At 62.1% G+C, this 111637-nt stretch carries 110 protein-coding genes, 1 tRNA gene and 1 pseudogene (1 of these 112 cut by a window edge); 68 read left to right on the plus strand and 44 right to left on the minus strand.

Annotated features, from left to right (window positions below; translation table 11 throughout):
• Window positions 1–110: 110 nt before the first annotated feature.
• The 4 genes and pseudogenes from FFR93_RS41515 to FFR93_RS41935 form a co-directional block, all read right to left on the minus strand.
• Window positions 111–513 (minus strand): annotated as a pseudogene (locus tag FFR93_RS41515) (cell surface protein).
• Window positions 464–784, minus strand: coding sequence for a hypothetical protein (locus FFR93_RS18195; protein WP_064707812.1), 321 nt, complete (start codon window positions 782–784; stop codon window positions 464–466). Before FFR93_RS18195 ends, FFR93_RS41515 begins: the two are co-directional and overlap by 50 nt.
• Window positions 785–1002: 218 nt before the next feature.
• Window positions 1003–1590 carry a hypothetical protein gene (locus tag FFR93_RS18200; protein ID WP_138394251.1) on the minus strand — a complete coding sequence of 196 codons (588 nt, stop codon included), beginning with the start codon at window positions 1588–1590 and terminating at the stop codon, window positions 1003–1005.
• A complete protein-coding gene (locus FFR93_RS41935) occupies window positions 1590–1718 on the minus strand; it encodes a hypothetical protein (protein WP_281407907.1) in 129 nt (42 codons plus the stop codon). Before FFR93_RS41935 ends, FFR93_RS18200 begins: the two co-directional genes overlap by 1 nt.
• Window positions 1719–1848: 130 nt before the next feature.
• Between FFR93_RS41935 and FFR93_RS18205 the strand changes: the two genes are divergently transcribed.
• Both FFR93_RS18205 and FFR93_RS18210 read left to right on the plus strand, forming a co-directional pair.
• On the plus strand, window positions 1849–2274 hold the full coding sequence (locus FFR93_RS18205; RefSeq protein WP_138394252.1) for a hypothetical protein: 426 nt from the start codon (window positions 1849–1851) through the stop codon (window positions 2272–2274).
• Window positions 2275–2474: 200 nt separating this feature from the next.
• Window positions 2475–2720, plus strand: a complete 246-nt coding sequence (locus tag FFR93_RS18210) for a DUF982 domain-containing protein (protein ID WP_064707810.1) — start codon at window positions 2475–2477, stop codon at window positions 2718–2720.
• A 118-nt stretch (window positions 2721–2838) separates the two neighbouring features.
• On the opposite strand, the gene FFR93_RS18215 is transcribed toward FFR93_RS18210, so the two are convergent.
• The 3 genes from FFR93_RS18215 to FFR93_RS18225 all read right to left on the minus strand — a co-directional run bounded on the left by FFR93_RS18215 (window position 2839) and on the right by FFR93_RS18225 (window position 6786).
• Window positions 2839–2915: transfer RNA gene (locus FFR93_RS18215), tRNA-Arg, on the minus strand.
• Between the two features lie 121 nt (window positions 2916–3036).
• Window positions 3037–4554: a HAMP domain-containing sensor histidine kinase gene (locus tag FFR93_RS18220; protein WP_138394253.1), complete on the minus strand. Its 1518-nt coding sequence runs from the start codon at window positions 4552–4554 to the stop codon at window positions 3037–3039.
• A gap of 234 nt (window positions 4555–4788) precedes the next feature.
• Window positions 4789–6786: a methyl-accepting chemotaxis protein gene (locus tag FFR93_RS18225; protein WP_138394254.1), complete on the minus strand. Its 1998-nt coding sequence runs from the start codon at window positions 6784–6786 to the stop codon at window positions 4789–4791.
• Window positions 6787–7215: 429 nt separating this feature from the next.
• Between FFR93_RS18225 and rpmH the strand changes: the two genes are divergently transcribed.
• The 6 genes from rpmH (at window position 7216) to FFR93_RS18250 (ending at window position 11775) form a co-directional block, all read left to right on the plus strand.
• Window positions 7216–7350: a 50S ribosomal protein L34 gene (rpmH, locus tag FFR93_RS18230; protein ID WP_008524438.1), complete on the plus strand. Its 135-nt coding sequence runs from the start codon at window positions 7216–7218 to the stop codon at window positions 7348–7350.
• 21 nt (window positions 7351–7371) lie between these two features.
• On the plus strand, window positions 7372–7773 hold the full coding sequence (rnpA, locus tag FFR93_RS18235; protein ID WP_064707807.1) for a ribonuclease P protein component: 402 nt from the start codon (window positions 7372–7374) through the stop codon (window positions 7771–7773).
• The gene (yidC, locus tag FFR93_RS18240; RefSeq protein ID WP_138394255.1) at window positions 7773–9566 is read left to right on the plus strand and encodes a membrane protein insertase YidC; all 1794 of its coding nucleotides are present in this window, start codon (window positions 7773–7775) and stop codon (window positions 9564–9566) included. The genes rnpA and yidC overlap by 1 nt, the downstream gene beginning before the upstream one ends.
• Entirely contained in the window at window positions 9563–9715 is a 153-nt protein-coding gene (locus tag FFR93_RS40945) for a hypothetical protein (protein ID WP_171049212.1), read from the plus strand. The genes yidC and FFR93_RS40945 overlap by 4 nt, the downstream gene beginning before the upstream one ends.
• A 6-nt stretch (window positions 9716–9721) precedes the next feature.
• Window positions 9722–10375 (plus strand): ribosome biogenesis GTP-binding protein YihA/YsxC, encoded by a 654-nt coding sequence (gene yihA / locus FFR93_RS18245; protein ID WP_138394256.1) that lies wholly within the window; start codon window positions 9722–9724, stop codon window positions 10373–10375.
• Window positions 10376–10698: 323 nt separating this feature from the next.
• Window positions 10699–11775: a sensor histidine kinase gene (locus FFR93_RS18250; RefSeq protein WP_138394257.1), complete on the plus strand. Its 1077-nt coding sequence runs from the start codon at window positions 10699–10701 to the stop codon at window positions 11773–11775.
• Window positions 11776–11898: 123 nt separating this feature from the next.
• Here FFR93_RS18250 and FFR93_RS18255 read toward each other — a convergent pair whose 3' ends face one another.
• From FFR93_RS18255 to FFR93_RS18265, 3 genes are all read right to left on the minus strand, one after another.
• On the minus strand, window positions 11899–12456 hold the full coding sequence (locus tag FFR93_RS18255; protein WP_171049221.1) for a fasciclin domain-containing protein: 558 nt from the start codon (window positions 12454–12456) through the stop codon (window positions 11899–11901).
• A gap of 123 nt (window positions 12457–12579) precedes the next feature.
• Complete coding sequence (locus FFR93_RS18260; protein ID WP_064707802.1) at window positions 12580–13299, minus strand: anti-sigma factor; 720 nt, start codon at window positions 13297–13299, stop codon at window positions 12580–12582.
• Entirely contained in the window at window positions 13296–13835 is a 540-nt protein-coding gene (locus FFR93_RS18265) for a sigma-70 family RNA polymerase sigma factor (protein ID WP_138394258.1), read from the minus strand. Before FFR93_RS18265 ends, FFR93_RS18260 begins: the two co-directional genes overlap by 4 nt.
• A gap of 145 nt (window positions 13836–13980) precedes the next feature.
• Between FFR93_RS18265 and argB the strand changes: the two genes are divergently transcribed.
• Complete coding sequence (argB, locus tag FFR93_RS18270; RefSeq protein ID WP_064707801.1) at window positions 13981–14868, plus strand: acetylglutamate kinase; 888 nt, start codon at window positions 13981–13983, stop codon at window positions 14866–14868.
• Window positions 14869–15001: 133 nt separating this feature from the next.
• On the opposite strand, the gene FFR93_RS18275 is transcribed toward argB, so the two are convergent.
• Window positions 15002–15361: a metalloregulator ArsR/SmtB family transcription factor gene (locus FFR93_RS18275; RefSeq protein WP_138394259.1), complete on the minus strand. Its 360-nt coding sequence runs from the start codon at window positions 15359–15361 to the stop codon at window positions 15002–15004.
• 159 nt (window positions 15362–15520) lie between these two features.
• Between FFR93_RS18275 and FFR93_RS18280 the strand changes: the two genes are divergently transcribed.
• The 3 genes from FFR93_RS18280 to FFR93_RS18290 all read left to right on the plus strand — a co-directional run bounded on the left by FFR93_RS18280 (window position 15521) and on the right by FFR93_RS18290 (window position 19223).
• Window positions 15521–16459 (plus strand): acyl-CoA desaturase, encoded by a 939-nt coding sequence (locus tag FFR93_RS18280; protein WP_138394260.1) that lies wholly within the window; start codon window positions 15521–15523, stop codon window positions 16457–16459.
• A 238-nt stretch (window positions 16460–16697) separates the two neighbouring features.
• Complete coding sequence (locus tag FFR93_RS18285; protein ID WP_138394261.1) at window positions 16698–17702, plus strand: carbon-nitrogen hydrolase family protein; 1005 nt, start codon at window positions 16698–16700, stop codon at window positions 17700–17702.
• Between the two features lie 372 nt (window positions 17703–18074).
• Window positions 18075–19223 (plus strand): alpha-hydroxy acid oxidase, encoded by a 1149-nt coding sequence (locus FFR93_RS18290; RefSeq protein WP_138394262.1) that lies wholly within the window; start codon window positions 18075–18077, stop codon window positions 19221–19223.
• Window positions 19224–19285: 62 nt separating this feature from the next.
• On the opposite strand, the gene FFR93_RS18295 is transcribed toward FFR93_RS18290, so the two are convergent.
• The 3 genes from FFR93_RS18295 to bchE are packed head-to-tail and all read right to left on the minus strand — an operon-like array spanning window position 19286 to window position 22710.
• Complete coding sequence (locus FFR93_RS18295) at window positions 19286–20056, minus strand: isocitrate lyase/phosphoenolpyruvate mutase family protein (RefSeq protein ID WP_138394263.1); 771 nt, start codon at window positions 20054–20056, stop codon at window positions 19286–19288.
• Complete coding sequence (locus tag FFR93_RS18300; RefSeq protein WP_138394264.1) at window positions 20053–21126, minus strand: trifunctional transcriptional activator/DNA repair protein Ada/methylated-DNA--[protein]-cysteine S-methyltransferase; 1074 nt, start codon at window positions 21124–21126, stop codon at window positions 20053–20055. The genes FFR93_RS18295 and FFR93_RS18300 overlap by 4 nt, the downstream gene beginning before the upstream one ends.
• 54 nt (window positions 21127–21180) lie before the next feature.
• A complete protein-coding gene (gene bchE, locus FFR93_RS18305) occupies window positions 21181–22710 on the minus strand; it encodes a magnesium-protoporphyrin IX monomethyl ester anaerobic oxidative cyclase (RefSeq protein WP_138394265.1) in 1530 nt (509 codons plus the stop codon).
• Window positions 22711–22898: 188 nt separating this feature from the next.
• On the opposite strand from bchE, the gene FFR93_RS18310 reads away from it, so the two are divergent.
• Window positions 22899–23615, plus strand: coding sequence for a pyrimidine 5'-nucleotidase (locus FFR93_RS18310; RefSeq protein WP_064707887.1), 717 nt, complete (start codon window positions 22899–22901; stop codon window positions 23613–23615).
• 107 nt (window positions 23616–23722) lie between these two features.
• Complete coding sequence (locus FFR93_RS18315; RefSeq protein WP_138394266.1) at window positions 23723–24349, plus strand: EF-hand domain-containing protein; 627 nt, start codon at window positions 23723–23725, stop codon at window positions 24347–24349.
• An 80-nt stretch (window positions 24350–24429) separates the two neighbouring features.
• Here the strand turns inward: FFR93_RS18315 and FFR93_RS18320 are convergent, their stop codons facing one another.
• Window positions 24430–25296: an LOG family protein gene (locus FFR93_RS18320; RefSeq protein WP_138394267.1), complete on the minus strand. Its 867-nt coding sequence runs from the start codon at window positions 25294–25296 to the stop codon at window positions 24430–24432.
• Window positions 25297–25489: 193 nt separating this feature from the next.
• Here FFR93_RS18320 and dapD point away from each other — a divergent pair, with 193 nt between their 5' ends.
• The 3 genes from dapD to FFR93_RS18335 all read left to right on the plus strand — a co-directional run bounded on the left by dapD (window position 25490) and on the right by FFR93_RS18335 (window position 28228).
• Window positions 25490–26350 carry a 2,3,4,5-tetrahydropyridine-2,6-dicarboxylate N-succinyltransferase gene (gene dapD / locus FFR93_RS18325; protein ID WP_064711745.1) on the plus strand — a complete coding sequence of 287 codons (861 nt, stop codon included), beginning with the start codon at window positions 25490–25492 and terminating at the stop codon, window positions 26348–26350.
• 101 nt (window positions 26351–26451) lie between these two features.
• Window positions 26452–27645, plus strand: a complete 1194-nt coding sequence (gene dapE, locus FFR93_RS18330; protein WP_138394268.1) for a succinyl-diaminopimelate desuccinylase — start codon at window positions 26452–26454, stop codon at window positions 27643–27645.
• Window positions 27632–28228, plus strand: coding sequence for a hypothetical protein (locus FFR93_RS18335; protein WP_064707792.1), 597 nt, complete (start codon window positions 27632–27634; stop codon window positions 28226–28228). The genes dapE and FFR93_RS18335 overlap by 14 nt, the downstream gene beginning before the upstream one ends.
• A 31-nt stretch (window positions 28229–28259) precedes the next feature.
• Here FFR93_RS18335 and truA read toward each other — a convergent pair whose 3' ends face one another.
• From truA to FFR93_RS18365, 6 genes are all read right to left on the minus strand, one after another.
• Window positions 28260–29060 carry a tRNA pseudouridine(38-40) synthase TruA gene (gene truA / locus FFR93_RS18340; RefSeq protein ID WP_064711747.1) on the minus strand — a complete coding sequence of 267 codons (801 nt, stop codon included), beginning with the start codon at window positions 29058–29060 and terminating at the stop codon, window positions 28260–28262.
• Complete coding sequence (gene fmt, locus FFR93_RS18345; protein ID WP_138394269.1) at window positions 29060–29995, minus strand: methionyl-tRNA formyltransferase; 936 nt, start codon at window positions 29993–29995, stop codon at window positions 29060–29062. The genes truA and fmt overlap by 1 nt, the downstream gene beginning before the upstream one ends.
• Window positions 29996–30015: 20 nt before the next feature.
• On the minus strand, window positions 30016–30435 hold the full coding sequence (locus FFR93_RS18350) for a type II toxin-antitoxin system VapC family toxin (protein ID WP_138394270.1): 420 nt from the start codon (window positions 30433–30435) through the stop codon (window positions 30016–30018).
• Window positions 30432–30692 (minus strand): plasmid stabilization protein, encoded by a 261-nt coding sequence (locus FFR93_RS18355; RefSeq protein ID WP_138394271.1) that lies wholly within the window; start codon window positions 30690–30692, stop codon window positions 30432–30434. Before FFR93_RS18355 ends, FFR93_RS18350 begins: the two co-directional genes overlap by 4 nt.
• Window positions 30693–30755: 63 nt before the next feature.
• The gene (def, locus tag FFR93_RS18360) at window positions 30756–31271 is read right to left on the minus strand and encodes a peptide deformylase (RefSeq protein ID WP_138394272.1); all 516 of its coding nucleotides are present in this window, start codon (window positions 31269–31271) and stop codon (window positions 30756–30758) included.
• Window positions 31272–31368: 97 nt separating this feature from the next.
• A complete protein-coding gene (locus FFR93_RS18365; RefSeq protein WP_138394273.1) occupies window positions 31369–32862 on the minus strand; it encodes a globin-coupled sensor protein in 1494 nt (497 codons plus the stop codon).
• Between the two features lie 199 nt (window positions 32863–33061).
• Here FFR93_RS18365 and FFR93_RS18370 point away from each other — a divergent pair, with 199 nt between their 5' ends.
• The 3 genes from FFR93_RS18370 (at window position 33062) to FFR93_RS18380 (ending at window position 37869) form a co-directional block, all read left to right on the plus strand.
• Window positions 33062–34285 (plus strand): DNA recombination protein RmuC, encoded by a 1224-nt coding sequence (locus tag FFR93_RS18370; RefSeq protein WP_138394274.1) that lies wholly within the window; start codon window positions 33062–33064, stop codon window positions 34283–34285.
• Between the two features lie 84 nt (window positions 34286–34369).
• Window positions 34370–35269 (plus strand): ribokinase, encoded by a 900-nt coding sequence (locus FFR93_RS18375; RefSeq protein ID WP_138394275.1) that lies wholly within the window; start codon window positions 34370–34372, stop codon window positions 35267–35269.
• A gap of 239 nt (window positions 35270–35508) precedes the next feature.
• Entirely contained in the window at window positions 35509–37869 is a 2361-nt protein-coding gene (locus FFR93_RS18380; RefSeq protein WP_138394276.1) for a methyl-accepting chemotaxis protein, read from the plus strand.
• A 172-nt stretch (window positions 37870–38041) separates the two neighbouring features.
• On the opposite strand, the gene ptsN is transcribed toward FFR93_RS18380, so the two are convergent.
• The 7 genes from ptsN to lptC all read right to left on the minus strand — a co-directional run bounded on the left by ptsN (window position 38042) and on the right by lptC (window position 44274).
• Window positions 38042–38506 (minus strand): PTS IIA-like nitrogen regulatory protein PtsN, encoded by a 465-nt coding sequence (gene ptsN, locus FFR93_RS18385; protein WP_064707784.1) that lies wholly within the window; start codon window positions 38504–38506, stop codon window positions 38042–38044.
• 73 nt (window positions 38507–38579) lie between these two features.
• Window positions 38580–39155, minus strand: a complete 576-nt coding sequence (gene raiA, locus FFR93_RS18390; RefSeq protein WP_003570772.1) for a ribosome-associated translation inhibitor RaiA — start codon at window positions 39153–39155, stop codon at window positions 38580–38582.
• Window positions 39156–39448: 293 nt separating this feature from the next.
• Window positions 39449–40360, minus strand: a complete 912-nt coding sequence (locus FFR93_RS18395; RefSeq protein WP_246661336.1) for an EamA family transporter — start codon at window positions 40358–40360, stop codon at window positions 39449–39451.
• A gap of 82 nt (window positions 40361–40442) precedes the next feature.
• Window positions 40443–42002 carry an RNA polymerase factor sigma-54 gene (gene rpoN, locus FFR93_RS18400; protein WP_138394278.1) on the minus strand — a complete coding sequence of 520 codons (1560 nt, stop codon included), beginning with the start codon at window positions 42000–42002 and terminating at the stop codon, window positions 40443–40445.
• 144 nt (window positions 42003–42146) lie between these two features.
• Window positions 42147–42923, minus strand: coding sequence for an LPS export ABC transporter ATP-binding protein (gene lptB, locus FFR93_RS18405; RefSeq protein ID WP_064707781.1), 777 nt, complete (start codon window positions 42921–42923; stop codon window positions 42147–42149).
• A 37-nt stretch (window positions 42924–42960) separates the two neighbouring features.
• Complete coding sequence (locus FFR93_RS18410; protein ID WP_138394279.1) at window positions 42961–43593, minus strand: LptA/OstA family protein; 633 nt, start codon at window positions 43591–43593, stop codon at window positions 42961–42963.
• Between the two features lie 15 nt (window positions 43594–43608).
• A complete protein-coding gene (gene lptC, locus FFR93_RS18415) occupies window positions 43609–44274 on the minus strand; it encodes an LPS export ABC transporter periplasmic protein LptC (protein WP_064707779.1) in 666 nt (221 codons plus the stop codon).
• A 224-nt stretch (window positions 44275–44498) separates the two neighbouring features.
• Between lptC and sppA the strand changes: the two genes are divergently transcribed.
• From sppA to FFR93_RS18430, 3 genes are all read left to right on the plus strand, one after another.
• Entirely contained in the window at window positions 44499–45449 is a 951-nt protein-coding gene (gene sppA / locus FFR93_RS18420) for a signal peptide peptidase SppA (protein ID WP_064707778.1), read from the plus strand.
• 29 nt (window positions 45450–45478) lie between these two features.
• A complete protein-coding gene (locus FFR93_RS18425) occupies window positions 45479–45778 on the plus strand; it encodes an integration host factor subunit beta (RefSeq protein WP_003544934.1) in 300 nt (99 codons plus the stop codon).
• A gap of 201 nt (window positions 45779–45979) precedes the next feature.
• Entirely contained in the window at window positions 45980–46312 is a 333-nt protein-coding gene (locus tag FFR93_RS18430) for a LapA family protein (protein ID WP_064707777.1), read from the plus strand.
• Window positions 46313–46332: 20 nt separating this feature from the next.
• Here the strand turns inward: FFR93_RS18430 and FFR93_RS18435 are convergent, their stop codons facing one another.
• A complete protein-coding gene (locus FFR93_RS18435; protein WP_138394280.1) occupies window positions 46333–46767 on the minus strand; it encodes a GNAT family N-acetyltransferase in 435 nt (144 codons plus the stop codon).
• Window positions 46768–46829: 62 nt separating this feature from the next.
• Window positions 46830–47285, minus strand: coding sequence for a carbon monoxide dehydrogenase subunit G (locus FFR93_RS18440; protein WP_064711754.1), 456 nt, complete (start codon window positions 47283–47285; stop codon window positions 46830–46832).
• A 352-nt stretch (window positions 47286–47637) separates the two neighbouring features.
• Between FFR93_RS18440 and FFR93_RS18445 the strand changes: the two genes are divergently transcribed.
• From FFR93_RS18445 to FFR93_RS18465, 5 genes are all read left to right on the plus strand, one after another.
• On the plus strand, window positions 47638–48732 hold the full coding sequence (locus FFR93_RS18445; RefSeq protein ID WP_138394281.1) for a class I SAM-dependent methyltransferase: 1095 nt from the start codon (window positions 47638–47640) through the stop codon (window positions 48730–48732).
• The gene (locus FFR93_RS18450) at window positions 48729–49589 is read left to right on the plus strand and encodes an RNA methyltransferase (protein ID WP_138394282.1); all 861 of its coding nucleotides are present in this window, start codon (window positions 48729–48731) and stop codon (window positions 49587–49589) included. The genes FFR93_RS18445 and FFR93_RS18450 overlap by 4 nt, the downstream gene beginning before the upstream one ends.
• The gene (lspA, locus tag FFR93_RS18455) at window positions 49586–50089 is read left to right on the plus strand and encodes a signal peptidase II (protein WP_138394283.1); all 504 of its coding nucleotides are present in this window, start codon (window positions 49586–49588) and stop codon (window positions 50087–50089) included. Before FFR93_RS18450 ends, lspA begins: the two co-directional genes overlap by 4 nt.
• 55 nt (window positions 50090–50144) lie before the next feature.
• Complete coding sequence (locus FFR93_RS18460) at window positions 50145–52424, plus strand: ATP-binding protein (RefSeq protein WP_138394284.1); 2280 nt, start codon at window positions 50145–50147, stop codon at window positions 52422–52424.
• A gap of 108 nt (window positions 52425–52532) precedes the next feature.
• Complete coding sequence (locus tag FFR93_RS18465; protein ID WP_138394285.1) at window positions 52533–53411, plus strand: GNAT family N-acetyltransferase; 879 nt, start codon at window positions 52533–52535, stop codon at window positions 53409–53411.
• Window positions 53412–53680: 269 nt separating this feature from the next.
• On the opposite strand, the gene FFR93_RS18470 is transcribed toward FFR93_RS18465, so the two are convergent.
• The gene (locus FFR93_RS18470; protein ID WP_138394286.1) at window positions 53681–55963 is read right to left on the minus strand and encodes an NADP-dependent malic enzyme; all 2283 of its coding nucleotides are present in this window, start codon (window positions 55961–55963) and stop codon (window positions 53681–53683) included.
• A gap of 113 nt (window positions 55964–56076) precedes the next feature.
• On the opposite strand from FFR93_RS18470, the gene mutS reads away from it, so the two are divergent.
• The 4 genes from mutS (at window position 56077) to murJ (ending at window position 63710) form a co-directional block, all read left to right on the plus strand.
• Window positions 56077–58803, plus strand: coding sequence for a DNA mismatch repair protein MutS (gene mutS / locus FFR93_RS18475; RefSeq protein ID WP_138394287.1), 2727 nt, complete (start codon window positions 56077–56079; stop codon window positions 58801–58803).
• A gap of 11 nt (window positions 58804–58814) precedes the next feature.
• The gene (locus FFR93_RS18480) at window positions 58815–59090 is read left to right on the plus strand and encodes a hypothetical protein (protein WP_064707767.1); all 276 of its coding nucleotides are present in this window, start codon (window positions 58815–58817) and stop codon (window positions 59088–59090) included.
• Between the two features lie 122 nt (window positions 59091–59212).
• Entirely contained in the window at window positions 59213–62119 is a 2907-nt protein-coding gene (locus FFR93_RS18485; RefSeq protein WP_064707766.1) for a [protein-PII] uridylyltransferase, read from the plus strand.
• Window positions 62120–62129: 10 nt separating this feature from the next.
• Window positions 62130–63710 (plus strand): murein biosynthesis integral membrane protein MurJ, encoded by a 1581-nt coding sequence (gene murJ, locus FFR93_RS18490; protein ID WP_138394288.1) that lies wholly within the window; start codon window positions 62130–62132, stop codon window positions 63708–63710.
• Between the two features lie 4 nt (window positions 63711–63714).
• Here the strand turns inward: murJ and FFR93_RS18495 are convergent, their stop codons facing one another.
• Window positions 63715–64143 carry a D-Ala-D-Ala carboxypeptidase family metallohydrolase gene (locus FFR93_RS18495; protein WP_064707764.1) on the minus strand — a complete coding sequence of 143 codons (429 nt, stop codon included), beginning with the start codon at window positions 64141–64143 and terminating at the stop codon, window positions 63715–63717.
• A 191-nt stretch (window positions 64144–64334) separates the two neighbouring features.
• Here FFR93_RS18495 and FFR93_RS18500 point away from each other — a divergent pair, with 191 nt between their 5' ends.
• From FFR93_RS18500 to FFR93_RS18575, 16 genes are all read left to right on the plus strand, one after another.
• Window positions 64335–64778: a VOC family protein gene (locus FFR93_RS18500; protein WP_138394289.1), complete on the plus strand. Its 444-nt coding sequence runs from the start codon at window positions 64335–64337 to the stop codon at window positions 64776–64778.
• Window positions 64779–64828: 50 nt separating this feature from the next.
• Entirely contained in the window at window positions 64829–65893 is a 1065-nt protein-coding gene (gene trpS / locus FFR93_RS18505; RefSeq protein ID WP_138394290.1) for a tryptophan--tRNA ligase, read from the plus strand.
• 108 nt (window positions 65894–66001) lie between these two features.
• A complete protein-coding gene (locus FFR93_RS18510; protein WP_004679831.1) occupies window positions 66002–66493 on the plus strand; it encodes a universal stress protein in 492 nt (163 codons plus the stop codon).
• A 109-nt stretch (window positions 66494–66602) separates the two neighbouring features.
• Entirely contained in the window at window positions 66603–67169 is a 567-nt protein-coding gene (locus FFR93_RS18515) for a NifU family protein (RefSeq protein ID WP_064707761.1), read from the plus strand.
• An 87-nt stretch (window positions 67170–67256) separates the two neighbouring features.
• Entirely contained in the window at window positions 67257–67919 is a 663-nt protein-coding gene (gene tsaB, locus FFR93_RS18520; protein ID WP_138394291.1) for a tRNA (adenosine(37)-N6)-threonylcarbamoyltransferase complex dimerization subunit type 1 TsaB, read from the plus strand.
• A 2-nt stretch (window positions 67920–67921) separates the two neighbouring features.
• Window positions 67922–68416: an N-acetyltransferase gene (locus FFR93_RS18525; protein WP_138394292.1), complete on the plus strand. Its 495-nt coding sequence runs from the start codon at window positions 67922–67924 to the stop codon at window positions 68414–68416.
• Window positions 68417–68497: 81 nt separating this feature from the next.
• Window positions 68498–68926, plus strand: coding sequence for a Fur family transcriptional regulator (locus FFR93_RS18530; RefSeq protein ID WP_064707758.1), 429 nt, complete (start codon window positions 68498–68500; stop codon window positions 68924–68926).
• Between the two features lie 27 nt (window positions 68927–68953).
• Window positions 68954–69751, plus strand: coding sequence for a 1-acyl-sn-glycerol-3-phosphate acyltransferase (locus FFR93_RS18535; protein ID WP_064711902.1), 798 nt, complete (start codon window positions 68954–68956; stop codon window positions 69749–69751).
• Between the two features lie 48 nt (window positions 69752–69799).
• Window positions 69800–71221, plus strand: a complete 1422-nt coding sequence (gene miaB, locus FFR93_RS18540) for a tRNA (N6-isopentenyl adenosine(37)-C2)-methylthiotransferase MiaB (RefSeq protein WP_138394293.1) — start codon at window positions 69800–69802, stop codon at window positions 71219–71221.
• Window positions 71222–71239: 18 nt separating this feature from the next.
• The gene (locus FFR93_RS18545) at window positions 71240–72292 is read left to right on the plus strand and encodes a PhoH family protein (RefSeq protein ID WP_064707756.1); all 1053 of its coding nucleotides are present in this window, start codon (window positions 71240–71242) and stop codon (window positions 72290–72292) included.
• On the plus strand, window positions 72292–72807 hold the full coding sequence (gene ybeY / locus FFR93_RS18550; RefSeq protein WP_064707755.1) for an rRNA maturation RNase YbeY: 516 nt from the start codon (window positions 72292–72294) through the stop codon (window positions 72805–72807). The genes FFR93_RS18545 and ybeY overlap by 1 nt, the downstream gene beginning before the upstream one ends.
• Entirely contained in the window at window positions 72804–73949 is a 1146-nt protein-coding gene (locus FFR93_RS18555) for a hemolysin family protein (RefSeq protein ID WP_064707754.1), read from the plus strand. The genes ybeY and FFR93_RS18555 overlap by 4 nt, the downstream gene beginning before the upstream one ends.
• A gap of 111 nt (window positions 73950–74060) precedes the next feature.
• Complete coding sequence (lnt, locus tag FFR93_RS18560; RefSeq protein WP_138394294.1) at window positions 74061–75665, plus strand: apolipoprotein N-acyltransferase; 1605 nt, start codon at window positions 74061–74063, stop codon at window positions 75663–75665.
• Window positions 75666–75815: 150 nt separating this feature from the next.
• Window positions 75816–76235 (plus strand): helix-turn-helix domain-containing protein, encoded by a 420-nt coding sequence (locus tag FFR93_RS18565; RefSeq protein WP_064707753.1) that lies wholly within the window; start codon window positions 75816–75818, stop codon window positions 76233–76235.
• Window positions 76236–76413: 178 nt separating this feature from the next.
• A complete protein-coding gene (metK, locus tag FFR93_RS18570; RefSeq protein ID WP_064711766.1) occupies window positions 76414–77667 on the plus strand; it encodes a methionine adenosyltransferase in 1254 nt (417 codons plus the stop codon).
• Complete coding sequence (locus tag FFR93_RS18575) at window positions 77664–78365, plus strand: tRNA (guanosine(46)-N(7))-methyltransferase TrmB (protein WP_064711767.1); 702 nt, start codon at window positions 77664–77666, stop codon at window positions 78363–78365. The genes metK and FFR93_RS18575 overlap by 4 nt, the downstream gene beginning before the upstream one ends.
• A 207-nt stretch (window positions 78366–78572) precedes the next feature.
• Here the strand turns inward: FFR93_RS18575 and FFR93_RS18580 are convergent, their stop codons facing one another.
• Together FFR93_RS18580 and FFR93_RS18585 are read right to left on the minus strand one after the other, a co-directional pair.
• On the minus strand, window positions 78573–78830 hold the full coding sequence (locus FFR93_RS18580; RefSeq protein WP_008524631.1) for a DUF1150 family protein: 258 nt from the start codon (window positions 78828–78830) through the stop codon (window positions 78573–78575).
• Between the two features lie 47 nt (window positions 78831–78877).
• Window positions 78878–79303: an Hsp20 family protein gene (locus tag FFR93_RS18585; protein ID WP_064693551.1), complete on the minus strand. Its 426-nt coding sequence runs from the start codon at window positions 79301–79303 to the stop codon at window positions 78878–78880.
• A 281-nt stretch (window positions 79304–79584) separates the two neighbouring features.
• On the opposite strand from FFR93_RS18585, the gene FFR93_RS18590 reads away from it, so the two are divergent.
• Window positions 79585–80529, plus strand: coding sequence for a nucleoside hydrolase (locus tag FFR93_RS18590; protein WP_064707750.1), 945 nt, complete (start codon window positions 79585–79587; stop codon window positions 80527–80529).
• A 39-nt stretch (window positions 80530–80568) separates the two neighbouring features.
• Here the strand turns inward: FFR93_RS18590 and grpE are convergent, their stop codons facing one another.
• Together grpE and hrcA are read right to left on the minus strand one after the other, a co-directional pair.
• Window positions 80569–81204 (minus strand): nucleotide exchange factor GrpE, encoded by a 636-nt coding sequence (gene grpE / locus FFR93_RS18595; protein ID WP_064707749.1) that lies wholly within the window; start codon window positions 81202–81204, stop codon window positions 80569–80571.
• Between the two features lie 112 nt (window positions 81205–81316).
• The gene (gene hrcA / locus FFR93_RS18600; protein ID WP_064707748.1) at window positions 81317–82405 is read right to left on the minus strand and encodes a heat-inducible transcriptional repressor HrcA; all 1089 of its coding nucleotides are present in this window, start codon (window positions 82403–82405) and stop codon (window positions 81317–81319) included.
• Window positions 82406–82529: 124 nt separating this feature from the next.
• Here hrcA and rph point away from each other — a divergent pair, with 124 nt between their 5' ends.
• The 4 genes from rph to hemW are packed head-to-tail and all read left to right on the plus strand — an operon-like array spanning window position 82530 to window position 85526.
• Window positions 82530–83249 carry a ribonuclease PH gene (rph, locus tag FFR93_RS18605; protein ID WP_138394295.1) on the plus strand — a complete coding sequence of 240 codons (720 nt, stop codon included), beginning with the start codon at window positions 82530–82532 and terminating at the stop codon, window positions 83247–83249.
• Window positions 83246–83671, plus strand: a complete 426-nt coding sequence (locus FFR93_RS18610) for a VOC family protein (RefSeq protein WP_138394296.1) — start codon at window positions 83246–83248, stop codon at window positions 83669–83671. Before rph ends, FFR93_RS18610 begins: the two co-directional genes overlap by 4 nt.
• Window positions 83672–84316: an RdgB/HAM1 family non-canonical purine NTP pyrophosphatase gene (rdgB, locus tag FFR93_RS18615; RefSeq protein WP_064707745.1), complete on the plus strand. Its 645-nt coding sequence runs from the start codon at window positions 83672–83674 to the stop codon at window positions 84314–84316. It begins immediately after the preceding gene.
• Window positions 84317–84323: 7 nt separating this feature from the next.
• The gene (gene hemW / locus FFR93_RS18620) at window positions 84324–85526 is read left to right on the plus strand and encodes a radical SAM family heme chaperone HemW (RefSeq protein ID WP_138394297.1); all 1203 of its coding nucleotides are present in this window, start codon (window positions 84324–84326) and stop codon (window positions 85524–85526) included.
• 65 nt (window positions 85527–85591) lie between these two features.
• Here the strand turns inward: hemW and FFR93_RS18625 are convergent, their stop codons facing one another.
• The 5 genes from FFR93_RS18625 to mutM all read right to left on the minus strand — a co-directional run bounded on the left by FFR93_RS18625 (window position 85592) and on the right by mutM (window position 91395).
• Entirely contained in the window at window positions 85592–86674 is a 1083-nt protein-coding gene (locus FFR93_RS18625; protein WP_138394298.1) for a saccharopine dehydrogenase C-terminal domain-containing protein, read from the minus strand.
• A 174-nt stretch (window positions 86675–86848) separates the two neighbouring features.
• A complete protein-coding gene (gene dnaA / locus FFR93_RS18630) occupies window positions 86849–88399 on the minus strand; it encodes a chromosomal replication initiator protein DnaA (protein ID WP_138394497.1) in 1551 nt (516 codons plus the stop codon).
• An 838-nt stretch (window positions 88400–89237) separates the two neighbouring features.
• On the minus strand, window positions 89238–89516 hold the full coding sequence (gene rpsT, locus FFR93_RS18635) for a 30S ribosomal protein S20 (protein WP_064693542.1): 279 nt from the start codon (window positions 89514–89516) through the stop codon (window positions 89238–89240).
• A 191-nt stretch (window positions 89517–89707) separates the two neighbouring features.
• On the minus strand, window positions 89708–90481 hold the full coding sequence (locus FFR93_RS18640) for an enoyl-CoA hydratase (RefSeq protein ID WP_138394299.1): 774 nt from the start codon (window positions 90479–90481) through the stop codon (window positions 89708–89710).
• A gap of 23 nt (window positions 90482–90504) precedes the next feature.
• Complete coding sequence (gene mutM, locus FFR93_RS18645) at window positions 90505–91395, minus strand: bifunctional DNA-formamidopyrimidine glycosylase/DNA-(apurinic or apyrimidinic site) lyase (RefSeq protein WP_138394300.1); 891 nt, start codon at window positions 91393–91395, stop codon at window positions 90505–90507.
• Between the two features lie 148 nt (window positions 91396–91543).
• Between mutM and ubiE the strand changes: the two genes are divergently transcribed.
• From ubiE to FFR93_RS18685, 8 genes are all read left to right on the plus strand, one after another.
• Complete coding sequence (gene ubiE / locus FFR93_RS18650; RefSeq protein ID WP_064711904.1) at window positions 91544–92320, plus strand: bifunctional demethylmenaquinone methyltransferase/2-methoxy-6-polyprenyl-1,4-benzoquinol methylase UbiE; 777 nt, start codon at window positions 91544–91546, stop codon at window positions 92318–92320.
• Between the two features lie 48 nt (window positions 92321–92368).
• Window positions 92369–93943 carry a 2-polyprenylphenol 6-hydroxylase gene (gene ubiB, locus FFR93_RS18655; RefSeq protein ID WP_064707740.1) on the plus strand — a complete coding sequence of 525 codons (1575 nt, stop codon included), beginning with the start codon at window positions 92369–92371 and terminating at the stop codon, window positions 93941–93943.
• 194 nt (window positions 93944–94137) lie between these two features.
• Window positions 94138–95715, plus strand: a complete 1578-nt coding sequence (locus tag FFR93_RS18660; RefSeq protein ID WP_138394301.1) for an aromatic amino acid lyase — start codon at window positions 94138–94140, stop codon at window positions 95713–95715.
• A gap of 109 nt (window positions 95716–95824) precedes the next feature.
• The gene (locus FFR93_RS18665; protein WP_138394302.1) at window positions 95825–97204 is read left to right on the plus strand and encodes an amidohydrolase family protein; all 1380 of its coding nucleotides are present in this window, start codon (window positions 95825–95827) and stop codon (window positions 97202–97204) included.
• Window positions 97201–98481, plus strand: coding sequence for a Zn-dependent hydrolase (locus FFR93_RS18670; RefSeq protein WP_138394303.1), 1281 nt, complete (start codon window positions 97201–97203; stop codon window positions 98479–98481). The genes FFR93_RS18665 and FFR93_RS18670 overlap by 4 nt, the downstream gene beginning before the upstream one ends.
• The gene (locus FFR93_RS18675) at window positions 98462–99559 is read left to right on the plus strand and encodes a DUF917 family protein (RefSeq protein WP_138394304.1); all 1098 of its coding nucleotides are present in this window, start codon (window positions 98462–98464) and stop codon (window positions 99557–99559) included. The genes FFR93_RS18670 and FFR93_RS18675 overlap by 20 nt, the downstream gene beginning before the upstream one ends.
• 3 nt (window positions 99560–99562) lie before the next feature.
• Window positions 99563–99892: a TfoX/Sxy family protein gene (locus tag FFR93_RS18680; RefSeq protein ID WP_138394305.1), complete on the plus strand. Its 330-nt coding sequence runs from the start codon at window positions 99563–99565 to the stop codon at window positions 99890–99892.
• Window positions 99893–99957: 65 nt separating this feature from the next.
• Entirely contained in the window at window positions 99958–101619 is a 1662-nt protein-coding gene (locus FFR93_RS18685) for a urocanate hydratase (protein WP_138394306.1), read from the plus strand.
• Between the two features lie 14 nt (window positions 101620–101633).
• Here FFR93_RS18685 and FFR93_RS18690 read toward each other — a convergent pair whose 3' ends face one another.
• Window positions 101634–102020, minus strand: coding sequence for a VOC family protein (locus FFR93_RS18690; RefSeq protein ID WP_138394307.1), 387 nt, complete (start codon window positions 102018–102020; stop codon window positions 101634–101636).
• Window positions 102017–103267 (minus strand): MFS transporter, encoded by a 1251-nt coding sequence (locus FFR93_RS18695; protein WP_138394308.1) that lies wholly within the window; start codon window positions 103265–103267, stop codon window positions 102017–102019. Before FFR93_RS18695 ends, FFR93_RS18690 begins: the two co-directional genes overlap by 4 nt.
• Before the next feature lie 90 nt (window positions 103268–103357).
• On the opposite strand from FFR93_RS18695, the gene FFR93_RS18700 reads away from it, so the two are divergent.
• Entirely contained in the window at window positions 103358–104239 is an 882-nt protein-coding gene (locus FFR93_RS18700; protein WP_138394309.1) for a LysR family transcriptional regulator, read from the plus strand.
• Between the two features lie 97 nt (window positions 104240–104336).
• Complete coding sequence (coaBC, locus tag FFR93_RS18705; protein WP_138394310.1) at window positions 104337–105551, plus strand: bifunctional phosphopantothenoylcysteine decarboxylase/phosphopantothenate--cysteine ligase CoaBC; 1215 nt, start codon at window positions 104337–104339, stop codon at window positions 105549–105551.
• Here the strand turns inward: coaBC and FFR93_RS18710 are convergent.
• The gene (locus FFR93_RS18710; RefSeq protein WP_138394311.1) at window positions 105538–106350 is read right to left on the minus strand and encodes a class II glutamine amidotransferase; all 813 of its coding nucleotides are present in this window, start codon (window positions 106348–106350) and stop codon (window positions 105538–105540) included. The genes coaBC and FFR93_RS18710 overlap by 14 nt on opposite strands.
• Window positions 106351–106852: 502 nt before the next feature.
• On the opposite strand from FFR93_RS18710, the gene FFR93_RS18715 reads away from it, so the two are divergent.
• The 5 genes from FFR93_RS18715 to FFR93_RS18735 form a co-directional block, all read left to right on the plus strand.
• Window positions 106853–107530, plus strand: coding sequence for a FadR/GntR family transcriptional regulator (locus tag FFR93_RS18715; RefSeq protein ID WP_064707731.1), 678 nt, complete (start codon window positions 106853–106855; stop codon window positions 107528–107530).
• Complete coding sequence (locus FFR93_RS18720) at window positions 107527–108816, plus strand: MFS transporter (protein WP_138394312.1); 1290 nt, start codon at window positions 107527–107529, stop codon at window positions 108814–108816. Before FFR93_RS18715 ends, FFR93_RS18720 begins: the two co-directional genes overlap by 4 nt.
• A 94-nt stretch (window positions 108817–108910) precedes the next feature.
• Window positions 108911–110443, plus strand: a complete 1533-nt coding sequence (locus FFR93_RS18725) for a carboxypeptidase (RefSeq protein ID WP_138394313.1) — start codon at window positions 108911–108913, stop codon at window positions 110441–110443.
• Window positions 110444–110453: 10 nt separating this feature from the next.
• On the plus strand, window positions 110454–110882 hold the full coding sequence (locus FFR93_RS18730; RefSeq protein WP_138394314.1) for a GFA family protein: 429 nt from the start codon (window positions 110454–110456) through the stop codon (window positions 110880–110882).
• Between the two features lie 592 nt (window positions 110883–111474).
• Window positions 111475–111637, plus strand: partial view of a DUF5801 repeats-in-toxin domain-containing protein gene (locus tag FFR93_RS18735; RefSeq protein ID WP_138394315.1) — the 5' portion only. It continues 3389 nt past the right edge of the window; only the first 163 of its 3552 coding nucleotides appear in the window; its start codon is at window positions 111475–111477; its stop codon lies beyond the right edge, outside the window.

A 111637-nucleotide genomic window follows, 5' to 3' on the forward strand; every position in this document is an offset into this window, starting at 1 on the left:
CAACACGACCGGCAAAGAATCCAATCGCCAAAAAAGCAAAACCCGCCGAAAAAATCGACGGGTTTGTCAGCAGTCTGAAGGCGGCATGCGCCGCCTTTTAATTTGCCGGCTCAATAGCCATGATCGCAGGGCATGCTGCCGTGACCGATTGATGCCGAAAACTTAAGGTTGCACATTCTCGGAGCCGCCGGATGTTCATCGGCTGGCGGACAGTGGAGCCGGCGGTGCCGCCTTCGACCCCTGAAGCGGCAAGCGGATACCAGTAGCGATCGGAATGACGGCGGGTGCCGGGATGCTCCCTTCGGAAGTCTCGATAGCCATGCCAGAGACCCCGATGTGCCTCATATTGCGCGATTTTGCTTCGGAAATTTCGGGCGGATGAAGCATTTGAACGGGAACTGCCTCGGCTTGACCGATCTGCGCGAGGGCGAGGGTGCTGGCTAAGAATGCGAATTCTCTATTCTCAATTCGCGTATAATGCCCTGTAACCCTGGGCGGAGAGGCAGGCGACATATTGGCGATGCGCGGCGGCACGCGCCGTTGTTTCCGCTTCCAGCGCATCAGCCTCGGCATAGCCGGTCAGCTGCGCACGCAGATGATACTGCTTCTTCGCCTCGTCATACATGGCATTGCCGTCGGTTACGCAGATGCCTTGGGCGACGACAGGCGGGTTGACCGGCACGCCGATGGGCAAAAGCACGGGCGCGTTCGCATGGTCGACACAGCCGGCAAGAGCCGCCATCATCGCCGCCGCTCCCAAAGCGCGAAAAATTCCCATCACCATGCATTCCCCCGGCTGAAGCGCGTCAACATCGTCAAGCCCGCGGATACACGAGCAAGGTTGCGCGAAACTAGGCATGCCGGCAGAGGCACCGCGCCGCTAGCTCCTGGTTTGAACTTGCGGACTCATGAGGTACTCCCCACCAAAATCTATATAGCACTGCGGAATCCCGAAATTGGTTGAGGCATTGAAATCATTGGCTGTTCCCACGCCCCGACTTCTCACGAGGCGCGCCGAATTTCGGGATCCCGAAGCGGGGGAATTTCGGAATCCCGAAGTGGCGTTTTCTTCTTCCTGCCGACCCGCCCACGTTTGTCAGCGGCAAGCTTGCGGTCTATCTCCGACCACTTCCGGCACCTCTCCGGCGTGCATCGCCGCCAATCATCCGTAGGCGGCGCGCCTTCATGGTTACCGACAAAAGTCAGCGTGAAGAGGTTCGGGTGCGCAACACCGCTGCCCGCCCGGCCGCGGCGAACCTTGATGAGGCCCTTATATTCCAACTCGTCGAGGGCATCGGCCACATATTCGCCGGTGACGCCGTAGGAGACGAACTGCGCGTGAGTCACGAGAAGCCTGCCATTTTCCAGGGCGGCGTGCGAGGTATGCTCGATGATGATGCGGAAAAAGGCTCGGCTGGCATTCGCGCTCAGTGAGGTGAATGCGGGGGACTCCAGCAGCTGGATCGTCAACCATTGCCAGCGAAGGCTGCCGTCATCGCTCCCGCGTGGCGGCGCTGTATATTTGCGCACCAGCGATAGGGTCTTGCCGGCACTGGTGCGGCTCTTATCACGAGAGTTGAATTCCGCCATCAGCCCCTCACCCCGGTTGTCGGCAAGTCCTTCCTGGCAACGTCGGAGGACCTCATTTTATCGCGGGTGTAGCCGGCTGAGCCCGGTCCAGGCGTCACGTCGACGATCGTCACACTGTTATACGACATTCAACATTCCATGGTTGCAATACCATGCAATCTAGCGTAAGAACGTTTCGTGAACTAGGAAAATAATCTTAGTCGTTTCGGATTTCACTAATCCGGAGAGATGGTCACGGTAACTTGCGCGGAGGCAAGGATGAGGAAAGTCGGCATGAGGAAGAAGGGCGCGATGGTCTATGGCCAGCGGTTGCTGGCATTGCTTTCGATCTCCCTGGGGAGCGCAGTCCAGGCTCTTGCCTGCGATCAGCCGGTCGTGATTTCCAATTGGTCGTTCTGTGCGACCGGCAATGTGAGCGCTGAAGGCGGCAACGCTGATTGGAAAATCGTTCCTGCGTGGACTCGCCAGGACGGCATCAGGGCTTATTTCGGAAACGATCCGCGGCTCTTGGCAAATCACGGGCTTTGCAACGCCAAATTCCGTCGCGTCGTCCTCTGCCAGCCGGGATGGCAAACTGGCAACCCGGATCAGTGCTCGTATCTGGTCTACAGCGGCTTTTACTCGGCCCTGTTCGGGGAGAAAGAACGGCAAGAGTATCTGAGAGACTATCCGAACGCTCAATAGCTTATGCTTTGCTGTTTCGGGGCCGAGACGGCAGCGGCCGATGAGAAGCGGCCGGAAACGAGCGATCGAAATATGCTCGCGTTTCACCAAGCAGTTCACTGCGCCAGGAGACATCTCGTTCAGACGGCATCTCGACACGCCGGATCAATTGCCTTAGGCGAGCAGACGGCGGAGAATACGGGAGTGGAGATCCTGCAATCATGCAAACGCTATGGAAAAAGCCGGTGACGCTTGCCCTTGAAGGGCCGGATCAATGGGTCGTCATCCAGACGACCCAAGCTGCAACATGGGCGCTGATTGAAGACTGGCCGACCGAAGAGGGCCCGGCGCTCGACAGAGCGTGTGCGGTTTGCGCCGATGTCATATCGGGGAAACGAAGCCGGGAAGAAGCGCGGCAGGCGTTCATCGAAGCGGCAATCGAAGCCGGAATCCCCATCAAGGAATGAGGCGACTGCCCCGGTTTTTTGTTCATGCCTCCAGGAGGCAAGCCGAAGAGCGAAGCGCTGATCAGAGCGTCCGCGAAAGGTCTGGCGCCTATAACTTTGCTGAGGTATTTGGGAAGAATGGCGCACCCGAAGAGATTCGAACTCCTGACCCCCAGATTCGTAGTCTGGTGCTCTATCCAGCTGAGCTACGGGTGCGTGCAAATTGCGGCGGTGCCGCTTGCGTGGGCGATCCTCTAAAGGGTCCTTTCGGACATTGCAAGAGCATTTCTGAAAAAATCACGCGTTTGCCCGTAAGGAGCCGAGCCGGCCGACCTTGTCACTTCTCACCCTGTGTCCGGTTACGGTAATCGTCCAGCGAAACGGGGCGATCGGGGATCTCGATGCGGAACTGGGTGCCGACAGTCGGCTTTTCCACGAGCGCAATCGTGCCGCCATGGGCGAGCACAAGCTCGCGGGCGATGGTGAGGCCGAGGCCGGTGCCGCCGGAACGTGCCGAGCCGCGGAAGGCGGCAAAGAGGTTCTGGCGCGCCTTCAGCGGCATGCCGGGGCCGGTATCGTCCACCGTAATGCTGACGACGCTGCCGACACGCTGGGCGGAAACGGTGATGCGCCTGACGACGCCGGGGCCGCCCTCGCCCGGTGACGTCAGCGCCTGCAGGGCGTTACGGCAGAGATTGTGAATGACCCGGAAAAGCTGCTCGCTGTCGGCATCGACCTCGAGATCGCTAGCGAACTGCTCGACAAACTCGATTCCGCTTTGCGGATCGATCGCCAGCATGTCCTTGACGTCGTGCGTCAGCTCCAGCAGCCGGACATGGCGGCGGCGCGGCGCCGATTCGCTCGCCTTGCCGTAGGACAGCACCTCCGTTGTGTAACCGACGGCGCGGTCGATGGTGCGCAGCAGCTTCGGCGCGAAGCTCTTGACCATCGGATCGTCGACATAGACGAGCCGGTCCGACATCAGCTGCGCGGACGCCAGGATATTGCGCATATCGTGGTTGATCTTGGAAACGGCCAGCCCGAGAGCGGCAAGATTCTTCTGCTGCTTCAGCGTCTTCTGCAGCTCCATCTGCATCGAGGTCAGGTTCCGGCCGGCCACCGCCAGCTCGTCACGGCCGCCGTCACCAATGTAGATATGGGCCGGATTCTCGGGGTCGGAGGAGAATTGCTGCATGCTGCCGGTCAGCCGGCGAATCGGGCCGATGAGAATGCGGTTGATTGCAAAGAAGATCAGCGTCGCCGTGAACAGTGAGATCAGCACCGAAAGCAGCAGGACGTTGCGGGAATAAGCGAACATCGCCGTGCGCAGCGGCCGGTCCTTCATCACCACCTCGACGCCGACGTTGTTTTCGCCGACCGGGCCGTAGACGCGGATGATCCGGCTGCCGCCGAAGATCAAGGTGTCGAGCGCATCGCGTATCGCCGTCAGCGGCGGCACGTCCGTCAGGTCGTATGATTCGTCGACGGAAGCCGGCATGCTGGTCGTTGCCAGCAGTCGCGAAGTGCCTTCCTTGCGCAGCACGATCGCCTTGGTCCCGGTCGCCTCCAGCGTTTCCTTCTGCAGGGCGCGCGGCAGCTCGATCGGCTGCAGCCCGTCAATGACGATGGCGGCGGCGGCGGCCGTGTTCAGCCTGTCCTGCAGCCAGCGCATCCGCATGCTGGCGACCGAGGGAAAGAAAATAAGGATCTCGGCGAGCATGATGAAGACGACAGTGAGCCAGAGCAGCTTGCCCGAAAGCCCGCCGAACAAGCCGGACGGGCACCGCCCCCTGGCAGCCTCGGCGGCCGCGGGGATATCAGCCGAAGGATCTTTACCCTGATCTAGAACCGGCATTCTCGTCTCGCCCGATCGGCAGCGTCTCGGGCCGCCCTCACAGTTGGGTTTTTATATTAGACCAAGATGCTCCGCTTTCAAATCTTTGCGAGCAGCGTCACCTGGTCACAACAAAACGCCGCCCGGAGGCGGCGTTTCAAGGTGTTGATCAGCAAGAAAAGCGCGTCACCCTCTTGCATTTATTTGATGCAAGTCGTGATCCCGGAACCGCGGCCCAGTTCCGGGCGACAGAGATCAGAACTCTTCCCAGCTCTGTTCGGCGGGGGCGGCACTGCCGCCGAAGGCGCGGGCGACCTTCGCAATCGCCCGGCGGGCGGGCGAAGCGACCGGCTGCCTGTGCGGCTCGCTGCGCACAAGCGCAACGGGTGCCACCGCATCCGAAAGCTTAAAGCGGGCAATGAGGTGCACCAGCCCGTTAGCTTCGGCCGAAAGCCTGTGGGTGGCGGCGGAGGTTTCCTCCACCATTGCCGCATTCTGCTGGGTCACCTGGTCCATCTGATTGACGGCGGTATTGACCTCCTTGAGACCGGTCGACTGCTCGCGCGCGGCTGTCGCGATCGAATGGATATGGTCGTTAATGGCGATGACGCGGGTGCCGATTTCGGAGAGCGCCTCACCGGTTGCCTGAACCAGCTTGACGCCAACCTGGACTTCGTCACCCGATTTGGTGATCAGCGCCTTGATATCCTTGGCGGCCGTCGCCGAACGCTGGGCAAGTTCACGCACCTCCTGCGCGACCACAGCGAAGCCTTTGCCGGCCTCGCCGGCGCGCGCCGCCTCGACACCGGCATTCAGCGCCAGAAGATTGGTCTGGAAGGCGATCTCGTCGATAACATTGATGATCTGACTGATTTCGCGCGACGCCTGCTCGATACGGCCCATGGCCTCGACGGCGTTGCGGACGACGACGCCGGAGCGTCCGGCATTTTCCTTGGCTTCGGACACCATAATCGTTGCTTCATGTGCCCGCTCGGTAGAATTTTGCACAACAGCGGTGATTTCATCGAGCGCCGCCGAGGTCTGCTCGAGGGCAGCCGCCTGCTGTTCGGTACGCTTCGACAGATCGTCACTGGCATTGCGCAGCTCGGCGGTGTTGCCGTTCATCGCTTCGGTCGTTTCGCGCACTTCGCGCATGGTCGACTGCAGCGTTACGAAGCTGTTGTTGACATTCTGCTGCAGCTCGGCGAAGGCGCCCTGGAAATTGCCGTTCATCGTCTGGGTCAGGTCACCTTCGGCAAGGCTGGCGATGACGCGGCGCGTCTCCCCAATGCCGGCATCGACGCTCGATAGCAGCGTGTTGATATTGCTGGCGAACTGGTTCAGGTTCTCGTCCTGATAGTCCTTGTCGATGCGATGGCTGAAATCGCCGGCCGCAGCCGCGGCCACGACGACGGACATGCTCGACTGCAGATCGTCGCTCTTGGCGCGCATCGCCGCTTCCTGAGCGTTCAGGCGCTTGACGGCGAGGCCGTTCTCCTTGAAGACAGCGACCGCTGCGGCCATCTCGCCAATTTCGTCCTTGCGGCCAGCAAAGGGAACCTCTGCATCAAAATTGCCGTTTGCGACCTCCTTGATCGCGTGGGTGACACGCTTGATCGGGCGGCTCAGATGGCTGGTGCCGATATAGAAGCCCATGCCGATGCCGACCGCGATACCAATGCCGGTAATGCTGAGGACCAGCATCAGGACCCAGGAACGAAAACTTTCGATTTCGGCGACGACGGCCTCGAGCGCTGCCTTGTCGGTGGCGACGACCGCGTCGATTTCCGCCTGAAAAGCCTTGCGGTTGGCACGATTTGCCTCGTTGTTGCCCTGCTGGCTGGCGGCCTCCGGCCCGACCTCCGTGCCGAGGCGCGCCGTCTCGGTGCGGAAGGTGCGGAATTCGGCAGCGCGGGCGACGAGTTTGGCGAAATCGGCCTTCTGGCTTTCGGGAACGAGTGGCGCCCAGCCGGCGATCACCTTGTCGATCTCATCCAGGGCTGCCGTCAGGCCTTTGGCGAAATTCGGCGTATCCTTGATCGTCTTGGCCGCATATATGCCGCGCGACTCCATGACGACGGCGGTGACGAAACGGTTGAGGCGTTCGCCGGCATAGGCGCGGGCCGCGGCGTGCTCGTAGGCCGTGAGGTTACGGCCGTATTCACGCATGGCGGACAAGGCCGTTGCGCCAATCAGAAGCGCCACCGCGCCCATTACGCAAACCAGCAGATTAATTTTCCCGCGGATCTTCAATGCTATGCCCCCTAGCTGCACCCTGCCTGGAAAGCAAATTTCCCAGCTGACCGTCAGACTATTGCCCAACTTCCTTAAAGTTAGATTTCCAATATTTACGATTATGAATATGCGGGATTAGCCATTGCCAGCTGATCACGTCCCACAAGTCATTGAAAATTCGAATAATTCGGCTGCACGCAGGCTCGGCGCAACCCTGCGGAGTAAATATAATTCCTTAACACCATAATGCGAAACCTGCAGTCGGCTCAGCAACGCAATTGAGATGATCGGTATAGATGATGGGTATAATTGACTTTGCGAGGCTTCGTCCGTATAAGCCGCCGCACGTCCGGTCGTTCAAAGCCTAATGGCTCGCCCGTTCGAAAAAACAACGCTCCTTGCATCATGCAAATTCAAGAAGGGCCGCACTCCGCGGTGTTTAAATAAATGAAGCGTACCTACCAACCATCCAAGCTTGTTCGCAAGCGTCGCCACGGCTTCCGTGCGCGCATGTCCACGAAGGGTGGCCGCAAGGTCATCGCTGCCCGCCGCGCGCAGGGCCGCAAGCGTCTTTCGGCCTAAGGCCGGGTTGCCCGAGAAGAGATGGCGGGCGAATTGACGACCAGTGAGAAAAAACACACTGTCGGGCGGCTGAAGAGCCGCCCGCAGTTTCTTGCCGCGCGCGAGGGCGAGAAACGCCGGGGAGGCCTCTTCCTTCTCGAAATCCTCGACCGGAAGGAGCCCGACAGCCAGGCCCGCGTCGGTTTTACAGTCACCAAAAAACATGGCAACGCGGTCGAACGGAACCGCATGCGCCGCCGCCTGAAAGAGGCGGTGCGGCTTCATGCAGGGTTTGCAATGCAGGCCGGACACGACTATGTGGTTGTCGCGCGAAGGGACGTGCTTAAGGCGTCCTTCAAAGAATTGGCTGCGGAATTGAAATCCCGCGTGGAAACCAGGCCGAAACACCGGCGCTCCGGAGACGGGCGCCCCAGGAACGTATGATGGAAAACAACCGCAATTACTTCATTGCGATCGCTCTCTCGGTGCTGATCGTCCTCGGCTGGCAGTTTCTCTATATGAATCCGCGCATCGAGGCACAGCGGAAGGCACAGGAAGCCCAAAAGGCACAGCAGCAGACCGAGCAGGTGCAGCAGCCCGCGTCAGGCGGCCAGGCGCCTGCCCAGACGAGCGGTGCGGCGCCTTCCGGCCAAGCGGCCGCAACGGCGACGCTCGAGCAGGCGCTCGCAAAAACGCCGCGCGTTGCCATCGACACTCCCGCGCTTTCCGGCTCGATCAACCTTGCCGGCGCCCGGCTCGACGACCTGAAGCTCAAGGGCTATCACGAGACGGTCGACGACTCGAGCCCGATCATCACCCTGTTCAGCCCGGCGGAAACCAAGGATGGCTACTTCACCGAGCTCGGCTATATCGGCAGCGACGCCACCGGCGCCGTCCCCGGTCCCGGGACGCTCTGGACGGCACCGGAGGGGGCCAAGCTCACCGAAAAAACGCCGGTGACGCTCTCCTACACCAATGACAAGGGGCTGACCTTCACGCGCACGATTTCCGTCGACGACCGCTACATGTTTACCGTCGCCGACAAGATCGAGAACACCGGCCAAGCGGCCGCCTCGCTCTCCTCCTACGGCCGCGTGACGCGCTACAACAAGCCGACGACGCCTTCGATCTACGTTCTGCATGAAGGCTTCATCGGCGTTATCGGCGACGACGGCCTCATTGAAACCAAATATAGCGCCGTCGAGGAAGAAGCCGTGCAGCCGGCGAAGTCTACCGGCGGCTGGCTCGGCATTACCGACAAGTACTGGGCAGCGACAATCATTCCACCGCAGACTTCGGCCTATGAAGCGCGCTTCTCGCATTTTGCCGACGGCCAGCCTCGCTATCAGGCCGACTACAAGGACGACGCCTTCAGCGTTGCGCCGGGTCAATCGATCGAACTCAAGAACTTGGTCTTCGCCGGCGCCAAGGAAGTGCCCGTCATCGATGGCTACGAAGCCAGCTATTCGATTCCGAAGTTCGACCGGCTGATCGACTGGGGCTGGTTCTACTTCATCACAAAGCCGATGTTCAAGTTGATGGACTTCTTCTATCGCTTCTTCGGCAATTTCGGCGTGGCGATCCTGTGCACGACCATCGTCGTCAAGCTGTTGTTCTTCCCGCTCGCCAGCAAGCAATATGCCTCGATGGCGAACATGAAGCGCGTGCAGCCGAAGATGGAGGAGCTGAAGACGAAATTCGGCGACGACCGCATGGGGCTGCAGCAGGCGATGATGCAGCTCTATAAGGAAGAGAAGATCAACCCGATCGCCGGCTGCTGGCCGGTAGCGCTGCAGATCCCAATCTTCTTCTCGCTCTACAAGGTGATCTACATCACCATCGAGATGCGGCATGCGCCGTTCTTCGGCTGGATCCAGGACCTTTCGGCGCCCGATCCAACGACGATCGTCAACCTGTTCGGTCTGTTGCCCTTCGAAGCGCCGGCCATCTTGCATCTTGGCGTCTGGCCGCTGATCATGGGCATCACCATGTTCGTGCAAATGCGCATGAATCCGACACCGCCCGATCCGACGCAGGCGATGATCTTCAACTGGATGCCGCTGGTGTTCACCTTCATGCTGGCAAGCTTCCCGGCCGGCCTCGTCATCTACTGGGCCTGGAACAACACGCTCTCGGTGCTGCAGCAGTCGCTGATCATGAAGCGTCACGGCGTCAAGATCGAGCTCTTCGACAATATGAAGGGTCTCTTCCGACGAAAAGCGGCGCCCTCGAAATGACGTTCGTCAAGCCCCGCTCCGGCGGGGCTTTTCGTTTCCAGCCGGCGCGTGAAGAAGCGGAGCGTGCCGGCAAACTGGCCCTGACGCTTGACATCTGCCTGCAAAACCACGAAGCCCGACAGAAGACCCCAACCTCGGAGGTTGCTTAGGCCCGCATGCCCGAAACCGAAAAGCCCCTCTTCGGCCACCCATGGATTTTCATCCGCGGCGTCCCTTCCCTTAATTTCCTGCCGCCGGAAGGGCCGTCTGAAGTGGCCTTTGCCGGACGCTCGAATGTCGGCAAATCGTCGCTGATCAATGCGCTGGTCGGACAGAAGGGCCTGGCGCGCACGTCGAATACGCCGGGACGCACTCAGGAGCTCAACTATTTCGTGCCGGACGGTTATTCCGGCGAAGGCAGCGATCTGCCGCCGATGGCGATCGTCGACATGCCGGGCTATGGCTATGCGCAGGCTCCGAAGGAGCAGGTCGACAAATGGACGAAGCTCGTCTTTGACTACCTGCGCGGTCGTGCGACGCTGAAGCGCGTTTACGTGCTGATCGACAGCCGCCACGGCATTAAGAAGAACGACGAGGAGGTGCTAACCCTGCTCGACAAGGCGGCTGTCTCCTACCAGCTGGTGCTGACCAAAACCGACAAGATCAAGGCGCCCGCCGTGCCGAAGCTCTTGGCCGACACGGCGGACAAAATCCGAAAACGGCCGGCCGCCTACCCCGTCGTGCTGTCCACTTCGTCCGAAAAGGGCGACGGGCTGGACGACCTGCGCAAGGCGATCGCCGAAACCATTGGTATTGCGCACTGGCAATAAGAGAGGCCGGCTGGAGAATTTGCGCCTGGGCCCGAAGCCAGACGTCTTCTGGCGGAAATCGCCTTCGGCAACGTCCAGTCGCAGTTCTTCGCCAAGAGCAAAGCAGCCGAAGAGCTCGAATCTCACGCTCGTTCCCAGCGGGCAAAGGCGTTGCGGCTTCGGGAAGCGCGGCCTGCCAAGGAAAGCAGCGATCGAGCGTCGGCAACGTCTGCTCTGCTTGAGACAGCAGGTGCGACAACGATTGAGCTTGCTTCCCCGCAGTTTTCAAGCAACGCTGCATTCTCATGCCGTAAAAGAACAGCGGCGTCCGCGAGTAACAGTTCATGACCGATACCAACGACGATGCCCTTTCGCCGGAAGGCGTTGGCAACCTGCCTCATCTTGCCGAAGCCCTCGACGACGACAGGTTTCGACACTTTCTCGATCATGTCCCCTTTGCCGTGGCTGTCTCCGAACTCGGCAGCTGCGAGAAGCTGGTTTACGTCAACCTGGAATTCGAACGGCTGACAGCGCTCGCGGCGACGCAAGTCGAAGGAAAGCGCTGGTCGGATATCGAGTTGAATTGTACCGAAGTCTCTGGGGAGGCAACGCTCACAGCCGCTGTGACGACGGCAGAGGAATATATTGGCGCCTTCGCGCTTGTGGCGGAACCCGAAAACAATTTCATTGTTGACGTGTGGTCAAACACGATCGTCAATGATGATGACATTCCGCTTTTCCGTCTGGTGGCCTTTGCCGCTCGCAATGAGGTGACAATTGGCCAGAGCTTCAGCCAACTGCTGGCCGAGAAAGACGTCCTTCTGCGAGAACTTCAGCATCGCGTGAAAAACAATCTGCAGATGATAACGGCGCTCATCCGCATGGAAGCGCGCAATGCCCAAAAGAACGAAGAAAGCGAGAGATTCGCACGCCTTGCGGGGCGGATCGAAGCATTGGCCCTCCTCTATCGTTCATTGTCGGAAGAAGAAAAGGGCGCCACCATCGATCTCGGCAGCTATGTGAGCCAGATTGCGGCCTCGGTGATGGCGGCTCACGCCGTGGAAGGCATCCGACTCGACATGAAAGTCGATACCTGGCCGGTTTCCATCAACGTAGCCATGCCCGCCGGGCTCGTCATCAACGAGCTCCTGACGAATACGCTCAAGCATGCCTTCGTAGGGCGTGATAGCGGTGAGATCACGCTGCGCTGTGTCGTCAGCGACAGCGGCTGCAGGATCACCGTTGCCGACAACGGGGTCGGCCTTCCTCAGGATGTGCAGTGGCCGAACCCCGGAAAACTGAGCGCGATGATCATACAGTCGCTGAAGCAGAACGCCCGCGCCGAGATCGAAGTAACCTCGTCCCCGGGCACTGGCATGAGTGTCTCCCTCGTCTTCCCGACGGCGGCAGCCACACAATAGGGCTGTTCCAAATGATTGACGGCCCCGACCATGCGCAAAGGCAACCCGAAGCCGTCGGCAGTGGCTCATTGGATAGCTGGAGCGCCCAAACGAGCGCCCCATGCCGCGGCCGATGCGTTAATTTCACATTCTCGGCAGCAGCACTTTATCGACGACATGAATGACGCCGTTCGACTGTTTGACGTCGGCGATCGTTACATGCGCGACATCGCCGTTTTCATCAGTCAGGGTGATCTTGCCCATATTTTCCCGGGCTTTGATCACGCAGCCGCCGACGGTCTTGATATCATGCTCGCCGCCATCATCTCTTATCATCTTGGCAACGGTCTTCGCCATCGCGTCCGCCGCCACGACATGGCAGGTCAGAACCTTGGTGAGCGTCGCCTTGTTTTCCGGCTTCAGCAATGTCTCGACGGTGCCTTTCGGCAGGGCGGAGAAAGCTTTGTTGGTCGGGGCGAACACTGTAAAGGGGCCTTCGCCCTCGAGCGTACCGACGAGGCCGGCCGCCTTGACGGCGGCGACCAGCGTCGTGTGATCCTTGGAGTTTACGGCATTTTCGACGATGTTCTTGGTTTCGAACATCGCAGCGCCGCCGACTTTTGGGTTCTTCCCATAAGCGGCGAAGGCAATGGCTGACATGGCGGCCGTGAGCGTAAGGCCGCGCAACAGATAGGTCATGATTTTCTCCTCTGACCGGTCACCGTCCGCCGGCATCATGCCTGAGCGTCGTCCGGACGTTTCGAACTACGGAAGGCCGCGTCGAAGAGTTTCAGACAGGAGAAATTGATTTACGTCGGCACTGCGTTACGGCCGGCGCACCGTGCCGCTGGCGATGACTGGGCCTGTCGCCTGCCCGGTCGGCGAACCGCCGAAGGGTTCGAGGCTGACGGCAAGGGTTGCGCCGTCCGTGATATTGCTGCGCATTTCGGCGGGAATGACGAGCTCGCCGCTTTCGCCCGGCTGGAAGACACCTAGGGATTTCGGCGTGCCGCCGCCCTGCACCAGCCAGAGTTCGAGCGACTTCTCCTCGGGCTTGCCGGCGGCGACCGGGACGATCTTCAGCCGGCCGCTCTGGATTTCGTAGGAGGCCCGGAGATCGATCGCGTTGTTCTGCCCCGAAAGATCAGCCACCAGCGGTGTCGGCCCCTGCGGCTGCGGCACAACACCGGAGGCGAAGATGACGGCGCTGACGGCGACGACGATGCAGGCGAATGCCAGTGAGCGCCAGAAAACCGCAGAATTCCAAAGCCCCTGTGAGAAGGACGCAGGCTTTCCGGCATCGCCGAACAGTCGAGACTCGATCTGCTTGAAGGTTTCCCGGCTCGGCGCGACGCCGTCATATTCATCGTTGAACGCGGAGAGGTTGGTTTCCCACCGGCTGACGATCGCCGCAAACGTCCGATCGTGGCGCATGCGCTCTTCCACCACCCGGCGGTCCTGCAGCGACAGGACGCCCAACACATATTCACCGGCGAGGACCTCGTCGCGGGAGCGGTTTCCCTTGCTTTTGTCGGGCGATGTCATCGTTCCATGCACTCTCTCAGTTTCAAGAGGCTGCGCCTGAGCCAGGTCCGCATCGTGTTCAGCGGAACGCCGAACTGATCCGCCAGTTCCTGATAGCTCAGCCCTTCGACATAAGCCCGTTTCACGGCGACCGCACGATCAGCTTCCAACTCTTCCATGCAGGTGTCAATCCGCCTTCCTTCATCCTTCGTCGCCGCCTTGCTTTCCGGGTCGGATTCGGAATCGGCGAGATCGTAAGCACTGTCGAGTTCGTCGGCGACGGGCTTGCGCGCACGCAGCAGATCGATCGACCGGTTGCGTGCAATTGCGGCCAGCCATGCCGAGGACGATCCCGAGGTTGCCTGGAAGCTGCGAGCGCGCTGCCAGATGCTGATATAGACTTCCTGCAGGGCCTCCTCGGCCTCCGCGCGGTCCCTCAGGATACGCAGGCAGATCGCGAAAAGTTTCGGTGCGGTCTGGTTGTAGAGGGCAGCGAAGGCCAGGCGATCGCCGAGCGCGATGCGGCCGATCAGGTCCTTGGTCTCATCGCCTTGCATGCCGTTCCTCATTTCGTGCCTGCTCAACCGGCGGGTCCAACTCCTCCGCCTCCGTGCCACATACGCAAAACTATTGCGGCCTGGATTATTCCCTCGGTCAGAAACTTGCGATAAAAGGCCCGCGATCAACTCCTGCGGGGTCCCCATGAACGAGTCCGAAAGCGAAATCCAAGCACGTCTTCTCGCCCAGGCGCTGCCTTTCATGCAGCGCTACGAGAACAAGACGATCGTGGTGAAATATGGCGGCCACGCCATGGGCAATCCCGAGCTCGGCAAGGCCTTTGCCAGCGACATCGCGCTTTTGAAGCAATCGGGCGTCAACCCGATCGTGGTTCACGGCGGCGGCCCTCAGATCGGCGCCATGCTGAACAAGATGGGCATCGAATCGAAATTCGAAGGCGGGCTTCGCGTCACCGACCAGAAGACGGTCGAGATCGTCGAGATGGTGCTCGCCGGCTCGATCAACAAAGAGATCGTCGCGCTGATCAACCAGACGGGCGAATGGGCAATCGGCCTTTGCGGAAAGGACGGCAACATGGTCTTCGCCGAAAAGGCGCGCAAGACCATCAAAGATCCGGATTCGAACATTGAGCGGGTGCTTGATCTTGGCTTTGTCGGTGAAGTGGTCGAGGTCGACCGCACGCTGCTCGATCTGCTCGCCCGCTCCGAGATGATCCCGGTCATCGCGCCCGTCGCCCCGGGCCGCGACGGCGCCACCTACAATATCAACGCCGACACTTTTGCCGGCGCCATCGCCGGCGCGCTGAACGCCACCCGTCTTCTGTTCCTGACCGACGTGCCTGGCGTGCTCGACAAGAAGGGTCAGCTGATCAAGGAGCTTTCCGTCGCCGAAGCGCATGCGCTGATCGCCGACGGCACGATCTCAGGCGGCATGATCCCAAAGGTCGAGACCTGCATCGATGCGATCAAGGCGGGCGTACAGGGCGTCGTCATCCTGAACGGCAAGACCGCCCATTCCGTCCTGCTCGAAATCTTCACCGAGCACGGCATCGGAACGTTGATCGTTCCCTGATCAAGGCTGCGCCCATTCACTCCAGGAGGGGCGCATCTCCTCACGCTGGCGCAGGCCGGTCCGCACTCATCCCTCTTCTCGCCATCCGTCATCCGGCGATCACACCGGCATCGCATTCGCCCGCCGTTCAAGGCTATTCCTTCGCGCGAGCGCGCGCCTGACTTTCCTTCTTGATCGGCCGGCCGATCGGGCAGACTTCCTGCACGAAACCGTTGAGCGTATTGACGAGATTGTTCTCGATCAGAGAATAGTGAACGAACTGGCCCTGTTTCTCCCGTCGGATCAGCCCCGCTGTTTCAAGAACGGAAAGATGCTGCGAAACGGCTGGCTTGGACATGCTGAAGCGGTCGGCGATCTCTCCAGCGGTCAGACCCGAGGCCGAGAGATAGGCAAGAATCTTTCGCCGTGGAGCGCTGGAAAGCGCGTGGAATACCCGTTGCGCGGCGCCGACAGAGCTGCCTTCTGTAGTGTCGTCGAAAGTCTCGTTTTCCAAATCCGGGCTCCGGCATCATTGCACCGATCCGTCGAAAATTAAGCAATTAGTGTATTGCTTAATTAACGGTCTTGACGCAAGATAATTAGGTAATTGCTTAATTAATGAATAAACTGGCGGCGTTCAAGTGGAGAATGCGCCCGATTGGAAGGAGTTGCCATGAGCAGTATTTCCACCGGACGCATGATCGACGACAGCAGCGATCCGGTGAAGGGCAGAGTGGTCTGGATGCCAGCAAAGTCGATCTGGATCACCGCCATGAGCCTGATTGCCATCATTGGTGGGCCGGCGACCTTCACCTGGAGCGCCTTTGCCGTCTTTACCCTCTCGACAGCCATCACGATCTGCCTCGGCCATTCAGTCGGCATGCACCGGCTGCTGATCCACCGCTCCTTCCGCACCCCTCTCTGGATCGAGCATTTTCTCGTCTATCTCGGTACGCTGGTCGGCATGGCCGGCCCTTTCGGCATGATTTACGCGCATGATATTCGCGACTGGGCGCAGCGGCAGCGAAACTGCCATGACCTTTATGCCCACCGACAGTCTTTCCTGGTCGACGCGTTCTGGCAGATGCATTGCGCCGTGACGCTGGCTCATCCGCCGCGTTTCGAGATCGAAGAGCGGGTGCGGCACGACCGCTTCTATCGCCTCCTGGAGGCGACATGGATGGCGCAGCAACTTCCCCCGGCGCTCGCGCTCTTCGCGTTCGGCGGGCTGTCGTGGCTGGTCTGGGGGAGTGCGGTGCGAATATCGGTATCGCTGATCGGACACTGGCTGGTCGGCCATTTCGCCCATCGCGGCGGCCATCAGGGCTGGAGCGTCGATCATGTCGCAGTGCAGGGCTATAATTTGCCGCGTTTCGGGCTCATTACCTTCGGCGAAAGCTTCCACGGCAATCACCACGCCTTTCCGGAATCGGCCAGGCTCGGCATCGAGCAGGGTCAGCTAGACCTCGGTTGGCATTTCATCCGCCTGCTGGAAAGGCTCGGCCTGGCATCGGCAATCAAGCTCCCGCACATGATCATGCCGCGGAAAGGGCTGCGGCGTGTCGGCCTCCCCCGCGATGTTGGCAACCGCCGCCCTGTGGGACAGCGCTGAACATGGCATCAGGGGACCGGAGACAGTCAGGTCGACCCTCTAACGGAATTGACGAATCGCGGCCGGGGCGGCATGTTTTTGCTTGGCGTGACCTTCCGCCGAACCTCCTTCGATCCTCCCCGGCAGGGTCTTTCTTCAGGAGGCAAAGGGACTTTCCGTCTCGGGTCGTCAAACCTCAGCCCTGATGTTTCGGGTGCGCTTGCCGGGGAATGCCGTCCGAGACTGGAAAGGCCGAGATATGACCGAAAACGGAAACCTCAAACGCCGCGTGCGCGCACGCGCCGCCAAGACGGGTGAATCCTACACGACCGCTCTCATGCATATCCGCCGCGCGCCGACGCAGGAACGAAAGCCTGATGTCAGGCGGCTGCGCATGGCGGTAGCGCAGACCATCTACATGGACGATCCACGCGATATCGACAGGCTTCGCCAAGGCGGGCAGGAGATACGGAGGCAGATGCGCCAGGCGCGGGAGTCGGGTGCGCGGCTCGTGCACTTCCCAGAAGGCACCATCTGCGCGCCGAACAAACGCATCATGTCGGAGGTCGGGCCGAGGGAAATCGGCGCTTCCGATTGGCGGCGGTTCGAATGGGGCGTGCTGCGCGAGGAGCTGGATGCGACGCGCAGCCTCGCTCGCGAACTCGGGTTATGGGCGGTGATCGGCTCGGCGCATCAGCTGACGGCGCCGCACCGGCCGCATAGCAGCCTCTATGTCGTCTCCGACCGCGGCGAACTGGTGACGCGCTATGATGAGCGCCTGCTCTCCAACACCAAGATCTCCTTCATGTACACGCCGGGCTCGATCCCCGTCACCTTCGAGGTGGACGGCATCCGCTTCGGTTGCTCGCTGGGAATGGAGTGCCACTTTCCTGAGATTTTTAGCGAGTATGAGCGGCTCGATGCGCATTGCGTGCTGTTTTCGACCACCGGCGGGGTGCCCGCCAACGATGCGGCCTTCGCCGCCGAGGCGCAGGGGCATGCATCGACCAACAGATACTGGGTGAGTTTTTCTCTCTCAACACATCCGGGACTGGCTGATCCGGCCGTATCAGGGATCGTCGCCCCCGGCGGCCGGTGGGCGGCGCAATGCCAGGCTGATGGAATGCCCGCAATCGCCCTTGCCGACATCGACGACAATCCCGGCGATCTTTCTCGACCGTGGCGCCGCAAGGCTCGATCAGGGCTCTATGAGCCGCACCGGGTGGAGGGCGACCCGCGTAGCGACGCCCGGGATATGTTTTAGGTGTGCAATGCCGCCAGCGGCTGGTGATGCCAGGAGTAGCACTGCGGCGTGTCCTTTCGAGGATTCGCCTGCGGGGTGAGGCTCTCTCGAGTGCGAGATACTTCGTACTTTTTTACGGGCGTGCCGCAGGGGTACTCCTTCAAACTTATCCTGAAACGCGTGTCCCCGCCGCACAACCGCATTGTACGGAAACGGTAACGTACAAGGATGAGGCGTCTCGGCGGATGCCGCGGCTGACAATCATCGCGACCTGCACCCATGCAAGCAGTAATATCCCGTTCGAGAGGTCGCAAATCGTACAATGAAGCCTTGGCAAGATTTCGAATCGTGCATTAGGTTGCGGCCCGAACACGAAACGGGTCGAGCACAGAGATGCGCCTTACAGACTGCTATAATTTCCACGATTTCCGGCGCATGGCCAAGCAGCGTCTGCCCGGGCCGATTTTCGACTATATCGATGGTGCTGCCGATGATGAGGTGACCTATCGGCGCAATACGGCGGCCTTCGAAAATTGTGATCTCGTGCCCGATGTACTCAGGGGCGTGGCCGATGTCGATATGTCCGTGACGGTCATGGGGCAGAAGCTTGCCATGCCGGTCTATTGCTCGCCGACGGCGTTGCAGCGGCTCTTTCACCATCAGGGAGAGCGGGCAGTGGCGGCGGCGGCCGCAAAATACGGCACGATGTTCGGCGTCTCCTCGCTCGGCACGATCAGCCTGGAGGAGGCGCGGCAGATCAGCGACGGGCCCCAGGTCTATCAGTTCTATTTCCACAAGGACCGCGGGCTGAACCGCGAGATGATGGTGCGGGCGAAGACGGCCGGCGTGCAGGCGATGATGCTGACGGTCGACAGCATCACCGGCGGCAACCGCGAGCGCGACAAGCGCACCGGCTTCGCCATTCCCTTCAAGCTCAATCTCACCGGCATGATGCAGTTTGCGATCAAGCCCTCCTGGGCGATCGACTGGATGACGCATGAGGCTTTCCGGCTGCCGCAGCTCGAAAACCACGTCAAGATGGACGGCGGCGCATTGTCGATCAGCCGCTACTTCACCGAAATGCTCGACCCCTCCATGTCGTGGAACGACGTGGCGGAGATGGTGCAGGCCTGGGGCGGGCAATTCTGCCTGAAAGGCATCATGTCGGTCGAGGACGCCAAGCGGGCGGTCGAGATCGGCTGCACCGGCATCGTGCTTTCCAATCACGGCGGGCGTCAGCTCGACGGCTCGCGCAGCGCTTTCGACCAGCTGGCTGAGATCGTCGATGCGGTCGGCGACCGGATCGACGTGATGATGGATGGCGGCGTGCAGCGGGGCACCCATGTACTGAAGGCCCTGTCGCTGGGAGCGAAGGCCGTGGGTCTCGGGCGCTACTATCTCTTTCCGCTTGCCGCCGCCGGGCAGCCCGGCGTCGAACGGGCGCTGGAGACAATGCGCACCGAGATCGAGCGCGACATGAAGCTGATGGGGTGCACCTCGGTCGACCAGCTGACGCGGCGCAATCTGCGCTTCCGTTCCTGAGCGGGGCGGGATGTCATTGCGGCCGCATCTTTTGCGGGGATGCGGCCCTCGTACCTATCGGCTCAGAGCGGTCTATAGATCGCCGCGGCCTCCTGCCTCAGCCTTTCGATCATCAACCGGTAAGGCCCCGGGCCATAGCTGATGCGGCGGACCCCGAGCTCTGCCAAAGTTTTCACGTCAGGCGCGCCTGCCCGCATCATGACATTGACCGGCAGCGACGAGGCCGCGCAGATTTTTTCGATCAAGCCGGGATCGATCAGGCCGGGAACGAAGAAGCCGCTGCCGCCGGCCGCGGCATAGGCCCTGCCCCGCTCGATCGCCTCGTCCACCAGACCGGCATGTTTTGAAAGGTCGCTCTCGGCCAGGAAGAGGTCGGTGCGGGCGTTGATGAAGAAGGGCATGCCTTTGCGGTCGGCCATCGCGCGAATGGCACGGATGCGGGCCGCCTGGCTATCGATGGGATAAAGCCCCTCGCCGCTGACCACCCGATCCTCGAAATTGATGCCGATGGCGCCAACCTCCATCAGCTTGGCGACATTGGCGGCCGCCCCCTGAGGATCGGCCGAATAAGCGCCTTCGAAATCGACCGAGAGCGGCAGATCGACGGCATCGGTGATGGATTTCGCCGTCTCCACAAGCACCGACATCGGCAATTTTTCGCCGTCGGCAAAGCCGTGAGCTGCGGCGACAGACCAGCTTCCGGTGGCAAGCGCCTTGGCGCCGGCATCGGCAACGGCCTTCGCCGTACCCGCATCCCAGATATTGTAGAGCACGATCGGATCGCCCTTGCGGTGAAGTGCGGCGAATGCCTTGGCCTTTTCAGTCTGGTTCATGATGTCTCCTCCACTATTGCCTGGGTACTGATTTTCTCTTCATGGCGCAGCAGCCATTGCTTGCGCCAGAGCCCGCCGCCGTACCCGGTCAAAGAACCATCGGCGCCGAGGATACGGTGGCAGGGCACGATGATCGCAAGCTGGTTGGCGCCATTGGCGCGGCCGACGGCACGCACCACTTCCGGCCTTTCCATCTCCCTGGCGAGAGCGCCATAGGCGCGCGTCTGACCGACCGGGATCTCCATCAGCTTTGCCCAGACATGTTTTTCGAAGGGTGTGCCGCCCAGCGCCACCGGCGTACGGAAGACGGTGAGCCGGCCGTCGAAATAATCGCGCATCTCCGTCTCGATCCGATCGATCGCCGGGGTGCGGCCGATCGCGACGGAGGAGCGGACGCGCTTCTGCAGCGCTTCGAGCTCGGTCGGCAGCGCCTTGCGATCATGAAATTCGAGAAGATGCAGATGCGTCTTGTCGGCGACCGCGATCATCGGTCCGAGCGGCGTATCGAACCAGTCGGCAAAGAGCAGTTCGCGGTTCTGCGAGAGCGCCGGCGCCTTGCCGACAAGCCGCTGGAAGGCTGTCCGGAAGCCGCTCGGAGAGTCGTATCCGGCGTCGACCTGGGCGTCGATGACGCGCGCCCCACCCGCCAGCTGCCGGGCCGCTTCGCCGAGCCGTCGGTAGCGGACGATGTCATGGAAGGTCATGCCGAGCGCTCGCTTGAAGGCGCGCCGCACGGTCGAGGGATGATGGCCACGCCGCACGAGCTCATCCTCGGTCCAGCGAACCTCCGGCTCGCCGTCGAGCGCGGCAAGCAGTGCGTCGACGACAGGCTCCCGGCCAGGCTGCTCCAGCGGTCTGCAGCGCTGGCACGGGCGAAAACCTGAATGCATGCAGGCGGCGATTGTCTCGAAGAACAGCGTATTTTCCCGCTTCGGCTTACGCGCCGGGCAAGTCAGACGGCAGAAGATGCCTGTCGTTTTCACGCAGACATAGGCCTGGCCCTCATAATCGGCGCTGCGCGCGATCAGGGCATCATAGAGCGTATCATCGTCGGGGCGTTCGAAAAGCATGTGCGCTTTCTAACATCCAACGCCGGCCGCGTCCGCCGAAAATCGGGCGTCTATTTATTCCGCTGCATCAAAGCTTTTTAAGTGCCGCCGCGGACGCAGCATCGATTCCTCCTCGGCGTCCTGCGGCGCGCCCCAGAAATCCTCGAGCGTCGGACCATTCTTGAGATGTCGGCGGCGGAACAGAAATTCGAGGATTTCATGAAACCAGACGCGGCGGCCCATTTGCGTGTACCAGCGCATGGAGTGGCGCTGTTCGCGGTCGCGATGGAAGAGGATGCGCATCAGCGCCTTCGGCCGCGCCTGGACAGCAACTTCGATGAGCTTGACGCAAGCGACCAGCACGAAGGAGTTCAGGTAGCGCATCTTCAAGACCTGGTGCTTGTAATCCCATTTGCGAATATTGGTCTCGATCACCTGCCGGTCGCGGGCGATACGGAAGAAAGGCGTCCAGCGATGTGGGGTGACATAAAGTGCCTGTATCTGGTCGGGATCGTAGGAGAGCAATTGCCGGAAGCCGCGCCAGAGATCACTCAATTTTTCCTCTTCGAAACCAACGACCCAGGTCGCCATGGAGAGGATATCGTGCTGGCGCAAAAGGCGGATCGCTTCGCGGTCGGTTGCTCTGGCTCCGCCCTTCTTGATCAGCGTCAAGGTTGCCTCGTCGGTGTTTTCCATACCGAGGAGCCAGCGCACGACACCGGCCTTGCGGTAAAGATGCAGGATGTCGGCATCGCGGACAATATCGTCCGCCCGCGTCGAGCCGACGATCTGGACCGGCACATTCTCGGCGATCATCGCTTCGAGAAACGCCAGCCAGGCCTTTCTTGAGGAGGTCGGATTCTCGTCGGCAAGATTGACGAGTTCGACACCCTCTTCGCGGTAAAGCCTGGCGATCTCGCGGGCGAACAGTTCCGGCGAGCGATGACGCCAGCGGGTCCAGAAACCTCGCTGGCCACAATAATTGCAAAGATGCGGACAGCCTCGGGAGAACTGCATGACGACGGCGCGCTTGCCGCCCCAATAGCTGTAGTTGTCATGGTCGATCAATTCCCAGCCGACGCGATAGGCATCGAGATCGTCGATTGCTTGTGCCGGCGGCGTAGCCAGAACTTCACCGCTGGCGCTCCGAAAGGCAATGCCGGAAACAGTCGCTAGCGGACGGCTGGTTGCAAAAGCTTCGGCAAGGCGACGCATCGTCTCCTCGCCTTCGCCACGCACCAGGATATCGAATGCCGTTGTCTCGGCCAGGACCTCCCGCCAGTGATAGGTCGGGAATACGCCGCCGTAGATGATCGAGATTTTCGCGTGGCCGCGCTTGATTGCTTCCGCGATCGCGCGGGCAGTGGGATGAGCCGAAGTCGAGCCGGAATGGCCGATCAGCACCAGATCCGGACTTTGGGCCGTGACCCGGCCGACGATTTCCGCAATCGTCATTGGCCCGAACTCGGCATCGATAAGCTCGACATGATGACCGTCGTCGATCAGCGGACCGCCGACGGAAAGAAGGCCAAGCGGTGGGAGGTGATCATCGGGAATACGGCTGCCGATCGCCGTATGCGGCGGATTTATCAGAACGATCTTCATGCGACTTTACCCTGCCGGGTCCCCCTGTCTGACGCAGGCAAAGGTCACCAGCGGTCAATGGCGATATTCAGCCGGAATCTCCTTCAAGTTGTGAAAACCTGGCGGCATTTTTGAGGAAGGCCGAGCCAAACGGTATGGCCAAGCAAAAGCCTTTGGTTTCACACGGCCGCCGTGCCATAAGGGCGGCCATGACCAAGATCGACCGCACGCCTGAAAAAGCCGATTTCGAACACGTGACAGACTGGGTGTTCGATCTCGACAACACGCTCTATCCCCATCACGTCAATCTCTTCGCGCAGATCGACAAGAACATGACTGCCTATGTCGCAGCGCTGTTACAGATGGAGCGGGAAGAAGCACGCAAACTGCAGAAGCAGTATTATCTCGACCACGGCACGACGCTGCAGGGCCTGATGATCCATCACGGCATCGATCCGAACGACTTCCTCGAAAAGGCGCATGCGATCGACTATTCGGCACTGACGCCGCAGCCGGAACTCGGCGAAGCGATCAAGGCGCTGCCGGGGCGCAAGTTCATCTTCACCAACGGCAGCGTCAAACATGCCGAAATGACCGCCGGCGCGCTCGGCATTCTTGAGCATTTCGACGATATCTTCGACATCGTCGCCGCCGATTACGTGCCCAAGCCGGCGCAGGCGACCTATGACAAGTTCGCGGCGCTGAAGCGCGTCGACACCGGCAAGGCGGCGATGTTTGAGGATCTGCCGCGCAATCTGACGGTGCCGAAGGCTCTCGGCATGCAGACCGTGCTGCTGGTGCCGCGCAACCTCGAAGAGACCGTCGTCGAATGGTGGGAAAAGACCAGCGGCGACGAGGATCACATCGATTTCGTCACCGACGACCTCGCCGCCTTTCTCGGCAAAGTGACCAGATCGGGCGGCTGACGGCCACGTTACGAAAGTTTCACCCGGCTTACCGATGTTTAACTGGGTCTTGCAGCCCGGTTGCCATAGCTTCTTACGCGAGGGGACACCTCACGAAAGGAGTTACGATGTACTGCAACAAGCTGATACTGGCGGCGCTTTCCTCCGCCCTGATCTTCGGCGCAGCCGCCGGAGCAAGCTTTGCCGCGCCCGGCGACGGTCCGCGCCCGCATGCAGGCATGGGCCGTGCGGGTCCGGCTGCCTTCCGCGAAGTCACCTATGTCAGAATGCTCAAGCAGTTCGACACCAACAGGGACGGCCAGATCTCCAAGGAAGAGGCGACCGCCGGCCTCGACAAGACCTTCGCTGCGATCGACACCAATAAGGACGGCTCGCTGACGCCGGGCGAAATCCGCCAGTACCGGCAGACGCGGTTGCAGGCGATGCGAGATCAGCACAAGCAGGATGCCGGCGACCAAGAGGACGCCAACGCCGCAGCCGACATGTTGGACACTAACGACCAGGGACGGCCGCCGCGCGAGGGGCATGAAGGTCGCGACGGAAATCGCTGGATGCGCCATGGCGGCAACTTCATGCGCGCCTCGATGATGATGCGCCGGGTCGATACCGACGAGAACGGCCAGATCTCCAAACAGGAAGCCGCTGCCGCCTTCGACAAGCTGTTTGCTCGGATGGACCGAAGCAAGGACGGCGTCATCTCGATCGACGACATGCCGGACCGGCCGCTGCTGTAAGGCCGGACGAACCATCGCCCATTGCCCCCTGCTCTTTCCCCCGCTCCACGGGGAAAGAGACCTGCCTCACGATCGAAACGCTATTCGCGGTGTTCGTAGAAATCCTGGACGATCTTCCACGCGGCGTCGGCCGTGTCGACGAAGCTGATCAGCTTGACATCGTCGGGCGCGATCGTGCCGAATTCGGCCAGGGCCTCGAAATTGATGATGCTTCGCCAGAAGGCTTCGCCGAAAAGGATCAGCGGCAGACGCTCCATGCGGCCGGTCTGGATCAATGTCAGGCATTCGAAGAATTCGTCGAGCGTTCCAAAGCCGCCGGGAAACACCGCGATCGCCTTGGCGCGCACCATGAAATGCATCTTGCGAATGGCGAAATAGTGAAAGTTGAAGCTGAGTTCCGGTGTCACATAAACGTTCGGGGCCTGTTCGTGCGGCAGCACGATGTTGAGGCCGATTGACGGAGCGCCCTCGTCGGCGGCGCCGCGATTGCCCGCCTCCATGACGCCCGGGCCGCCACCGGTGACGATGACATATTCCTGGAAGTCGAAGCTCGCCGAATATTTCGAGCAGAGACGGGCAAATTTGCGCGCCTCGTCATAATAGACGGATGCCGCCTCCAGATTGGCGCGCTGGATCTCGTTGCGCGCCGCCCAGGCACTCTGGCCGGGGGCTGGAATACGGGCGCCGCCGAACATGACGACGGTCGAGCGGATACCGCGCTCGGTCAGCATCATCTCAGTCTTCAGCAGTTCCAATTGCAGCCGGATGGGCCGCAGTTCTTCACGGCAGAGGAAATCCTCGTCGACATAGGCGAGACGATAGGCCGGCGACAGCGTCTGCGGCGTCTTCGGCACAGCCTCGGCGCGCTGCCTGTCAGTCGAGCTGCTCTTTAGTGGGTCCCATACACCATCCTTGCGCCGCGAACCGCCGTTTCGTCCCTTCGCCATATCGAAATGCCTTTCAGTATTGCCAGCATCAACTGCCGGATATGTCGCTACAACGCCTTGAATCCAGATATGATCTTGTCGGAAAAATCATTCCGTTCTACGGCTTCATGCTATAGAGCAGGATACAGCAAGCCGCCGCAATTCCGGAGACTGCGCCGTCTCCACGATAAAGATCGAAGTTTAAGGAATTCTCATGAGCGCCACCGACCTCGCCTCCCTGGAAAAGACCATCGAAGCCGCCTTCGACAATCGCGATAATGTGAACACGTCGACGAAGGGCGAGGTTCGAGATGCGGTCGAAGCGGCGCTCGATCTGCTAGACGCAGGCAAGGCTCGCGTCGCCGAGCGAGGCGCCGACGGCACCTGGAAGGTCAATCAGTGGCTGAAGAAGGCTGTGCTGCTGTCCTTCCGCCTCAACGACATGGAAGTGGTCAAAGGCGGCTCGGGCAACTCCACCTGGTGGGACAAGGTCCCCTCCAAGTTTGAGAACTGGGGCGAAAGCCAGTTCCGCGCCGCAGGCTTCCGCGCCGTTCCGAACTGCGTCGTGCGCCGCTCGGCCTATATCGCCCCGAATGCAATCCTGATGCCCTCCTTCGTCAATCTCGGCGCCTATGTCGGCGAAGGCACGATGGTCGACACCTGGGCGACCGTCGGCTCCTGCGCGCAGATCGGCAAACACGTCCACCTGTCCGGCGGCGTCGGCATCGGCGGCGTGCTCGAACCGATGCAGGCCGGCCCGACGATCATCGAGGACAATTGCTTCATCGGCGCCCGGTCCGAGGTAGTCGAAGGCTGTATCATCCGCGAAGGCTCCGTGCTCGGCATGGGCGTCTATATCGGCAAGTCGACCAAGATCGTCGACCGCGCCACCGGCGAGGTCATGTACGGCGAAGTGCCGCCATATTCCGTCGTCGTCGCGGGCTCGATGGCCTCGTCCAATGCGACGATGACAAACGGCCAGCCGGCGCCGCATCTCTACTGCGCCGTAATCGTCAAGCGCGTCGACGAACAGACCCGCTCCAAAACCGGCATCAACGAGTTGCTCAGAGATTGATGACACCGGGGCATTGATCCGGTAAACAGACGGCGTCTTTTTACGCGAGGCGGCCCCGTCTTGCCATGTCTTTGCCATTCCCGCCGGATAGTTCGACCGCCATGACCGCTACCGATCCCGTCGCCAATCTGCAGACGCTGATTCGCTGCCCGTCCGTCACACCCGCCGAAGGCGGTGCGCTCACGGCGCTGGAGGCAATGCTTGCGCCGCTCGGCTTCACGGTCGACAAGGTGACGGCACGCGAAGAGGGAACGGCCGACATCGAAAACCTCTATGCCCGTCTCGGCAAGGATGGCCCGCATCTGATGTTTGCCGGCCATACCGATGTCGTTCCGGTCGGCGACGAAGCCGCCTGGACGCATCCGCCTTTTGCCGCAGAGATATCAAAGGGCGAACTCTTCGGCCGCGGCGCCGTCGACATGAAGGGCGGCATTGCCTGCTTCGTCGCCGCCGTCGCCCGCCATATCGAAAAGAACGGGCCGCCTGCCGGCTCGATTTCCTTCCTGATTACGGGCGACGAAGAAGGCCCGGCAATCAACGGTACGGTCAAACTCCTGCAATGGGCGACCGAACGCGGCGAGCGCTGGGACGCCTGCCTCGTGGGAGAACCGACCAATCCGGACAGCCTCGGCGACATGATCAAGATCGGCCGGCGCGGCTCGCTGTCGGGCAGGATCACCGTGCATGGCGTTCAGGGCCATGCCGCCTATCCGCACCTTGCCGACAATCCGGTGCGCGGCATGCTGCAACTGACGCAGGCGCTGATGGATCCACCCTTCGACGGCGGCACAGACGATTTCCAGCCGTCGAACCTCGAGGTGACGACGGTCGATGTCGGCAATCCCGCCACCAACGTCATTCCGGCGAAGGCATCGGCAAGCTTCAACATCCGCTTCAACGACAGCTGGAGCGTCGAAACGCTACGCGCCGAAATCCTGCGACGGCTCGAAGCCGCCGCCGGCAATGGCCAGCTGCGTCCGGGCAGGAAGCCGGTGAAATACGATATCGTCTGGGCCGACCGGCCGAGCCACGTCTTCCTGACGCGCAACAACGCCTTGATCGCCTCACTGTCATCAGCCATCGAAAATGTGGCCGGCCGGTCGCCGGCGCTTTCGACCACCGGCGGCACGTCGGATGCGCGGTTCATCAAGGACTATTGCCCAGTCGTCGAATTCGGCCTGGTCGGTCAGACGATGCACATGGTCAACGAGCGAGTCGCCGTATCCGATCTGGAGACGCTGACGGCGATCTACGAGACTTTCATCGACCGCTGGTTCGCCCATGCCGGGTCTTAAGGAAGTCCAGTATTATCTGGCCGGCCTCTGGCTGCTGATCCGGATGGATCCGCGCGGCTTCCGCTTCCTCGATCTGTCGGAGCGCGGCGTCAACCGCTCGTTCTGGGCGATCGCCTGGTGCTTGCCGCCGATGGGCATTTCCTGGCTCTGGTGGCGGCAGGCCTTCCTGCGGTCGATGCCGCCCCATGCCGATGTCAACCTTGTCTTTTATATCAGGCTCGGCCTTGTCGAAGTCGCCAACTGGTTCGTGCCGCTGGTCTTTGCCGGGCTGCTGCTGCTCGCCTTCCGCATGGGCGAGCGCTTCGCACCCGTGGTCGTCAGCGTCAACTGGCTCGGCGTGCCGCTCTCCTATATCAACGGTCTGCTGCTGGCGCTGGTGTTCTTCCTGCCCGGCTCAATCGGCCTCGTCTCGCTGCTGCTGCTTGCCTTCATGCTGGCGCAGGTCTTCGCTTTGGCGCGCATTCTCAGGATGATCTGCCACGATCACGCGCTGATGGTGGGGGCGCTGACGCTGGTGCTGCTGGTGCCGTCGATGATCCTTTCGGAATATCTGCAGCACTTCCTCGGCATCTATCCCGCCTGAACTGCGCTATCGCATGAATCCAGCGAGACAATCATGAGAGATCGTCGTCGTTTTCGTCAGCCGGCCTGCGGCGGTCGGTGATGACATCGGGATAATCCACCTGCATGAAGTAGAGCCCTTCGGGCGGTGCCACCGGGCCGCAGGCCTTGCGGTCCTGCGCCTCGAGCGCTGCCTGCACATCTTCGGGCGTCCACTTGCCTTCGCCGGCGAGCTTCAGCGTGCCGGCGAAGGAGCGGATCTGATTGTGCAGGAAGCTCTGCGCCGTGGCGCGGATTTCGATCAGCTCGCCGTTGCGTGTCACGTCAAGTCGGTCGAGCGTGCGCACTGGGCTGTTCGCCTGACAATGGGCGGAGCGGAAGGTGGAGAAATCGTGCCGGCCGACCAGCCTTTGGGCGGCGGCGTGCATCACCTCATGATCGAGCGTCTTGGGCACCCACCAGGCCTTGCCGGCTTCGAGCGCCAGTGGCGCTCGGCGGCTGACGATGCGATAGAGATAGTGGCGCCGCAGTGCCGAAAAGCGGGCATCGAAGAAGTCGGGGACCGCCTCGACGTCGAGAATGGCGACACGCTCGCCGGCAAGTCTCAGATGGGCATTCAAGGCGTTCTGCAGCTTGTAGGGCGACCACGGCTTGGAAAGATCGGCGTGGATCACCTGTCCCATGGCGTGGACGCCGGAATCGGTGCGGCCGGCGCCGCGGATCGACACGGTCTCGCCGGTCAGCGACAGCACCGCGGCCTCGATCGCGCCCTGCACCGATGGGCCGTTCTCCTGCCGCTGCCACCCAACGTAGGGTCCGCCGTCATATTCGACGGTCATACGGAAACGCGGCATCAGGAAAGCCTCGTGCCTGCAGCGAGAGGCGTGCCTCGGAGGAAATCGGCCACGGCCAGCGGCTTGCCGCCGGCCTTCTGCAGCCGCGTCAGCCGCACGGCGCCGGAAGCGCAGGCGACGACGAGATCGTCGGTCAGCAATTGCCCGGGAGCGCCCTCCCCTTCAGCCAGCTCGGACGCCAGCACCTTCACACGCTCCGGCCTGCCGCCGATCTCGAGCTCGAACCAGGCGCCAGGAAACGGCGCCAGGCCGCGGATATGGTTGTGCACATCATGCGCTTGCCCGGCGAAATCGATGCGCGTCTCGGCCTTGTCGATCTTGGCGGCGTACAGAACGCCCTCCTCCGGCTGCGGCGTCAACGGCAGGTCGTTCATCTCCAGCTTCACCATGGCTTCCGCCATCGCCTTGGCGCCGACCTGCATCAGGCGGTCGTGCAATTCGCCCGCCGTCATGTTCGGACCGATCTCGACTTCACGGGTGAGCGCGACGGCGCCGGTATCGAGGCCCTTGTCCATCTTCATCACCATCATGCCGGTCTTTGCGTCGCCCGCCATGATCGCCCGCTGGATGGGCGCGGCACCCCGCCAGCGCGGCAGCAGCGAGGCATGGCCGTTATAGCAGCCCTCGCGGGTGCCGTTCAAAATCGCCTCCGGCAGCAACAGCCCATAGGCAACGACGACGCCAACATCGGCATTAAAGGCGGCAAACCGCTCACGCTCGGCCGGGTCCTTGAAATTGACCGGCGTGAAGACCGGCAGACCAAGCAATTCGGCCGCCTGGTGAACAGGCGACTTCTGCAGATCGAGCCCGCGCCGTCCACCCGGGCGCGGCGGTTGCGTATAGACGGCGACGATGTTATGCCCCGCCTCGACGAGCAGGCGCAGGGTCGGAACCGAGAACTCCGGCGTTCCCATGAAGATGATGCGAAGAGACATTCTATCTCGCCAGTTGAGGATCAGCCGTCTTCAAACGGGTTTACGAGCTTGAGATCAAGCCCTTCGAAATCTCTGGTGTTGCGGGTGGCGAGCGTTGCGCCGTTCGCAAGGCAGATGGCGGCGATCATCGCATCCTTCGTTTCCACCGGCCGTCCCGCCTTTCTGCGCGCCGCAGCGAGCAGGCCGTAACGATTCGCCGCACTAAGCGAAAAACCGAGTATGCGACCGGAAAATTCGGATTCGATCCGGTTGAAGTCGGAAATCAATGCCGTCTTTCGCCTGCCGTCATCAAGGAGTTCAAGCCCATAGCGCATTTCCCCGACGGAGATCGTTGTCAGAAAAAGCGTCTCGACCTCGTAAGCGTCTAGCCAGTTCAATACCCGCTCGCTATGGGTTCTTCCCTGCAATTCGGAAATTACGTTCGTATCAAGGACGATCATTTGTCGAAACTTGGCGGTTCCCGATCACGTTCGTGGCGAGACGCGGCGATAGCCTCTACTTCGTCATGGCTCAATCTTTCCTCTCCCATCAGCGATCTCAAGCGCCGCCCCGCGGGTGCTCCCGAGCGTTCCGCCGCGATCTGACGGCGGATGATTTCGATCGCCTCTTCTGAAAGGCTGCGGCCATTGCGCTGGGCACTTTCCTGAAGCTGCCGCTTCATCGCTTCCGGAACATCTCGAATAAGCAGGTCGCCCATCCGCACCTCCACTATGATATCAGTGATATCATAGTGCTTCACTGGCGCGTATTCAAGGCTTCCTCAGAGCGCCTTCGCCTTCGCCGCCTTGGTGAACCTCTTGATCACCATCTCCCGCTTCAGCCGCGAAATATGGTCGATGAAGAGCACACCATTCAGATGGTCGATCTCGTGCTGCAGGCAGGTGGCGAGCAGGCCGTCGGCTTCCACCATCTGTTCCTTGCCCTCGCGATCGAGATATTTGACCGAGACGACAGCCGGGCGCTCGACCTCCGCATAATAGTCCGGAATGGACAAGCAGCCTTCCTCATAGACCGAGCGCTCGTCGGACGATTTGACGATCTCCGGATTGATGAAGACTTGCGGCTGCTTCTCCTCGCCCTCACGAGAGACGTCGATGACCAGCATGCGGCGCGGCACGCCGATCTGGATTGCGGCAAGGCCGATGCCTGGTGCATCGTACATGGTTTCCAGCATGTCGTCGGCAAGGCGCTGCAGATCGGCATCCACGCGTTCGATCGGCTTGGAGAGCTGACGGAGAAGGGGATCGGGAAGAATGATGAGTGGCTTGATGGTCATGGGCGTTCCCATAACCCATCTTTTCCCGCTATGGAATTATCCGGTGGGCGGGGAAGACGCTTTTTTGTCTCCCCGCCCCGAATTTCGCCATAAAGTCTCAGGCCGCCTGGCGGGCAGCGGTGACGGCATGGCCTTCCGGCCGGGCGCGGAAGCGGCGCAGCAGCTCGATCAGCTTATCCACCTCATCCTTGAGGCGGCGGGTTTCCGCCGAAGTGCGCTCGACCATGCCGGAATTCTGCTGGGTGATTTCGCCCATGCTGCGGATCGCCACGCTGACCTCGTTGACGCCGGTCGCCTGATCGCGGGCGGCGGCGGCGATATCGGCGACGAAGCGGTTGATGATGTCGATGCGGCTGATCATATCGTTCAGCGCTTCGCCGGTGCTGGAGACGATGCCCACGCCCTCATTGACCTGGCTCGAGCTTTGCGAGATCAGATTCTTGATCTCCTTGGCAGCTTCGGCCGTGCGCTGCGCGAGCTGGCGGACTTCCTGGGCAACGACGGCAAAACCCTTGCCCGCATCGCCGGCGCGCGCCGCCTCGACGCCGGCGTTCAGCGCCAGAAGATTGGTCTGGAAGGCGATTTCGTCGATGACGCCAATAATTTTGGATATTTCGGTGGAAGACTTCTCGATGCCGGCCATTGCCGAGACGGCGCTGGTGACGAGCTCACCTGAATTCTTCGCCTTCTGCTGCGTTTCGCGAACGGCGTCCGAAGCCTTCTCGGCATTGGCGGCGGTCTGGCCGACGCTGACAGAAAGCTGCTGCAGGGCGGCTGAGCTCTCCTCGACGCCCGCTGCCTGCTGGGCGGTGCGCAGCGCCAGATCGTTGGTCGCATTGGCGATGACGTCAGCGCCGCTCATGATATGGCCGGACGTATCGCGCACGGATGCGAAGGACTGGCGAAGGGCGCTGACGGCGCGGTTGTAATCCTCGGCCATCTGCCGGAAATTGCCCGGCAGGTCGGACGGCAGGGTGGCTTCGAGGTCGCCGTTCGACAGCGCTTCGAGACCGCGACGCAGCTGCTCCAGCGCCATTGCCTGATCGGACTCGGCTTTCGCCCGCTGCTCTTCCAGGGCCTGACGTTTGGCCTCAAGCGTCTCGAGGTAGACCGAGATGGAATAATCCATGTCCAGCATGCCGGCCTTGATGACTGCCGACAGCTTCTCGGCGAGCAGCTTGCCCTGCTGGCGTGCGAAGACCGACGGCCACTGCTTCTCCATGATGCCCTTGACGAGTTCGGACATGACAAGGGCATAGCCACCGACGTACCAGCGCGGCTCCAGCCCGATGCGGGCATGGGTGCGGCCGACCGCCGTCACGCCGTTAACATAGGTCTCGTCGAAAGCGCCGCTGGCAAGATTGGCCCAATGATCCTGCTGGCGCTTCTTGGCATGGCCGACATGGTTCTTGTCGGCGAAAAAGCTGGAGACGGCGGGGGTCCTGGCGACCTTGGCGTAAAACTTATCGAGAGCGCCGCCGATGAGCTCGGTGATGACAGGCCTGAGATCTCGTATCGACTTTCGCGAGGCGTCGTCGAGTTCGATGAAATCCAGGCGCTGCCTGAGGCTGTCGTTCTGTCGGGATGGCATTGGAATCTCTGTATTTGTCGCAAAGGCGCGGGAGGGAGTTTCTGTGCCGCAGGTTTGGCGAATATGGTTGAACAATCGTTAAAGCTGGCCGGATTTCTTCTGCCGAGACCGAAGCGCGACATGTTCAAGATGTTGGGGACCAGCGATTTCGTTCACGTTTTGATCTTCATCGCGTCGTTTCTTCTGTTATGGTTGCGGCATGACCGTCAATTCCGATTCGCTCGCCTTTTCCGTCGCCTCGATCAGTCCGGCCATGCTGGCGCTTGCCGGCGGCGTTCTCGTCGCCCTCGTGCTTCTGGTGATAATCCTTCTCTTGCGCGGCGCCAGCCTTCGCCGCGAGCAGGCGGAGGAGGCGAGCCTGCGGGCTGGCGAAAGCGAGGCACGCATGGCCGAGCTTTTGAAGATCCAGGCGGAGATGCAGGGCCGCATCACGGCCATGGCCGAGGTTTTCGGCGCGCGGCAGAGCGAGCTCAACCAGGCAATCAGCCAACGCCTCGACGGCATGTCACAACGCGTCAGCTCGACGATCACAGAGCAGACGAAGTCTACGCACGAGAACCTGCAGCGACTGCAGGAGCGGCTGGCGGTCATCGATGCGGCGCAGAACAATATCCAGACGCTCGCCAAGGACGTTGTCGGACTGCAGGCCATTCTCTCGAACAAGCAGACGCGCGGCGCCTTCGGCCAGTCACGAATGGAGACGATCGTCGCCGACGGCCTGCCGATGGGTGCCTACGCCTTCCAGCAGACGCTCTCGAATGGCTCGCGGCCGGACTGTACGATCCGCATGCCGAACGGCGCGCCGCCGCTTGTCATCGACGCGAAATTCCCGCTCGAAGCCTGGAACGCGATCCGCGACGCCGGCAGCCCAGAGGCCACCAAGATCGCCAGCCAGCAGTTCCGGCGCGACATGGAGATCCATATCCGGGATATTTCCGAGAAATATCTGATTCAGGGAGAAACCCAGGATACCGCCTTTCTCTTCGTGCCGTCGGAATCGATCTTCGCGGAGATCCACGAGAACTTCGAAGCCCTCGTGCAGAAGGCGCACCGGGCGCGCATCGTCATCGTCTCGCCATCGCTGCTGATGCTTTCGATCCAGGTCATCCAGGCGGTGCTGAAAGACCAGCGCATGCGGGCGCAGGCGCATCTGATCCAAGGCGAGGTGGCGCTACTGATGGACGATCTCGGCCGCCTCGACGAGCGGGTGCGCAAGCTGCAGGGCCATTTCGCCATGGCGCAGAAGGATATCGACATGGTGGTCACGTCGGCCGACAAGCTCACCAAGCGCGGCGCCAAGATCGAGGCGCTGGAATTCGAGGCGGGCGGCGACGCCAAGCCTGCCCGCGAGGGCGAGGCGCCGGCCAAATCCATGGAAAGCCGCACCGGCCTTCTCAAGCTTCGGGTGGTTGACGAGGAGTGACCGCTTCGGGCAGTGTCTGCCCGCATTCTATCAAAGAATTGGAGCATGATGTCGCCCGCATGCTCCAAAGGACGGGACATCCTCATGATTACAGTTTTCGGGTCCATCAACATGGACCTCATCGCCACGACGGAGCACCTGCCGAAGCCCGGTGAGACGGTCGCCGGCAACGGTTTTGCAACGGCTGCCGGCGGCAAGGGCGCCAACCAGGCGCTGGCAGCGCGCCGCGCCGGCCGCTATGTGCATATGGCCGGCGCCGTCGGTAAGGATGCTTTTTCCGCCGATGCGCTCGCCCTGCTCGACGAGGCGGGAACCGACCTCTCTCTCGTCAAGCATGTCGACGGTCCCACAGGCACGGCGCTGATCCTCGTCGGCGGCGACGGCGAGAACATGATCGCCGTGGTTCCGGGCGCCAACGGCGTGGTCACGCCCGGGGATGCGGAAATCGCGATCGGCCGCATGAACGAAGGCGACATACTGATGCTGCAGCTCGAGGTGCCCGTCGCCGCCGCCGAGCGCGCGCTCTCGGCTGCGCGCGCCAAGGGCATCACCAGCATCCTCAACCTCGCTCCCCTGATCCCCGATGCACCGCGTCTCGGTCGCCTGGCCGATATCGTCATTGCCAACGAGACCGAGTTCGAGCGGCTTGCCGGACAGAGCGACATGGGCGCAGAGGCGCGTGAGGCAGCACTTGTCCGCCTACACCGGGAAACGGGCCAGACGCTGATCGTGACGCTCGGCGGCGACGGGGTCATCGCCATCCGCGAGGGGGCAATATCACGGGCGCACGGGCTGGCGATCGATCCTGTCGATACGGTCGGGGCGGGAGATACCTTCTGCGGCTATTTCGCCGCCAGCCTCGACGAAGGACTCGACTTTCCCACGTCGCTGCGCCGCGCGGCGGTCGCCGGTTCACTCGCATGCCTCAAACCAGGCGCGCAACCGTCGATTCCCTTGAGTGAGGAAGTCGCAGACAGGATATAGCCTGGCCTCCTTGCGAAAAGCTGCCGGATCTCCTGCAATTTCAAGGGGATTTTTGCGGCTTTCCTCACATATACCATTAAAGTTTCACTCAAATTTAAGAGGTCTCCGGCGATCTTCCCGGTGATCGCCGGATCTTCGCACTTGCGGATCGCGGCTCATGCGGCTGCTCCATGACGGAGCGATGCCTTCGCTCCTGTGCCGAAGAATGCCCGTTCGGCGCATCCTTGCCCGAGGAACCCATGTTCATTTTTCGCATGAAATCGCTTGCGGCGAAACTTATCGTCATCACCGGCATCGCCATCGCGCTTGTTCTCATCGTTTCGAACTTTTTCCTCATCGGCCAGACCCGGGATCGCGTCCAGACGCTGACGATGGATCAGGCCAATCTCGAGGCAAAGTCGATCGCCAATGAAATCGCCGCCAATGTCGGCGAACTCGCCAGCGCCGCGCGCAGCATGTCGGGCGTCATCGGCCGCGCCCATGAAGGCAAGTCGCTCGATCGCAAGGGCATGATCAACGTGCTGAAAGCCAATCTGGAACAGAATGCCTTCGCCTTCGGCAGCTGGTTCTGTGAGCAGCTCGGTGCGCTCGACGGCAAGACCACGGAGATCGCCAATAATAACGATGAAGGCACCAACAAGAACGGCGCCTTCACGCCCTACTGGTCGAAGACCAGGGATGGCGGGATCCAGTATTCGACGTTTGACAATGATTATGCTGCCGAATGGTGGAAGCTGGCTGCGGACAGCGGCAAGGGCGCGATCACGACGCCCTACCTCGCCGAAGGAACTGAAGTACCGACGCTGCTGACTTCCATTGCCTATCCCGTCATGTCGGGCGGCAAGATGATCGGTGTCGGCGGCGTCGACATCTCGCTGAAGTCGCTGACCGACAAGCTGCAGGCGCTGCACCCCTTCGGCTCCGGCCGCGTGACGCTGCTGTCGCAGGCCGGCAACTGGATCGTTGCGCCGATCCCCGACCTGATGACGAAACAATACGACGGCGAGGGCGCTGACGTCGTTAAGTCAGCCCTGTCGAATAAGCAACCCGGTCTTGTCAGGAACCTCACCTATGACGGCCTCGACCCCTTCGACCGCGTCGTCTATCCGTTCGAGGTCCCCGGCGTCAACGCCACCTGGGTCGTGCTCGTCGACGTCCCGCATGCGGTGATCAACGCGCCGGTTGAAGACCAGACCTACATGATGATCGCCACCGGCCTGATCGTGCTCGGTGCGGTGATGCTCGCACTCTATTTTGCCGTCCGCTCGCTCGTGCAGCGCCCCCTCGGCAGCCTTGTCGCCAGTGTCAAGTCGCTCAGCGATGGCGAATATGCCGAACCCGTCGCTGCCCAAGACCGTACCGACGAGATCGGCTCGGTTGCAAAGGCGCTCGAGGGATTCCGCTTCAAGCTCGCAGACTCCAAGCGCCTCGAAGAAGAGGCCACCCACCAGCGGCAGGCTGCCGAGACCGAGCGCAGCCGCTCGGAATCGGAACGGCAGCAATCGGTGTCGCTGCAGCGTCATATCGTTGCGACCGTTGGCGCCGGCCTTTCCGAGTTGTCTCAGGGTAATCTGGGTTACCGCATCACCGAAGAGTTTCCGGGTGAATACGGCAAGCTGAAGCAGGACTTCAACGCAGCGCTTGCGAGCCTTGAAGAGACCATCAACACGATGAATCTCAGCGTCATCAACATTGGTGCCGGCACCGGCGAGATTAGCAACAGCGCTTCCGACCTCGCCAAGCGCACCGAGCAGCAGGCGGCAAGCCTGGAAGAGACCGCCGCGGCGCTCAATGAGCTTACCGCGCAGGTCGATTCCAGCGCCGAGAACGCGCGTACGGCAGCCGACAACGTCAGTCTCGCCTGCCAAGATGCTGAGAGATCGGGCGAAGTGGTGCAAAAGGCAATCGCCTCAATGCAGGGGATCGAGCAGTCTTCGACTGAGGTTTCGCGGATCATCGGCGTCATTGACGAAATCGCCTTCCAGACGAACCTCCTGGCGCTGAACGCCGGCGTAGAGGCGGCACGCGCCGGCGAAGCCGGCAAGGGTTTTGCCGTCGTCGCTCAGGAAGTTCGGGAGCTCGCACAGCGTTCGGCCAATGCGGCCAAGGAGATCAAGACGCTGATCAACACTTCGGCCGTCCAGGTCAAGGAAGGCGTCGATCTCGTCGGGCGCGCCGGCGGCACTTTGCACAAGATCGCCGAACAGGTGATGGGCATCAACAGCCTCATCCGGCAGATTTCGGCCTCGGCCAGCGAACAGGCCGTCGGGCTGAAGGAAATCAATCAGGCCATGAACCAGATGGACCAGGTGACGCAGCAGAACGCGGCGATGGTGGAAGAAGCGACCGCCGCCAGCGTGGCGCTCAACGACGAGGCGCAGACGCTGAAGGCGCTCGCCACTCGCTTCAGGGTCTCGGGCTCGGCCAACGCGGCTGCGCTCGCCTCCATGGCGAGGCAGATGCGCGCGCCGGCTGCGGCCACCTCGCATTTCGCGGCAGCTCCTGCGGTCCGCCATGCGGCCGCCCCGGCGACCCGCCGAACCACACCTCAATCGCATGCCTCGGCTGCCGTGGCCCAGGACAACTGGGAAGAGTTCTGACCGTTCAGCCCTGCATAATAAAAAGGCGCCTGCGAAATCAGGCGCCTTTTTTCCTTCACGGATCGATGCGGTTAGAGCGGTTCAGCTTTTCACGGAAGCGCAGAACCGCTCTAACCTTTTGGATTACGCAATTCCGGACGGAAAACCGCTTCACACTTTTCCTGGAATTGCTCTAGGCGGCGTTCGACGTCTGCTCCTCGTTGAGGAAGGCATAGATCGCCGAGGCGGAATCGGTGGCCCGCAGCTTTGCAACAAGGTCCTGATCGCGCAGGACGCGGGCGATGCGCGACAAGGCTTTGAGATGATCGGCGCCGGCGCCCTCCGGCGCAAGCAGCAGGAAGACCAGGTCGACGGGCTGATCGTCCAGCGCTTCGAAATCGACCGGCTGCTCCAGCCGGGCGAAGATGCCGACGATTGAATGAATGTTCACCAGCTTGCCGTGGGGAATGGCGATACCGTTGCCGACACCGGTCGAACCCAGGCGTTCGCGCTGCAGAATGACGTCGAAGATCTCCCGTTCGGAGAGCCCGGTGATCCTCCCGGCTCTTGCCGCCAATTCCTGAAGCAACTGTTTCTTGGAATTTACTCTGAGGGCGGGAATGATCGCATCCTGATGGAGCAAATCTGCCAATGCCATTTCTTTTTCCTTCTGTCGCCGGGATCAGTCGATGCGAGGAGCGGCGGCGATACCGCCGCTCACCACCCTGATCTCAGCCTTTGATATTGGCCGAATCGATCCAGCCAATATTTCCGTCATGCCGACGGTAAACGATATTCAAATGTTCCTTGCCGGGGCTGCGGAACAGGAGAAGCGGCTCGTCGGTCATATCAAGCGCCATCACGGCGGTGGCGACGGACATGGTCTTCAGCTGCTTCGTGCTTTCAGCGACGATTGCCGGGGCGAAATCGTCAGGAATTTCATCCTCGTGATCAGGAACGGAGTCCATGACCGTGTAGGAGACTTCTGCAAAACCATTCAGGTGGTTTCCGGCATGATGGTCCTTCAGCTTGCGCTTGTAGCGGCGCAGGCGCTTCTCGATGCGCTCGGAAGCGGCGTCAAAAGCAAGCTGCGGATCCGTCGCTTCGCCGGCGGCATGAAGCACCACCCCGCTGTCGAGATGAAGCTTGCAGTCTGCCGAGAAACGAGAACTCGCCTTTTCGACGGTGACCTGGCCGGAATACCCCCCATCGAAGTATTTCGTGATGGCCATACCAATTTGGTCCTCGATCTTTTGACGGAAGGATTCACCAATTTCCATATGTTTCCCGGATACACGCACACTCATGGAGTTTCCCTTCTTATGGTCGTTTGCGGGTATCAGTTTACGCCAAGCCTCGGGTTCATCCAAGCACTTCGCGCAATCTCAAGCAAGATCGGCGTAGGCCTACGGGTCCTCGGTGCCCTTGGGATGATGGGGATAACTTCAAAACGCCGTTCACGGCGCCGATTGCGGCGGGCTTCTAGCCAGAGGTTACCAAAAAGTCAATAGGGCGTCGATTCGGCATCGGGCGCGCTCGCAGAAAGTGCAGCAAACCCCTTATGAAAAGGGCATTTCAGCGAATATGGTTCCGCATGCCCTCACGCGCTTCGCGTCTGCGTTGTGCGCGATACTGTCATGGCGATGACACCGAGAATAACGCAGATCAGTCCGATCCAGGCCGTCGGGCTCAGCCTTTCGCCGAGAAAGGCGATACCGATCGCAACGCCGATCGGCACCCGGAGATAGGCTTGCGATGTGGTCCCGACCGAACCCAGCGTCTGAACGAGGCGGAAATAGATCGTAAAGGCAAGCGCCGTCGAAAAGGCGGACAGGGCAAGCAGCGCCAGCACCGATGCGGTCGAGGGATCGAGCGCCCAGGGCCGGTCGACGACGAGGCTGATGGGCATTAGAATGACCGCGCCCGAGATCAACGACCCGGCCGCCGGCACGCCAGGATCGAGGCCTCTGAAGTTCTTGCTGAAAATCGCGGCACCTGCATAACAGATGGTCGCCAGGATGATGGCAAGCTGCGCCATAAGGCTTTCGCCAAGACCGCCGAGCGCTTCGACGCCGACGACGAGGCAGATGCCGGCAATCCCGGCCACGACGCCGAAGAGCTTTCGTACCGCCACCTGCTCATGGCGGGTCATCGATACTGTCAGCAGGAAGGTGAAGATCGGCGTCGCCGAATTCAGGATCACAGCCAGTCCGGCATCGACGGACTGCTCCGCCCAGGCGATCAGCGTAAAAGGAATGACGCTGTTCAAGCAGGCCTGAACGACAAACAGGCGCCATGTCGCGCGATCGCTCGGGAGGCGGACATGCCGATGGCGAAGCATGGCGAGCAGAATCGCGCCGGCGATCAATGTGCGCACCGCAATCAACGTCACCGGCGGGATCGTTTCGACCCCGATCTTGATAAAGGTGTAGGAAGAACCCCAGAGGGTCGCCAGCACCAGAAGCAGGACAAGTTCTCTGGCAAGGTTCGGATTTTCAGGCGTCATGGGCACATCGATATTCGTTCAAGACACCCGAGAAATAGCCGAATTTGCCGAGCGGATGCTTCGATCAGGGTCGAAGCATCCTGCCGCGTCAGAAGCCTGCGACCTTGGCGAGCGCCCGCTTCTCACGGCGGCGCTGGACCGAGGAAGCGATGTTCATCGCCTCCCGGTATTTGGCCACCGTGCGGCGGGCGAGATCGATGCCGCCCTTCTTCAGCATGTCGACGATATCGTCATCGGAGAGCACAGCGTCCGGGCTCTCCTGCATGATCAGCGTGCGGATCTTGTGACGCACGGCCTCGGCGGAATGGCTGTCGCCGCCCTCGACTGAGCCGATCGATACGGTGAAAAAATATTTGAGCTCGAAGAGGCCGCGCGGCGTCAGCATATATTTGTTCGAGGTGACGCGGCTGACGGTGGATTCATGCATCTTGATCGCCTCGGCCACTGTCTTCAAGTTCAGAGGCCGCAGATGGTCGACGCCGTGCAGCAGGAAGGCGTCCTGCTGGCGGACGATTTCGCTTGCCACCTTCATGATGGTCTTTGCCCGCTGATCGAGGCTGCGGGTGAGCCAGTTGGCGCTCTGCAGGCATTCGGAAAGGAAGGCATGATCCTCGCCGTTCCTGGTCACCCGGGAAAAATAGGACTGGTTGACCAGCACCCGCGGCAACGTATCGGGATTGAGCTCGACCAGCCAGCCACCGTCCGAGGAGGGCCTGACGACGACATCGGGCATGATCGCTTCGGAAACACCCGTCTCGAAACCGCTGCCGGGCTTCGGGTTGAGCTGGCGGATCTCGCCGAGCATGTCGAGAAGATCTTCCTCATCAACGCCGCAGAGGCGCTTCAGCGTGGCGAAGTCACGCCGCGCCAGCAGTTCGAGATTTTCGACCAGCGCCTGCATGGCAGGGTCGTAGCGGTCCTTCTGCCTGAGCTGGATCGCCAGGCATTCGGCGAGGCTGCGCGCGAAAACGCCTGGCGGATCGAGCGTCTGGAGGGCGGCAAGCACGTGTTCGACCTGGGTGAGGCTTGTGCCGAGCCGCTCGCCGGTCTCGCCAAGATCGACCTGGATGTAACCGGCATCATCGAGCTGATCGACAAAATTCTGGGCGACCAGCCGGTCGCTCATATCGGGCAGGACGAAGGGGATCTGCTGAGCGAGATGATCGCGCAGCGACACCTGGCCGGCGACAAAATCGTCGAGGTCGTAATCGACGCCGTCGGCGCTGCCCGGCATCGACTTCCACTGACCGACGAGTTCCGGTGCGTCGAGGCGCTGCGGGCCACCGTCATCGGGAAAGACATTGGTGTAATTGGCATCGAGCTCGTCGTTCAGCCTGCTGGTGCTTTCGCTGCCGCCGGTGTCGTACCAGTCGCTCGACAGCGCCTCGGCGCGATTTTCGGCGCCGTCGTCCGAGCCCGCGTCCTCCGGCGAATGACCGAACTGCTCGTCCTCGATAGCCGCCCGTTCGTCGCTCGCCTCTCCGTCATTCGACGGAAATTCGAGCAGCGGGTTCTTCTCCACTTCCTGCGCGATGAACTGGGTGAGCTCGAAATGCGTCATCTGCAGCAACTGGATGGACTGCATCAGTTGCGGTGTCATGACCAGGGACTGGCTCTGGCGCAGGAATAGATTGGCGGACAGTGCCATGACGGACGCGAAACTCCCCTCGATTCCTCCGGGAAACCGCGTCCGATAAACGCTTCAGGCCACGGAAATCCAGTTGGCCCAAAAATTGCTTTTTTATCTCATTTGGTCAAGCGGAACTACGCGGCAAGGTGAATATGCGAGGGATCAGAGGCTGAAATTGTCGCCGAGATAGAGCCGGCGCACTTCCGGATTGTTGACGATATCGTTCGCTCGGCCGTGGGTGAGCACCTCACCGGCATGGATGATATAGGCGCGGTCGATGAGACCGAGCGTCTCACGCACATTGTGGTCGGTTATGAGAACACCGATGCCGCGCGCCGTCAGATGGTGGACGAGGTTCTGGATATCGGCGACCGAAATCGGGTCGACACCGGCGAAGGGCTCGTCGAGCAGCATGAAGGTCGGGTCGGTTGCAAGCGCTCGCGCAATTTCGAGGCGGCGGCGTTCGCCGCCGGAAAGGGCGACGGCCGCGCTCTTGCGCAGCTTCTGGATATGAAACTCTTCCAGCAGCTCGTTCAGCTTCTGCTCGCGCTCGGCCTTGTCCTTGACATGCACCTCGAGGACGGCGCGGATATTTTCTTCCACCGTCAGCCCGCGAAAGATCGAGGCCTCCTGCGGCAGATAACCGACGCCGAGGCGCGAGCGGCGGTACATCGGCATGGTCGTGACATCGTTTCCATCGATCTCGATCGTGCCTTCATCCACCGGCACCAGACCGGTGATCATGTAGAAGCAGGTCGTCTTGCCGGCACCGTTCGGGCCGAGCAGGCCGACGGCTTCGCCGCGACGCACCACCAGGGAGACGCCGTTGACGACGCGGCGCGTCGCATAGGTCTTCGTCAGACCACGGGCGATCAACGTTCCCTGATAGCGGCTCTTGTCGGCGGCACCCATAGCTTGTGGCTCAGGCCTGCCGAACATGGTTGATAGCGATGATAATTTCACGTGGGAGGCCGGTTCAGTTCTGCTTCTGCGCGTTCGGCTGCGATTTCGGATCGAGCTGAATCTGGACACGCCCGCCGCAGCTTTCAAGCTGCGCCCGCCCGGTTTGCATATGAACGGTCAGCTTGCAGCCAGTGAAGACATTCGGCCCGTCCGACAGAATCACCTTGTTTCCCTGATCGGCTGTGAGGACGAATGTCTGCGAGGCCATGTCGAAACTGCCGTCGTCGGCAGTCGCCGTCTGCGTGCCCGAGACCAGATAGACCTTGTCGGTCACCAGGATCCTGTCGATATCGGCGCTTCCCGATGCCAGCGAGGCCGACTGCTCCGGCTTTGCTTCGGGTTGCGCCGCCGCGCCGGCGCCGGGCTTTGCCGCCTTGTCCTTGTAGTAGACCGTCATCTTGCCGGACTGCAGCGTGGTCGTGCCCTGGACGACCTTAACATTGCCGGTGAAAAGAGCCGTGTGCTCCTGGTCGTGGATCTCCAGCTTGTCGCTTTCGATCTGGATCGGCTGGTCGTTGGAAAGCTTCATTCCCGACATGGTCGTCGACTGCGCGCCCGCGCCCGAGGCAGTCAGAAAAAGGGCAAATGCGCCGGCAACGAATGCTATGCCAGTCTTGCAAGCTGAAATGCGACAATCTTTTGTCATGGGTGACCCGGCTGGTTAAGTGCCCTGTTTATGGATGGTGGATGGATCGACATTCATGCGAACATTCCCCTCGAATGTGATCACCCGCCCCTTATCGGTTATCTCCAGCCTCTTCGCAACAATGGAAGCATTGTCCTTTGTGATGGTCACGGGGTCGTCGCTGCGCATGTTGCCGCCCTTGATGTCGAGCCGGGCGGACTGGAACTGCGCGTTCAGGCCGCTGCTCAGCACCAAGGTGAAGGGAGCCGTCATATGCAGATTGTCGGTGGCGCGATTGTAATCGGCGGTCGAAGCGACGACGCGGGCAATCAGCCCGTCATTCATCGGCACGGCGGCCTTGATGGTCTCGAGGGTAATGAGATCGGGATTGCGGATGTCTTGCAGCGCCCTTTCGGCAAGCATGGAATAATTGACGCCGTCGGAGTTGCGACCGGCAATTGCCGGCTTTTCCATCACGACCTTACCGTTCTCGATCTTGGCGCCTTCGAACTTGACGTTTTCGGGCAGGTACAGGCTCACCAAAGCCACCGTCGCGAGGGCGCCGGCGACGATGAGGGCGGCCAATGGCAGCAAAATCTTCAGTCTCCGCACGCGGGCGGAATGGAACAACGCGTCGCCATAGGGGCTCCTGCCGGAGCCCGCATAAGCGGCATGTCCGTTGTTCTTCAGGGTATCGAGCATAGGTCTCGTTCCATGTACGGTGATTTGCCTCGGCTACGTAACAAAGCGGCCAGCAATCACAGTTCGTTTCGCATTATTACATTGGCTTGCCAATATGGAATTTTTTCTGCAACAAGCAACAAAACGGAAAAACATCAAAAAGTGGCTTTCGTACGCGCCGCTGCCATCAATTTTACCGGATCCATCGGCGTCACGCCGACGCCGGGCCAGCGCTGGAGGTTTCTATGGACAGTTCGATCATCGCGGATCGCCGGCGGCTGCGCCGCAAGCTCGGCTTCTGGCGCATCGTCGCGGCCGCCCTCATCGTGGCGCTCGGTGTTGCCTTTTACCGCTTCGCCCTCGGGGAAGCCGGCACGGCAAGCCCGCATATCGCCCATGTGACGATATCGGGGCTGATCGTCGATGACGACGAGCTTCTGGAGCGGCTGAAGAAGGTCGAGACCAGCGATCACGTGAAGGCTGCGGTGATTTCGATCTCCTCGCCCGGCGGCACGACCTATGGCGGCGAAAAAGTCTTCAAGGCGATCCGTGCGATATCAGCCAAGAAGCCCGTCGTCTCCGACGTGCGCACGCTGGCCGCCTCCGCCGGCTACATGGTCGCCACCGCCGGCGATACCATAATTGCCGGTGACAGCTCGATCACCGGCTCGATCGGCGTCATCTTCCAGTATCCGCAGATCCAGCCGCTGCTCGACAAGATCGGCGTATCTCTGCAGGAGATCAAATCCTCGCCGCTCAAGGCCGAGCCCTCGCCCTTCCACGAGGCAAGCGAGGAAGCCAAGGCAATGATCCGCAACATGGTGATCGACAGCTATAACTGGTTCGTCGACCTCGTCGCTGACCGGCGCAAGCTGCCCCGCGAGGAGGTGCTGAAGCTCGCCGACGGCACGATCTATACCGGCCGGCAGGCGCTCACGGCAAAGCTCGTCGATACGATCGGCGGCGAGGCAGAAATCCGCTCCTATCTCAAATCGCGCGGCGTCGACGCCGATCTGCCGATGGTGGATTGGGACAAGAAGGACAATACGCCCTTTCTGCTCGCCGGGGCTGTTTCGCGGTTGATTACGATCCTCGGTTATGACGATCTCGTCAAAGGCCAGGATATCAATGGAATCCTGCCCCCAAAGTTGCTTCTTGACGGGCTGCTTTCAGTTTGGCAGGTTGGCCGCGATTGATAAGAAATCAATAATTTAAGGGGGCGACTGTGATCAAGTCCGAATTGGTGCAGATTGTTGCGGCACGCAACCCGCATCTCTATCATCGCGACGTCGAAAATATCGTCAACGCGGTTCTCGACGAGATCACCGATGCACTGGCTGCGGGCAACCGCGTCGAATTACGCGGCTTCGGCGCGTTTTCGGTCAAGAACCGACCTTCCCGCTCCGGCCGCAACCCGCGTACCGGCGATACCGTCTTCGTCGAGGAGAAATGGGTGCCCTTTTTCAAAACCGGCAAGGAACTGCGCGAGCGGCTCAATCCCGGCCAAGCCGACGAAGAGGATTGAGCGGCGCAAGCTGCCTGCGGCGAAACCGCACTTGAACTTAAGGGCTGTTTTTCTATTCTGCTGGCGTGTCGAGCCGAGATGATCATCCATTTTGTCTCGATGCCTGGATTCAACTGCTACAGCGTCCTTTGCGCATGTTGCATGCGTGGCGCTGGCGCAGGAACGCGCCCGGTATAACAGGCGCAAGCGTGGAGACCTGAAATGGCCAAGAAGATCGTCAACCTTTTGATTCTGCTGCCGCTCGGCGTCATCCTCATCGTCTTCTGCGTCGCCAACCGACAGAGCGTCACGCTCGCCTTCAATCCGTTCCGGCCAGACGACCCGGTGCTCGCGGTCTCCGCGCCCTTCTTCGTCTTCCTGTTCATCGCGCTGATATCGGGCATGCTGATCGGCTCGGCCGCCACCTGGTTCAGCCAGGGAAAACACCGCAAGCGCGCCCGTACCGAGGCCAAGGAAGCCATTCGCTGGCAGGGCGAGGCCGACCGCCACAGGACCCGTGCAGAAGACATCGCCAGCCAGTTGCCGTCGCGGTAAGATTGCCTTTCACAGGCGCGTCAAACCGGGTGGAAGCTCAGCTCCTCATAATCACCTTCCGGCGAGGCGCCGTTGCCGGTCACCGCAAAACCGCGGGAAAGGTAGAAGGCCTTCGCGCGCCGGTTCTTCACCAGGCATTTCAGCCGGTACTTATGTTGCGGCCATTCCGGCAGCGCCTGCAGCAGGGCCGTGCCGGCGCCGAGACCCTGGAATTCCGGCCTTATATAGAGCATGTGGATGAAATCGTCCTCCGGCCAGAGTGACAGGAAGCCGGCAAGGCCGCCATCGGCATGGTCGCAGACGAAGATCGTCTCACCATTGGTATGAGCGGAAAAATCCTCGCGGTGGAATTTGCCGGGATCGACCCAGACGAATGTCTGGCGCCGCACGGAAAGATAGATATCCGCGAGCATTACCTGGTCTTCCGCCCGCGGCGGCCTGATGGTCCATGTCATGATGCCGGAATAACAAAGGTTCCTGCCCGCGCCAAGCCTAAAGCCGAAGCGCTCGGCGGCATTCAGCCGGTCGCAGCCTTCGCGACGACGGCGGCGTTGAAATCCGAAAAGAACCCCACGGCGAGCTTCTGCGAAGTCGAATCGAGCAGACGCGCGCCGAGCTGTGCGAGCTTGCCGCCCAGCTCGGCCCTGGCGCGGTAATGCAGGATGGTCTCGTCGCCCCTCTCCTCGAGCACGATATCGGCGCTGCCCCTGGCGAAGCCGGCAATGCCGCCCTTGCCCTCCGCCGACAGCGTATAGCTCTTCGGCGCATCGACATTGGACAGCGTCAGCAGCCCATGGAAAGTGGCGGACAGCAGACTGAACTTCACTTTGATCGTCGCCTCGAAAGCGTCTGGCGACAGCCGCTCGATGCGCTGGCAGCCCGGGATGCAGCCGCGCATGATTTCGGGATCGTTGAGCGCTGCCCAGACGAGGTCCCGCGGCGCGGCGATCAGTTCTTCGCCGGTGAAATCCATTCGATGGTCCTATCTCGATTCGGTCGATTTATCCCAAGGTGAAAGCCTTTTGCCAAGGCGTGAGAAAATGATATCCGGCCGGCTTGCGATCCGGTGCGTGGAATTGGAGGGTGCTACAAGTCCAACGTCCTCATCCTGGGCCGCGGTTCGCATCCGCCGCGCTTCCGTACCTTCGCCGCCGGCCACAGTTATGTAGTGACAATCGGTTGCGCGCGCAGGCCTCCGGAGTTTGAAATAAAGCCCGCGCCCTGCGCAGTTGATCCGGTACGGTTTTCTGGGCTACTGCATAATTCCAGGTCCTGCCGAGGACGCAGGCCTATCACGCCACCCCGAAAAGACGCGGAAGAGCACGTTGAAACAGAGAGAGAGCCGGCCGGGCCAGAAGAAGACATCAGGCCCCGCCGGTGAGGGCCGGAGGGACGCTCGGGCCGGCCGGCCGCCGAAGCCGGTCGCGCCTGCCGCTGCTCGCGGGTCGGCGCGCGAGGCTTTAGCCCCTGTCGCAGCCGGGCGTTTGTTGATGACCCGCACCGGCGAGCGGCCGGTGGAACGCGTGCCTGTCATTCTCGAATCACTCGGCGCCGGCGATTTCCACCTGATCGACAGCGGCGACGGCCAAAAGCTGGAGCAATACGGCCCCTATCGCATCATTCGCCCGGAAGCGCAGGCGCTGTGGCGGCCTTCGCTGGCGCCCCAAATCTGGGAGAAGGTCGATGCCGTCTTCACCGGCGATCCCGATGAGGAAGGCACCGGCCGCTGGCGCTTCCCGAAGGCCGCACTCGGGGAGACCTGGCCGCTCAATCTGCTCGGCGTCGATTTCCTCGGCCGCTTCACCTCGTTCCGACATGTCGGCGTCTTCCCCGAGCAGATCGTCCACTGGAGCTGGATGAAAGAGGCGGTCGAAAAGGCGGGCAGGCCGCTGAAGGTACTCAATCTCTTCGGTTATACCGGCGTCGCTTCGCTGGTCGCCGCCGCAGCCGGCGCCGAGGTCACCCATGTCGACGCGTCGAAGAAGGCGATCGGATGGGCGCGTGAGAACCAGGCGCTCGGGCACATGGAGAAGCTGCCGATCCGCTGGATCTGCGAGGATGCGATGAAATTCATCCTGCGCGAGGAGCGCCGCCGCAGCCATTACGACATCATCCTCACCGATCCGCCGAAATTCGGCCGCGGCCCGAATGGCGAAGTATGGCATCTGTTCGAGCATCTGCCGCTGATGCTCGATGTCTGCCGCGAAATTCTCTCCCCGAAGGCGGCCGGCCTGGTGCTCACGGCCTATTCGATCCGCGCCAGCTTCTATTCTATCCACGAGCTGATGCGCGAAACGATGCGCGGCGCCGGCGGCGCGGTCGAATCCGGCGAGCTGGTCATTCGCGAGGCAGGCCTCGACGGCAAGACGCCGGGCCGCGCGCTTTCCACCTCCCTCTTTTCCCGCTGGGTGCCGAAATGACCAAGGATTTCCACGATCAGGGACCGCGCAGGGTCGGCCAGGTGAAGGAAGTCACCTCGCTCGCCAATCCGATCATCAAGGATATCAAGGCGCTGACGAACAAGAAGTCGCGGGAGGAAAGCGGAACTTTCCTCGCCGAAGGGCTGAAGCTTGTCATCGATGCGATCGAGCTCGGCTGGACGATCCGAACGCTGGTCTATGCCAAGGCCGCCAAGGGCAAGCCGCTGGTCGAGCAGATGGCGGCCAAGACCGTCGCATCGGGCGGTCTGGTGCTCGAAGTCAGCGAAAAAGTGATCGCTTCGATCACCCGGCGCGACAACCCGCAAATGGTCATCGGCATCTTCGAGCAACGCTGGACGCCGCTTAGGGGCGTCCGGCCGCAGGAGGGCGAGACGTGGGTGGCGCTCGACCGGGTGCGCGACCCTGGCAATCTCGGCACCATCATCCGCACGGCCGATGCCGCCGGCGCGTCCGGCATCATTCTGATCGGCGAGACGACCGATCCCTTCTCGCTTGAAACCGTGCGGGCGACCATGGGCTCGGTGTTCGCCGTTCCCGTGGCGCGGGCGACGCCGGAGGAATTCCTGGCCTGGCGGAAGTCGGCCGGCGTTTCCGTCGTCGCCACCCATCTGGCCGGCGCGGTCGACTACCGTACGATCGACTATCGGAGGAAGCCCACAGTGCTCCTGATGGGCAACGAACAATCCGGGCTGCCGGACCAGCTCGCCGGAGACGCCGATGCGCTTGCCCGCATTCCGCAGCAGGGCCGCGCCGATTCGCTGAACCTCGCCGTCGCCACCGCTGTCATGCTTTTCGAGGCGCGCCGCCATCTCCTCTCACTTACCGAGGGCAAATGACCGAACCGACGCATGCACGCCCCGCGCTGTTTTCTCGCCCGGCGCCGATCCTCTTCTTCATCTTCTTCGCCGTTCTCATCGACCAGGCCGTCAAGATCGCGGTCGACCACTATCTGCCGCTGCAGGAAGCCGTTCCCGTCGTTCCGATGCTGGCGCTCTACCGTACCTATAATCTCGGCGTCGCCTTTTCGATGCTATCTGGCATGGACGGCTGGTTCATCGTCGGGATGCGGCTCGTCATCGTCGCCTTCGTCATCTGGCTGTGGTACCGCACGGCAAAAGACCGCTGGCTCGCCCATCTCGGCTATGCGCTGATCATTGCCGGCGCGATCGGCAATCTTGTCGACCGCTTCGCCTACGGGCATGTGATCGACTACATCCTGTTCTACACCGAAAACTGGTCCTTCGCGGTGTTCAATCTCGCCGACAGTTTCATTACCATTGGCGCCGGCTGCGTCATTCTCGAGGAGCTGCTGCTGCCGAAAAAGGCCGGCCGCTAAAATCTTATCGAATTCCTGAAGGCATTCGGAACGGGCCTCATGTTAGGCAGACAGCATGCAGAGCCTGGGACAGTTGCAGGAAAGATTGTCCGCCGCCTTCGGCGGACCCGTCGCCAAGCCGCTTGAGGAGCGGATGGGGCAGCCCTCCCCGCGACCGCGTACAGCGGCACCTGTGGAAACCGATGAGCGTCAAGGAGCGGCCCCGACACGGCGCCTCCTGTTCTACTGGCTGGGCGGCGCCGGCCTCCTTGCCGCGACGATCCTCATGCTGCTTGCTCATGCCGGCGACCCGCTGCTGCTCTCAGGCGGCCTTGTCGTTCTCGGCCTCGCGGTCATCGCCAGCTACGCCGTCCTGATGGTTCGCCGGCGGAGATCAAACAGGTCCGGCCGCCAGACCCGGCCGGAGTGGAACGACGGCGCAAAGCTGTTTGCCGACGTGCACGACGTGCTCGGCGACATCACCGTCAGCCGCAGCATGGACCGGCGCATCATCTCCGCCAATGACACGTTTCGCCGCCTGACCGGACGGCTGCGTCCGGAAGGACGCACCTGCGAGGAGATCGGCCTCGCCTTCCGGCCCGGCCCCGTCCCGCATTGTTACGATGTCGAGATTTCGACACCGGAAGGTCAGCGCATCTTCCTCTGGCGTGACGTCGTGACCCGCGATCCCGCCAATGGCCGCCTGCTGCTGCAGAGCGTTGCCCGCGACGTCACCGAAGAGCGGCTGATCGCGCAGAGCCGCGAGGAGGCTCGCCAGAAGGCCGAATATAACAGCGCCGCCAAATCCAGGCTGCTAGCCACCGTCAGCCACGAAGTGCGCACGCCGCTATCGGGCATCCTCGGCATGACGCACCTGATTGCCGAGACGCGGCTGACGCAGGAGCAGCAGAATTATCTCGCGAGCATCCGCCAATCCGGCCACGCGCTGACGCAGCTCGTCGAGGACCTGCTCGATTTTTCCACCATCGAAGTCGGACGCTTCGAGCTGCATCCGCGCTCGGAATCGCTGCGGAAGCTCCTGGAAAGTGTCGTCGAAATGCTCGCCCACCGGGCGCATGAAAAGGGTATCGAGATCGGCGCCACGGTGTCGTCCGACGTGCCGGAGAATATGAGCTTCGATGCGGCGCGGCTGCGCCAGGTTCTGTTCAACGTCATCGGCAATGCAGTGAAGTTCACCCAGGCCGGCGGCGTCTTCATCCGCGTCCTGCTCGACGCAGGCGACCTTTTGATCACCGTGGCCGATAGCGGTCCCGGCATGACGGCGGAGGAGCAGGCGCGCGTTTTCGGCGAGTTCGAGCAGGGCGGCACCATTGCCGACAAGAGCAGCGGCACCGGGCTCGGCCTTGCCATCTCCGCCCGCATCATGCGCGAATTCGGCGGCGCATTGACGGTTGCCAGCGAAAAGGGACTGGGCAGCACATTTTCGATCCGCTTCCCCGTCGACATCGGCAGCGAGCGGCCCGACCGGCGAAACACGCTGCTTGCCGGCAACAGCGTCGTGCTCTTGGCGCCGGCAGGTGCGGCGCGCACCGCCATCGCCGAGACGATCACCGCGCTCGGCGGCATCTGCCAGCTCGTTGCGGACGGCGAGACGGCACGAGCAAGGCTGCTCGGCATGGCGACCGGCGGCCGGCGGCCGACCGATATCATCGTCGACCATCGCATGTCGGCGGAGTTTTCGGCTCATCTCGCCGACCGCGCCGAAATCGCCGCCCTCGGGCTGCGCAAGGTTCTGCTCGTCAATCCGGAAGAGCGCAGCGCCCACCCGCTCGACCTGTTCGATGCCTGGCTCATCCGGCCTCTACGGGAACAGTCGTTGATCGATGTGCTGCGCGGGCGCATGCGCGGCATGGAGAAGCGCGACGCGTTGAACGACAATCAGCCGGGCTTGGGCCCGCCCATGGCCGAGACGCTGGTTGCTGCACACGGCCTGCGCATTCTGCTCGGAGAGGACGATCCGATCAATGCGATGCTGGTGCGCGTCATGCTCGAAAAGGGCGGACACAAGGTGCATCACGTCGAAGATTTCGAGACGCTGCTCGATTGCGCCCTCGGCGAGGTAAATGAGCGGCCTGACATCATCATCAGCGATCTGTCGATGCCCGGCGGCAACGGCATCGACATGCTGGGGCGGCTGCGCGGCCACGAAAGGCGTCTTGATCTTGACCCGGTGCCGGTGATCGTACTCACCGCCGACAAGAGCGACGAATCGCGCCGCCAGGTCTTGCTCAACGGCGCCAACCGCGTCATGGTGAAACCGGTGGACCCGGTGCGGCTGCTGACGGAAGTTCAGGCGGTCGCAGCGCTTTCCGCCCGCCGGGCAGAGGCGCGGTAAGGCGCCGCCGAACCGACAGGCTTGTTGCGCCGGCAAATGCAATATGTCACTTTCCTGTCGTACAGAAGTGTTTTATGGCGTCGATAAGCCGGCAACGGGAGAATCGCCATGTCCTCCATTGACATTCTGAATCGTGACGTCACCGCAGAGACTGCACGGCCGTCGACGGCTGCCGGGCAGAAGGACGGCGACATCCTCGGCCGGATCGGCAATCTGGAAACCCGCCTTGCCCGCACGACACGCGAGATCGATGCGGCGCAGGCCGTGCGCTACCGCGTCTTCGTCGAAGAAATGAAGGCGCAACTGCCGCCGGAGGCCATGCGCCGCGAACGCGATTTCGATGCCTATGATGCGTTCTGCGACCATCTTCTCGTTCTCGACCGCTCGCTCGAGGGCGATCCGGAAGACCAGATCGTCGGCACCTATCGACTGCTGCGCCAGGATGTGGCCACCGCCAATGGGGGTTTTTACTCGGCTTCCGAATTCGAGATCGAAAGCCTGCTCGCCAGGCATCCCGACAAGCGTTTCATGGAGCTCGGACGTTCCTGCGTGCTGCCGGAATACCGCACCAAACGCACCGTCGAGCTTCTGTGGCAGGGCAACTGGGCTTATGCGCTGAAGCACGGCATGAGCGCGATGTTCGGCTGCGCCTCGTTCCCCGGCGTCTATCTCGAAAGCCACGCGCTGGCGCTGTCCTTCCTCTACCACAATGTGCTGGCGAAGGACGAATGGGCGGTCGGCGCGCTGCCGCATCTCGCCCGCAACATGGATCTGATGCCGGCCGAGGCCGTCAACCCGAAGCGGGCGCTGATGGCCCTGCCTCCGCTGATCAAGGGCTATCTTCGACTTGGTGCGATGGTCGGCTCCAGCGCGGTCATCGACCATGCCTTTAACACGACCGATGTGCTGATCGTGCTGCCGATTTCCAGCATTTCCGACCGCTACCTGAACTACTACGGCGCCGACGCCGGCCGCTTTGCAAGCTGATCGCTTCGTCGCACTACCGTCTGGTAAAGGGCAACGGCTACCCCTCACCCTAACACTTGCCCGGGTAGAGCCACGGGTCTCGTACTGTCCTTCGGCCCCCCCAAACAGGACGAGGGGACCGCCACACCAGACATGGATGGGGACGGAAAGGCCGCGGCATATCACCTCGCCCCGTTCGCCGTGAGAAGGTGGCGGCAGCCGGATCAGGGGCTGACCTCGCCGATCTGCCGGGCACAGAACACTGTCCCCTATGCGGGCGTGATAGCCCTCTACGAACCGCCATAGGCGGCGATCGCCGCCATGTTGACGATGTCGGAATCCTTGGCGCCCATCGAGGTGATCTGCACCGGCTTGTCCAAGCCGACGAGGATCGGGCCGATCACGGTGGAGCCGCCGAGTTCCTGCAGCATCTTGGTCGAGATCGATGCCGAGTGGAAGGCCGGCATGACGAGCACGTTGGCGGGGCCGGAGAGCCGGCAGAAGGGATATTGCTCCATTACCTTGCGGTTCAGGGCGACGTCGGCGGCCATCTCGCCGTCATATTCAAAATCGACGCGCCGCCGATCGAGGATCTTGACCGCTTCGCGCACCCGCTCGGAGCGTTCGCCCGAGGGATGGCCGAAGGTGGAATAGGCAAGCATGGCGACGCGCGGCTGATATCCCATGCGCCGCGCGAGGCCCGCGGCCTCTTCGGCGATATCGGCAAGCTCTTCGGCGGTCGGCATGTCGTGCACAGCCGTATCGGCGACGAAAACCGTGCGGCCGCGGCAGAGCGCCAGCGACACACCGATGACGCGATGGCCGGGCTTCGCGTCGATGCAGCGGCGCACATCCTCGAGCGCCGTCGAATAGTTGCGGGTGATCCCCGTCACCATGCCGTCGGCGTCCCCGAGCGCCACCATCGTCGCGGCGAAGTGGTTGCGATCGTTGTGGATCAGCCGCTGGGCGTCGCGGTGGAGGTAACCGTGACGCTGCAGCCTGGCATAGAGATAGTCGATATAAGCCTCGACGCGGGTCGAGATGCGGGCATTGACGATCTCGAATCCGGGCCGGTTGAGATCGATCCCGGCGCGCTCCGCCGTCGCCTGGATCAGATCCTCGCGGCCGAGCAGGATGGCGGTGCCGAGCTGCTGGTTGGCATAGGACATGGCAGCGCGCAGCACCTGTTCCTCCTCCGCCTCGGCAAAGACGATCCGCTTCGGGCGGCGACGGACACGCTCGTAGAGGCTGGCAAGCGTCGAGGCGATCGGATCGCGGCGCGCCGAAAGCTCGCGGGCATAACCGGCCATGTCGGTGATGACCTTGCGGGCGACGCCGCTTTCGATCGCAGCTTGCGCGACGGCGACCGGAATTGCCGAGATCAGACGCGGATCGAAGGGAACAGGGATGATATATTGCGGCCCGAAACGCGGCCGGTTGCCCTGATAGGCGGCGACCACGTCATCCGGCACGTCCTCACGGGCAAGGTTTGCCAGCGCCTTGACGGCGGCGATCTTCATTGCGTCGTTGATGGTGGAGGCGCGCACATCGAGGGCGCCGCGGAAGATATAGGGAAAGCCGAGGACGTTGTTGACCTGGTTGGGGTAGTCCGAGCGGCCCGTCGCCATGATGGCGTCGTCCCGGATGCGGGCGACCTCCTCCGGCGTGATCTCGGGATCGGGATTGGCCATGGCGAAGATGATCGGCCGGTCGGCCATCGAGCGGATCATCTTGGCTGAGAGGGCGCCTTTCTGCGACAGGCCGAAGATGACATCGGCACCGTTCATCGCCTCCTCCAGCGTGCGCGCATCGGTCTTTGCCGCGTGCGCCGATTTCCACTGGTTCATGCCCTCGGTGCGGCCTTGGTAGATGACGCCCTTTGTGTCGCAGAGGATGATATTTTCGGGCGCAAAGCCCATCGCCTTGATCAATTCGACGCAGGCGATCGCCGCGGCGCCCGCGCCGTTGCAGACGAGCTTCGTCGTCTTAAGGTCACGGCCGGTCAGTTCCAGCGCATTGATCAGGCCGGCGGCGGCGATGATCGCCGTGCCATGCTGGTCGTCATGAAAAACGGGAATGTCCATCAGCTCGCGCAGCCGGCTTTCGATGACGAAACAATCCGGCGCCTTGATATCCTCGAGATTGATGCCGCCGAAGGAGGGGCCGAGGAAGCGCACGCAGTTGATGAATTCGTCGACATTTTCCGTCTCGATCTCGAGGTCGATGGAATCGACGTCGGCGAAGCGCTTGAAGAGCACCGATTTGCCCTCCATGACGGGCTTGGAGGCGAGTGCGCCAAGATTGCCGAGGCCAAGGATCGCCGTGCCGTTTGATATGACGGCGACCATATTGCCGCGCGCCGTATAGTCATAGGCGGTCTGCGGATCGGCGGCGATCGCCTTGACCGGGACGGCGACGCCAGGGGAATAGGCGAGCGAGAGGTCGCGCTGCGTCGCCATCGGCTTCGTCGGATTGATCTCCAGCTTGCCGGGGCGGCCCATGGCGTGAAAGTCGAGCGCCTCCTGATCGGTCACCGAGGTCACCGGCCGGTCCTTCTTGTTGATATCGGGCATAAATCCTCCAACGTCCTGTGGGCGACGCTTCGCTCTTCCTCAAATGCAGTTGTCATCTATAGCGGCGCACGGATAGGGTTGGCACCTGTTTTTTTGGGAAAAACTGCACCTCCGTGAACGCACGAATAGACACCGGGAATGAAGCCTTTTCGGCTGCCGAGCTCGCCACGGCGGAAAGCCGCGCCTCGGCGACGCCGATGATGGAGCAATATATCGAGATCAAGGCGAACAATCCGGATTCGCTGCTCTTCTATCGCATGGGCGACTTCTACGAGCTGTTCTTCGAGGATGCGCTGGAAGCCGCACGCGCGCTCGGCATCACGCTGACGAAGCGCGGCCAGCACATGGGCCAGGATATCCCGATGTGCGGCGTGCCCGTGCATGCGGCCGACGACTATCTGCAGAAGCTGATCGCGCTCGGCTTCCGCGTGGCCGTCTGCGAACAGATCGAGGATCCGGCCGAGGCCAAGAAACGCGGCGCCAAATCCGTGGTCAAGCGTGACGTCATCCGCCTCGTCACGCCAGGCACCATCACCGAGGAAAAGCTGCTCTCGCCTTCGGAATCGAACTATCTGATGGCGCTTGCCCGCATCCGCGGCGGAGCCGAACCGGCGCTCGCGCTTGCCTGGATCGATATTTCCACCGGCGTTTTCCGGCTTGCCGAAACGGAAAGCTCGCGGCTGCTTGCCGACATCCTGCGCATCGATCCGCGCGAGCTCATCCTGCCCGACACGATCTTCCACGATGCCGAGCTCAAACCCGTCTTCGATGTGCTTGGCCGCACCGCCGTGCCACAGCCGGCGGTTCTCTTCGACAGCGCCAGCGCCGAAGGCCGGATCGCCCGTTATTTCGGCGTCTCGACCCTCGACGGCTTCGGCAGCTTCTCGCGCGCCGAACTCGCGGCGGCCGCAGCCGCCGTCGCCTATGTCGAGAAGACACAGATCGCCGAGCGGCCGCCGCTTGGAAAGCCGGAGCGGGAAAGCGCGGCTTCAACGCTCTTCATCGACCCGGCCACCCGCGCCAATCTGGAGCTTGCTCGCACGCTGTCGGGCGATCGCAACGGATCGCTCCTGAAGGCGATCGACCGCACCGTCACCGGCGGCGGGGCGCGGCTTCTCGCCGAGCGGCTGATGTCGCCGCTGACCGAACCCGGCCGCATCAATGCGCGGCTCGATTCGATCGGCTTTCTGATCGAAGAGCCCTCGCTCTGCGGCAAGCTGCGCGACACGCTGAAACATGTGCCCGACATGCCGCGCGCGCTGTCCCGCCTGGCGCTCGATCGCGGCGGACCGCGCGATCTTGCTGCCATCCGCCAGGGCCTCCAAGCCGCGGCAGGCCTTGCGCAGCTGCTCGATAGCGCGCTGCTGCCTGAAGAGCTCGGCGAGGCGCTGTCTGGTCTGAAAGCGCTTCCCGCGCCGCTGGAAGAACTGCTTGCCGAGACGCTCGCCGATGAATTGCCGCTGCTGAAACGGGATGGCGGCTTCCTGCGCGACGGCGCGAGCGCCGAACTCGACGAAGTCCGGGCGCTGCGAGACCAGTCGCGCCGCGTCATCGCCGGACTGCAATTGCAATATGCCGAGGAAACCGGCATCCGATCGCTGAAGATCAAGCACAACAATATCCTCGGCTATTTCATCGAGGTGACCGCCGGCAATGCCGGGCCGATGACGGAGACGGCGGAGGCGAAGGCCCGCTTCATCCATCGCCAGACCATGGCGAGCGCCATGCGCTTCACCACGACCGAACTTGCCGATCTCGAAAGCCGCATCGCCAATGCCGCCGATCGGGCGCTTACGATCGAACTCGAGGCCTTCAACAGGATGACGGCGGCAGTCGTGGCGGAAGCCGAGGCGATCAAGGCCGGCGCCAGGGCGCTCGCGGTGATCGACGTCGCCGCAGGCCTGGCGCTGCTCGCCGAAGAGCAGGCCTATTGCCGACCGCAGGTCGACGGCTCGAAGATGTTTGCGATCGAAGGCGGGCGCCACCCGGTCGTCGAACAGGCGCTGCGCCGCCAGGCTGGCGGCCCCTTCGTCGCCAACAATTGCGATCTCTCGCCTAAAACCGGCGATCGCGATGGGGCGATCTGGCTGCTGACCGGTCCGAACATGGGCGGTAAATCGACTTTCCTGCGTCAGAACGCACTGATAGCGATCCTGGCGCAGATGGGTTCCTTCGTGCCGGCAACAACGGCCCATATCGGCATTGTCGACCGGCTTTTCTCCCGCGTCGGCGCCTCCGACGATCTGGCGCGCGGACGCTCGACCTTCATGGTCGAGATGGTGGAAACGGCGGCGATCCTCAATCAAGCGAGCGACCGTTCCCTCGTTATCCTCGACGAGATCGGCCGCGGCACCGCGACCTTCGACGGCCTTTCGATCGCCTGGGCCGCCGTCGAGCACCTGCACGAGGCCAATCGCTGCCGCGGCCTCTTCGCTACACATTTCCACGAGCTGACCGTGCTGTCGGAAAAGCTTGGCCGGCTATCGAACGCCACGATGCGGGTCAAGGAATGGGACGGCGACGTCATCTTCCTGCATGAGGTCGGGCCGGGCGCCGCCGACCGCTCATACGGCATCCAGGTCGCACGTCTTGCGGGGCTTCCAGCGTCGGTCGTGTCGCGGGCCCGCGACGTGCTCACCCGCCTCGAAGATGCCGACCGCAAGAACCCGGCGAGCCAGCTGATCGACGATCTGCCGCTCTTCCAGGTGGCGGTGCGCCGCGAGGACACGGCCCGCAGCCCATCGAAGGTCGAGGAGGCGCTGAAGGCGATGAGCCTCGACGACATGACGCCGCGCGAGGCGCTCGATGCGCTTTACGATCTCAAGAAAAAGCTGAAATAGGAGCGCAGCCGATGTTCATGGAGAAGCTGGTTCGCGAAACCGAGCGCCTGTCGCTCATCTGCTCCATGCTCGAAACGATGCGGCGCGCCGATGGAGACCGCAACGCGCGCGGCTGGACATCGCCAATCGGCCTGCTGAAAATCACTCACTCCTGCGCTATGATCGCTGAACTCGGAACGTCGATCGCCAAGGCGGGCTACCGCGAATGCGACAGGGCGACGCTCGAGGAGATCCAGCGCGAGACCCGGCAGGTGCTGTATTCGCTGCGTGCGCAGGTCGCAGTGTGAGGCTTTTCGGAAACGCCGCAGCTTGTGGCAAAGCTTCAGCATGACAACACCATTTCGCCAAATTTAAAGGTTCTTGCAGTATGAAGGCCCGTGTCAGTCGCCGGGCAAAGAGGTTATAGCGCATGCAGACGAAACGTGAGGCGAGCCCCAATCAGGCAGCCCGGCATGAACAGGAAACCACCCCTGTGAGCGCGACGCGCGACCTCGATTTCTCGGAGATCCTCGACGCCGAGCTGCTGCAGAAGCAGTGCGACGCCGTTGCCGAGGCAAATCGAAACCGGCCCGACATCATGCGCGCCGATCTTCTTGCCGCCCTGAAAAAGGCGAGCACGGAAGGACGGCAGAAGGCGCGCGCGGCTCTTGCAGCCGACGGAAGCGGTCTCAATTGCGCTTACCGGATTTCCTGGCTGCAGGACCAGATCATCACCGTCCTCTATAATTTCGCCACCACCCATATCTTTCCGCTACAGAAGGACAAGTTCGCGGTGACCGCCGTCGGCGGCTACGGCCGCGACACGCTGGCGCCGGGCTCCGATATCGACCTGCTCTTCCTCTTCCTGCCGAGGCCGGCGGAGGAGACGCACAAGGCGGTCGAATTCATGCTCTACGTGCTCTGGGACATGGGCTTCAAGGTCGGCCATGCCACCCGCACGGTGGAGGAATGCATCGCGCTCGCCAAGTCCGACATGACGATCCGCACCGCCATTCTTGAGATGCGCTATATCTGCGGCCTGCAGCGGCTGGAAACCGAGCTCGAGGCCCGTTTCGACAAGGAAATCGTCACCGGCACCGGCCCCGAATTCATCGCCGCCAAGCTTGCCGAGCGCGACGAGCGCCACCGCAAGGCGGGCGACACACGTTACCTCGTCGAGCCCAACGTCAAGGAAGGCAAGGGCGGGCTTCGCGACCTGCACACGCTGTTCTGGATCTCGAAATATTACTACCACGTGCGCGACCAGGCGGAGCTGGTCAAGCTCGGCGTCTTGTCGAAGCACGAATATCGCCTGCTGCAGAAAGCCGACGATTTTCTCTGGGCGGTGCGCTGCCATATGCACTTCCTGACAGGCAAGGCTGAGGAGCGTCTATCCTTCGACATCCAGCGCGAGATCGCCGAGGCCTTCGGCTATCATACCCGCCCTGGCCTTTCGGCGGTCGAGCGTTTCATGAAGCACTATTTCCTCGTGGCCAAGGATGTCGGCGATCTCACGCGCATCCTGTGCGCCGCGCTCGAAGACCAGCAGGCGAAGTCGATCCCGGGCCTCACCGGCGTCATCAGCCGCTTTACCCATCGCACCCGCAAAATCGCCGGCAGCGTCGAATTCGTCGAAGACCGCGGCCGCATCGCGCTCGCCGACGCCGATGTCTTCAAGCGCGATCCGGTCAGCATCCTCAGGCTCTTTCACGTCGCCGACATCAACGGGCTGGAATTCCATCCGGATGCGCTGAAACGCGTCACACGTTCACTCGCGCTAATCGACAACAGCCTACGGGAAAACGACGAGGCGAACCGCCTCTTCATGTCGATCCTGACGTCGAAGCGCGACCCGGCGCTAATTCTGCGCCGGATGAACGAGGCCGGTGTGCTCGGCCGCTTCATTCCTGATTTCGGCAAGATCGTCGCGATGATGCAGTTCAACATGTATCACCACTATACGGTCGACGAGCATCTGATCCGCACCGTCGAGGTTCTCTCGGAGATCGACAAGTCGCGGTCGGAGGATCTGCATCCGCTCGCCAATAAGCTGATCTCGGGAATCGAGGACCGCGAGGCGCTCTATCTCGCGGTTCTCCTCCATGACATCGCAAAGGGTCGCCAGGAGGATCATTCGATTGCCGGCGCCCGCGTCGCCCGCAAGCTCTGCGCCCGCTTCGGCCTGTCGCAGAAGCAGACGGAACTCGTCGTCTGGCTGATCGAGGAACATCTGACCATGTCGATGGTGGCGCAGACCCGCGACCTCACCGATCGCAAGACGATCATCGACTTTGCCGACCGCGTGCAGTCGCTCGACCGGCTTAAAATGCTTCTGATCCTGACGATCTGCGATATTCGGGCAGTCGGCCCCGGCGTCTGGAACGGCTGGAAAGGCCAGCTTCTGCGCACGCTCTACTACGAAACCGAGCTGCTGCTGGCCGGCGGCTTTTCGGAGGTCTCCCGCAAGGAGCGGGCCAATGCCGCCGCCGAGGCGCTGCGCGGCGCCCTCGCCGACTGGAGCCAGAAGGATCGCAACACCTATACCAAGCTGCATTACCAGCCCTATCTGCTCTCCGTACCGTTGGAAGACCAGCTCCGCCACGCCCAGTTCATCCGGCAGGCCGACAAGGCGGGCCAGGCGCTCGCCACCATGGTGCGCACCGACAGTTTCCACGCCATCACTGAAATCACCGTGCTGTCGCCCGACCACCCGCGCCTGCTCGCCGTCATAGCCGGCGCCTGTGCTGCGGCCGGCGCCAACATCGTCGACGCCCAGATCTTCACGACCTCGGACGGACGGGCGCTCGATACGATCCATGTCAGCCGCGAATTTGCCGATGATGCCGACGAGCTGCGCCGCGCCGGCACGATCGGACGAATGATCGAGGATGTTCTGTCCGGCCGCAAGCGGCTGCCCGAGGTCATTGCCACGCGCACGCGCAATCGCAAGAAAAGCAAAGCCTTCGACATTCCGCCCTCGGTCAACATCACCAACAGCCTGTCGAACAAGTTTACGGTCATCGAGGTCGAATGCCTCGACCGGCCGGGCCTCCTGTCGGAGATCACCGCCGTGCTCTCCGATCTGTCGCTCGACATCCAGTCGGCCCGCATCACCACCTTCGGCGAGAAGGTGATCGACACCTTCTACGTCACCGATCTCGTGGGCCAGAAGATATCGGGCGACAGCAAGCGTGCCAATATCACCGCTCGCATGAAGGCCGTGATGGCGGAGGAGCAGGACGAGCTGCGCGAGCGCATGCCCTCCGGCATCATCGCGCCCGCCGCCACCGCCCGGACATCGCCGGCAGCCGAAAAGAAAGCCGATTCCCCCGCATGAGCCAGCAAGCATGAGCCTCGTTAAAAAATTCGCGACCGTCGGCGGCGCCACGCTCGGCAGCCGCATCTTCGGTTTTGCCCGTGAAACGCTGATGGCGGCTGCCCTCGGCACCGGGCCGATGGCCGACGTCTTCTACGCCGCCTTCCGCTTTCCGAACCTCTTCCGTCGGCTATTTGCCGAAGGGGCCTTCAACGCCGCCTTCGTGCCGCTCTTCGCCAAGGAGATCGAGGCGAACGGCACGGACGGAGCCAAGCGCTTTTCGGAAGAGGTTTTCGGCGTGCTGTTTTCGGTGCTGCTCCTCATCACCATCGTGATGGAGCTCTCCATGCCGCTGTTGGTGCGCTTCATCATCGCACCGGGATTCGCCGACGATCCCGAGAAATTCTCGATCACGATCCGCATGGCGGCCGTGATGTTCCCCTATCTGATGTGCATGTCGCTGACGGCGATGATGAGCGGCATGCTGAATTCGCTGCATCATTTCTTCGCCGCCGCCATCGCGCCCGTCTTCCTCAACGTGGTGATGATCGGGGCGTTGTTTTATTCGCTCTACACCGGCGCCGATCCGCTGGCTACGGCCTGGTATCTCTCCTGGGGCGTTCTTGCCGCCGGGTTCCTGCAGCTCGCCGTCGTCTATGTTGGCGTGCTGGCAGCCGGCATGAGCATAGGCTTCCGCTTCCCGAAAATGACTGCGAATGTCAAGCGGCTGCTGATCCTGGCCGTGCCCGCCGCCGTGACGGGCGGCATCACACAGATCAATCAGCTGATCGGCCAGGCGATCGCCTCCTCCCGCGACGGCGCGATCGCAGCCCTGCAATATGCCGACCGCATCTATCAGCTGCCGCTCGGCGTCGTCGGCGTCGCCGTCGGGGTGGTGCTTCTGCCGGAGCTTGCCCGGTCGCTGAAGGGCGGGGCGCTGCGCGAGGCCGCCAATCTGCAGAACCGCTCGATCGAATTCGTGCTGTTCCTGACCATCCCCGCCGCCTTCGCGCTCTGGATCCTCTCCGACGAGATCATCCGCGTGCTCTACGAGCGCGGCGCCTTCCATCAGGAAAACACCGCCGTCGTCGGCTCGATCCTGGCGATCTACGGCATCGGTCTGCCGGCCTTCGTGCTGATCAAGGCGCTGCAGCCGGGCTTTTATGCTCGCGAGGATACCAAGACACCGATGCGCTTCTCGGCGATCGCGGTCGCCACCAACTGCGCCACGGCGCTCACCCTCTTTCCCTATATGGGCGCGCCCGGCATCGCCGTTGCCGAAGCCACAGCCGGCTGGATCAGCACTCTGCTGTTATTCACCACGCTGTTGCGCCGCGGCCATCTCACATGGGAATGGACGCTGGCAAAACGCGCCGCGCTGCTGATCGTCGCTTCGGCCGTCATGGGCGCGGCGATCATCTTCCTCAAGCAATATTGGGCGCCCTGGCTCGCTTCTGACGCCTCGCTTCTGACCAAGATCGGTACGCTCGGCCTGCTGATAACAATCGCCATGCTCATCTATTTCGCCGCCGCCTTCCTGATCGGCGGAGCGGATCTGGGCATGATCCGGCGCAATCTCAACCGCAAGCCGACGCCGGCAAAGGATGCGTGAGCCCTTAACAATGGATCCATCGCCTTTGCGGCCCGATGTCGACATGGATGATGCCATTGCAATAGCTGCCGATGCCGCCAATGCCTGGCGCGCTTCTTGCCGCTGCAATGATGGTGCGTTCAGGAAGGCCCGGCACCCTGATATCGGCCGCCAGGCATTTTCCATGCAGGGAGCCGTGACGGCGAGGATGCGGCCTGTGACCGGACGTTACGATCGGTCGGCGGCCGGTCTTTACGGCGATATGCGACAGGATCGCTCGCAAGCGTATGGGAAAACAGCTGGCGCGAACGCTGACGGTCTGCACCGCGTAGGAGAGACGCGCCTCGTGGCGGGGAAGATGGGCGGCGTGCCTTTTGTCGTCTTGACTGAGGGCAGCCGTTGCTGATTGTAGGGCGAAAAGGCCTGCCATGGCGAGCAAACTGGGGTTCTGCATGGGTCCCTCCGATGGGCTGCTGCAGCGACCCCCATCGGACCGCCGGCGCCCGGCGGAGGATTTTCAGTTCAATAAAAGCTTTTCTGTGAAATTTTATACTCAATTTGGACTAAGTTAGCTGATCAATTCGGCTTAAAGATGAGCAATCCTCGCGTTCAAGGTGGAAAAAACATCCAAGTACAGGAGATCGCATGACGATCCAGTCTCTTTTCCTCGTCACCCTCGTCGTCGACGATTATGACCGTGCCAAGACCTTCTATTGCGACGGCCTCGGTTTCGATTGCCTGCAGGACGAGCCGCAACCGGAGGGAAAGCGCTGGGTGGTGGTGAAGCCCAAGGGCGGGGATGGCGCGGCTTTTCTGCTGGCGCAGGCGGCAACCGAGGCGCAGCGCGCCGCGATCGGCAACCAGACGGGCGGCCGTGTCGGCTTCTTCCTGAAGACTGACGATTTCGCCCGCGATCATGCCGCAATGCTTGCCGCCGGCGTGCGCTTTCTGGAGCAGCCCAGGCATGAGGTCTACGGCACGGTCGCCGTCTTTGCGGATCCTTACGGCAACACCTTCGACCTGATCCAGCACACCGCGCCTGAACCTCTTGATTGCGACCGGTCGCCCGTGCATAAGCCGCGGCGTTAGCAACATAGGCGACAAGCCTTGGGGCCCTCCACCAGCCTATTGAGGACGACATGAGCGAATTCAAGAAACTCGTATTCTCCGGCGTGCAGCCGACCGGCAATCTGCATCTCGGCAATTATCTCGGGGCGATCCGCCGCTTCGTGGCGCTGCAGGAAGGCAATGACTGCATCTACTGCGTCGTCGACATGCATGCGCTCACCGCCCAGCTGGTGCACGAGGACATGCCGAGCCAGACGCGCTCGATCGCCGCAGCCTTCATCGCCGCAGGCATCGATCCCGAAAAACATATCGTCTTCAATCAGTCGGCCGTGCCGCAACATGCGGAACTTGCCTGGATCTTCAACTGCGTCGCCCGCATCGGCTGGATGAACCGCATGACGCAGTTCAAGGACAAGGCCGGCAAGGACCGCGAGCAGGCTTCGCTCGGTCTCTATGCCTATCCGAGCCTGATGGCCGCCGACATTCTCGTTTACCGCGCCACCCATGTGCCGGTGGGCGAGGACCAGAAGCAGCATCTGGAGCTTGCCCGTGATATCGCGATGAAGTTCAACCTCGATTATGCCGAGCATATTCGCAAAAGCGGCTACGGCGTCGACATCACCGTCGGTGAAGAGCCGGTGCATGCTTATTTCCCGATGGTCGAACCGCTGATCGGCGGACCGGCGCCCCGCGTCATGTCGCTGCGCGACGGCACCAAGAAAATGTCGAAATCCGATCCCTCGGATCTTTCGCGCATCAACCTGATGGACGACGAGGAGGCGATCTCGAAGAAGATCCGCAAGGCCAAGACCGATCCGGACGGCTTGCCGAGCGACGTCGACGGGTTGCATGGCCGGCCGGAAGCCGACAATCTGGTGGCGATCTATGCCGCGCTCGCCGACAAATCGAAGGCCGCGGTGCTGGCCGAATTCGGCGGCCAACAGTTTTCCGTCTTCAAGCCGGCGCTGGTCGATCTGGCTATTCATGTGCTGGCGCCGATCACCGGCGAGATGCGCCGGCTGATGGACGATACCAGCCATATCGACGCGATTCTGCGCAAGGGCGGCGAACGAGCCAGGGAGCGCGCCGAGGTGACGATGAAGCAGGTGCGCGACGTCATCGGCTTCCTCTACTGAAGCACATCTCCTCTTCTGCCCTGCGCCGAAGAAGAGGATCGCCCACAGGCAGTGGCGCACAAAAACTGCGCTTGCAATTTTTCCGCTTCGGGTGTCAGAGTCCGCGCCATGGTATCGAAGCGACTCTCACGGCTCGAAGGTCACCGGCGCAAATTCATGGCGGTGATCGACGGGACACCCGAATGCCAGCGCGCCGTTCATTATGCCGGCCGGCGCGCGAAGAATTCCAATGGCGGTCTGGTGCTGCTCTATGTGATCCCGAACGGCGACTTCCAGCAATGGCTCGGCGTCGAGGAGATAATGCGGGCCGAGGCGCGCGAGGAAGCCGAGGCAACCGTCGCAAAGATCGCCCAAATCGTGCGGGAGACGATCGGCATCGAACCTGAGATCGTCATCCGTGAAGGCAGCGCAGCCGAGCAGATCAACGCCGTGATCGAGGAAGACCGAGATGTCGCGATCCTCGTTCTTGCCGCCGGGTCGGCGAAGGAAGGTCCCGGACCGCTGGTTTCGTCGGTCGCCGGACGCGCGGCGGCGTTTCCAATTCCCGTGACCGTGCTGCCGGATACGCTGACCAACGAGGAAATCGACGCCCTCTGCTGAGCCTATTTCTTGAGTGCAAGTCTCTTGATTAGATCCGGCAATGGGCTTATCTTCTTTTGAAGAATTCTAAAGACGGCCGAGGTCTCGAGCCTGCCGCATGGAGAGCCAGATGTTCATTCAGACCGAAGCCACGCCCAACCCCGCCACACAAAAATTCCTGCCGGGCAAGGTCGTCATGGAAAACGGCACCGCCGAGTTCCGCAGCGCCGAAGAGGCTGAAGCCTCGCCGCTCGCCGCCCGCCTGTTCGAAATTCCCGGCGTCACCGGCGTCTATTTCGGCTATGATTTCATTTCCGTCTCCAAGGACGACGCGGAATGGCAGCATCTTAAGCCGGCTATCCTTGGCTCGATCATGGAGCATTTCATGTCCGGCAAGCCGGTGATGGGGGATGCTTCCATCCTTTCCGAGGACGCCGATGCCGGCGACGAGTTCTTCGATGAGAGCGATGAATCGATCGTGCTGACCATCAAGGAGCTTCTGGAGACCCGCGTGCGACCGGCCGTCGCCCAGGATGGCGGCGACATCACTTTCCGCGGCTTCAAGGACGGAAAGGTTTATCTGAACATGAAAGGCTCCTGCTCCGGCTGCCCGTCTTCGACGGCCACGCTGAAGCACGGCGTCCAGAACCTGCTGCGCCATTTCGTTCCCGAAGTGCAGGAAGTGATTGCCGCTTGAAAAGCACGAATTCGTCCGGCCGTCCATCCCAGGTTCGGCCGGACAGTTTATGATTAGGCGACAGTAGTTTTTTCGGAAATTGATGGCATGATCGTTCTGGCGCTCGACACCGCAGGTGTGGATTGCGCTGCCGCCGTTTACGACAGCGGCAGGAATACGGTGCTGGGGGAGGCATCGGACATGATCGGCAAGGGGCATGCTGAACATTTGATCGGGATCGTCGATCGCGCGCTGGATCAGGCGGGTATGACACTTTCTCAGATCGACCGCCTTGCCGTCACCATCGGCCCCGGCTCGTTCACCGGTATCCGCGTCGGCGTTGCCGCAGCCCGCGGTTTTGCGCTTTCGCTCAATGTGCCCGTCGTCGGCGTCACCACGCTCGAAGTCATGGCCGCCGCCGCGCGTGAGAAGACGCCCGGCCGCGCCGTGCTGGCGGCGATGGACGCCAAACGGGACGAAATCTATCTCCAGTCCTTCGCAGGCGATGGTTCCCCGCTTGATGCGCCGCGAGCGACAAGCGTCGCCGAGGCCCAGGCTTTCGCCGCCGGCTTCGACGGCGAGATCACCGGTTCGGCAACGCCGCTCCTGAAGGCCGGCGCCGGCGGCGATCACGCCAATGTCTTTCCGATTTCGATTGTCGCGCGTCTGGGTGCTGCCGCCCCTGCCGATGCGGGAAAGCCCAAGCCCCTTTATCTGCGCGGACCGGATGCCAAGCCGCAGGCCGGATATGCGATTGCGCGACGAGTGTGACCATGCTGGAAGCCTATCTGACGCTGAAGCCGGAATTCGAGATTATCGCCATGGAGCGCGAGGATTGCCGCGACGTCGCCCTCCTGCATGGTGAGCGTTTCGCCCGGCCCTGGGGCGACGGCGAATTCCACAGCCTGCTGTCGCAGGAGACCGTGTTCGGCTTCGTCGCGCGCCAGACCAATGCCATCCTGAAAAAGCCGCTTCCCGGCTTTATCCTTGCACGCCAAGTCGCCGGAGAGGCCGAGATCCTGACGATTGCCGTGCAGGCGAAGGTCGCCCGTGCCGGAATCGGCTGGCGCCTGATGCAGGCGGCAATGCGCGAGGCGCGGGCGCGTGGCGGCGAGAGTATGTTTCTCGAGGTCGACAGCGGCAATACCGCGGCGCTCGGCCTCTACCGCAAGCTCGGCTTTGAAAAGGTCGGCGAGCGCCAGGGCTACTACAGGCAGGAAAACGGCGCCCTTTCCACGGCGCTTGTCATGAAGCGCGTTCTTCGATAGTTCCCTGGCAGAGCATGACGTGCGGACCGGCGCAAACGCCGTACCGGCATTGTCGAAACGCGTTTATTTTGAAGGCAGGCAATGACCGACGTAGCCAAGACCCTCGAGGAGCTTTGCGCCGAACGCGGCATGCGCATGACCGAGCAGCGCCGCGTGATCGCGCGCATCCTCGAAGACTCGCAGGACCATCCCGACGTAGAAGAACTCTACCGCCGTTCGGTGAAGGTGGATGCGAAGATCTCGATCTCGACCGTCTATCGCACCGTCAAATTGTTCGAGGATGCCGGCATCATAGCCCGCCACGACTTCCGCGACGGGCGCTCGCGCTACGAAACGGTACCGGAAGAGCATCACGACCATCTTATCGACCTGAAGACCGGCGCGGTCATCGAATTCCGCTCGCCGGAGATCGAGGCACTGCAGGAGCGCATCGCCCGCGAGCACGGCTTCCGGCTGGTCGACCATCGCCTCGAGCTCTACGGCATTCCGTTGAAGAAGGAAGATCTCTGAAGCGATGGCAGCCCGGGAGTGCCGCATTTGATCGCCTGGCTGCGTATCGCCTTTGCTGCGGTCGTCATCCTTGCCGTCAGCATCGTGCTCATGCCGCTGCAGGTGCTGGCGCTGCGATTCGACTGGCGGCTGCGCCGGAGACTTCCGCGCCTCTGGCATCGCATCGTCTGCTATTGCCTCGGCATCCGCGTCCGCGTGAAGGGCAGGCTGGAAGGCCGCCGGCCTCTGATGCTTTGCTCCAACCATTCGTCCTGGCTTGACATCATGGTGATGTCTTCGGTGGCCGACGTCGCCTTCATCGCCAAGATCGAGGTGCGCGACTGGCCGATCTTCGGCACCCTCGCCAAGCTGCAGAAAAGCGTCTTCGTCGTGCGCGAGGAGAAGCGCAAGACCGGCCATCAGGCAAATGAGATCGCCGGGCGCATGGCCGACGGAGAAATCGTCGTGCTCTTTCCGGAGGGCACGACGTCGGACGGCAACCGGCTGCTCGAGGTCAAATCCTCGCTGTTCGGCGCCGCTGCGATGGCCGTGCCATATTCGCCGACCGGCACGGTCGTGGTGCAGCCGGTGGCGGTCGTCTACACAAGGGTGCACGGCATTCCCATGGGGCGCTATCACCGCCGGCTCGCCGCCTGGCCGGGCGATCTCGAGCTCCTGCCGCATCTCATCGATATCCTCAGATGTGGCGCGATCGACGCGGAAGTTTCCTACGGCGAAGCGGTGGAATATCGCGCCGACACCAATCGCAAGGAGGTGAGCGCGACGATCGCCTCGCGCATCCGCAACCTGCTGAACATAAGCCTGCGCGGTCGCGATGTGGGCTGAGCCGAGAATCCCTTTTCTCTTGCGGCAAAAACCACTAAATAGCGCGTCATGACACAGGACAGCGCCCTACTCCAGGCCCCGGAAGCAACGCCCAGCGAGGGCTTCCGCGATGGCTCCAACAGCCGCAAGGTCTTCATCAAGACCTATGGCTGCCAGATGAACGTCTATGATTCCACGCGCATGAGCGATGCGCTCGCCCGCGACGGCTACGAGCCGACGGAAGACATGGAAGAGGCCGATCTCGTCCTGCTCAACACCTGCCATATAAGAGAGAAGGCGGCCGAGAAGGTCTATTCGGCGCTCGGGCGGCTGCGCGAGATGAAAAAGAAGAAGGCAGCCGATGGCCGGGAGATGATGATCGGCGTGACCGGCTGCGTCGCCCAGGCCGAAGGCGAGGAGATCTTGCGCCGAGCGCCGGCCGTCGACGTCGTCATCGGCCCGCAGACCTATCACCGGCTGCCGGAAGCGCTGCGCCAGGCCAAGCAGGGTCGCCGCGTCGTCGATACGGAATATGCGATCGAGGACAAGTTCGAGCATCTGCCGATCGCCGAGAGCCGGAAGATCCGAGCCCGCGGCGTCACCGCCTTCCTGACGGTGCAGGAGGGCTGCGACAAGTTCTGCACCTTCTGCGTGGTGCCCTATACGCGCGGCTCGGAAGTGTCGCGGCCGGTCTCGCAGATCGTCGAGGAGGCCGAAAAGCTCGTCGAAGCCGGGGTGCGTGAAATCACCCTGCTTGGTCAGAACGTCAATGCCTGGCATGGCGCTGGGCCGCGAGGCGAGGCGTGGAGCCTCGGCGACCTGCTCTACCGCCTCGCCGAAATCCCCGGCCTTGCGCGGCTGCGGTATACCACAAGCCATCCACGCGACATGGACGACCGGCTGATCGCGGCCCATCGCGACCTCAGGGCGCTGATGCCCTATCTGCACCTGCCGGTGCAATCGGGCTCCGACCGGATCCTGAAGGCGATGAACCGGCGCCACACGGCTGCCGAATATCTCACGCTGATCGAGCGCATCCGGGCGGTGCGGCCCGACATCGCGCTGTCCGGCGATTTCATAACCGGCTTTCCGGGGGAGACAGACGCGGATTTTGAGGATACACTGAGACTTGTGGAGGAGGTGCGCTACGCGCAGGCCTTCTCGTTCAAATACTCGACACGGTCGGGCACGCCCGGCGCGGAACTGAAGGACCAGGTGCCGGAAGAGATCAAGGCAGAACGGCTGGAACGCCTGCAAGCGCTTCTTTTGAAGCAGCAGCAGGAGTTCGCCGAATCCTGCATCGGCAAGGAGATCAATCTGCTGCTCGAAAAGCCCGGCCGCATGCCCGGCCAGCTGATCGGACGTTCTCCCTGGCTTCAATCCGTGAATGTTGATGCAAAAGCATCGCAAATCGGTGACATTATTGAAGTGCGAATCACCGGAACCGGAACGAACAGCCTGTTTGCCGAACGCGCAGAGGCTGCGGTCTAACCCAAGGAGCCCGACCGCTTGAACGGACAAGAATTGGTTTCTTCTTCACCGCGCCACCCCCGCACGCCGAGCGACACCAATCACTTCGTCCTGACGTTCGAGAACAATCGGTTCGCCAGCGAACTCTTCGGCCAGTTCGACCAGAACCTCAAGCTGCTCGAGGAGCGGCTGAACATCGATGCGCGGGCGCGCGGCAATTCAGTCGTCATTTCGGGCGATGTCGTAACCACCAATCAGGCGCGGCGCACGCTCGATTATCTCTATGAAAAGCTTCAGAAAGGCGGCAGCGTGGAACGATCCGACGTCGAGGGGGCGATCCGCATGGCAGTGGCCGCCGACGACCAGCTCAGCCTTCCCACCATGGAGCGCAAGGCCAAGCTGACGATGGCGCAGATTTCGACCCGCAAGAAGACGATCATCGCCCGCACGCCGACGCAGGACGCCTATATCAGGGCCCTGGAGCGCGCCGAGCTCGTCTTCGGCGTCGGCCCGGCCGGCACGGGCAAGACCTATCTCGCCGTCGCCCATGCTGCCCAGATGCTGGAGCGTGGCGCGGTCGAAAAGATCATCCTGTCGCGCCCGGCCGTTGAGGCCGGTGAGCGCCTGGGCTTCCTGCCCGGCGACATGAAAGAAAAGGTCGACCCCTATCTTCGCCCGCTCTATGACGCGCTCTACGACATGATCCCGGCCGACAAGGTCGATCGGGCGATCACCGCCGGCGTCATCGAAATCGCCCCGCTCGCCTTCATGCGCGGCCGCACGCTCGCCAACGCCGCCATCATCCTCGACGAAGCGCAGAATACGACGTCGATGCAGATGAAGATGTTCCTGACGCGTCTCGGCGAAAATGCCCGCATGATCGTCACCGGCGACCCGAGCCAGATCGACCTGCCGCGCGGCGTCAAATCCGGCCTCGTCGAGGCCCTGGAGCTGCTGAACGGCGTCGAGGGCATCTCCATCGTGCGCTTTAAGGACACCGACGTCGTGCGCCACCCGCTGGTCGGCCGCATTGTCAGAGCCTATGACGCCACCTATCTTGTCGAAGCCGAAGACGTCGGCCGGCAGGACTGATGGCCGAACTCGACATACAGATCAGCATCGAGAACATCGGCTGGCCCGGCGAGGAAACGCTGCTGGTTTTTTGCGAGCGCGTACTCGGCGCGGCGGTGGTCTATCTCCGCGACAGTGAGAAGCAGCCCTTTCCCAAGATGCCGCCCGAGGTCTCGCTCGTTTTTACCGACGATGCCTCGATCCAGGACATCAACGCCGAATGGCGCGGCAAGGACAAGGCGACCAACGTGCTCTCCTTTCCCGCCTTTCCGGTTCAGCCCGGCAAGATGCCGGGTCCGATGCTCGGCGACATCATCATCGCCCGGGAGACGGTGGAGCGGGAAGCCCAGGAGCTCGAAAAGAGTTTCGACGACCACCTGACCCACCTTCTGGTGCACGGTTTCTTGCATCTTCTCGGCTACGACCATATGAATAATGCTGAAGCCGAAATTATGGAGGGGCTGGAGACTCGCATTTTGGCGCAGCTCGGCCTATCTGATCCCTACGAGGGTCAAGACCTTAAAATGGAACCATGAGCGACTTTACGACGAAGCCGGCGGCAGACGCCAAGGACTCCGAGCCATCCTCTTCCTCTGACGAGGCGGGCAGTAGTAGTCGGCCATCCGGCCGATCCCAATCCTTCTGGTCGCGCGCCGCCCGCATTCTCCGCCCGCAGCAAGGCTCGCGGCTGCGCGAGGATCTTGCCGACGCGCTGATGACCGATGCGGCCGGCGACGACGCCTTCTCCCCCGACGAACGGGCAATGCTGCACAATATCCTGCGCTTTCGTGAAGTGCGCGTCGCTGACGTGATGGTGCCGCGCGCCGATATCGAGGCGGTGGACCAGAACATCACCATCGGCGAGCTGATGATCCTTTTCGAGGAATCCGGCCGCTCCCGCATGCCCGTCTATGCCGATACGCTCGACGATCCGCGCGGCATGGTGCATATCCGCGACCTGCTCTCCTATGTCGCCAAGCAGGCGCGCAACAAGCGACGCGGCCCGGCAAAGCCGGCCGTTGCCGGGCCGGCGATCGAAGTCGCGCCCGAGAACATCCAGAAGCCCTCGCGCTCGGCCAAACCGAATTTCGATCTTGCCCGGGTCGACCTGCAGAAGACGCTGGCCGAGGCCGGCATCATCCGCAAGATCCTGTTCGTGCCGCCGTCGATGCTGGCCTCCGACCTCCTGCGCCGCATGCAGGTAAACCGTACGCAGATGGCCCTTGTCATCGACGAATATGGCGGCACCGACGGTCTCGCCTCGCATGAGGACATCGTCGAAATGGTGGTCGGCGACATCGACGACGAGCATGACGACGAAGAGGTGATGTTCAAGCGCGTGGCAGAAGACGTCTTCGTTGCCGACGCCCGTGTCGAGCTGGAAGAGATCGCCGAAGCAATCGGACCGGATTTCGACATTAGCGAACAGGTCGATGAGGTCGATACACTGGGCGGGCTGATCTTCTCCGCGCTCGGCCGCATCCCCGTCCGCGGCGAAGTCGTCCAGGCCCTGCCGAATTTCGAGTTCCACATCCTCGATGCCGATCCGCGCCGCATCAAACGGCTGCGGATCACCCGCAAGCGCCATGCGATCCGCCGCCGCGCCAAGGAGGCTGGCGACATCACTCCGGGATCCGAGGCCGGCGACGACCGGCCGTCCGGATCGACCGCGAACTAGCGCATCAGCCAAAAAATGGGAATCGATTTACAGGCCGACGCGTAACAGGACAAAGAGCCGCTTTTTTGAAAGACTGCGAATGGGGTTGATTCGCAGTTGATGGGAGTGCGCATGGAGCGGCTTGCGGACAAGGTTATCCTCGTCTGGGGGTTCAAACGGCCGTTGCTAGCCGTCGCCGCCGGGGCTTTCGCCGTGCTGGCGCTGCCGCCTTTCGGCTTCTTCGCGGCGATGTTCGTATCTTTCACGCTGCTCGTCTGGCTGGTCGACGGGGCAGCCGCTTCCCCTGAAAGCGGCCTGATCGGCAGGCTATGGCCGGCTTTTACCGTCGGCTGGCTGTTCGGCTTCGGCTATTTCGTCGCCGGCCTCTGGTGGCTCGGCCATGCGTTGCTGGTCGATTCGGAGGAATTCGCCTGGGCACTGCCCTTGGCAATCCTCGGACTGCCGGCCTGCCTTGCAATCTTCTATGGATTGGCGGTCGCCCTTGCCCGGATCGTCTGGTCTGACGGCATGGGACGGATCGCCGCACTTGCGGCTGGCTTCGGCCTGATGGAATGGCTTCGGAGCGTGATCCTCACCGGTTTTCCCTGGAATGCCATCGGCTATGGCATAATGCCCGTTCCGCTGATGATGCAGTCGGCGCATGTGATCGGGGCAATGGGGGTGACGACACTTGCTGTCTTCGTCTTTTCCGCGCCCGCCCTTGCCGGAACGCGGCAGGGCGCGAAGCCAGGGATCGCGCTCGCCGCCGTGCTGTTTGCCGCCCATATCGGCTACGGTGCCTATGCGCTTTACCTTGCGCCGCGGCCAGACCCATTGCCAGAAGACAAGCGGCCGGTGGTGCGGCTGGTGCAGCCGGCCATCGACCAGTCGGCCAAGATGGACAATGACGCCGACCGCAACGCGATCTTCGAGACCCATCTGAAGCTTTCGGCGGAAGCGCCAAGAAATGGCGGACGCAGGCCCGACATCATCGTCTGGCCGGAAACCTCGATTCCCTTCATCCTCACCGACAACCAGGATGCGCTGACGCGGATCGCCGATACGCTCGATGACAACCAGATCCTGATCGCCGGCGCCGTGCGCGCCGAGGAGATGGGACCGGGCACGCCGGTGCGCTATTACAATTCGATTTACGTGATCGACGGCCGCGGCCAGATCATCGCCGCCTCCGACAAGATGCATCTCGTGCCTTTCGGCGAATATCTGCCCTTCGAGGATATGTTCACCGCACTCGGCGTCCAGAATGTCGTCGAGATTCCGGGCGGGTTTTCGGCCGCCGCGAGCCGGCACCTGCTGGCGCTACCCGGCGGCCTCAATCTATACCCGCTGATCTGCTACGAGATCATCTTTCCGGGCGAAATGACCGGCGACATAAAAGACGCCAACGCGCTCCTTAACCTCACCAACGATGCCTGGTTCGGCATCACGCCCGGACCCTACCAGCATTTTCAACAGGCCCGCGTTCGAGCAATCGAGACAGGCCTGCCGCTGATTCGCGATGCCAACAACGGTATTTCGGCGCTGGTGAATGCGCATGGGGAAATTGTTGCAGGCCTCGATCTTGGTGAGACCGGCTTTATTGATGCAACTGTTGATGGGCTCGGCAACAGGTTCGGCACCACATACCCCCACCAGACATACTTCTGGTTGACCGAAGCACTGCTGATGTTGATTGCGCTAATTTCTCGCGGAGGTTTTATTTTAGGGTTGAATTGACCAAAAACCCCTAAAATTGCATAGTGGTGTCAATCGGCGTTCTTAACGTATGTTTATCGGCGGGTTCCCGCTGCTTACAACGTGGCGTTTTGGGATGGATCAGGGGCATGCCGGTTAGAAACAGTTGAAATTCGTAGCTAGGGCACGACCATGATTGAAAACAAGAAGAAGCCGAATCCGATCGATATCCATGTTGGCAGCCGCATTCGCCTTCGCCGAACGATGTTGGGCATGAGCCAGGAAAAGCTTGGCGAGAGCCTCGGCATCACCTTCCAGCAGATCCAGAAATATGAGAAGGGTACCAACCGCGTCGGCGCAAGCCGTCTGCAGAACATCTCGAGCATTCTCAACGTTCCGGTCTCCTTCTTCTTCGAGGATGCGCCCGGCGAACATGCGGGCGCCGTCGGCGGCATGGCCGAAGCGTCCAGCTCGAATTACGTCGTAGACTTCCTCTCCTCTTCTGAGGGCCTGCAGCTCAACCGCGCCTTCGTCAAGATTTCCGATCCGAAGGTTCGCCGCAAGGTCGTGGAACTGGTCAAGGCGCTCGCTGCCGAAGCCGACGCAGACTGATCCGACGCTCGTTACAAAATGGAAAGGCGGTCGAAAGGCCGCCTTTTTTGCCTTTTTTGGGCAAAATTTGTCACTTCGCCGCAGATATAAAGATATATTTATGTCCTTGTGCGCTTGTCATCGGCGCTCGAACTGAGTACCTACTAGCTGGCTTTTATTCTTTGAGGGGAATCCCGGAATGCGCGCGAATTATCTCTTTACCAGCGAATCTGTTGCCGAAGGTCATCCGGACAAAGTGTGTGACCGCATCTCCGACGAGATCGTCGACCTGGTCTACCGCGAAGCGGCCAAGACCGGCGTCAATCCGTGGGGCGTGCGCATTGCCTGCGAAACGCTGGCGACGACGAACCGCGTGGTCATCGCCGGCGAGGTCCGCCTGCCGCCGAGCCTTATGAAGAAGGACAAGGACGGCAAGGACGTCATCAATCCCTCGAAGTTCAAGGCCGCAGCCCGCCGCGCCATCAAGGACATCGGCTACGAGCAGGACGGCTTCCACTGGAAGAAGGCAAAGATCGACGTGCTCCTGCACTCGCAGTCGGCTGACATCGCCCAGGGCGTCGACAGCGCCGCCGATCAGCAGGGCGACGAGGGCGCCGGCGATCAGGGCATCATGTTCGGTTACGCCTGCAAGGAAACCCCGGACCTCATGCCGGCTCCGATCTATTATTCACACAAGATCCTGCAGCTGCTCGCTGTCGCTCGCAAGAAGGGCGACGGTGAAGTCGCCAAGCTCGGCCCCGACGCCAAGAGCCAGGTGACCGTGCGCTACGTCGACGGCAAGCCGTCGGAAGTGACGTCGATCGTGCTTTCGACCCAGCACCTCGATGACAGCTGGGATTCCAAGAAGGTCCGCGCGGTCGTCGAACCATATATCCGCGAAGCGCTCGGCGAATTGAAGATTGCCGATGATTGCAAGTGGTACATCAATCCGACCGGCAAGTTCGTCATCGGCGGACCGGACGGCGACGCGGGCCTCACCGGCCGCAAGATCATCGTCGACACCTACGGCGGTGCCGCTCCGCATGGCGGCGGTGCATTCTCCGGCAAGGACACGACGAAGGTCGACCGTTCGGCCGCCTATGCCGCCCGCTACCTCGCCAAGAACGTCGTCGCCGCCGGCCTTGCCGACCGTTGCACGATCCAGCTCTCCTACGCCATCGGCGTCGCTCAGCCGCTGTCGATCTATGTCGACCTGCATGGCACCGGCAAGGGTGTTTCGGAAGACCAGGTCGAAGCTGCGATCCGCCAGAATATGGACCTGTCGCCGTCGGGCATTCGCCGCCACCTCGACCTCAACAAGCCGATCTACGCCAAGACTTCGGCCTATGGTCATTTCGGCCGCAAGGCCGGCCGTGACGGCTCGTTCTCCTGGGAGCGCACCGACCTTGTCAAGGCACTCAAGGAAGCCGTCAAGACCAAGGCTGCTGCATGACGGATATGGAACGCCGGGGCCGGGCGACCGAAGCCTTTTTCGGTCGCCGCAAGGGAAAGGCCCTGCGCGAGCAGCAGGCCGAAACGCTGAGCAGCCTGCTCCCGGTATTCCTCGTCGATCTCTCGGCGGCTCCCCCGGAGCCGCTGACTTCGCTTTTCCCGGTTCCGGTCACCACATTGCGGCTGGAAATTGGTTTCGGCGGCGGCGAACACCTGATCCATCGGGCGCTGGAGAGGGCTTCGACCGGTTTCATCGGCGTCGAGCCCTTCGTCAACTCGATGCAGAAGCTTCTGTCACGTATCGGAGAGACGGGTGCCTCCAATATCCGGGTCTATAATGACGATGCGACGCAGTTGCTCGACTGGCTGCCGGACGGCGCGCTCGACCAGATCGATCTGCTCTACCCTGATCCATGGCCGAAACGGAAGCATTGGAAACGCCGCTTCGTCTCGAAGACCAATCTCGACCGCTTTCATCGCGTGCTGAAGCCCGGCGGGCTTTTCTGTTTCGCCTCCGACATCGACACCTATGTGAATTGGACGCTGATCAAATGCCGCGACCATGGCGGCTTCGACTGGGTGGCCGAAAACGCGGCAGATTGGCTGACGCCCTATGAGGGCTGGCCGAGCACGCGCTACGAGGCAAAGGCGCGCCGCGAGGGCCGCTCCTCGGCCTATCTGACCTTCAGGAAGATCTGAGCCCGCAACACTCAGTGCGGGTGTTGAAGCAATGAGTGTCGGCCCGAGAAGACCGCGCGGGACAAATCCGCCGCTCCCTTCAAAGATCAGCTATGGAAACCTTGAATCAAGGTGGTGCGCAGATGTCATGGCAGGACTCTCGACCGCGGCAAATCGAATGATGCAGCGTGTCGGGCGGCGAAAAAACGCAACCGACGTAATTGACGGTCAGTGCAGACTGACCGTCTTCAATTCGTCTTCGGCAGCCTTGAAGAAGGTGCTGGAGCGGTTGTCTGTCAAAAGGATCGGCGTGCCGTCGGCGCCGAAAAGTGCCCACAGATCGACGTTCGGATCGATATCCGGCGCCTCGGGGAAGCACTTGGCGACCTCTTCGGTGCGCATCTTTCTGATGTAGGCGACCTCGCCGTTGCCGATGTGGGCAAGCTCGGATTTGGTCAAGTGAGACGTGGCTTCTTTCATCAACATTCCTGTTCCTCCGGGAGAAGGGACCAACGGTTCGACAAACCGTTGTGCTACTGTGAGACCGAAATGTTAATTTTCTTGACCATGCGGGCGGGTTCCGGACGAATTAGATCGACGGAGAGCAGACCGTTCTTGAGGCCGGCGCCAAGCACCTGCATGCCGTCGGCAAGAACGAACGTTCGCTGGAACTGGCGGGAGGCGATGCCGCGATAAAGATAGTCCCGCTCGCCCTGATCCAGCTGGCGGCCGCGGATCACAAGCTGATTCTCCTCGGTGGAGATATCAAGTTCCTCCTCGCTGAAGCCGGCGACTGCAAGGGTGATGCGCAGACGTTCCGGCGCGCCGCTATCGGCGGCGATGCGTTCGATGTTGTAGGGCGGGTATCCGTCGCTCGCCTTGGAAATGCGCTCCAGCGTCTTTTCCATGGCGTCGAAGCCCAGAAGCAACGGGCTGGCGAAAGGGGTAATACGGCTCATCTCTTTTCAAGTCCTTGATGCAAGCGACCATCCCGGACCTCAAGCGCAGCATCCGGATGCCGCTAATATGGGGACATCATCCCGGCGCTGCAAGGCGGACGCCGCCCTCCCGATTTAAACTTCTCTCACTTCTAAAAATGGCGGCGCCCGCCTCCTTGCTTGACAAAGGGCTTGCTGGCTCGCATCAAAAACATGCCCGCGCGGAATGTGTCGATTTGTGACGGAAATGAAGAGATGGTGTCCGCGGGGACAACCGGCATGGCGACGATAGGACAGTAGGAATGGCAAGCGTGAGAAAGATCATCATCGACACCGATCCCGGCCAGGACGACGCGGCTGCCATCATGCTTGCCTTCGGCAGCCCGGATGAGCTTGATGTGCTGGGAATTACGACGGTCGCAGGCAACGTGCCCCTCTCTCTCACCAGCCGAAATGCGCGCATCGTCTGCGAGCTCTGCGGCCGGCCGGAAACGAAGGTTTTCGCCGGCGCCGACAGACCGATCGCCCGCAAACTAGTGACAGCAGAACATGTACACGGCAAGACCGGCCTCGACGGCCCCATTCTCGACGAGCCGACATTGCCGCTGCAGCCCGTCCATTCCGTCGACTTCATCATCGAGACGCTGCGCCGCGAGCCGGAGGGTACAGTGACACTCTGTACGCTCGGGCCGCTCACCAATATCGGCATGGCCTTCCAGAAGGCGCCGGACATCGTCGCCCGCATCCGGGAGCTGGTCATGATGGGCGGCGGCTTTTTCGAGGGCGGCAACATCACGCCAGCCGCCGAATTCAACATCTATGTCGATCCCGAAGCCGCCGATATCGTTTTCCGCTCGGGCGTGCCGATCGTGATGATGCCGCTTGACGTGACGCACCAGCTGCTGACCCGCAAGGACAGGGTAAAGCGCATCGCCGAGATCGGCACGGCGCCGGCAAAGGCCATGGTCGAAATGCTGGAGTTCTTCGAACGCTTCGACATCGAGAAATACGGCTCCGACGGTGGGCCGCTGCACGACCCCACGGTCATCGCCTATCTGTTGAAGCCGGAACTTTTCCAGGGCAGGGACTGCAATGTCGAGATCGAGGTCCGGTCCGAACTCACCGTCGGGATGACCGTCGTCGACTGGTGGCACGTGACCGAGCGCAAGCGCAATGCCAAGGTGATGCGCCATGTCGATGCGGACGGTTTCTTCGATCTGCTGATCGAACGCTTCGCCCGCATCTGATTTTGTTTTCCTTCTCCAAGATGGAGAGGGAAAAGGACCTCAGGCGTCCTTCTCGTCGAAGACGGAATTGGTTTCGGCCTCGACCGGCTTCGGGCCGCCCTTGGCGACGCCAACCATGGCCGGGCGCAGTACGCGCTCGCCGATGGTGAAGCCGGCCTGTACGACCTGGACGACGGTATTGTTCGGTACTTCGGGGTTCGGCACCTCGAACATGGCTTGATGAAAATTCGGATCGAATTTCTGACCGACCGGCTCCAGCTTGCGAACGCCGTGGCGCTCCAGCGCAGAGAGCATTGAGCGCTCGGTCATCTCCACACCTTCGATGAGCGTGGTGAGGCCGGCATCGGCCGCGGCCTTAGCCTCCGGAGAGATAGCGTCCAGCGCCCGGCGCAAATTGTCCGAGACGGCGAGCATGTCACGGGCAAAACTGGCGACGGAATAGGATTTTGCGTCCTTCACCTCGCGCTCGGTGCGACGGCGCAGATTATCCATCTCGGCGGCAAGGCGGAGATAGCGGTCACGCAGCTCGGCGTTTTCGGCTTTCAGGAGCTCGAGCGGATCCGGCTGGCTTGCCTCCTCCTGCTCGACAGTAGCAGTCTCGACGTTGACGGCAGTGTCGGCTGCGGCATCGGCCGCAGTTGCGTCAGGTCCGTTTTTCGTCGTTTCATCGGTCATGACGGTCTCCGGTTGGTGTCTTCAGATGCGCCCGATATCGAGGTTTGGCCGGAAAAAATCAAGTCTGCGTGACGAAGAAGCGAAAAATCCGCAGCCTTCGTCAGCGATGGCGTCAAAGCGGATTGCGCGACAGGCGTGAGACGAGCTGGGCGGTGTAGTCCACCATCGGCACGATGCGGGAATAATTGAGCCGCGTCGGGCCGATGACGCCGACGGCGCCGACAATCCGGTCGTCATCGTCGCGATAGGGCGCAACGATGAGCGACGAGCCGGACAACGAGAAGAGCTTGTTTTCCGAGCCGATGAAGATGCGCACGCCCGAACCACTTTCGGCGAGACTGAGTAGCTCGATGAGGCTGTCCTTCTTTTCGAGGTCGTCGAACAGCATGCGCAGCCTGTCGAGATCCTCTGCGCCGGCGAGGCCTTCGAGCAGATTGGCGCGGCCGCGGATGATCAGCTGGGCCGGCTTTCCTTCGTCGGGGCTGCCGGCCCAGACGGCGATGCCGCGCTCGACAAGATCGCGAGAGAGCGCATCGAGCTCGTTACGGACGTCATCCTTCAGTCGGCTTAGTTGCTTCCTAAGCTCCGGCAGCGTCTGGCCGGACATATGCGCATTGAGGAAATTCGCCGCCTCCGTCAGCTGCGAGGTGGTGATGCCTGCAGGCAGTTCGATGATGCGGTTTTCCACCTGGTCGTGATCACCGACGAGCACGGCGAGCGCCTTTGTCGGTTCGAGCCGGATGAACTCGACATGCTTGAGCACCGGATCGCTTTTCGAGGTGATGACGAGGCCGGCCCCGCGCGAAATGCCGGAGAGCATGCGGCTTGCCTCATTCATCATGGATTCCACCGGATTGCCGCTACTCTCGGCCCGCACCTGGCGGTCGATATTGGCGCGGTCCTCGGCAGAGAGATCGCCGACCTGCATGAAGGCATCGACGAAAAAACGCAGGCCAACCTGTGTCGGAAGCCGGCCGGCGCTGACGTGCGGGGAATAGATGAGGCCGAGCTCTTCGAGATCGCTCATGACGTTGCGAACCGAGGCCGGCGAGAGCGACATCGGCAGGAGGCGCGACAGATTGCGCGAGCCGAGCGGCTCGCCGCTTTCGAGATAACCTTCGACGATGCGGCGAAAAATTTCTCTGGAACGCTCGTCCAGCGCAGCGACGGCATCCGAAACCGACGTCGACCTGATGCCCATGAACCTCTCGATCCTGCTGATGATGTTTCCCGAAAATATAGTCAAACACGCCCTCGTGGCAAAAGGGAATTTGCAAATAGGCGCCGCCAATCGTAGAAGCGGTCAGCAACTCCAGGAGATAAGAATGCGGCCTTCAGGCAGAAAAACCGACCAGATGCGCAAGGTCTCGTTCGAGCGCAATTTTTCCAAGCATGCGGAAGGCTCCTGCCTGGTGAAATTCGGCGATACGCATGTGCTCTGCACGGCTAGCCTCGAGGACAAGACGCCGCTATGGCTGCGCAACACCGGCAAAGGCTGGGTCACGGCGGAATACGGCATGCTGCCGCGGGCGACCGGCGAGCGCATGAAGCGAGAGGCCGCCGCCGGCAAGCAGGGCGGCCGCACGCAGGAAATCCAGCGGCTCATCGGCCGCTCTCTGCGCGCCGTCATTGATCTGCAGGCGCTCGGCGAGCGGCAGATCACGCTCGATTGCGACGTCATCCAGGCCGATGGCGGCACGCGGACGGCGTCGATCACTGGTGGCTGGATCGCGCTTTACGACTGCCTGAAATGGATGGAAAGCCGCAACATGATCAAGGTCGACCGGGTCCTGAAGGATCATGTCGCCGCCATCTCCTGCGGCGTTTTCGCCAGTCAGCCGGTCATCGACCTCGACTATCTCGAAGATTCGTCGGCCGAGACCGACGCGAATTTCGTCATGACCGGCGCCGGCGGCATCGTCGAAATCCAGGGAACGGCCGAAGGCGCGCCGTTCAGCGAAGAGGAATTCACCTCGCTGATGCGGCTTGCCAAGAACGGCATCGGCGAACTGGTGGCGCTGCAGAAACAGGCGATTGCGGGATGAACCCCATGCTGGAAGGCATGTTGGAAACGGCGCTCTACGCGCGGGACCTCGACCGGGTCGAGGCGTTCTACGAGAACGTCCTCGGACTTGAAAAGATCACCCGCGCCGGCAACCGTCATGTGTTCTTCCGCTGCGGCCCCGGCGTTCTCTTGATCTTCAATCCGGAGGAAACGGTAAAGCCTCCGGCGCCGGAAGCGCTGCAGGTGCCGCCGCACGGCACGACCGGCCAGGGCCATGCCTGCTTTCGGGTGTCCGGTCGCAACATAGATGCGATGGCCGAACGGCTGAAGGCGGCTGATGTCGCGATCGAATCCGAGGTGCACTGGCCGAATGGCGGCCGCTCGATCTATTTCCGCGACCCTGCCGGCAACAGCCTGGAATGCGCGGAGGCAAAAATCTGGGGCATCGAACAGGATAGCTGAATGCGCAAGCTCGAAACCAAAACCATCGTCGTCGCCAGCCACAATGCTGGCAAGATCCGCGAGATCCAGGAACTGATCGGACCGCTCGGCTTCACCGCCAAATCCGCCGCCGAATTGAATTTCGTCGAACCTGACGAGACCGGTACGAGCTTCGAGGAGAATGCGACGATCAAGGCGGTCGCCTCTGCCAAAGCCGCCGGAATGCCGGCGCTTTCGGATGATTCCGGCCTGGTCGTCGACGCGCTCGGCGGCGATCCCGGCGTCTACACCGCCAACTGGGCGGAGAAGGCGGACGGCACGCGCGACTTCGACATGGCGATGGCCAAGGTGGAAAAGGCGCTGCAGGATGCCGGCGCCACGACGCCTGAACAGCGCAGGGCGCGTTTCGTCAGCGTGCTCTGCCTTGCCTGGCCGGACGGGCATACCGAGCTTTTCCGCGGCGAGGTCGAAGGCAATGTCGTTTGGCCGCCGCGCGGCACGCAGGGCTTCGGCTACGACCCGGTCTTCCAGCCCGAGGGTTACGACGTCACCTTCGGCGAAATGAGTGGCGAGGAGAAACACGGTTGGAACGTCGGCAAGCCGCAGGCGCTGTCGCACCGGGCACGCGCCTTCAAACTTTTTGTCGAAACCTGCCTGGAGGCATAAGTCGGACGTGGGCAATTTCGACACGCCAAGCCTTTCGCGCAATGCCGCGCTCCTGCCCGATACCGGCGAGCCCGGCTTCGGCGTCTATGTGCATTGGCCCTTCTGCGCGGCTAAGTGTCCCTATTGCGACTTCAACAGCCATGTACGCCATCAGCCGGTGGACCAGGAGCGCTTTGCGGCCGCCTTTCTGAAGGAGATGGCCGCGGTCCGGGCGATGAGCGGTCCGAAGACGGTGACGAGCATCTTCCTCGGCGGCGGCACGCCGTCGTTGATGAAGCCGGAGACGGTGTCCGCCATTCTCGACGGCATCGCGCGGCACTGGCATGTTCCCGCCGGCATCGAGATCACCATGGAGGCCAACCCGTCGAGCGTCGAGGCCGAACGGTTTCGCGGCTATCGGACGGCCGGGGTCAACCGTGTCTCGCTCGGTGTACAAGCTCTGAACGACCGGGATCTGAAATTCCTCGGGCGGCTGCATGACGTGGCCGACGCGCTGAAGGCGATCCGCCTGGCCCGCGACATCTTCCCGCGTATGTCCTTCGACCTCATCTATGCCCGGCCGGACCAGACGGTCGAAGAATGGGAAAGGGAGCTGAGGGAGGCGATCTCCTATGCCGTCGACCACCTCTCGCTGTATCAACTCACCATCGAGGAAGGCACGCCCTTCTACGGTCTGCACAAATCAGGCAAGCTGATCGTGCCGGATGGTGAGCAATCTGCCCTGCTCTACGAGGCGACGCAGGAGATTACGGCGTGCGAGGGCATGCCCGCCTACGAGGTTTCCAACCATGCGCGGCCGGGTGCCGAAAGCCGCCATAACCTCACCTACTGGCGTTACGGCGATTATGCCGGCATCGGCCCGGGCGCGCACGGCCGGCTGACGCGCGGGCATGAGAAGATCGCGACGGCGACCGAGCGCAAGCCGGAAGCCTGGCTTGAGATGGTAGAGCGCGATGGCCACGGCATTCTCGACCAGGAGCGGCTCGGTTTCGAGGAACAGTCCGACGAGCTGCTGCTGATGGGACTGCGCCTGCGGGAAGGCGTCGATCTCGCCCGCTGGCAGCAGCTTTCGGGCCGTGAGCTCGACCCGAAACGCGAGGAATTCCTGCTCGAACATAAATTTGTGGAGCGGATCGGCAATTCGCGCCTGCGCTGCACGCCATCGGGCATGCTGATCCTCGATTCCGTCGTGGCCGATCTCGCCTGCTGACTGAAAGAACCACTGTGCTCGCGGCGCGGCGGTTCGACATCTGCCGCCGCGCCTGACGGCGTTCCTCAGCGGTGGCTGGTCGCGCCCGACTTGAAAAGGCTGCCGGTCGGCGTCTTCAGGAACATATCCAGCGGTATATGCTCCTGGTGCAGGAAGCCGGTCGCCGGCAACAGGCCGTCGCGGACCATTTCAATGACGGCGACGACGGAGGCCGACGTCGTCCAGGCGATCGCCGTGCGGCGGGCGCCGGCGATCTCGATCGGGTAGTAGGCGCGCACGAACTCCTTGCGGCGCAGGCTGCCGTTCTCCGTGCCCTCGGCCGCGACATGGACGTAAACGACGTCGTCTTCGACTGGCGGCTTGGCATTGGTGAGGATCTCGCCAGCGAGCTTGCGCTTGTCACGCATCAGCAGCTCATGGAAGAAAAAGTTCATCAGCTCCATATGGCCGGGATACCGCATGGTCTTGTAATCGAGATTGTCGATCTTGCCGAGCATAGTGTCGCACATAGTGCCGAGACCGCCCGAGGTGGTGAAGGCTTCGAGCTTGACGCCGCCGACATAGATCGTCTCGTGCCACTCCATCGGTGAGACGAGCTTGCGCACGCCGCCCTCTATCACCTCGCAGTCATTCAGATATTCGTTGACGACGCCTTCCGGCGACCAGTTGAAGGCATAGCCGAGAAGACCGGTAGGATGCTGCGGCAGGGCGCCGACGCGCATGCGGATCGACCGGCAACGATCGAAGCCGTCGGCGAGGCTTGCGCCAACGATACCAACGAAACCGGGTGCGAGGCCGCATTGCGGCGCCATCAGGCCGCGGGCTGTCTTCGAGAGTTCGATGATGAAATTGGTCGTCGGGACGTCTTCGGTCAGATCGAAATAATGGATGCCGGCAAGATGGGCGGCGCGGGCCAATTCGATATTCAGGTGATAAGGGAGGCAGGACAGCACCGCCTCAACAGTTGCGAGCAATTCGCCGATCACTTGAGGGTCGGAAATATCGCCGGTGCGGCACGTGAAGGGAACATCGCTGAGCGGCAGTTGCGCATCGACGCCGATCACCTCGAAACCGCCTTCATGCAAAAGTGTCGCCGCCAGTCGTCCAACCTTGCCGAGGCCGAGGACGGCGATCTTTCTAAAACTCATTCAATCCTCCCGCGCGCCCTTTTCGGCGCTTCTTTCGTCTTATGTCTTCGTCATCCCAAAGCCGCCGCGCCTTCGGCCGGCGTCGTTGGGTGGCTGGAGGTATAGAATAAAGGCTGGTCAAGGAAAACGGCCGGAATCGCTCCCGGCCGTCGAATCCATTGGAAAATCCGTCGACTATTCGTTGATCAGCCGCTTCAAAAGCTCGATTTCGTGCGAAAGCTTGGTATCGCCGGAAATCAGCTCCTCGATCTTACGCACTGCATGCAAAACCGTCGTGTGATCGCGCCCGCCGAAGCGGCGGCCGATCTCCGGGAAGGAGCGCGGCGTCAGCGTCTTCGACAGATACATGGCAATCTGGCGCGGCTTGACGATGACACGGGTGCGGCGATTGGAGACCAGCTCCTGGCGCGAGACGTTGTAGTGCCTGGCAACGATGCGCTGAATATCCTCGATGCGCACGCGGCGCGGCTCACCGGAGCCGACGAGATGAGCGAGCAATTCGTCGACGCGCTCGATCGACAGGTTCGGCTCGAAGGAGCGGCGGAAGATCAGCTGATTGAAGGCGCCTTCAAGTTCGCGGCCGCTGGCAGTGATGTTGCGGGCGACGTGCTGGAGCAGTTCAGCGGGAATTTCGAGCGACGGATCTTCGAGCCGGGCCGCAGCGAGACGACGCTTGAGGATCTCGAGACGCATTTCATAATCCGGCGCGTCGAGTTCGATCGCAACGCCGCCCTGCAGGCGCGAGCGAACGCGCGGGTCGAGCGACTCCAGCTCCCATGGCGCGCGGTCGGCGGCGACGACGACCTGCTTGGCGCTGTCGAGCAGCATATTCAGCAAATGGCAGAATTCATGCTGGATCATCTTGCCTTGCAGGAACTGCATGTCGTCAATGATCAGGAGATCGATATTGCGCAAGGAATCCTTCAGCGTCAGCGCGTCGTTGTCGCGGATCGCCGTGGCGAAGCGCCACATGAAATATTCGGCCGTCAGATAGACGACGCGCAGTGCCCGCGGGTTCTGCACCGCCGCGTTGGCGATCGCCTGCAGGAGATGGGTCTTTCCGAGCCCGACCGTCGAATGGACGAAGAGCGGATTGAAACGTACTGCGCCGGAGCCGGCTTCCGCGATCGTCTTGGCAGCCGCAAGCGCGACGCGGTTCGAGCTGCCTTCCACGAAGGTATCGAAGGTGAAGCGGCTATCGAGCGGCGAGCCGAAGAGCGGCGTGCCAAGGCTTGCGGGCCTTGCGGCCGCAACGGCCGAAACTGCCTGCTGGACGGCATGACCGGCCGGTTGGGCGCTTGGCGGCCGGCGCGTCTGGGCGGGAGCAGCCGGCTCGGGCTGGACCACCTCGTCGACGGTCTTCATGCCGCTGCGCGTTGCCGTGCGCACCAGGATTTCGATCTTCAGGATTTCCGGATCTTCGGCCTGGAACAGACCGGTGATGAGATCGAGATAACGATTATTGATCCACGACTTCAGGAAGGTCGTGGGAACCGAAAGGCGAACAACGCTCTTCGATACCGAATGCAGTTTCAGCCTTGCAAACCAGCTGGCATAGACGTCAGGACCGACCTGCGCCTTCAAGCGCGCGCTGACGCGCTCAAACAAAATGCTCTGCTTCATTTCCGCCTTTGCTTCTCCCACCTCAAGGCGAATGGAGCCGAACGTCTGCGGTGCCGCATCCCCATTGTCGAGCCCGCCCGCCGTCATCGTATTCATCTGCATAATGCCGCCTTTCAATTCCATCGGCCGGCCTCCGCTAAAACAGCCGCCCGATCATTCCCCGCTTTGACGGGCTGGCGGCATCCTCATGAAGCCACTCGCCTGCCGGTTCACTCAAACACGGCACAGAAGCCCGTTGCAGGTACCGCGTTCATGCGGCGCCTTCATCGGCTTTCCGTGCCAGGCTGTCGGTCAATCCTCGTTTTCGGCCGACCAGCCCGAACGCAATATTACTATCCCCTATCCGGCGGCCGCACGTTAAACGTGTGGTTGCCGCAGGCACAAAACATCCCTGCCCGTAACAGCCACGTTACGGCCCAAATCGGTCAAGTGCTTGAAAAAACGGAAGCGCAGGGCTCCGTAACAGATGGCACAAACTTATCGCCCTGCCGACGTGGCAGTTAAGACCGAGCTCTGCAGGTGATGTCCGCGCCCTCTGTTGGACGCCATTTAGGCAGGATCAAATGGCAAGATCAACGATGAATTTTACGCAAAATTAAGAAGCGGCCATTGACTCAGCCCGCCCTTTTCGGGCGTCACACCAGCGTCAAAAAAGAATCGCTTTTGAATCAAGGAGATTCCCCTTTCGGGCTATTTTGACACGCAAAGAAAGAAAAAAAATAAAAATCTTCTTGACTCGCCCATGCCCCCGCGAGCGTGGGGCAGAGTCGCGCAGTGCGGAAGCATCCTTGCGCAAGATATTGTTTTTGCAGGATTTTTCCTGTCATGGCGTTGACACGAAACAGTCGTGCAATTAACCACGAAGAGGCCATTCAGCGGAATCGAAAAAGCCCGGCAAAATTACCGGGCTAATCATAACGAGGAGGTCGTAAATGAAAGATTACGCGGTCGCGGTGACCGAAAGAGCCTTCACACGAGCGGCCAGGCGAGAGACCTTGCGCGATGCCGTGTTGGAGTGGAGCACGCCCTTGCTGGCGGCGCGGGCAAGCTCCGGCTGGGCGGCCAGGAAAGCCGCCTTCGCCTTGTCGGCGTCACCGGATGCGATTGCCTCTTCGACCTGGCGAACGAAAGTGCGAACGCGCGAGCGACGAGCCTTATTGACGTCGGTACGGCGGGCGATCTTGCGGGTCGCTTTTTTCGCCGAAGTTGTATTGGCCATGGATGCCTCTCTCAAGAATTCGAACAAACTCCGCCATTACCGCGGGCCCTGCGGCCACCAAATCCAGCAATGCGGGAGCAATCGCGGAAAACCAGAGCGGCTTTCCGAACCGTGGGCGGGCATATAACCCTAAAGCCGGCCCACGTCAACGCGGATTTTCAAGCTTTCCAGCCGGAAGCGCCGAAAAGCATTCAACGGTGCTTGAAGGCAGGTTTACGCTTCTCAATGAAGGCGGTCATGCCTTCCTTCTGATCATCCGTGGCAAAGAGGCTGTGAAACAGGCGGCGCTCGAACCGCAGACCTTCCTCCAGCGTCGTCTCGAACGCGCGGTTGACCGCCTCCTTGGCCATCATAACCGAAGGCTGCGAAAGCGATGCGATCCTTTCCGCCGCGGCAAGAGCCTCCTCGATGAGACGCTCGGGCGCCACCACACGCGAAACGAGTCCCGATCGTTCCGCCTCGGCCGCGTCCATCATGCGGCCGGTCAGGATCAGATCCATAGCCTTCGCCTTGCCGACGGCGCGCGTCAGCCGCTGCGAGCCGCCCATGCCGGGAATGACGCCAAGGGTGATCTCGGGCTGGCCGAACTTCGCGGTCTCCGAGGCAATGATGAAGTCGCACATCATGGCGAGTTCGCAGCCACCGCCGAGGGCAAAACCGCTGACGGCGGCGATCACCGGCTTGCGCGCCTTGGCGACGTCATCCCAGCCGCTGATGAAATCACTCTTATAGATATCGGCGAACTGAAGCGACTGCATCTCCTTGATATCGGCGCCGGCGGCAAAGGCGCGCTCGGAACCGGTGAGCACGATCGCGCCGATGGATTCGTCCTCATGGAAGGCGGCATAGGCCTGCTTCAGCTCCCTCAGCACGGTAGAGTTCAGCGCGTTCAGCGCCTGCGGGCGGTTCAGCGTGACGAGGCCGACATTGCCTCGTGTTTCGACGATCAAGGTCTCGTAAGCCATGCTGTTCTCCCGGTTTCTCACTGTTACTTCTGACAGGCGGCGCAATGGAAGGTGGAGCGACCCGCCTGCACGATACGGGCGACCGTACCGCCGCAGCCGGGCGTGCCGCAAGCCTCACCTTCGCGATCATAGACGGAGAAGGAATGCTGGAAATAGCCGAGCGATCCGTCGGCCTGGATATGGTCTCGCAGCGACGATCCTCCGGCGGCGATCGCATCGGCGATGACGTCGCGGATCGAGACGACCAGCAGGTCGAGCTGCTGTTTCGGCCGCCCGCCCCGCGTCACCAGCGTGCCGGCAGCACGCAGCGGCGACAAATGCGCGCGCCACAGCGCCTCGCATACATATATATTGCCGAGACCGGCAATATTCTTCTGGTCAAGCAGCGCGCTCTTCAGCGGCTGCGCCTTATCCCGGAAGCGTTCGGCCAGATAAGCTGCGCCGAGTTCGTTTCCCGTCGGCTCCGGACCGAGATCGCGGAAGAATGGATGGGCGGCGAGATCGGCGCGTCCGACCATATCCATGAAGCCGAAGCGACGCGGGTCGTTGTAGATGACGCGGCGCGCGCCGTTCGGCCCCTGCAGATGAAAGACGACGTGATCGTGTTTCTCGTCCTTCGAGCGGGCGTGGTGGAATTCGCCCGGCATTGCGGAGGCGGCGCCCTCCTCGATGCGAAAGGAACCGGACATGCCGAGATGAGAAATCAGCGTGTTGCCGTCGTCGAGATCGACCAGCAGATATTTGGCGCGGCGGCCAAGGCCGACGATGGTGCGGCCGGAAACCCTGTCCGCCAGAGCATTGGGAAAGGGGAAGCGCAAATCCCTCCGCCGCAGTTCCAGCTCGGCGATGAAAGCCCCCTCCATCGCCGGCGCCAGGCCGCGTCTGACCGTTTCGACTTCTGGCAATTCCGGCATCTTAACCCATCTATATCGAACGTGTTTCAACCGAGGACGATGTGCGCTATAGCGCCAGTGTGCCGCGGAGAGCGCGGTCCAGTGATAACGTCGCGCGTGGCCTTTCGCTATGGTCGCCGCGCCGATCTTCAAGGAATGGAGCAGCCTGATGTCAGAAAGCCGCACTTCCGCCGATGGCGGCATGGAGACCTCCTACGGCTTCCGCGAGGTGGCTGACGGCGAAAAGCAGGGTCTGGTCAACCAGGTGTTCCACAAGGTCGCCAAGCGCTACGACATCATGAACGACGTGATGTCGGCGGGCATGCACCGGGTCTGGAAAGATGCGATGATCTCGGCGCTCAACCCGCGCAAGGAGCCGGGCTACAAGGTGCTCGACGTTGCCGGCGGCACCGGCGACATTGCCTTCCGCATCGTCGAGGCCTCGGGCAGGCAGGCACATGCGACCGTACTCGACATCAATGGCTCGATGCTCGGCGTCGGCGCCGAACGGGCGGAAAAGAGGAAGCTTTCCGGCAATCTCACCTTCATCGAGGCGAATGCCGAGGAGCTGCCTTTCGAGGCCGCCAGCTTCGACGCCTATACGATCGCCTTCGGCATCCGCAACGTGCCGAGGATCGACAAGGCGCTGTCCGAAGCCTATCGCGTGCTGAAACGAGGCGGGCGGCTGCTGGTCCTGGAGTTTTCGGAAGTCGATATGCCGCTTCTCGACAAGGTCTATGATGCCTGGTCATTCAACGCCATTCCCCAATTCGGCAAGGCGATCACCGGCGATGCCGAGCCCTACCAATACCTGGTGGAATCGATCCGCAAGTTCCCGAACCAGGAGAATTTCGCGGCGATGATCCGCCAAGCCGGGTTTTCCCGCGTCACCTACACCAATTATACCGGCGGCATCGCTGCACTCCATTCCGGCTGGAAGCTCTGAGGGAATGAAGGAAAAAAAGACGAACCTCCCTCGGCGGGGCACTTCAGCATGAGCACTTTCGGAGCCTATTTCCGCCTTTGGCGCGTCGGCTGGGTGCTCGTGCGCGAGGGCGTCGTGTCGGCTCTGCCGTCCGAAGGCCTGCCGCCTTCGGTCGCGCTTGCCAAATCCTTCGTCACGATTTTCGAGCGCAGCAGGGCGCGGCATCAGAAGCGCAGCGACCGTCTGGCGCAGGCCGTCGAGCGGCTCGGCCCTTCCTATGTCAAGATCGGGCAATTCCTGGCGACGCGGCCTGACGTCGTCGGCGTCGAATTCGCCAACGACCTGTCCCAGTTGCAGGACCGGATGGCCTTCTTTTCCTCTGCCGCCGCAAAGGCGAACATCGAGGGATCGCTCGGCCGGCCGATCGGCGAACTCTATGCCAGCTTCGGCGAGCCGATCGCCGCCGCCTCGATCGCGCAGGTGCATCCGGCCGAAGTCGAAACACCCGAAGGCCGAAAGAAGGTCGCCGTCAAGATCGTCCGGCCCGGCGTTCGCCAGCGTTTTGCCCATGACATCGAGGCAATGTACCTCGTCGCCCATATGCAGGAGCGTTTCATGCCGTCCAGCCGGCGGCTGAGGCCGGTCGAGGTGACGAAAACGCTGGAACAGACGACGAAGGTGGAGATGGATCTTCGCCTGGAGGCGGCAGCGCTTTCCGAGATCGCTGAAAACACCGACAGCGATCCCGGCTTTCGCGTGCCGAAGGTCGACTGGGAGCGCACAGGCCGCGACGTCATCACCATGGAATGGATCGACGGCACGAGAATGTCCGATGTCGAGGGGTTGCGCGCGGCCGGCCACGATCTCAACCTTCTCGCCGATACGCTGATCCAGTCCTTCCTGCGCCACACGCTGCGCGATGGCTTTTTCCATGCCGACATGCATCCAGGCAATCTCTTCGTCGATGCCGGCGGCATGATCGTCGCCGTCGACATGGGCATTGTCGGGCGGCTCGGCAAGAAGGAGCGACGGTTCCTCGCCGAGATCCTTTATGGCTTCATCACCCGCGATTACGTCCGTGTCGCAGAGGTGCATTTCGAGGCCGGCTACGTGCCAGGCCACCACAATGTCGAAAGCTTCGCCCAGGCGATCCGGGCGATCGGCGAGCCGATCCATGGGCAGCCGGCCGAAACGATCTCGATGGGCAAGCTCCTGACACTGCTTTTCGAAGTGACCGAACTTTTCGACATGGCGACACGGCCGGAGCTGGTGATGCTGCAGAAGACCATGGTCGTGGTCGAAGGCGTGTCACGCATGCTCAACCCGCGTTTCAATATGTGGAGGGCGTCCGAGCCTGTCGTCGGCGACTGGATCCGCACCAATCTCGGACCGAAGAGGATTGTCACCGACATCAAGGACGGGCTGAAGGCGGCGGTCAAACTCGCCGAGGCCGCACCTGAAATCGCAGCGAAAACCGAGAAATTCCACCACGAGCTGCTGCATATGAGCGAATACGGCCTTCGTTTCGACGATCAGACGGCCGAGGCGATCGGCAAGGCTGAGGCGCGGCACAACCGCTCGGGCAGGATCGCGCTCTGGGTGATCGCATTGACGCTTCTCTATATTGCCTGGATGCTGAGCTGACGCTTGTCAAAAACATGCGGTGTTCGACATTTGAGATATCCCATGTCAGGGAAGGCTCGCCTAGTTTCGTAATCAGAGCAGATGACGAGGGTGTGAAGGATTCCAGGCGACGTCGTGCTCTGACTCTTTCGGTGGAACAGATCCGGATCTGAGGCGACCCGTCCCAGATCACTCCGTTCTAGGAGATACGGCACATGAAGCACGAACGCCTCGGCATCGAACTTTCCGGACGGCCGCTCGGTTTTGCCGAGATGGTTGCGATCGGAGCCGGCAAGGCGACGGTTTCGGCTTCGCCGACCGGCATGGCCCGCATTGCGATTGCCCGCGAGATCGTCGAGGACGCGATTGCCGCCGGCACGCCGGTCTACGGATCTACGACAGGCGTCGGCGCCATGAAGGATGTGGAGTGGTCGGGGGATGAACTCGATACTTTCAACCTCGGTCTGGTGCGCGCCCATCACTTCGGCACCGGCACGCCGTTTTCCTGCAATGTCGTGCGCAATGCCATGGCGATCCGCGTCAACACCGCGCTGACTGGCCAGGTCGGCTGCACGCCGGAGCTGATCCATGCCTATATCAGGATGCTCGAGGCCGATCTCATCCCGGTCGTGCGCCGCACCGGCTCCATCGGCTGCGCCGATATCGGCCTGATGGGGCAGATCGGCGCGGTGCTGACCGGCGTCGGCGAGGCGGTCTACCGCGGCAGCCGGATGCAGGCGGCCGAGGCTTTCCGGGCAGCAGGGCTGGAACCGGTGCGGATGGCGCCGCGCGACAGCCTGGCTTCGCTCAGCGTCAATGCGGTGAGCTTTGCGGCGGCGGCGGAAACGACGCGCAATGCGGCGGCCTCGATCCGTATCCTGCTCGCGACGGCAATGATGGCCGCCGGCGCGCTCGGCGCCTCCCGCGATCCCTGGAAGGCGGTCCGCCACGTCGGCACGGCGCGCGAGGCGCTGATCGGCGCCTGGCTCTGCAACGCGTCGGACGAATGGGACTGGCCCGTTGCAACGCATGTGCAGGATCCGCTCAGCCTGCGTATGATCGCCCAGGTGTTCGGGGCCGTCATTGAAAATCTGCTTTCGACCGGCCACAAGATCCTCGCCGCCACCGGACGCTCGGACGACAATCCGGTCGTCGTCGAGGGGCGGGTGATGACGTCTGGCGGTTCGCTTCCGCTCGATGTGACGATCCTGCTCGAATCGGCCGCGCTCTGCATGGCGCATGCGGCCCGCAACGCCTTCAACCGCTGCGTCATCCTCGGCAACGGCCAGCGACGCGATCTGCCGGTCAACCTCGTACCGCCGGGACGGATCGCCACCGGCTTCGGGCCAATCATCAAGCTTGCCGGCGAGATCTTCTCGCGTGTCTTGTCGATGTCCAGCCCCGTTTCGGCGCAGTCGCTGGTCGTCGCGGCCGGCCTGGAGGACGAGGCCGCCTTCCTGCCGCTGGTCATCGAACGCTTCGAGCGGCAGATGCAGGCGCTGAAGCGCCTCGCGGCACTCGAGGCGCTGTTGTCTGCCCAGGCGATCGACATCCTCGGCGATGAACCGAAGGGGGTGGCCGGCATGCTCTATGAGGTCGTGCGCAAACATGCGGCCTTTTATACAGTCGACCGGCCGCTTTCCGCTGAAGTGGAGGCGATCGAGGAAGAGCTTGGATCGGATGACTTTCTCGCCAAACTGACCGAGCAGGTTCCGATCGCCTCCTTCGACGATTTCTTTGCACTCGGCTCGCCAGAGCCCGTCGAAGAACGGCTGACCAGCCGGGCAGGATGATCGCGGGCAAGGCCCAAAATCCGGATCCTGCCCTACATTAATTCGGTCGGGGACATGATGCTGTCCGAGAGCCGGCAACGGCCTGACTTCAGTCTAGGGAGCAAGCGGCATGGACTTTGATCTCGTTCTGCAGGGCACGGTGGTGATGCCGGACCGCATTCTCGAAAAAGGCTATGTCGCCGTCAACGCCGGCAGGATCGCCGAAGTCGGCCTTGGCGTCCCGCCGGCGGCGCGCGAACGGCATCTGCTCGGCAAAGCGCTGATCCTTCCCGGCGCCATCGACGCGCAGGTGCATTCGCTCTCTCAGAAGGATCAGGAGGATTTTATCTGGTCGACGCGCTCGGCGGCGGCCGGCGGCGTGACCACGATTGTCGACATGCCCTACGACGAGGGCAATCTCGTCTGTTCGGCGGCGGCGGTGAAGCGGAAGATCGAACATGCGAGCCCACAGGCGCGCGTCGACTTCGCGCTTTACGGCACCGTCGATCCGCAGGAAGGTCCGGCGCGGATTCCCGAAATGGTCGAGTCCGGCGTCGCCGCCTTCAAGTTTTCGACCTTCGGCACCGATCCCAAACGATTTCCGCGCATTCCGCCTGCCCTGCTCGACGCCTGTTTTGCGGCAATCGCGCCGACCGGTCTGACGGCAGGCGTGCACAATGAAGACGACGAGGCGGTGCGCAGCTACATGGAGCAGGTCAAGGCAAGCGGCATCACCGACTGGCGGGCGCATGGCCTGTCGCGGCCTGCGATTACCGAGCTTCTGGCGATGCATACGATCTTCGAGACCGGGGCCAATACCGGCTGCCCCTCGCATGTGGTGCACTGCTCACTCGGGCGCGGCTATGACATCGCCCGCGCCTATCGCCGCGACGGTTTTGCCGCGACCGTCGAATGCTGCATCCATTACCTGACGCTGGACGAGGAAAACGACGTGAGGCGTCTCGGCGGCAAGGCGAAGATCAATCCGCCGCTGCGGCCGCGCGCCGAGGTGGAGAGGCTCTGGCGGAAGGTCGCCGAGGGCGATGTCTGGCTGGTCTCGACCGATCACGTCAGCTGGTCGGAAAACCGCAAGACCAATCCCGACATGCTCGCCAATGCATCCGGTGTTCCCGGTCTCGAGGTGATGGTGCCGCTTTTCGTCAAGGGCGCTCTCGAACGCGGCATTCCCCTGACGTGGGCCGCGCGGCTGATGGCCGAGAATCCGGCCAAGCATTTCCGGCTCGACCACATCAAAGGGGCGCTGACATCAGGCAAGGACGCCGATATTACGGTGCTGGAGCCGCGGGAAAGCATCTACGATGCGTCTGCGAGCGGCAATAATGTCGTCGGCTGGAGCCCCTATAAGGGCATTCGCCTGCCCTGGACCGTCTCCGCCACCTATCTGCGCGGCGAAAAGATCGCCGAGGGCGGGAAGGTGCTGGCAGAGCCCGGCACTGGCCGGTTCGTCCGGCCGCCGCCGCGCCAGGTCATTTCGGGAGCAACCGCATGAACCGTAATCTTCCGGTTAATGCCGGCCGGATCGCTGAAGATATCGAGGCGCTTGCCCACATCACCGAGCCGGGGCACCCCTGGACGCGGCGGGCCTTCACGCCGCTCTTTCTGGAAGGCCGGGCCTATATCGAGGCGCGGATGAAGGCGGCGGGGCTGGAAACGCGGATCGACGCCGCCGGCAATCTGATCGGCCGGCGCACCGGCAGGCAACCCTGGCTCGGCACGATCATGGTCGGCTCGCATTCCGACACAGTGCCGGACGGCGGCCGCTTCGACGGCATTGCCGGCGTGATCTCGGCGCTTGAGGTGGCACGGGCGCTCCATGACCACGGCATGGAACTGGACCATGATCTGGAGATTGTCGATTTCCTTGCCGAAGAGGTCAGCATCTTCGGCGTCTCCTGCATCGGCAGCCGCGGCATGACCGGACAGTTGCCCGAAGCCTGGCTGTCGCGGGCGAGCGGCGGTCTCGACCTTGCCGGCGGTATCGCCCAAGTGGGAGGGGAGCCTGGCGTGCTGGGACAGCAGAAGCGGCCCGATCTGGCAGGCTTTCTGGAGCTCCATATCGAGCAGGGGCCGGTGCTCGAAGCTGAAAGGGAGGATATCGGCATCGTCACGGCGATATCGGGCATCACCCGCATCGAGATCACCATCGAGGGACGGGCCGACCATGCCGGCACGACGCCGATGGACAGGCGGGCCGATGCGCTGGTGGCCGCCTCGCAGCTGGTGCTCGACATCCGCAATGCTGCTGCCGAGCTTGCCAGGACGCCGGGGCATTTCGCCGCGACGGTCGGCGAGTTCAGGATCGAGCCGAATGCGGCCAATGTCGTACCGTCGAAGGTCGTGCTGCTGATCGACGGGCGCGCTGAAATCCGCGCCGATATGGACGCCTTCAGTCGCTGGCTCGCGGGCCACGTCGAAAAGCTGGCGCCCGCTTACGGCGTGACGATCGAGGCGCCGAACCAGGTTTCCGACAATCTGCCGACGCCCGCCGATGCCGCGCTGCTTTCGACGCTTGAAGCTGCCTGCGAACGCGTCGGCGCGAAATATCGGCGCATGGCCTCCGGCGCCGGACACGACACGGCCTGGATTGCCAAGGTGGCGCCGGCGGCAATGATCTTCGTGCCCTGCCGGGAAGGTCGCAGCCATTGCCCTGACGAATGGGCCGACAACGACGATATCGCGCTCGGCGCAGCCGTGCTTTTCGAGGCGGTGCGCGAGATGGACAAGGATTCGAAGCGGGAGAAGGCCAATGGGACGCATATTGGTTGAGAAAGACGTCGAGGCGGCCGTCAAAGGCGGCTCCGTCTATGCCGCCGGCGGCGGCGGCTGGGCCGATCATGGGCGGATGCTCGGGCTTGCGGCCGTCACCATCGGCAAACCGGAACTGGTCTCGATCGACGAGTTGAAGGATGACGACTGGATCGCCACGGCGGCCGCGATCGGCGCGCCGGCCTCCACCACGCCCTGGGAAATGCAGGGCGTCGATTATGTGAAGGCGGTGCAATTGCTGCAGGAGGCGCTGGGCGAGAAACTTTCCGGGCTGATCATCGGCCAGAACGGCAAATCCTCGACGCTGAACGGCTGGTTGCCGTCGGCGATCCTCGGCACCAAGGTGGTCGATGCCGTCGGCGATATCCGCGCCCATCCGACGGGCGACATGGGCTCGATCGGCATGGCCGCTTCGCCCGAACCGATGATCCAGACCGCAGTCGGCGGCAACAGGGCCGAGAACCGTTATATCGAACTCGTGGTGAAGGGGGCGACGGCGAAGATCTCGCCGGTGCTGCGCGCCGCCGCCGATCAATCGGGCGGTTTCATCGCCAGCTGCCGCAATCCGCTCAGGGCTTCCTATGTCCGCGGCCATGCGGCGCTCGGCGGCATCTCGATGGCACTGGCGCTCGGGGAAGCCATCATCGCGGCGGAAAAGCGCGGCGGATCAGCCGTCATCGACGCGATTTCCAAGACGACGGGCGGACAAATCCTCACCGAAGGCGTCATCGCCCGCAAGGACGTCGTCTACACCAAGGAGGCCTTCGACATAGGCACGATCACCGTCGGCTCGGGCGAAAAAGCCGTGACGCTGCATGTGATGAACGAATATATGGCGGTCGACGACGCGGGTGGCGGGCGGCTTGCGACCTTCCCCGCCGTGATCACCACGCTGTCGCCTGAGGGCGAGCCGCTGAGCGTCGGCCAGCTCAGGGAAGGCATGCACGTCTTCATCCTGCATGTACCGATGGACATCATTCCGCTCTCGGCGAGCGTGCTCGATCCGACAGTATATCCCGTCGTCGAGAAGGCGATGGGGATCGAGATCGCGCGTTATGCGATGGCGGCGAGGGCCTGAGCCATGGCGCGCGATGCAGGCCTTGAAGAACTGCTGCGCGAGGAACTCGGTGACCGGCCGGGCCTTGCCGAAAAATCCATGTTCGGTGGCCGGGCCTTCATGCTGAACGGCAATCTTCTCTGCGGCGCGCGCAGCGACGGCATGCTGATCCGGCTCGGCAAGGGCAATGACGACTGGGCGCTGGCGCTGCCGGGCGTGATCCAGATGCTGATGGGCGAGCGGGTGATGCATGGCTGGGTGCGGGCCAGCGCCGAGGTTTACGGCGACGATGCGCTGAGACGGCGTTTGCTCAATGCTGCGCTCACCTATGTGGAATCGCTGCCGGGCAAGTGACCAACTAGTTACCCCTTCTCCCAACGGGAGAAGGGAAAGTAGAAAACAAAAGTGAGGAAACCACGATGCCGAAGGCCAATCCACGCCATCCGAAATTTCCAATTCCCGGCGGGCCGGACTTGCGCGCCAAGGGCTGGCGGCAGGAGGCGCTGCTGCGGCTCCTGGAAAACGTGCTCGCCGTCGGCGAGGATCCCGACAATCTCGTCGTCTATGCCGCGCTCGGCAAGGCCGCTCGCAACTGGTCGGCGCATAAGGGCATCGTCAAGGCACTGACCGAAATGGACGAGGATCAGACGTTGCTCATCCAGTCCGGCAAGCCGATCGGGCTGGTGCACACCCATGCCAAGGCGCCGCTCGTCATCATGGCGAACTGCAACATCGTCGGCCAATGGGCAAAGGCCGAAGTGTTCTACGAGCTGCAGCGCAAGGGGCTCATCTGCTGGGGCGGGCTGACGGCCGGCGCCTGGCAATATATCGGCAGCCAGGGCGTCATCCAGGGCACTTACGAGATTTTCATGCGCATCGCCGAACGGCGCTTCGGCGGCGATCTCCATGGCCGGTTCGTGCTGACCGCCGGTCTCGGCGGCATGGGAGGGGCGCAGCCTCTCGCCGGCCGCATGGCGGGTGCTGCGATCCTCTGCGTCGACATCGATCCCGAGCGGGCGCGCAAACGCCAGCAGATCGGCTATCTCCAGGAGATCGCCCCCGACCTCGATACTGCCCTTGAAATGATCGATGCGGCGGTGAAGGACAAACAGGCGCTGTCCGTCGGGCTCGTCGGCAATGCGGCGGAGGTCTATCCGGAGATCGCGCGCCGCGGCATTGTGCCCGACATCGTCACCGATCAGACCTCGGCGCATGATCTTGTCTATGGCTATGTGCCGAAGGGTATGAGCCTCGACCAGGTCAAGGGTTTGCGTGATGACGGCCAAGGGCAATTGATGGCGGCAAGCCGCGCGTCGATCGTCGAGCATGTGAGCGCGATGCTGGAATTCCAGAAAAAGGGTTCCGAAGTCTTCGACAACGGCAACCTGATCCGCACGCAGGCCCGCGAGGGCGGCGTCGCCAACGCCTTCGATATTCCGATCTTCACCGAAGCCTATCTGCGGCCGCTGTTTGCCCGGGCAATCGGGCCGTTTCGCTGGATGGCGCTCTCGGGCGAAGAGAGCGATATCGCCCGCATCGATGATCTGCTGCTCGAGATGTTTCCCGACAACAAGATCATCACCAACTGGATCCGGCTGGCACGCGAGCACGTGCCCTTCGAGGGGCTTCCGGCGCGCATCGCCTGGCTCGGCCACGGCGAACGCACCGCACTTGCCCTCCGCGTCAATGCGCTGGTGGCGAGCGGCGAGCTGAAAGGCCCCGTCGCCTTCTCCCGCGACCATCTCGATGCCGGCGCCATGGCGCATCCCAATATCATGACCGAGCGGATGAAGGACGGCTCCGACGCGATCGCCGACTGGCCGCTGATCGATGCGATGATGCTCTGCTCGTCGATGGCCGATCTCGTCGTCGTCCATTCCGGCGGCGGCGGATATGCCGGCTATATGACGAGTTGCGGCGTCACCGTCGTCGCCGACGGCACCGAAGCCGCCGATGAACGACTCGACCATGCGCTGACCAACGACACAGCCCTCGGCGTCATGCGTTATGCCGATGCCGGGTACGAGGAGGCGCTGGACGAAGTGGCGAAGAAGGACGTTCCGTATATCCGCCTTGGTTGATGTGAGGCGTTACGTCAGACAATCGAGTGAGAGACCTCGATAAGATTGCCGTCGGGGTCCCTGAAATAGACCGAGCGCAAGCGTCCTGTCGCGCCGGTGCGCTCGACCGGACCTTCTTCAACCGCAACGCCTGAGGCCTGCAGGTGGGAGATGACATCGGCAAGCGGCGTTTCGGTGATGAAGCAGAGATCGCCGGAGCCAGGGACGGGATGTTTCGCCTTGGGTTCGAACTCATGGCCGGCCTGATGCAGGTTGATCTTCTGGCGGCCGAATTTCAGCGCCTTGCGGCCTTCCGCGAAGGTTTCGACCGACATGCCGAGGATACGGGCATAAAAATCGCAGGTGGCAGCAATATCGGCGACGGTCAGCACGAGGTGGTCGAGATGGTCGATGCGGATCATGCTTTTCTCCTCGCAAAGTGCTGGGCGACACAAGCTGACATAAAGGCCAGCGCCAGCATGGCAAGCGTGAAGAAGACAACGGCGGTCCAGCCCTCCACTGCGAAGAACCAGCCGCCGGCCGAACCGATGAGGCTGGAGCCGACGTAATAGGCCAGCATGTAGATGGATGAGGCATGTCCCTTATTGCCAAGGGCAAGCTTGCCGACGAGGCCGCTCGCGATGGAATGGCTCATGAAGAAGCCTGTGGTCAGCACGGTGATACCCAGGATGATCGATGGCAGCGAGGCAAAGAGCGTCACTGCGCTGCCGGCAGCCGTCAGTGCGAGGCCAAAGAGCAGCACTGGAAAGTGTCCAATCCGGTCGCCCAGCAAGCCGCCGATCGAGGCGGCGCCGATACCGAAGAGATAGACGGTGAAGATCAGGCCGAGTTCCGTCTGGTTCAGGCCGTAGGGAGGAGCCACGAGGCGGAAACCGGCATAATTGTAGATCGTCACGAAGGAGCCCATCGCAAGGAAGGCGATGGCGAAAATGAAGGGCAGCGCCGGATTTCGAAGATGGCCGAGCCAGGCCCTCGCGTGAAAACGCGGGTCGAGGCCGGGCCGGCGGAGGAAATTCCTTGACGGCGGCAGCAGGCCGATGAAGCCGATGGCGGCCGCAAGGCCGATGGCGCCGATGAGGAAGAGCGCCGGCCGCCAGCTGAAATATTCGGCGAAGATGCCGGTGAGCACGCGTCCGGACATGCCGCCGAAGGCCGTGCCACCGACATAGAGGCCCATGGTGGCGCCGAGGCCGCGCGGATCGACCTCCTCGGCAAGATAGGCCATGGCGACAGCAGGCACGCCGCCGAGAACGAGGCCCTGCAGGGCGCGGATCACGAGCAGCAGGTGCCAGTTCGGAGCAAAAGCCGTGGCGATTGTCAGTACAGCCGCACCGACCAGCGATATCGACATCAGGGTGCGGCGGCCAAGGCCTTCCGAGACGGCGGCGGCGCAGACGATGGCAACCGCCAGGAAACCCGTGGAGAGCGACAGAGACAGCGAGCTTTCGGCTGGACTGACGGAAAACTCCCGCGAGAAGACCGGCAGCAGCGGCTGGACGCAATAGAGCAGCGAGAAGGTGGAAAAGCCGGAGAGGAAAAGCGCAAGGCTGGCGCGGCGATAGGCGCCGGTGCCGCGCGTGAGGTAGAGCTTTTGCCTTGGGACTGCGGCCGTCTCGGAGGTCTTCACTGCATGCGCTGACATCGGCATATCGTCATCCTTCCGCATCCGATCTAGTCAACCCTCCTGCATTTGTCCAATATATGGAAGTGGCGATTTCGATAGGTTTTGGAGATGGTGATGGAGTTGCGGCACCTTAGATATTTCCTGGCGGTGGCGGAGGAAGGCAATTTCACCCGCGCCGCCGGCAAGCTCGGCATCGGGCAGCCGCCGCTCAGCCAGCAGATCCGTGACCTCGAGACGGAAGTAGGTGCTGCGCTGTTTCACCGTGTGCCGCACGGCGCCGAGTTGACGGCGGCAGGTACGGCATTCCTCGGCGAGGCGAAGGCCGCCGTGGCGGCAGCGGAGAAGGCGAAGCTTGCCGCCCAAAGGGCCAATCGCGGCGAGACCGGGCGCCTGTCGCTCGGCTTCACCGCCTCCTCGGCCTTCAATCCCATCGTCAGCACGACGATCCGCAGCTTCCGGGCGCGCTGGCCGGAGGTGCGGCTGGCGCTGACCGAGATGAATACGCTGGCGCTGATGCAAAAGCTGGAACGCGGCGAGTTGGACGCCACCTTCATGCGCCCCGGCCTCGACGATCCCGCCGGCATCAGGCTGCGGCGGCTGGCTGATGAGCCGATGGTGATCGCCCTGCCCGCCAGCCACCCGCTGGCCCGGCATTCGAGCCTGCCGCTTGCCGCGCTGGCGAACGAACCCTTCATCCTCTTTCCCCGCCTCGTTGGCTTGAGCCTTTACGACGACGTGGTGCTTGCCTGCCGCAAAGCGGGTTTCGAGCTGACCGTGGCGCAGGAGGCGCCGCAGATTTCATCCGTGGTCAATCTGGTGGCGGCCGATCTCGGCGTGTCGATCGTGCCGGCCTCCATTTCCCAGATCAGGCTCGAAGGAGTTGTTTATACCCCGATCGACGGACCGCCGGCCGTCGCGCGCCTGGCGCTGGCAATGCTGAAGACGCATCGCTCGCCGGTCACCGAGAACCTGATGAGCCTGCTCTTTCATGAATGACTTCGCAGGTCCGAACAGGAACGTCCGTACTCGATTGCATGTTTTCTGCCAAAGGCTTAGGGTCGAGAACGATCAGAAAAGCGACGGGTAGAAAGCCATGGCTCTCAGCGGCAAACGCATCCTCCTCATCATCTCGGGCGGCATCGCTGCCTATAAGAGCCTGGATCTGATCCGCCGGCTGCGGGAGCGCGGGGCGAGCGTGCGCCCGGTCATGACGAAGGGTGCGCAGGAATTCGTGACGCCACTTGCGGTCGGCGCGCTGGCAGCGGACCATGTCTTTGTCGATCTTTTTTCGCGGCAGGACGAACAGGATGTCGGCCATATCAGGCTGGCGCGCGACTGCGATCTCGTGCTGATTGCCCCAGCCAGCGCCGACCTGATGGCGAAGATGGCTAACGGGTTTGCCGACGATCTCGCCTCGACGGTGCTGCTGGCGACGGACAAGCCGGTGCTGGCCGCCCCGGCGATGAACCCCAGGATGTGGGCGCATCCGGCGACACGACGCAACGCGGCGACGCTCAGGGCGGACGGCGTCCATTTCATCGGGCCGACGGCAGGTGAAATGGCCGAAGGCGGGGAAGCCGGGCTCGGCCGGATGGCGGAACCGCTGGAGATCGTGGCTGCTGCGGAAGCTGTGTTCGAGGGCGGCCGGCGCAAGCCGCTTGCCGGGCGAAAGGCGATCGTCACGTCGGGACCGACGCACGAGCCGATCGATCCGGTCCGCTATATCGCCAATCGCTCCTCCGGCCGGCAGGGACATGCGATCGCCGCAGCACTGGCCAAGCTGGGGGCCGATGTGACGCTCGTATCGGGGCCGGTAACGATCCCCGATCCGATCGGTGTCAACGTCGTGCATGTAGAGCGGGCGGAGGAGATGCGCGACGCCGTGCTTGCGGCGCTGCCGGCCGACGTCGCCGTGATGGTGGCGGCGGTGGCGGACTGGCGCGTGGCCTCGGCCGCCGATCAGAAGCTGAAAAAACATCCGGGCGAATCCATTCCGACACTGGCGCTGACCGAGAACCCCGACATCCTGAAGACTGTCGGTCATCACACGATGCGGCCGAAGCTGGTCATCGGATTTGCCGCCGAGACCCAGGACGTCGAGAGCAATGCCAAGGCAAAGCTCGAGAGGAAGGGCGCCGATATGATCGTCGCCAATGACGTCTCTCCTGCGACCGGCATCATGGGCGGCAGCCGTAACAGCGTGAAACTGGTCCGCCACGACGGCGTCGAGCAGTGGCCGGATTTGGCAAAGGAAGAGGTTGCAGAACGGCTGGCAGCGCTGATCGCCGAGCGGCTCAGGCTGATATAGCGACGCGCTGCGGCTTTGCCGTGTTGCGTTTCTCCGACCGGAAATCGGTAACCTCGATGCCGGCCTTGCCGACGATCACGGCGCTGCCATCCGGAATTTCCGCCCAGGCATCGACGTCGTCGTTCAACGGCTCGGAGACGAGGCAATGGCCGGCTCCGAGAGGAGAAGCATAGAGCGTCGGCGCCTTGCGATCCGTAGCATAGCGGATCGCATAGAGCGACTTGCCGTCGGAGAAGGCAGCGGTAAAGCGCAGCAGGATCGAGCCGATGGTGTTTTCGGCCAGGTCTTCGACGAAGCCGACCATCTCAGCCATCGCAGCGATCGGCTCCTCGCGCAGGCCGAACTGCAGCGCCAGCAGAAACATCAGCTCGGAATCGGTGGTGCCGCTGCGGGCATTGAACAGTTCGTCGTCAAGCATCGCCTCCATCGGCCGGCGCAAGCGCTCGAAGCCGGATATCTGGCCATTGTGCATGAACGACCAAGTGCCATGCGTGAAGGGGTGGCAATTGTCGCGGCGCGTACCGCCGCCTGTAGCGGCGCGGACATGGGCGAGGAAGAGCGGCGAGCGAATCTGCCGCGCCAGGCTCTTCAGATTGCAATCGGACCATGCCGGCAGGATGTCGCGGTAGCGGCCGGGTTCGGGCCTGTCGCCATACCAGGCGATGCCGAAGCCGTCGCCATTGGTCGCCGTCTTGGCGCGGGTGGCGCAATGGGACTGCTCGATCAACGAATGGGCGGGCGAAGATACCAGTTCCTCGAGGTACAGAGGATCTCCGCGATAGGCTGCCCAGCGACACATGCTCTTTGCTCCGGAACCCGCGGCATTGGCGGGCATGCTCTAAATTGTCGAACGCCACGGCTAATAACAGCTTAACGCGCCGCCGATTTGCAAGCAGATCATGACGGTTTGGTGACGGATCCCGGCTTCAAATTAGGCTAAAGCCTGTGTTCATTTGTGAATGCCTCGCACTCATCGAACCCTCACATCAAGGGCATTTCTGCTTGCATCTCGGACGAATCGTCCTACCTTTGGTCTATCAGCAACAGAACGAAAGGAAGGTGATCCAATGTCTAGTGAGATTTCGGACCTCGTATTGGGCATGGAAGTGGTGATGAAAGCGAGGCAGCCCTCGCTCTAAGACCCGCCTTCCTGGGGCTGCTTTGACAGTCCAGGCCAGTTCGAGGCCAAACTCATGGAAAGGGTCGCCAAGGCGGCCCTTTTTATTGCCTGATCTCCGACGTTGACGGTCGATTTAAATTCTTCTACTCATAAAGTCATCAGATGACTTTATGAGTAGAAGATGCAGCCGCTCAGCAAAACCAACCTCGCCGACGGGGCCATCGAGGCGATCCGCAGCGATATACTCGGCAAACGCTGGGCGGTCGGCGACAAGTTGCCGAATGAGGCCTCACTGTCGGCCATGCTTTCCGTCAGCCGCGGCACGGTGCGCGAAGCAGTGCGGGTCCTCGTCGCCCAGGGTTATCTCGAAACCCGGCAGGGATCGGGCACCTATGTGCGTTCGACCAGCGATGCCGGCCGGCCGCTGACGATGGCGCGGCGCGCCAGCCTGCGCGATCAGTTCGAAGCGCGATGCGCGCTCGATGTCGAAGCTGCCAGGCTGACGGCAATGCGAAAGACGCCGGGGGCTGTTGCCGAGCTCCGCCGGCTGCTGAACGAACGCGGCAGTTACGCAGGCGTCGATGAAACCGCCTTCATCGAACGGGACCTCGCCTTCCACAAGGCGGTTATTGCTGCGTCCGGCAATAGGGCGATGATCGAGATCTACGATTTCTTCTCGGCCTCGATCGCCGATACGATTGCGGCGACGCTCGGCAAGGATATTCCCGAACCAGACATGCAGGCGCATGTCGATATCGTCGATGCGATCGACACCGGAGATCCCGACCAGGCGGATGCGGCGGTGCGCCGCTTCATGGCGCCCGTTCTTGCCGCGCTCGACCGGATGATCCTGTCATGAATACGCTTTCCAACAATGCCGCCATCACGCTTGACGTGACAGACGATTTGCTGATCGATGCCGAGGCTGGCGGCCTTCCCGCCCCGCAGGCAACGCCGGTGCGGAATGGTGCGGCCAGTTTGCTGCTCGGCGCGAGCCTCGTGCTGATCGCTTTCAATCTGCGCCCGGTCTTTCCGAGCGCCTCGGCGCTGCTGCCGGAGATCCGCGCCGAACTCGGGCTGAGCGCGCTCGGCGCCAGCCTGCTGACGACGCTTCCGGTCGTCTGCCTCGGCGCCTTCTCGCCGCTTGCACCCCGTCTTGCCCAGCGCATCGGAACCGAACGCACACTTCTCTGCGTTCTCCTGCTGCTTGCGCTCGGCACCGCCTTGCGCGGGCTTTCCTCGGTGGCGCTGCTGTTTATCGGCACGGCGCTTGCCGGCGCGTGCATCGCCGTCGGCAACGTGCTGCTGCCGGGGCTGGTGAAACGGGACTTTCCCAAGCGCGCGGCGCTGATGACCGGCTTTTATACGATGGCGCTCTGCGCAGGTGCTGCCAGTGCGGCCGGGCTGACCTTGCCGATCGAACATGCTCTCGGCGGCTCTCTCGAAGGCGCGCTCGCCGCCTGGGCGCTGCCACCGCTCGCCGTCGGCCTCATCTGGCTGCCGCAGGTCCTTCGCAGCGGTGCTGGAGCACGGCGAAACGGCTTTCGGGTCCAAGGCCTCTGGCGAGACCGGCTCGCCTGGCAGGTCACGCTGTTCATGGGGCTGCAATCGGCGCTTGCCTATTGCGTCTTCGGGTGGCTGGTTCCCATTTTACGCGAACGCGGTCTCGACGGCGTGACCGCCGGGGGAATCGTTTCGCTATCAGTGATGGTGCAGGCGGCATCCTGTCTCGTCGTGCCGCATATCGCAGTTCGTGGCCGGGATCAGCGGTTGGTCAATGCCGGCCTCTGCGGCGTTGCCGTTACCGCCTTGCTCGGATTGCTTTTTGCACCGCTGTCAACGGTGTGGCTGTGGGCGGTGCTGCAAGGCATAGGCCAGGGCGGACTGATCGCGGCGGCAATGACGACGATCGTGCTGCGCTCGCGCGATCCCGATGTAGCCGCCCATCTCTCCGGCATGGCGCAATGCGTCGGTTACCTGCTCGCCGCAATCGGTCCGCTGATCGTCGGCCTCATCCGCGGCTGGACCGGAAGCTTTTCCTGGTGTGCGGTTCTATTCACCGCGCTCGGGCTCGGGGCCGCGATCAACGGCTGGAAGGCCGGCCGGGCGCTGGAGGTGAATGTGCACGCGGTCGAGAAAGCCTGAGCCGCCCCCTCACTGGCGCATCACCATCTCTTGATGCCGGTCGCCGGCCGCGGATGCTACGCTATCTCAGCCTGCATCCGCCGGAGGACAAATCGTGCGCATACGGACCCTGTTTCTTCTCACCGCGTTGATGGCATCGCTGGGGCCTGGCCTTTCCGCAGCGCAGGAAGGCGGCGAACGCCGGGCAGATGTCGAGCGCAGTGCCCGCGACGGCGTGCTGAAGCTGCTGCCGGACGACTCCGTCACCCAGCACGAGCTGACGGTGGACGGCCGGAAGATCGCCTATACCGCGACAGCCGGCACTCTTGATCTCTTCGGTCAGGACGGAGCGCAAACCGGTGCGATCTTCTACACCGCCTATGTCGCCAGCGGTGGCGGGCCGGATCGGCCGCTGACCTTTGCCTTCAACGGCGGGCCGGGCGCGGCCTCCGCCTTTCTGCATCTCGGGCTGGTCGGGCCCAAAGTCTTGGATTTCGGGCCTCAGGCACGCGACGGCGCCCATGCGAAATTGGTCGACAATCCGCAAAGCTGGCTCGACTTCACCGACCTCGTGCTGATCGATCCGATCGGCACGGGCTGGAGCCGGACCGCGAAGGCGGACGACGCCTCCAAATACCATAACGTCAACTCGGATGCGCAGAGCATCGCCAAGGCGATTGCGCTCTATGTCGCGCATAACAACCGTTCCAACTCGCCGAAATATCTGCTCGGCGAAAGCTACGGCGGCTTCCGCGCCGCCAAGGTCGCCTCCGCCCTGCAGGAAAGCCAGGGCATCGTCGTCGCCGGCGCAGTGATGCTCTCCCCCTTGCTTGAAGGTCAGCTGATGTTCAATGCCGATCAGTTCGCGCTCGGCGCAGCCCTGGAGCTTCCGTCGCTGGCTGCGGCCAAACTCGACCGGGACAACGCCTTTGACGAGCAGACACAGAAAGAGGCGGAGATCTTCGCGCTCGGGGAATATTTGACGAGACTGGCCGGCCCGCCGCCGACAGGCACCGATGCCGAGGCCTTCTATGGCAGGATCTCCCAGTTGACCGGCATTCCACAGGATATCGTCGCCCGCAACCGCGGCTTCCTCGGCAATTCCTTCGTCAAGCATTCGGATGCAGCAAGCAGCGAGGTGATGAGTTCCTACGACGCCTCCTTCGCAGCGCCCGATCCCTATCCGGAATCGGATTACGACCGTGGCGACGACGCCATCCTCGACGGCTTCACCCGGGCCTATGGCGGCGCCTTCGCCAACTATGCCCGCAACGAGCTCGGCTTCAAAACCGAAATGACCTATACGCTTCTTGACGGCGATATCAGCCGGCGCTGGGAATGGGGTGGCGGTCGCGGCGGGGGATCACGCTTCCAGGCTAGCGCTACCGACGACGTCAGGCAGCTGCTCGCCTCGAACACGGCCTTCCATCTTCTGATCGCGCATGGCTACAGCGATATGGTCACGCCTTACAGCGTCAGCCGCTATGTGGTCGACCACCTGCCGCCGTCGCTCGCCAATGGCCGCGTCGGGCTGAAGCTCTATCATGGCGGCCACATGTTCTATACGAAAGCCGATCAACGGGCCGCCTTCACGGCGGATGCCAAGGTTTTCTACGCCGCACGCCCGGCCGCACAGCCGGCGGACTGAGGAGTTGCCCATGCATATAACGGGAGGATGCCATTGCGGGGCAATCCGCTATCAGGCGGAGATCGACCCGCAGCGGGTCTCGATCTGCCATTGCACCGATTGCCAGCGCTTGACGGGCTCGGCCTACCGCGTCACCGCGCCGGCGCTGGCGGAAAGTTTCACGCTTATTTCGGGTGAACCGCGCAGCTACGCGAAACATGGCGACAGCGGCGCCCTCAGCCGGCAATTCTTCTGTCCGAATTGCGGATCACCGCTCTATCGCACGGATGGCGAAGGGGGCTCGATCGGCATCCGTGTCGGCAGCATCGACCAGCGGCGGGACCTGACGCCAAAGAAACAGATATGGTGCCAGTCGGCTCTGCCGTGGGTGGAGAACATCGAGCCGCTGCCGCGTTTCGATGGCGAGGCTAACGGAGCCAAGACCTTAGGACCTGACTAAGGAGGGGTTAGGCCGCGTTCGGTCATCAGTCTCTTGGTCAGCACGTTGCGTTGCCGGACCGCCACGTGATGGGCTGCCCGTGGCGAGAGCGCAAGCCAAAGACCACTCCCGTCGAGCGCCGGCAATGAAATCCACTGGCATCCCAGAACTGGACGGCCTCAATTCCAGTGTTGCGCGAACACCCAAAAAGAGGACCCGTCAATATTGCTCTGATCTTAGCTCGAACTGGCTAAGTGCATCTACGATCAATCTATAGTATATGTAAGATGAGGGGATGATCGCGCATACGGCGCGGAAGGTTGCCGCAGTACTCAGCGGATTTCTCCTGAATTTTACATCCTTGTATTGCATTTTTTTGGGCGTAAGCTTCAGAGAAGCTATCATGGCAGCCTTAGATGCGGGCTTTAGTCGTAACGCGTATAGGGACTTTAGTCTTAATACCCTCCAACTGTGAATGAGCTAGTTCTCTCAATCGACAACCATCGCAGTCGATCGAGAGCTCTAGGTTCAATACGCAAGAGGGTGGGTCCGGGGATGCAGTTCGGCATCCGGGCTCTGTGACCCTCTGCGAGCTAGCCGAGGGAGAAGCTCCATGGCACTCGACATCACAACTCAAGATCTCATCATTGACGAAACCGCCAATTTGCAGGACGACGACGTCAACCCGGCGATTGCGCCGCACAACAATGCGACGGTGCAATACCTGCTGGGTCTCGACGCTACCGGCGGGCTGACCTCCCCGGAGGTGGCTTACC

This window comes from Rhizobium sp. MHM7A (assembly GCF_005862215.1).
In the GTDB taxonomy this organism is placed as follows: Bacteria; Pseudomonadota; Alphaproteobacteria; order Rhizobiales; family Rhizobiaceae; genus Rhizobium; species Rhizobium bangladeshense.

Excerpts from the sequence above, each read along its gene's own strand:
- FFR93_RS18195 (WP_064707812.1), bottom strand. The coding sequence starts at position 784 with ATGGTGATGGGAATTTTTCGCGCTTTGGGAGCGGCGGCGATGATGGCG.
- FFR93_RS18200 (WP_138394251.1), bottom strand. The coding sequence starts at position 1,590 with ATGGCGGAATTCAACTCTCGTGATAAGAGCCGCACCAGTGCCGGCAAG.
- FFR93_RS41935 (WP_281407907.1), bottom strand. The coding sequence starts at position 1,718 with ATGTCGTATAACAGTGTGACGATCGTCGACGTGACGCCTGGACCGGGC.
- FFR93_RS18205 (WP_138394252.1), top strand. The coding sequence starts at position 1,849 with ATGAGGAAAGTCGGCATGAGGAAGAAGGGCGCGATGGTCTATGGCCAG.
- FFR93_RS18210 (WP_064707810.1), top strand. The coding sequence starts at position 2,475 with ATGCAAACGCTATGGAAAAAGCCGGTGACGCTTGCCCTTGAAGGGCCG.
- FFR93_RS18220 (WP_138394253.1), bottom strand. The coding sequence starts at position 4,554 with ATGCCGGTTCTAGATCAGGGTAAAGATCCTTCGGCTGATATCCCCGCG.
- rpmH (WP_008524438.1), top strand. The coding sequence starts at position 7,216 with ATGAAGCGTACCTACCAACCATCCAAGCTTGTTCGCAAGCGTCGCCAC.
- rnpA (WP_064707807.1), top strand. The coding sequence starts at position 7,372 with ATGGCGGGCGAATTGACGACCAGTGAGAAAAAACACACTGTCGGGCGG.
- yidC (WP_138394255.1), top strand. The coding sequence starts at position 7,773 with ATGGAAAACAACCGCAATTACTTCATTGCGATCGCTCTCTCGGTGCTG.
- FFR93_RS40945 (WP_171049212.1), top strand. The coding sequence starts at position 9,563 with ATGACGTTCGTCAAGCCCCGCTCCGGCGGGGCTTTTCGTTTCCAGCCG.
- yihA (WP_138394256.1), top strand. The coding sequence starts at position 9,722 with ATGCCCGAAACCGAAAAGCCCCTCTTCGGCCACCCATGGATTTTCATC.
- FFR93_RS18250 (WP_138394257.1), top strand. The coding sequence starts at position 10,699 with ATGACCGATACCAACGACGATGCCCTTTCGCCGGAAGGCGTTGGCAAC.
- FFR93_RS18260 (WP_064707802.1), bottom strand. The coding sequence starts at position 13,299 with ATGACATCGCCCGACAAAAGCAAGGGAAACCGCTCCCGCGACGAGGTC.
- FFR93_RS18265 (WP_138394258.1), bottom strand. The coding sequence starts at position 13,835 with ATGCAAGGCGATGAGACCAAGGACCTGATCGGCCGCATCGCGCTCGGC.
- argB (WP_064707801.1), top strand. The coding sequence starts at position 13,981 with ATGAACGAGTCCGAAAGCGAAATCCAAGCACGTCTTCTCGCCCAGGCG.
- FFR93_RS18280 (WP_138394260.1), top strand. The coding sequence starts at position 15,521 with ATGAGCAGTATTTCCACCGGACGCATGATCGACGACAGCAGCGATCCG.
- FFR93_RS18285 (WP_138394261.1), top strand. The coding sequence starts at position 16,698 with ATGACCGAAAACGGAAACCTCAAACGCCGCGTGCGCGCACGCGCCGCC.
- FFR93_RS18290 (WP_138394262.1), top strand. The coding sequence starts at position 18,075 with ATGCGCCTTACAGACTGCTATAATTTCCACGATTTCCGGCGCATGGCC.
- FFR93_RS18295 (WP_138394263.1), bottom strand. The coding sequence starts at position 20,056 with ATGAACCAGACTGAAAAGGCCAAGGCATTCGCCGCACTTCACCGCAAG.
- FFR93_RS18300 (WP_138394264.1), bottom strand. The coding sequence starts at position 21,126 with ATGCTTTTCGAACGCCCCGACGATGATACGCTCTATGATGCCCTGATC.
- bchE (WP_138394265.1), bottom strand. The coding sequence starts at position 22,710 with ATGAAGATCGTTCTGATAAATCCGCCGCATACGGCGATCGGCAGCCGT.
- FFR93_RS18310 (WP_064707887.1), top strand. The coding sequence starts at position 22,899 with ATGACCAAGATCGACCGCACGCCTGAAAAAGCCGATTTCGAACACGTG.
- FFR93_RS18315 (WP_138394266.1), top strand. The coding sequence starts at position 23,723 with ATGTACTGCAACAAGCTGATACTGGCGGCGCTTTCCTCCGCCCTGATC.
- FFR93_RS18320 (WP_138394267.1), bottom strand. The coding sequence starts at position 25,296 with ATGGCGAAGGGACGAAACGGCGGTTCGCGGCGCAAGGATGGTGTATGG.
- dapD (WP_064711745.1), top strand. The coding sequence starts at position 25,490 with ATGAGCGCCACCGACCTCGCCTCCCTGGAAAAGACCATCGAAGCCGCC.
- dapE (WP_138394268.1), top strand. The coding sequence starts at position 26,452 with ATGACCGCTACCGATCCCGTCGCCAATCTGCAGACGCTGATTCGCTGC.
- FFR93_RS18335 (WP_064707792.1), top strand. The coding sequence starts at position 27,632 with ATGCCGGGTCTTAAGGAAGTCCAGTATTATCTGGCCGGCCTCTGGCTG.
- truA (WP_064711747.1), bottom strand. The coding sequence starts at position 29,060 with ATGCCGCGTTTCCGTATGACCGTCGAATATGACGGCGGACCCTACGTT.
- fmt (WP_138394269.1), bottom strand. The coding sequence starts at position 29,995 with ATGTCTCTTCGCATCATCTTCATGGGAACGCCGGAGTTCTCGGTTCCG.
- FFR93_RS18350 (WP_138394270.1), bottom strand. The coding sequence starts at position 30,435 with ATGATCGTCCTTGATACGAACGTAATTTCCGAATTGCAGGGAAGAACC.
- FFR93_RS18355 (WP_138394271.1), bottom strand. The coding sequence starts at position 30,692 with ATGGGCGACCTGCTTATTCGAGATGTTCCGGAAGCGATGAAGCGGCAG.
- def (WP_138394272.1), bottom strand. The coding sequence starts at position 31,271 with ATGACCATCAAGCCACTCATCATTCTTCCCGATCCCCTTCTCCGTCAG.
- FFR93_RS18365 (WP_138394273.1), bottom strand. The coding sequence starts at position 32,862 with ATGCCATCCCGACAGAACGACAGCCTCAGGCAGCGCCTGGATTTCATC.
- FFR93_RS18370 (WP_138394274.1), top strand. The coding sequence starts at position 33,062 with ATGACCGTCAATTCCGATTCGCTCGCCTTTTCCGTCGCCTCGATCAGT.
- FFR93_RS18375 (WP_138394275.1), top strand. The coding sequence starts at position 34,370 with ATGATTACAGTTTTCGGGTCCATCAACATGGACCTCATCGCCACGACG.
- FFR93_RS18380 (WP_138394276.1), top strand. The coding sequence starts at position 35,509 with ATGTTCATTTTTCGCATGAAATCGCTTGCGGCGAAACTTATCGTCATC.
- ptsN (WP_064707784.1), bottom strand. The coding sequence starts at position 38,506 with ATGGCATTGGCAGATTTGCTCCATCAGGATGCGATCATTCCCGCCCTC.
- raiA (WP_003570772.1), bottom strand. The coding sequence starts at position 39,155 with ATGAGTGTGCGTGTATCCGGGAAACATATGGAAATTGGTGAATCCTTC.
- rpoN (WP_138394278.1), bottom strand. The coding sequence starts at position 42,002 with ATGGCACTGTCCGCCAATCTATTCCTGCGCCAGAGCCAGTCCCTGGTC.
- lptB (WP_064707781.1), bottom strand. The coding sequence starts at position 42,923 with ATGTTCGGCAGGCCTGAGCCACAAGCTATGGGTGCCGCCGACAAGAGC.
- FFR93_RS18410 (WP_138394279.1), bottom strand. The coding sequence starts at position 43,593 with ATGACAAAAGATTGTCGCATTTCAGCTTGCAAGACTGGCATAGCATTC.
- lptC (WP_064707779.1), bottom strand. The coding sequence starts at position 44,274 with ATGCTCGATACCCTGAAGAACAACGGACATGCCGCTTATGCGGGCTCC.
- sppA (WP_064707778.1), top strand. The coding sequence starts at position 44,499 with ATGGACAGTTCGATCATCGCGGATCGCCGGCGGCTGCGCCGCAAGCTC.
- FFR93_RS18430 (WP_064707777.1), top strand. The coding sequence starts at position 45,980 with ATGGCCAAGAAGATCGTCAACCTTTTGATTCTGCTGCCGCTCGGCGTC.
- FFR93_RS18435 (WP_138394280.1), bottom strand. The coding sequence starts at position 46,767 with ATGACATGGACCATCAGGCCGCCGCGGGCGGAAGACCAGGTAATGCTC.
- FFR93_RS18440 (WP_064711754.1), bottom strand. The coding sequence starts at position 47,285 with ATGGATTTCACCGGCGAAGAACTGATCGCCGCGCCGCGGGACCTCGTC.
- FFR93_RS18450 (WP_138394282.1), top strand. The coding sequence starts at position 48,729 with ATGACCAAGGATTTCCACGATCAGGGACCGCGCAGGGTCGGCCAGGTG.
- lspA (WP_138394283.1), top strand. The coding sequence starts at position 49,586 with ATGACCGAACCGACGCATGCACGCCCCGCGCTGTTTTCTCGCCCGGCG.
- FFR93_RS18460 (WP_138394284.1), top strand. The coding sequence starts at position 50,145 with ATGCAGAGCCTGGGACAGTTGCAGGAAAGATTGTCCGCCGCCTTCGGC.
- FFR93_RS18465 (WP_138394285.1), top strand. The coding sequence starts at position 52,533 with ATGTCCTCCATTGACATTCTGAATCGTGACGTCACCGCAGAGACTGCA.
- FFR93_RS18470 (WP_138394286.1), bottom strand. The coding sequence starts at position 55,963 with ATGCCCGATATCAACAAGAAGGACCGGCCGGTGACCTCGGTGACCGAT.
- FFR93_RS18480 (WP_064707767.1), top strand. The coding sequence starts at position 58,815 with ATGTTCATGGAGAAGCTGGTTCGCGAAACCGAGCGCCTGTCGCTCATC.
- FFR93_RS18485 (WP_064707766.1), top strand. The coding sequence starts at position 59,213 with ATGCAGACGAAACGTGAGGCGAGCCCCAATCAGGCAGCCCGGCATGAA.
- murJ (WP_138394288.1), top strand. The coding sequence starts at position 62,130 with ATGAGCCTCGTTAAAAAATTCGCGACCGTCGGCGGCGCCACGCTCGGC.
- FFR93_RS18495 (WP_064707764.1), bottom strand. The coding sequence starts at position 64,143 with ATGCAGAACCCCAGTTTGCTCGCCATGGCAGGCCTTTTCGCCCTACAA.
- FFR93_RS18500 (WP_138394289.1), top strand. The coding sequence starts at position 64,335 with ATGACGATCCAGTCTCTTTTCCTCGTCACCCTCGTCGTCGACGATTAT.
- trpS (WP_138394290.1), top strand. The coding sequence starts at position 64,829 with ATGAGCGAATTCAAGAAACTCGTATTCTCCGGCGTGCAGCCGACCGGC.
- FFR93_RS18510 (WP_004679831.1), top strand. The coding sequence starts at position 66,002 with ATGGTATCGAAGCGACTCTCACGGCTCGAAGGTCACCGGCGCAAATTC.
- FFR93_RS18515 (WP_064707761.1), top strand. The coding sequence starts at position 66,603 with ATGTTCATTCAGACCGAAGCCACGCCCAACCCCGCCACACAAAAATTC.
- tsaB (WP_138394291.1), top strand. The coding sequence starts at position 67,257 with ATGATCGTTCTGGCGCTCGACACCGCAGGTGTGGATTGCGCTGCCGCC.
- FFR93_RS18525 (WP_138394292.1), top strand. The coding sequence starts at position 67,922 with ATGCTGGAAGCCTATCTGACGCTGAAGCCGGAATTCGAGATTATCGCC.
- FFR93_RS18530 (WP_064707758.1), top strand. The coding sequence starts at position 68,498 with ATGACCGACGTAGCCAAGACCCTCGAGGAGCTTTGCGCCGAACGCGGC.
- miaB (WP_138394293.1), top strand. The coding sequence starts at position 69,800 with ATGACACAGGACAGCGCCCTACTCCAGGCCCCGGAAGCAACGCCCAGC.
- ybeY (WP_064707755.1), top strand. The coding sequence starts at position 72,292 with ATGGCCGAACTCGACATACAGATCAGCATCGAGAACATCGGCTGGCCC.
- FFR93_RS18555 (WP_064707754.1), top strand. The coding sequence starts at position 72,804 with ATGAGCGACTTTACGACGAAGCCGGCGGCAGACGCCAAGGACTCCGAG.
- lnt (WP_138394294.1), top strand. The coding sequence starts at position 74,061 with ATGGAGCGGCTTGCGGACAAGGTTATCCTCGTCTGGGGGTTCAAACGG.
- FFR93_RS18565 (WP_064707753.1), top strand. The coding sequence starts at position 75,816 with ATGATTGAAAACAAGAAGAAGCCGAATCCGATCGATATCCATGTTGGC.
- metK (WP_064711766.1), top strand. The coding sequence starts at position 76,414 with ATGCGCGCGAATTATCTCTTTACCAGCGAATCTGTTGCCGAAGGTCAT.
- FFR93_RS18575 (WP_064711767.1), top strand. The coding sequence starts at position 77,664 with ATGACGGATATGGAACGCCGGGGCCGGGCGACCGAAGCCTTTTTCGGT.
- FFR93_RS18580 (WP_008524631.1), bottom strand. The coding sequence starts at position 78,830 with ATGTTGATGAAAGAAGCCACGTCTCACTTGACCAAATCCGAGCTTGCC.
- FFR93_RS18585 (WP_064693551.1), bottom strand. The coding sequence starts at position 79,303 with ATGAGCCGTATTACCCCTTTCGCCAGCCCGTTGCTTCTGGGCTTCGAC.
- FFR93_RS18590 (WP_064707750.1), top strand. The coding sequence starts at position 79,585 with ATGGCAAGCGTGAGAAAGATCATCATCGACACCGATCCCGGCCAGGAC.
- grpE (WP_064707749.1), bottom strand. The coding sequence starts at position 81,204 with ATGACCGATGAAACGACGAAAAACGGACCTGACGCAACTGCGGCCGAT.
- hrcA (WP_064707748.1), bottom strand. The coding sequence starts at position 82,405 with ATGGGCATCAGGTCGACGTCGGTTTCGGATGCCGTCGCTGCGCTGGAC.
- rph (WP_138394295.1), top strand. The coding sequence starts at position 82,530 with ATGCGGCCTTCAGGCAGAAAAACCGACCAGATGCGCAAGGTCTCGTTC.
- FFR93_RS18610 (WP_138394296.1), top strand. The coding sequence starts at position 83,246 with ATGAACCCCATGCTGGAAGGCATGTTGGAAACGGCGCTCTACGCGCGG.
- rdgB (WP_064707745.1), top strand. The coding sequence starts at position 83,672 with ATGCGCAAGCTCGAAACCAAAACCATCGTCGTCGCCAGCCACAATGCT.
- FFR93_RS18625 (WP_138394298.1), bottom strand. The coding sequence starts at position 86,674 with ATGAGTTTTAGAAAGATCGCCGTCCTCGGCCTCGGCAAGGTTGGACGA.
- dnaA (WP_138394497.1), bottom strand. The coding sequence starts at position 88,399 with ATGCAGATGAATACGATGACGGCGGGCGGGCTCGACAATGGGGATGCG.
- rpsT (WP_064693542.1), bottom strand. The coding sequence starts at position 89,516 with ATGGCCAATACAACTTCGGCGAAAAAAGCGACCCGCAAGATCGCCCGC.
- FFR93_RS18640 (WP_138394299.1), bottom strand. The coding sequence starts at position 90,481 with ATGGCTTACGAGACCTTGATCGTCGAAACACGAGGCAATGTCGGCCTC.
- mutM (WP_138394300.1), bottom strand. The coding sequence starts at position 91,395 with ATGCCGGAATTGCCAGAAGTCGAAACGGTCAGACGCGGCCTGGCGCCG.
- ubiE (WP_064711904.1), top strand. The coding sequence starts at position 91,544 with ATGTCAGAAAGCCGCACTTCCGCCGATGGCGGCATGGAGACCTCCTAC.
- ubiB (WP_064707740.1), top strand. The coding sequence starts at position 92,369 with ATGAGCACTTTCGGAGCCTATTTCCGCCTTTGGCGCGTCGGCTGGGTG.
- FFR93_RS18660 (WP_138394301.1), top strand. The coding sequence starts at position 94,138 with ATGAAGCACGAACGCCTCGGCATCGAACTTTCCGGACGGCCGCTCGGT.
- FFR93_RS18665 (WP_138394302.1), top strand. The coding sequence starts at position 95,825 with ATGGACTTTGATCTCGTTCTGCAGGGCACGGTGGTGATGCCGGACCGC.
- FFR93_RS18670 (WP_138394303.1), top strand. The coding sequence starts at position 97,201 with ATGAACCGTAATCTTCCGGTTAATGCCGGCCGGATCGCTGAAGATATC.
- FFR93_RS18675 (WP_138394304.1), top strand. The coding sequence starts at position 98,462 with ATGGGACGCATATTGGTTGAGAAAGACGTCGAGGCGGCCGTCAAAGGC.
- FFR93_RS18680 (WP_138394305.1), top strand. The coding sequence starts at position 99,563 with ATGGCGCGCGATGCAGGCCTTGAAGAACTGCTGCGCGAGGAACTCGGT.
- FFR93_RS18685 (WP_138394306.1), top strand. The coding sequence starts at position 99,958 with ATGCCGAAGGCCAATCCACGCCATCCGAAATTTCCAATTCCCGGCGGG.
- FFR93_RS18690 (WP_138394307.1), bottom strand. The coding sequence starts at position 102,020 with ATGATCCGCATCGACCATCTCGACCACCTCGTGCTGACCGTCGCCGAT.
- FFR93_RS18695 (WP_138394308.1), bottom strand. The coding sequence starts at position 103,267 with ATGCCGATGTCAGCGCATGCAGTGAAGACCTCCGAGACGGCCGCAGTC.
- FFR93_RS18700 (WP_138394309.1), top strand. The coding sequence starts at position 103,358 with ATGGAGTTGCGGCACCTTAGATATTTCCTGGCGGTGGCGGAGGAAGGC.
- coaBC (WP_138394310.1), top strand. The coding sequence starts at position 104,337 with ATGGCTCTCAGCGGCAAACGCATCCTCCTCATCATCTCGGGCGGCATC.
- FFR93_RS18710 (WP_138394311.1), bottom strand. The coding sequence starts at position 106,350 with ATGTGTCGCTGGGCAGCCTATCGCGGAGATCCTCTGTACCTCGAGGAA.
- FFR93_RS18715 (WP_064707731.1), top strand. The coding sequence starts at position 106,853 with ATGCAGCCGCTCAGCAAAACCAACCTCGCCGACGGGGCCATCGAGGCG.
- FFR93_RS18720 (WP_138394312.1), top strand. The coding sequence starts at position 107,527 with ATGAATACGCTTTCCAACAATGCCGCCATCACGCTTGACGTGACAGAC.
- FFR93_RS18730 (WP_138394314.1), top strand. The coding sequence starts at position 110,454 with ATGCATATAACGGGAGGATGCCATTGCGGGGCAATCCGCTATCAGGCG.